Genomic DNA, 115,343 nt, shown 5'->3' with positions numbered 1-115,343 from the left:
AATAAGCAAAAGAAAGACCGATAAGGAAAAGAACAAACACATAGGGAACATAACGAAGTGTCGCACTTCGCTCCTCCGGCCGCAGGCCCGGACTGATAAATGCCCACAGCTGGTAGGCAATAAACGGGACAGAAATCACTAGCGAAACGGCCATCGCGATCTTCATGTACATCCCAATGCCATCCCAGAATGAGAATGCATGCAGAACAAAACCTTGCGCCAGGTCCGTGCTAATCAAATAATCGTAAATGGGCTTTGCACAAAATAAACCGCCAATTAATCCAAGGACAAATACGATTAACACATAAATAATCCGTTTGCGCAGCTCGGTGAGATGATCCACCACCGACATTTCTTCCGATTTCAGAGACATCCAGACACCATCCCATGACAAGAGTAAAAAAGATAACACTAACTTTCTTCAAAGCAGTGTCCGTTGCTGCGGAAAGCAAAGAAAAAGGGGCGTCTCCTCAAGTCTAGTAGACTCCTGAGATTGCCCCATTGAAAGATCTTCTATTATTCCGGCAGGCGTTTGTCCTGAGGAATATCTGCAGCGACCGTTTGCGGGGCCGTCGGCACAGGAGCTTCGCTCTTCTTCACCGGTTCATTATCCCCGATGATTTCACGCGCGCCTTCCTTAAATTCACGGAAGGTTCGTCCAACTGCACGGCCTAGCTCTGGCAGTTTATTTGGGCCAAAGAGCAGAAGTGCCAGTATGACCAACAAAATAATACCAGGAGTACCAATTCCACTAAACATTATTATTCCTCCTTGTCCACCTGTCCGTTCATGGTATCGTTTACTTTAATTTAATAATACCATAACTTATGTCACAGTTACATCCACTTTCTTCTATAAATAGATTATCATTGTGACGTGACAAGAAGATGACAAAGGGTTATTGACGGTATTGGCCAGTTACCATGAGCAGTGCTTCCGGTAATTGATCCATAATAGCTGCCAGATTCTCATGAACACCCTTCGGCGTTCCAGGTAAATTGACAATCAACGTGCGACCGCGAATGCCGCATATCCCACGAAAAAGCATAGCTGCACGGTTTTTTTGCATCACTGTGCTTCGCATAGCTTCTGAGAGCCCAGGCACTTCCCGTTCTACCACTCGTCGAGTAGCGTCCGGGGTTACATCACGAATTGCCAGATCTGTGCCTCCGGTGGTCAGTACCAAATCTGCCTGAAAATAGTCTGTCAGTTCAATCAAGGCTGCGATAATCTCATCTTGTTCATCGGGAACGATTCGATATTCAATGATCTCGCCACCTAGTTCCTCTTCCACCAGCTCCCGAATAACCTGGGCGCTCGTGTCTTCCCGTTCGCCCCTGGCCCCTTTATCACTGGCCGTTAGGATTGCTGTCTTCCACGCCATAGGTTTGTCCTTCCTCTCTATATGTATAGTTGGCTGTACAGTTCAGCCTGCTCGCCTCAGCGCTTCGAACAAAAGCAGCTGATACTTATTCGAGCGCATAATCTCCGTTCTTGCCCCCGCTCTTAGATACCAGAAGCGTCGGTCCGATAATCATATCCTTCTGAATAGCCTTACACATGTCGTACACCGTTAGTGCTGAGGCAGAAACAGCGGTTAAGGCTTCCATCTCTACTCCGGTTTTTCCTGTAGTACGGACTGTTGCTTCTATATAAAGTTCATCTTCGCTGTTATCGGAGAAGCTGATATCAATACCGGTAAGTGGCAGCGGGTGGCACATAGGAATCCAGTCTGACGTCTTCTTAGCCGCCATAATCCCGGCGATCTGTGCAACAGCAAGGACATCACCTTTGCTGATCTTGCCACTCTTAATGGCGCTCAGCGTTCCAGCAGCCATCTTGATCATACTCCGCGCGACAGCTGTCCGCTTCGTAATCTCCTTCTCACTCACATCCACCATACGAGCTCTTCCCTGCTCGTTGAAATGGGTCAATTCCATGGCTCACTCTCCTTTTCGGCAGTGCACTATACCATTTTCAGTAATCAGCATGTCCATTAAAGCATCATGCTCATCCATCGGCACCCTTGGAACCAACTGCATGCCGTAAGCTAACCCGATCCATATCGGGGGCTGTGCGCTAACGTACCCGGCTTTCTCCCAAGACGCACGTAGCCGGTCATAGTATCCTCGACCGTAGCCAAGCCTGCCGCCTTGAAGATCAAATGCTAGCCCTGGTACGAACACAACAGCAGGTAGCTTAATCTCTTCAATCTCTAATAAATCTCTGCTGGAGACAATAGGTTCATGGATTCCATAAGCCCCCGGCTCTAAATCGCTCCATGCATTCACCGCGTGGACACTCATTTCACCACTTGCTGGAATTACACGCGGCAACAGCACCTTACGCTGATCTTTCCACGCCTGTGTGATAAGTGGGCGGGTATCAAGCTCTGAACGAAAAGACACATAGGCCATTAGTGAAGTTATACCCTTCGTCTCCAGCCACTCCAATGCATAGTGGCAGACTTCAGATGATAGTTTACTTCTCTGGTCCGAAGACAGCTCGTTTCGGGCGATGGTCTTCTCCGTTCGTAATTGTTGCTTTACTTTGGAGATCTCCGACTCCTTGCTGGACATTGTCGGCCTCCCCCTCTTATTCATCCCTAGCTTATCCTTGTTTGTAAATCCAGTTTACCACTCTTCTCCCCGGTTCGCCAAGGTGGATAGAACTGTGTTATCGGACTAGGTCGTTATTCCCTCCTTACATTAGATCGAACCCTCGCTTGGGAAACGCTTTTCATGTAAACTATAGAATAAGTTGTTCATACGGCTGAGGGATAAATACCAAGGCGAAATATGCAAGGGTGGAGGTTTCATCGTTATGCTTCTTCAAGCGACAGGAATTACTAAATCATATGGTATACAGAACGTACTGGATGGCATAAGCCTACAGGTAAATGAAAAGGAACGTGTCGGGCTAGTGGGTGTGAATGGTGCCGGCAAATCAACTTTTCTACAAATTCTGGCCGGTGAGATGTCTTATGACAGCGGTCAAATTCATAAATCAAAAGAAACAACAATCGGATATTTAGCTCAGAATAGCGGACTGCAATCTGACAAAACCATTCATGAAGAAATGATGGCGGTCTTCGCTCCGCTGATCGAAGCCGAAACTGAGCTGAGAGAGTTAGAAGTAAGTATTGCTGATCCTAAGCTCGCGGAAGACCCCAAGCGGTACGAAGAACTGCTTGAACGATATGCGCGGCGCTCGGATTGGTTCAAGGACCACGGCGGCTATGAAATGAATACACGGATTCGCAGTGTCCTACACGGCATGGGCTTCAGTGATTTCCCACCAGATACACCCATTTCTACCCTTAGTGGAGGCCAAAAGACCCGGCTCGCGCTGGCCCGTATTTTGCTTCAGGCTCCAGATCTTCTGATGCTGGATGAGCCTACTAACCATCTGGATATCGAAACGTTAACGTGGCTGGAGGATTACCTCCGCAGCTATGCTGGCGGGATTCTGGTTGTATCCCATGACCGTTATTTCCTAGACCGTCTCGTGACCACTATTGTAGAGATCGAGCGGCACCAGTCCCGGCGTTATACGGGTAACTACAGTCGTTATGTAGATTTGAAGGCTGCCGAATATGAAGCACGGATGAAGCAATATGAGAAGCAACAGGATGAAATTTCTCGAATGGAGGATTTCGTTCAGAAAAATATTGTCCGGGCTTCCACCACAAAACGTGCGCAGAGCAGACGCAAAGCGCTTGAGAAGATGGATCGTCTAGATCGTCCAATGGGCGATCTGAAGAAGGCTAGCTTCTCCTTTGAGCCAGACTTCATGTCTGGAAAAGAGGTGCTTCAAGTGCGCAATGTTGCGGTTGCCTTTAATGAAGGTTCACCTTTATTCAAGGACGCTTCTTTTGAGCTTCGTCGTGGGGAGACTGCTGCCCTGATCGGTCCCAATGGTATCGGTAAATCCACACTGCTGCAGTGTATGACCGGAACCCGTGAGCCTTCTGCTGGAACGGTGAATTGGGGCACTAAAGTAAAAATTGCTTATTATGATCAGGAACAGACCCGCCTTAATCCACAAAATACGGTTATGGAAGAACTGTGGAGTGAATATCCAATGATCGAGGAAGCCAGAATTCGTACGATCCTTGGTAATTTCCTTTTTAGCGGAGAGGATGTTCTTAAGAAGATTTCCGCACTCAGCGGCGGCGAAAAAGCTCGGGTTTCGTTATCTAAACTAATGCTCCGCGGTGCAAATATGCTAATTCTCGATGAACCTACCAACCATTTGGATCTGGTCAGCCGTGAAGTTCTGGAATCTGCTTTAATTGATTTCGAAGGCACCCTGCTGTTCATCTCCCATGACCGTTATTTTTTGAACAAAATGGCGGAACGGGTACTGGAGCTACATCCCGAAGGGATCGACCAATACCTCGGCAACTACGATGACTATGTCGAGAAGAAACGAGAATTAGAAGAGATTGCAAAAGATGCCGCTGAACTAGCTACTAAAAACGTCAATAAGGACAATGCTGTACCTGAAAAAAGCGCTGTAACCTCTTTTGAAGCAGACAAGCAGGCTAAGCGTGAAGAGCGTAACCGCAAACGGCGTATCGCAGAGCTTGAGGAGAAAATTGCCTCACTTGAAGAATCAATCGTATTTATAGAGCATGAAATGACTAAACCTGAAGTTTATCAGGATTATTTAGCACTTCAAGGTTATGAAGAGGACCTGAAGAACAAAAAATCTCAGCTGACAGATTTCTTTAGCGAATGGGAAATCCTTGCTGACGAATAATGTAAATCCTCCTTATAAATATTTTTTCATCGTTCTAGATTTGTTCATAAATAGTTATCCACAGCTCTATACACAGGTTCCGTGTATAACTCTCTACTTCAAAAGACCCTTCGGGGTCTTTTTTATGCGTTAAATCGGTATTTTCAAGGAAAAGGAATTATTATCCACGGATCTATCCACATTATCCACAATTCTCACAGTGTTTCATTGCCAACAAAATTGTTTATTAGAGCATTTTGAAAAAAGCCGTTATTGCTGATTTTACGCACTTTTTACACAACTCAGGCAGAATATGTGGATAACGTTGTCCACAACTTGACAAAAGACGTAACCCCATTTTACAAGACTGATTTTATGCTAAAAAAGAACCCGCTATCTCCTAAACTGACAGCGGGCACGTCGTATTTTAGACAATCTGTGTAGAGAGCAGGGCAGCATTACAGGCTGCGATATAAGCGATGCCTGCCGCCATAATTATATCTTGGTGAGTGGCCGTGCCTCTGAATTTAAGGCCCTCCCACTCCACCATCACCGCTGCTTCTGCTTGCGCATTCTCTCCGCTTCCAAGCGAATGAAGCTCGAGTCCTGCAAAGTCTATCTCCTCAGCAATCCCTTGCCCAATAGCGGCGATAATCGCTTCAAGCGGACCTTCACCAGTGCTGGTATGTGACGTTTCCCGGCCAGTCTGCAGATGGCGTACCGTAACTGCAGCTACACGGCGCTGGGCACTGCCCGCCAATACCTGAACCTCACCCAGCTCATAGACCTGAGCTTGTTGTCCAGTTGTACTGCTTACCATTTGCAGCAGCTGGTCATCACTGACGACCTTTTGACGGTCAGCGGTCTCTTTAAAGGACTCATAAAGTGCATCCAGCTCCGCAGGCTCCAGCGTTATTCCATACTTCGCAGCCCGATCCTTCAGCGCATGTCTGCCAGAATGTTTGCCCAGAATGATCATGCTGCGGGGGATGCCCAGCCGTTCGGGATCCATAATCTCATAGGTACTACGATCCTTGAGCAGGCCATCCTGATGAATCCCGGATTCATGCTGGAAGGCATTTCTTCCGACGACCGGCTTGTTATAGGCGATTGGAAAATGCATCGCTCCACTAATCAGCCGTGAAGTATCATACAGTTTATCGAGCACGATGCCTGTTTCTGCACCGATTGCATCGCCGCGGGTTTCGAGCGCCATAACAAGCTCTTCCAGTGCGCAGTTCCCTGTGCGCTCGCCTACACCATTCACGGTGACTTCTATCTGAGTCGCCCCTCCATCAATCGCTGCCAGACTGTTAGCTACAGCCAGCCCCAAGTCATTGTGACAGTGGGCACTATAGCTGACCTTGCCGCCGCCTCTTGCTCCCTGCCGCACTCTCCGGAACATCTCGCCATATTCATGTGGCAATGCGTATCCTACTGTATCCGGCAGGTTAATAATGGAGGCCCCTTCCTCTATAACTGCTTCAACCATTTCAATCAGATCATCAATCCCTGTCCGCGCAGCGTCCATGGCCGTGAATTCAACTACATCACAGAATTGTCGCGCATAAGCCGTCATCTCGCGCGCTTTAGCTACGACTTCAGCTCTGCTCATACGCAGTTGATGCTGCAAATGAATATCAGAAGAGGAAATGAACAAGTGAATCCGCCGACGTTCAGCATCTTGAGTCGCCCGGACTGCAGCATCGATGTCTCCTTTTACGGCCCGCGCGAAACCACAAATCTCCACGTTGCGCACCTTGCGCGAAATCGTCTGCACCGCTGCAAAATCTCCAGGACTCGATACCGGGAACCCCGGCTCCATTACATCAACACCCAGATCAGCTAGCTTATAAGCCAGCAATATTTTTTGCTCAGGAGTCAGACTAGCCCCAGGGGCCTGCTCACCGTCACGCAGGGTCGTATCGAAAATTTGAATACGTTTCTTAACTGGAATAATCATCTGAATTCCTCCTAGTTTTGTTTTCATGTAATTGGATGCCTTATCTCTATCCTATGCTTCAGCGCAGAACCACACGTCGACTTGCGGTTCTGCTCATTTCCCACCCACTGCTGCCGGCAGCTGAAACAAATGAATCTCTGCACAATGTGCAGAGTGTTCACTTTTGGCGTCTTATGTAGCGTTGAGTCCATTCCCCGGACTTCTTCTACAAGAACGCAAAAACCCGCCGTCTCTAATAAAGAGACGGCGGGTTACCCCTCCGCGGTACCACTCTTTTTGACGCATCGGCTGTCTTAATAACAAGCCTTAAAGCTGCGTCCAGCTCTTCTTCCCGGTTCAAGCTGGCGTGCCAGCTTAAATCCGGAAAGGTCCGATAACGAGGACAGCCGTAGGCAGCGTACTCTTGTTCCGCCGCTCCGCTCCCGGGCGAGCTTCAAGAAATCCGGTGACTGCGTCGCACCAACCCGCAGCTCTCTGTTCACCGTCAAACTCTACTACTCCCGTTCTTAGCGTGTATTATATAAATTATTCACCACTCTAAATCCATACAAAAAAGCCTGCCATCTCATTCAAGAGACGACAGGCTGTTAACCTTCGCGGTACCACTCTTGTTGATGCTCTGTATCAGCTAAGTTCCTGCCGATTCCAATTGAACATCCACTCTACGGTCCAGTATGTTAGGTACTAGACCACCCTATTACGGAGGTTACCCGTAAACGGTGTACAAACGTTCCGGCGACAATTGCCAGTAATGCTTCCACCGCTCCGCTCCCAGACGAGTTCAGGACTCCTTCGACTGCGTTGCACCCACCCGCAGTTCTCTTATCCCAGAGTATCCTTACTACTTCCGCTCATCGCGTTTGTCTTGTTTAATTGAACTGATTATACTCGTTAGCTCCAAATGATGTCAATAGGCAGATACAGACCATTGTTCCAGTGAGAATCCAGGGTCAGCTACCATATCCAGCGGTATTCCACCGTCATGCTGCCACTTCACGTATGCAGCCGCTCCAATCATCGCCGCATTATCCGTGCAATACACCGGTGGAGGAATAATAAGTTCAATGCCCTCCGTTTCACAGCGCGAAATTAATGCCGAGCGGAGTCCACCATTAGCAGCGACCCCCCCACAGAGCAATAACTGTCTGGAGTTAGTGGCTTTAACGGCGCGTACCGCCTTTTCCACCAGCACTTCAACTACGGATTCTTGGAACCCCCGGGCGATGCCTGCGACATTGGGTTCAAGACCTTTCATTTTGCTCTGATTCACCACATTCAGCACCGCCGATTTTAGACCGCTGAAGCTGAAATCATAAGAGTTCGGCTCCAGCCATACCCGCGGCAATGCAACAACTTCCGTCGCTTCGCGTGCCAGGCGATCTACATGGGGTCCGCCGGGATAAGGGAACCCTAGCGCCCGAGCCACTTTATCATATGCTTCACCTACAGCATCATCACGCGTGCGGCCGATAATTCGAAACTCACCCTCACGCTCCATATGAACCAGTTCAGTATGTCCACCTGACACCACTAGTGTCATACATGGATACTGCAACTCTGCAACCAGACGGTTAGCATAGATGTGGCCTGCAATATGATGCGTGCCAATTAACGGCTTGCCCCATGCAAGAGCAAGGCTTTTAGCTGCTACTACCCCGACCAGTAAAGCTCCCACCAAACCCGGGCCTTGAGTCACCGCTACCGCAGTCAATTGTTCGGGTGTAACGCCTGCCTTGGCGAGCGCTTCCTCGATTACGAGCGTAATTACCTCCACATGTTTACGGGAAGCCACTTCTGGCACCACGCCCCCAAAAGCACGATGTGTCTCTATTTGACTCGAGATGATGTTGGATAACACTTCTGATCCGTTTTTGACCACGGCCACCGAGGTTTCATCACAACTGGTCTCTATAGCAAGTATTAGTACAGGTTGAGCTGCGCCCGTTTCTGTCTTCATTTCAAGTCCACGCTTCCTTCCAAATAGCCATGCTCCTTATACTCCGGTAGATCCGCCCACATAATGAGTGCATCCTCGCGATTATCGGAATAATATCCTTTGCGCGTACCGGCAGAACGAAAGCCTTTTTTACGATATAAATTCTGAGCTACCTCATTTGATACCCGCACCTCAAGCGTAATGGATTTCATGCCTACGTAAGAGGCAGTATTCATTAACTCCTCCAACAGGCGCTCCCCCCATTTACGTCCACGATAAGCTTCGAGTAAGGCAATATTCGTCACATGCGCCTCATCCACGATAGCCCACATTCCAGCATAGCCAATTATATGACCTGCCAGCTCCATAACCATGTATTTAGCAAAATGATTATGCGTCAGCTCATTCCGGAAAGCTTCCTCCGTCCACGGCATGGTAAAGGCTTCGCGCTCAATAATAAGAATGTCCGGAATATCCTCCAGCTTCATCAGACGAAAAACAAGGTCAGCCTCTTGTGCTCTCAATGATTCCACTTCCGTCATCGTTTTAAGCCTCCTTTACTACTTAACCGCAGATTGGCCTCCGCTTCCGAAATCTGAGTATAGTTAGGGATCAAGCTATGAATATCATCATTCTCTACTTGCAGCCGGGCTTCACCAAGGAAGCCTGTCCAGCGGCCCTCCAGCTCATATGGAACAGCTGCAGAAGTGCCGAGTTCCGCCAGCGGATGTAGTGATTCTTCGCTGCCATGTACAGCGGTTTCTCCAACAAACCATAGAATAGCTGGTTTAGTTCCTTCAGCTGAAGCCTGTTGTAAACGTTCTGCCAAGTACTCCACCCAGTCGGCCATCAACCGGATGGCATCTGGTTCAAGGCGGCTAAGAGAACTATTCTCATCCGCTGCGAATAATCCTGTGTAGACCTGTCCCCGACGCGCATCCATCAGTGGAATGATCCAGTCTGGACCGTAGCCACTGTTCGCAGTGGCTTGTCCTGACTCTGCTGTCGTCTTATTCTTAAGGGCTGTTTCATACCCACCCCATGCCACAGCATGCAGGCTCGAAATACCAACTACCGGGACATTCCATGCCCAAGCCAGTGTTTTGGCAGCGGTAACCGCGATCCGTGTTCCCGTATAAGATCCCGGGCCCACACCAACCGCAATCCCGCCCAGATTAGCAACGGTTGTTCCCGAAGCTTGCAGCGCCTGCTCTATAATCGGCAACAAATGCACCGAATGATTCCGTTCACCGGAAGCATTAATTTCATGCAATAATTCTCCATTCTCGGTCACTGCAACCCCCAATACGGCAGTTGATGTATCCAGCGCTAAAAGCCGCTTGCGCGGCTCTGTATTCTCGTTCGTCATTTTTATTAACCCCACTTCTGGATCAGCTCCCGGCAAAGCTCACCATAAGGCTCCCCGATTGCGGTCACCGTAATGATTCTTTCCTCCGGTCCAACTGTTTCCATGTATATATGCATATGCCGCGGCGGCATTAACTCCGTAATAATACTGCTCCATTCTACCAAACAAACACCCTGACCATAGAAATACTCATCCAATCCAAGCTCATCTGCTTCCTGAAGTGAAATCCGATATACATCCATGTGATATAACGGCAGACGACCTTCGTACTCTTTAATAATAGTAAAAGTAGGACTGTTTACGATCCCTTTCACTCCAAGATGGCGAGCATAACCTTGCGAGAAGGCCGTTTTTCCTGCGCCTAGATCACCGTCCAAACCGATAACCATGCCTGCCGTTGAAGCAGCAGCTATTGCACTTGCCAGTTGCTCCGTATCCTGCAGATTGTAAGAACGGTAAGTGAACACCGTTTCGACTGTTTTGTCCAACTACAACTACCACCTTTTAAAATATACCTGTCGAAAACCATTACATTCAATTATATCGGTATGGTCCATCCACCGCAACAACTGTCCCTGCCCATTGTTTAAGCCGAAGGAGGTACAGCCCTCTTCTTCACTTGCGTGGTTAAGCTGAATTTCGATACCGAACGCTGCGAGATTGGGTGGCTTCGACTGCCGCTAATCCGCTCATGCTGCTCCTACCATATCTGTAGCCTGAAAGAATAATACTGTGGCAATAACTCCTGAACACAGCGCAACAATAATGGACTGTCCTGCCTGATCCAATATATTGGTTTAAATCTTACACCGTCAACCTTGATGTCAGTTATGCTCCAAATCAAAAAGAGACCTTTACGCAAACTTAAGCATAAAAAGTCTCTTTTTTTAAAAACTATAATTCAGCTTTAACGTACGCTCTAAGTAGACCTTTGTTAGTGCTCTTGCTCTTCGAGTCGTTCAACACCCACAGTGTGCGTATTGGTTGGTCGAGAGCCAACTTGTACCGTAGCCATTCCGTTCTCTTCATCCACATGTTCAATCCATACAGGCTCCCCATCCAAATGTACACTTACAGTTTCTTTAGAAGCATAAATATCCTGTGCCCGTTTGACGTCCACAACTGTTCTCCTCCTTTATCTTTCCTAAAGTTTACGATTCTAAGGGTGACGTATCTTCGAGGGTTCGTTCCGCATCTAGCTTTTCCGAATCGGAAACCTGACTGGCCTCCGTGGACGCAATAATGCTCTCCCAATCCACAACTGTGGCCGGAATATCCTGCTCGCTCAGCGCATCGCTCCATTCGTTATCTCTTGGTTCCATACCTTAGATTCTCCTCCTCAACTTCACAGGTCCGAGTTTATTTTTTCCCAAGCTTCTCAAAAAATGCACCCGGCTAGAAAAGCCTTTCCTGCCTCATACTAACCCAAAGCAAATCAACTTAGATCAGGAGGTGTTTCTCATGCATACCGTTTGGAAAGGAGCCATCAGCTTCGGGCTTGTGCATGTTCCGGTTAAAATGTTCTCCGCTACGGAAGACAAGGACATTTCTCTGCGTTATATCCATAAGGAGTGTGGCAGCCCGCTGTCGTATGTACGCAAATGCCCGGTGTGTGACAAAGAGGTAGCTTGGGAAGAGATCGGTAAAGGATATGAGTATGAAAAAGGGAAGTTTGTGCTCTTCGACAAAGAGGAATTGGATCAACTATCCGACGAGACCAGTAAAAGCATCTCCATTCTCGACTTTGTAGACCTGACGGAGATCGATCCGATTTATTTTCAAAAAACCTACTATTTATCCCCGGATCAGGCAGGCTCAAATGCTTATCGACTTCTTATGGAGGCCATGAAGCAGACAGGTAAAATTGGTATCGCCAAAATTTCAATCCGCTCAAAAAGCAGTCTGGCAGCGATCCGTGTGCTTGAGGATTGCCTTGCGATTGAGACCATTTTTTATCCTGATGAGGTGCGGCCGATCTCACAAGTGCCTGGTCTGCCCGAAGCAGGGACAGTGAACGATAAAGAGCTGGAAATGGCTAAGCTGCTGATCTCACAGCTATCCACTCCTTTTGATCCGGCAAAATATACCGATGATTATCGCCAGCGTATGCTTGATCTGATCTCACATAAAATTGCAGGCGAGGAATTTCATATCGCTCCTGCTAAACAGGAAAGCAATGTGATTGATCTAATGGCTGCCTTGCAGGCTAGTATTCAAGCTGTGCAGCATATTCCTTCAGACCCTGGTCCTTCATTAACAGGCAACACAAAAACCAAAACTAAAGCGGCTCCTGCTGCCAAAAGAAAAACAGCCAAGACCAAAACAACCGCCGCGGAACCTGCGGAGCAGCAAAACGAGGTCTCCGGGCCGACTCCAGTCATCACGCCAAAACCGAAACGCCGCAGCACGAAAAGCAAAACAACCGTATCTTAGGAGGCTCTGCGGATGAAGCTTCAGCCCATTATTCCTTTTGAACCTATACTGGCTGGGCAGCTTCCAGCAGGTGACCAGTGGATCGCACAAATTAAATGGGACGGCGTACGGATGTTGTCCTATTACGATGGAAGCACTACTCAGCTTATTAACAGACGTGGCAATTACCGTACCACGCAATATCCAGAACTTATTGATGTATCTGCTTACTGCAAGGCTGACTCCGTGATTCTTGATGGTGAGATTATCGCACTCAAGGACGGCAAACCCTCATTTCATGAGGTGATGCGGAGGGACAGTTTGAAAAACGGTTCCACAATTTCCGTCGTTAGGCATCAGGTTCCTGTCATTTATATGATTTTTGATATTCTGTTTTATAATGGCCAATCTACGATGGATCAACCATTATTCTTGCGGCAGCAGCTGTTAAGTGACATTCTGCTGCCGCATCCCCATGTTCAAGCTGTGCCAAGTTATACCGATCCTACAGAACTGTTCGCCGCCACTCAGAACCAGGGCTTGGAAGGAATCGTCTGCAAGGACATTAACAGTACTTATGCTCCGGGCGGAAAAGATAAACGTTGGCAGAAACGCAAAATCAGTTCTGATATTACAGCTGTAGCCGGGGGTGTGACGTTCCGTGACGGTATCGTCAACGCACTGCTTCTTGGTCTTTATGATGATAAAGGAAATTTGCATTATATCGGACATACCGGTCCGGGAAAATTGACTGTACAGGATAAACGCGACTTAACTGCGGAGGCACACCGCCTTAAGCTGGATCGGATGCCCTTTGCAGATGTTCCACAACGAGGTAAGGGTGCTTTTTGGATAAAGCCGGAGCTCGTCTTCAAAGTTCATTTTCTGGAATGGAACACCTCGGGCACTCTGCGTCAGCCTGTTACTCAAGCTAAAGTGGATCTTCCCCCGGAGGCATGCACAATGGAGCAAAAAGGATAAAAGAACGTCCTCCCAATCTGAAATGGGAGGACGTTTCTTATTGTGCTGTAAAACTTGTTACAAGGGCCTCAAGCTCTGCCTTTGTCTGCGCAGTATTTTTTGTACTCGTAAGTGTATAATCGACACTTCCATCAGCACTGGACCATACCAGCTGGACTTTAAGATCACCGTGATGAGGCCCAAAAACTGTGTAAATCGCCTCAACCCCGTTGAGGGTCAAGCTCTCATCCTGATCCCCAGGCAGCTGGGCCAAAGTCACCCCTTCCGGTAGCGTGTATGCAGGTGCAGATCTTAAATTCAACCTCTCTCCATTTCGTAGATAGGTGATAGAGGTTTCTGTATTGCTCCACTTCAAGCTTTGCGAAATCACCTTTTTACCACCAGCTTGGGCTTTAGCTTTTAACTGATCCCTAAGGGTTTTATACTCTGAGCTAAAAAACATTGGAATCACTGGATTTAAAACGACATCCTGTAACTTATAATCCTCTGGTAGAGAAGTAGGTATCAGGAGTGACTTCCCGCTTAATGAAAGTAACTTCTGCGCCGCTTCGTTTATAGAACTGAATCTATATGGCATATAGCTTATACTCAAGGTTTCATGTGGATTAGATTTCTTATCATTTACATACAGGATCTTAAGTTCGCCTGCTTGTAAGGGAACTGTATTTTCTTTGGCAATCAAAGCTTCAATCGTTGAAGATATGGGCGTATTCTGGTCAACGGGTGCGGTAGCTTTACTTTTATTATTACTCCCCGCAGGCACTGCGCCTGCTGTTCCACTCACCGCACTTATCAATACTAATAAGCTTAAGGCTGTAATCGCCGCGCTTTTCTTAATCATCATTATAATATCCTCCTTTAGCCCCTTGGTTATTTGATCATGGTTTTAGCTACCGCCAGCATTTCATTTGTCGTCAGCGTACTGGCCCGATTGTCTGAAAGGGTATATTGTATCGTGCCTGAGTTATCCAGCCATACTAGCTTTGTGTTAAAGCTTGCGTCTTTAGCGGAATCAGTTGTAAGTACTACTTTTCTGCCGTTGACCGTTAATTCTTTCTTAGATTCCGAAGCTCTTACAAAAGGTACCGCTCCTTCCGGAAGTTTGGATGGCGGCGACCCAGTTACAATGCTAAAATTGGCTTTTCCTTTCGCATACAGTTGCATAGACAAATTCGTCTGGTTCCAGCTGATGATTTTACTAAACAACTGTTTATTAGAATTACCAGCAACCGCTGCTGCCTTCAATTCCTGCTCTAGTTGCAAATACAGCTCTGAATCATTAGCTACAGCCGGTGGATAGATGATGGCTCTCGCCAGAGTGAAGCCTTTAGGAAGATTTCCGGGCTGCGGAATAGACGGACCCTTTAGCGCTTTAAACTTCGCAGCAAAGGATTTATAGTCTTTAAAAACAAACCCTTTGCCAGAGAAGCTGATCGCATCCTGTGGATTGGAGACTTTATCCCGTACGTAGTAGGCCAAAAGCGTACCTTCCTTCACTCCAGCTACGAGTGCCTGCAATTCCTTTTGGGTCTTCTGATCGGTTTGTGAGGCAACCTGCGCTCCTGATGCCGCCGCAATTGTAAGAGACAAGCCGGGTACATCCACACCCCCGGCCACTCCTGTTCCTAGCAAGATTGCTGCAGAGAACGCGATAACTGTTTTTTTGAAATCATAATGGAGCTTCAATTTCTAACATCCTCTCCTTCAATAAGGTAAATGTATTTTCACCCCTGTTTTTAACTACACTTCTATAACAATCCAACATTAGAAAAAGGGACATTTTTTCACAAAAAAGAGGCTGTCCCAAAAGCCATGAAATAGTTGCTTGGGACAGCCTCTTTTTTGTTCTTAACATTACAAGTGCCGCATCAAGTGACGCTCCTAATGATGCAATAAGTGAAGTACTTATAGAACAATTGAGGAATTTCTCCCTAAACCTCAGATATTTCTGTTCATTGGACCTATAATTAGGGAAAACTTCCCTGAAATTCAGCCAATTCGGCAACGAATAAAGCAATTCTCCTGATTATTAGGGAGGAATTCCCTGATTTCGTTCATTTAGAGCAAATAGCGGCTATTTTCAGGGAGTTTTTCCCTAATTAGTTTAAAGCATTCTATACATTGCACAAACACAGAACGTATCGCCCATAGTCCACCGTCACATATACCACTAATTCCACAAATCATCTACTGCAAGCCGCACGAAAATCATACATAGCACATCGCCCCAACCATTAGCATAGAACACTACGCGTGGTATATCGTCACATGGCACAGTAAAATCCATTATTTCCCTATTCCATAAAAAGCTGCCTCCCAAGTAGAATTCACTACTTTTGAGACAGCTTCTCCTAATGTACAGTTAGAACAGTAGCTAGTGAATAAAACTGGTGGCAATCTTTTGCCATTGCTCACGAGTCAGTTTATTCTCCTGCTTGTCGCTCAGAGAAAGAACCATCTGGGTGGCTTCATCATACCAATACAATCGATTCTGAGAAAACCAGGCATTCTTCCCTTTTCCAGTACCCGCCGCGATAAATATTGCCTCTTTACCTGTACCTGTCACAGACCATTTTTCAGCAGTCTGGCCTTCCAAGATAGACACTTGCATGGTATAACCCTTAAAAACACTCTGCCTTAAGGATAGTGTAATTCTTTGATCTCCGTTGTGGTAGGTAACCTCAGCATTATCTATGGAATTTGCAGCTATCTTCTCCATAAACAAGTTTTGTCCAGTTTTATCGGTTGTAGCCTTTTTTTGAAATTGTTCAAGGATTTCTTCATATTCTGTGTCTAGCGACTTGTATAGGGGAGCTGCGTTAAAAGTTCCTTGCTCGAATTCATAACCATCAGCTAACGAGGAAGGCAACCCTGGCCAGAAATCGCCAACCGTTTTTAATTCTTTTACGAAGTCTTGATATTTCGAATACACCGGCGAAATAAAAGCAAACTGCAATTGATTTCCATAGCCTAACCCTAACTCCAGCTTATTTAATTCAGCATCCTTCACATAATAAGCAGCCATTTCCCCAGTGTTTAAACGAGCAAGCACTTGCTCTTTATAAATCATAGATAAGCTCTGATACTTCTCTATCGCAGGCGAGGTTGTCGGATCAGGCGTATTATTATGCATCGTCTTCACAACAGCCTTCCCTCCGCTGTTCACTAGTGTAATAATACCACCTTGGGGTTTTGTGATATCAATTGTAAACTGGCTACCTTGTTCCGATAACTTTCCATGTTCAGACAGCTGCAGAGCACCCAACCCGATAATCCCCAGCAATACAGCCGCGGAGACTCCTGTGAGCACTCTTTTTCTAAACCTAGACGGGTGTTGGGGCATCTCCTTTTGCTTCTGCATAATAGGATCTTCCGGTTCTGGGAACGGCTTCAGCTCGATAACGATGCTCGTCCTTTCACCGCCAACCCTATTCTGTTGTTCATGAATTGCTCTTACCCGCTTCATAACAGCTGCTTTTACATCCAGCTCATCGCAGCTCCCTACCGCATCCATTTTCTTGATCATTTTCTCTTCAACAAAGCTTCGTTGCCGCACCATTCCGTTCCCCCTTTCTGAGCATTCAGCATTTTACCAAGCTTCGTAATCGTTCGCCTGTATTTCTTCTTCACAGTATCAGTATTCTTATCCAGAATCTCCGCAATCTCCGGGAAGCTCTGTTCCTCAAAGATTCTAAGTACTAACAGGTTTCGCTCCTCTGTCTTCAGCTTCGCGAGGGCAAAAGTCAGATGTTCGTTAAATATGTAACGGTCCATCAACTGTTCCGGGCTTTCTGCAGGCGGATCTGGTTGAAAAAGCGCCATAAACTTTATTTGACTTTGACGTTTGCGGATCAGACTGAGGCAATGATGGTAGGCAATTTTATATAGCCATGAAGAGAAGCTCGCGATAGGGCGGTATGTGCCTATATGCTGATATGCCTTTACCAGAATTTCCTGTACTGCATCCTCCGCTTCAGTACGGCTCCCAAGCAGCCGACAGCAATAGCGGTAAATCGGCTTTTGAAAAGCCTCGACGATCAAGGCATAGGAATCCACCTCGCCTGCCTGTACCCGAACAACAGTGTGCTCGATCCCGTCCAAAATCAGCAAACTCCCCTTTCTCATTAACGTATATCCTTATAAGTCTTATGATCATCCAAAAGGGACACTATGGGAATATTTTTTTCATGAAAAGGAGCAGACTGACACATAATACCTTCATTCCTATCACAGAAAGGAGTTTCCCCGATGCCGGCAGCGATCAAAGGTACAATTACCATCGACGGAGAAGAAATCATCATCACTAACCCAGAGAAGCTGCTGTGGCCTGAATGTGGCATTACCAAACGGATTTATCTGCAAAAGCTCGCTGCACTCTCTCCCTATCTGCTGCGTTATTGCCGAGACCGGCTGCTTACCGTCATTCGTTATCCGCACGGCATCTCTGGAATGTCCTTTTATCAGAAAAATGCGCCTGATCCGCTTCCGGCCTTTGTCCAAACCGCTGTGCACGAGAATATTAACTATATCAAGTTGCAAGGTTTACCTGAGCTGATCTGGCTGGGGAATCTGGCTGCTTTGGAATTCCACCCTTCCCTGCATTATGTAGGCAGCGAGCTGCCCTGTGAGTGGATGATTGATCTTGATCCGTCACTTGAGATCGAACCTCGCATCATGGAAGCAACTGCGATCGTTGGGGCGGTCTTAACCTCTCTTGGCCTCTCCTCTGTACCCAAAACCTCCGGTGCTACCGGGGTGCAAATCATCGTCCCTATCGAGACTGGCGTTACTTTTGATGGATTGCGGAAAATCGGGCATTTTGTGGGTCGTTATGTCACCGAAAAGCATCCCAACCTGTTCACCCTGGAACGTCTAAAAAAGAATCGCGGAGATAAAATTTATTTTGACTACCTTCAGCATTATAGCGGCAAAACATTAGCTGCACCTTACACACCACGCGCAAGACCATTTGCTACAGTTTCTACACCCTTGCTCTGGGAGGAGGTTCAGCAAAATGTATCTCCCTCTAATTTTCATCTGCTCAATATCGAGGAACGCCTTCTGCGTATGGGAGATCTTTTAGAGAAAGTGCCCCCACAGCCCGTTGAACAGCTCATTGCTAAGCTCCCATAAAGGAGCAATCCCATAGAAAAAAGACCCTAAAAACAGCAATAAGCCCGCAGCATCAACTACATGCTACGAGCTTATTTGGCGTCCCACTCAAGGACAGAAGGTATACTATATAAGAATACGGCAGGCCGAGCTTTGTTCACCGTATTTATTGCTTTTTTATCCGTAAAAATACCTTCTTTCAGTTAATGATACTTAAGAGCTACGCTAGTGGATGGATTTCTTCTTGAAGCGGCCACCTTTAACATCATGGATGTTACCTATTGCGATGAATGCATCAGAATCCCAATCTTCAACAATGGTTTTAAGCTTAGCTTCTTCCAGACGGGTGATAACTACAAAGATCACTTTCTTGTTCTCACCGGAAAATCCGCCTTCTCCATCTAAATAAGTAACACCACGTCCAAGACGCTCTGTCAGAGCTTCCCCGATATCGCGGAATTTATCACTGATAATCCATACTGATTTCGATTGATCCAGACCCTCAAGGGTGATGTCAATAACCTTAAATGCAATATAATAAGCAATCAGGGAGAACATCGCGTTATTCCAACCGAACACAAATCCAGCTCCGGACAAGATGAACAGGTTGAAGAACATAACTACTTCACCTACAGAGAAGGGAAGCTTCTTGGCTACCAAAATCGCAACAATTTCTGTACCGTCTAGAGATCCCCCGAAACGTACAACCAATCCAACACCTACACCTAGAATGATACCTCCAAACACGGCAGCAAGCATCGGTTCAACTGTAAAGGCCTCTACATGATGCAGCATTGAAGTGCCGATAGACATAAGTAAAATCGCATATAAGGTAGATAAGGCAAATGTCTTACCGATTTGCTTATAACCGATTAACAGGAACGGAAGGTTGAGCAGTGTCAATAATATACCCAGAGGAATGTCAAATAAATGTGATAAAATAATGGAGATACCGGTAATCCCGCCATCAATCATTTGATTAGGTACTAGGAATATCTCAAGTGCAACAGCCATCATGGCGGCCCCTACGGATAACATGATCATACGCTGCGCGAACTTAGCCATTTTATGGGCACCGGTCTTCTGCAGTTTGTTCTGCTCCTCTTTGGTAAACATTTGTGGACTCACATTCATAGAACTCCCCCTACAATTTAACAGTATAGTTTTGAAACATTCGGAAGTATAACTACAATCTATACTTTCTTACATTTCTTCTTATACAATTATTATATCACAAAATATGCTCTAATAATGAATGGAACACGTACTATCCTTCGAAAAATTCAGATTTAGTCCTCTTTCCGGTCATAACAGCGGTGATAACAACTGACATAGCCCTTCACCGAGTTTGACAATTCTCCCTCTCTCCTTAAATTTTACAGGATCAATGAATTCACTGTTCTTTTGATCCTTTTCAAACCCCGCGACTAGCTCTGCTATCGTCTCAGGATGCAGCAAAACCGCTGTCATTTCGAAATTAGAATAGAAGCTGCGCATATCCAGATTCGCACTTCCCACCGTACCCAGCAGATCATCCACAATCATGACTTTGGCATGCATAAATCCTTTGGTGTAGCGATAGAACTTCACGCCTGCATCTTGTAAATTCTCCAGATAAGACAAAGAAGCATGATAAACAAGCTTATTATCAGGCTTTGCCGGAATGATGATTCTAACATCCACTCCACGAAGGACTGCACTCTTCAAAGCACGACAAATCGCAGGGTCCGGAATAAAATACGGTGAAGTAATCCAGATCCGTTCCCTAGCAGAGCAAAAAGCGGCAAAATACATCTCCTGAGAAGCATCGATCGCAGCATCCGGTCCACTTCCTACAATCTGCACGGCCTCTTGCTCCTTGCAAGAGTGCTCAGGGAACAAACGAGGATGACTCATACCTTCACCAGAGGCCAGTCTCCAATCCTTCAGGAAGACATACTGAATATAATAAACAGAATCTCCTTCTAAACGCAGATGGGTATCGCGCCAGTAACCCATCTTGGCGTCCTTTCCTAAGTAATCATCACCGATATTCATTCCCCCCGTAAAACCAATCAATCCGTCCACCACTAGGATCTTCCGATGATTGCGGAAATTAAACCGACGATCCAGTAAAGAACTAATCGGAGGTAAAAAAAAGTGGAACTCCACCCCGGCATTTCTCAGGGTTCGAATAAACCTACGGCTTAATCGATGACTGCCCAGTCCATCACAAAGCAAACGCACCTTTACTCCCTGCCGCGCCTTTCGAATCATAACGTCCTGAAACTGTTCTCCGATCTCATCATCACGATAAATATAAAATTGCATGTGGATATGTTCTTTTGCCTCTTCCATGGCTTCCAGCATAGCGTCGTAAGCTTCTCTTGCAGTTGACAGCACTCTGCTTTTGTTATGGCCTGTAATAGGCCCTTCCGAGAGCTTTGCAAGCAAAACCAATAAACCCTCGTTATTCTCAAACTGAGCGTTTCCAGTATCCGACGCTTGTTTTACTACCTTAATCTTACCAGTGACATACGAACGGATTTCCCGGAAGAGTGAAGTACATCTTTTGTTCAATTTTCTATTCTGTCTGTAGTCACGACCTAGAAAATAATAGAATGCCAGACCGAGCGGTGGACAACAGAAGGAAATAAACAACCATGCTATAGCCCTTTGCGGGCGTCGGTACTCCAGAAATACAATCAATGCAATCTGTATGATAAAAAGAATTAGAATTATCGCGAAAATCTTCAATTCTCTACCCCCTCAATTAATAAAAACAGATGCAATAGACTCTCTGCGATGACTCTAGTACAGGTTTTGCCGTAACTCTCCTTCTTTATTCAAACAAACCGTTGTCATGTTCCTGAAAGATATGGAATACATAGAGTAGTAGGACAATTCGGATGAGCCTAATGGAAGAAAAGTCGTTAGCCTCAGGTATCGCAAGCGGCTGCCATAAGCCGCAGAAAGGAGAAGCCATGAAGAGTCAGCCAGATCATAAACGGATTACGCTGCTTGTCGTAAGGGATGCCGGACGTCCAGTCAAACAGCTCCACATCTCCAAACCGCTAGCGTTCGCCTTACCGGCAGCAGCAGCCCTGTCTATCTCCAGTCTGGTCACCTCTATGCATTTCCATGCCTCTCAGTCCATCTCACAGCTAGAAGCCGAGGCAGCCGCACTATCGCTAACCAATCTCCGCATGGAAATGAAGGTCGCCGACAAGGATAAAGATTTAACACAGCTTCGTAGCCAGGTCAGCGAACTTTCGGAAGAGGCAGATAACATTAAAGACAAGCTGAAGAGTGTAAATGCACTGGAACAGGAGCTGCAAGCATTGATTAACAAAAGCAAAGGTGCTGCTGCCGCTACAGACACGAATGAATCTCAACCGGAGAAATCCGCAACAGAAAAATCAAAAGCTGGATCGGCCACTTCAAATTCAACATTAGGTTTATCGAACCGTCTTTCTTCTCCTGTTCCTAAAGAGACTTCCTTTAAGCAGAGTACAGAAGAGAACTCATCTTCCACTTCTCTATCCGCCATAAGTTTCCGCTTTGGGGCCATCACCGCAGCCCTTCCAAAAACACTCACCCCGCAGGTTGGTGGAGAATACATCGCGGTGTATCAGAACGACGCTACGAGCTTGGTGGAAGAAACTAAGGATGACTTTGAGGAGATTCACGGGATGCTTGATGAAATGGTGGAAAGTATCACACAGACGATCACACAGGCAGAGCATGAGAATAACGTACAGGCAAATCTGCAAGCTCAAAAGGCCCGTGCAGAAAAGGCTAAACTTAACGCTGTACCGCTCTGGCCTACCGAGTCCAAAGTCATTTCTTCAAGCTTCGGCTACCGCTCAGATCCATTCAAAGGTTTGTCTGCGTTCCATTCCGGTGTCGATATTGCTGGGAACATCGGTGATCCTGTATATGCTGCCTTAGATGGCGAGGTTATTACTGCGGAACAAATGGGCGCACGCGGAAAATACATCGTGATTAAGCATTCAAATGGATTGGAAACCTGGTACATGCATTTGAACGGAATGATCGTATCTGCGGGAGACAAGGTTAGCAAAGGGCAGAAAATCGGCTTGCTTGGAAGCACTGGCCGAAGCACAGGTCCTCATCTTCATTTTCAGGTTGTGAAGCAGAATAAAACAGTCAACCCTTTGGCGTATGTCAAACCCTAAAGGGTTGCATTTAATTTCAAAATAGGAGGAATTTATAAATGTGGAACAAACGGCAGCAGCGTGTCCCCTTTAAATCTACCGATTCCCTAATTGGGCATGGAGGAACACTGGAGGGTAAGGTGCAATGTGATACAAACCTGCGGATTGAGGGTACCTTTAGCGGTGAGATTATTTGCAGTGGTGTCGTGACTGTAGGAGAAGAAGGAACAGTGCGCTCCAGTATTAAAGCGGAAGAAATCGTGATTGCCGGCAAAGTATACGGTGATGTTACGGCTGATCGCAGACTCATTATGACCGGAACCGGAGAATTGCATGGCAATATTTCAGCAGGAGCACTTAGCATTATGGAAGGCAGCCTCCTGAATGGCTCCATTGCCATGCAAGAACAGCCCACCTCTGAAAAAGCAGGTGAGCCCAAAAGTAATATGAAAAAGGACAAGGCAGCCAAGCGCTCCTCCAAAGCTCAAGGAACACTTGAAGCCGGCTAGACTTATTTCTATGAAGCAACGTCCCTTTTACGGAAGACAATCCAGGAAATGGCCAGGAATAGGATATAGTACACCGCTAATACAGCTATGGAGAAGCCAAGTGTTGAGCCCCCCGGACCCGTATCCGACAATAGGTAACCTCTTAGATCCATATGTGTGAAGATCAAGTATTGGGCCCATTCAAACCGTTCTGGACTAAAAATAACCGTAAAAATACTCTTGGCAAACATAATAAATAAGGATAATCCAATAGCCAGCCCACTTGCGCGGAATACGCTAGATACCATGAAAGCCAGAGCAGCAGTCAGGAAAAGCTCAATGTAACGACATAGGAGATCTAGGAAGGAATATTCCGCTGGACTCCAAGCCGTAATGGATGACATCGTATCTCCCGAAGATGAGGAGAAGATTAACGAAGCACCAAACCCAAAAGCAATCAATACTGCGGTGCTAAGCAAACTGAATAACACCATGGAAATATATTTCGAGAGCAGGATCTTGGAGCGACTCCACGGGCGAATCAGCAGCAGCTTAATGGTTCCCCAGGTAAATTCGCCCGCTACGGAGTCAGAAGCCACTACAACGGTAAAGATTGTATTCAAGAAGAACGCAATACTCACCGTCATCTGAAAGTTGTCCCAAAGCCCCATAAGCGATGAATCGCCTTCGCTTGTGAAATAAATAAGCGCAGGAAGCAGCACGCTCATCACTGCAAGAATAAGCAGCATAATCCATGTGCGGACACGGCTGTATATTTTGATATTCTCATTATGTATGAGAGCTGTAAACTCACCCAATTCCTTCACCTCCTGTAACCTCTAAGAATTGATCCTCCAGCGTACGGGCAAGGGTTCTGATGTTATACACCTTAATCCCACCTGCCACTAGCTTGGCATTTAATTCTGCAATCTCCTCACGCTCTGCCTCAAGCACAAGTCCCCCACTCTTAAATACTCCACGTCCAATGAGGGCTAACGCAGCCTCAGCATTATCAACCTCGAACAAGGTTTCTCCCAGAGGCATTACAGTATTGCCTACCCCTTTCAGCTGCTTCACATCCACCAGTCGTCCATTTTGGATAATCGCTACGCTGTCACACATGAGCTCCATCTCGGAAAGTAAATGACTGGAGACGAATACAGTTGTTCCTTCTTCCTGACATAAACGGCGTAAATAGTCTCGGAGCTCGCGTATCCCTTGTGGGTCCAGCCCGTTGGTTGGCTCATCTAGAATCAGCAGCTTGGGTCTGTGCAGCAGTGCTTGAGCCACTCCCAGCCTCTGACGCATACCTAGCGAATAGGTCTTAACTTTGTCATGAATTCTTTGACCTAGTCCGACTAGCTCGACAACCTCATCTATCCGTTGCTTTGTTACCCCTGGCACCATCCGTGCATATTGGCGCAGATTCTGATAACCGGTGAGGAACTTGTACATCTCTGGATTTTCTACAATGGCCCCTATATTTGCGATAGCCTCTTCAAAATGGTTTTTAATACTACGGCCACAGATCAAGATGTCTCCACGACTAATGGAAATCAATCCTACCATCATCCGTATTGTAGTAGTCTTACCTGCTCCGTTGGGTCCCAAAAAACCGAAGATTTGTCCAGGCGGGATGTCCAGCGTTAAATCGCTCACCAGCGTTTTCGAGCCGATTTTTTTGGTGACTCCCTGCAGGCGGGCAACAGGCTCCATCAATATTTCTGTATTCGACATAGTCTCACTTCCTTTCATCTATAACCTAGTTTACCACATATACCCTTTTTTCCGAAAATCACTAGAGGATAAGAGTCTGCCAGTAAAAAAAGGAACCTGACTTCTCCGGTATTAGGAAGAGTCAGGTCCCCTTATTCATTTAGTTCCTATTTCATTCAAGTACAACAGTTTAACCGCCAACACGGGCAAGCTCGCGCATATTTGCTTCAAATGCAGCCATCAACGCAGCTTCTCCGGTCAATCCGGTTTGTTCTACCTTGCGAATTTGCTCCATCATCCGTTTGTAATCCTTCGGAATGACACGAACGAAGTTCGGCAAGCTATCTGCCCACTGATTCAGTACTCGTGCGCCAGCCGCACTACCTGTAAGCTCGGTATGGCGGATAATCAGCTCACGCAGCTCTTCGATCTCCTCAGACTCTTCCACTCTCTCGAGCAGTACCATTTCGAGATTGCAGCGGCCGATGAAGGTTCTATCTGGGTCGTAGACATAAGCGATGCCGCCTGACATCCCTGCCGCAAAGTTACGGCCAGTTTCACCAAGGACAACCACTCGGCCTCCAGTCATGTATTCACAGCCGTGGTCACCCACGCCTTCTACAACAACCTTCGCTCCGGAGTTACGGACGGCAAAACGTTCACCAGCGATACCGTTAATATAAGCTTCTCCACCTGTTGCACCGTAGAATGCAGTATTTCCGATAATGATATTGTCCTCAGCAGCAAAGGTAGCTTTCGGAGATGGCTTGATAATAATCTTACCACCCGACAATCCTTTACCTACATAGTCATTGGAATCTCCTTCCACCGTAAGCGTGATTCCCTTAGGCACGAATGCACCCAAGCTTTGACCAGCAGAACCGGTGAAATGAAGCCGAATCGTATCATCAGGCAAACCTGCGGCCCCATACTTGCGGGTCAGCTCGCTGCCAAGGATAGTTCCGACGGCACGATTAACGTTCGTGATTGGCAGTGATGCCTCAACAGCCGTACCTGATTCCAGTGCAGGTGCTGCCAGGTCGAGCAGCTGCGAAACATCCAGTGTCTCTTCCAGACCGTGATTCTGGTATTTACTGCGGAAGCGTGTGCTTCCTTCCGGTAATTCCGGTGTATGCAGCAGGCTGCTCAAATCTATGCCTTTCTTCTTCCAATGCTTCGACGCCTGAGTTGCGTCTAGACAATCGGTACGGCCTACCATCTCTTCAATTGTACGGAAGCCGAGACTTGCCATAATTTCACGTAGATCCTGTGCCACGAAGGTCATAAAGTTAACTACATGCTGCGGATCACCGGTAAAATTCTTACGAAGATCCGGATTCTGTGTAGCTACACCAACCGGACAAGTATCCATTTGGCAGACACGCATCATAATACAGCCAACAGATACTAGCGGAGCAGTGGCAAAACCATACTCTTCGGCCCCAAGCAATACAGCTACAGCCAAATCGCGGCCGCTTAGCATTTTACCATCTGTTTCCAGAACTACACGGTCACGCAGATTGTTGAGCATCAATGTCTGATGGGTTTCAGCCAAGCCAAGCTCCCACGGAAGACCCGCATGACGAATGGAGTTCATCGGCGATGCCCCTGTACCTCCATCATAGCCACTAACCAAGATAATATCAGCGCGCCCTTTGGCTACACCCGCAGCAATCGTACCCACTCCAACTTCCGATACGAGCTTAACATTAATGTTTGCACGTGGATTTGCATTTTTCAGATCATAGATCAGCTCTGCCAAATCCTCGATAGAGTAAATATCATGATGCGGTGGAGGTGAGATCAGACCCACACCTGCTGTTGAGCCACGTACTTCAGCGACCCAAGGATAAACTTTACGTCCCGGAAGCTGTCCACCTTCCCCTGGTTTAGCGCCCTGAGCCATTTTAATCTGGATCTCATCAGCGTTAACTAGGTAGTTCGAGGTAACACCAAAACGTCCAGAAGCTACTTGTTTAATCGCACTGCGACGTGAATCACCATTGCTATCCGGAATATAGCGGGCTGGATCTTCGCCGCCTTCACCTGTATTACTCTTGCCACCGATCCGGTTCATCGCAATGGCCAGTGTCTCATGTGCTTCCTTACTAATGGAACCAAAGGACATTGCACCCGTCTTAAACCGTTTCATAATGGACGATGCAGATTCTACTTCTTCCAGTGGAATCGGTTCATAGGCTGACTTGAATTGCAACAAGGAACGAAGCGTCAATTGTTTCTCGCTTTCTCCTTGAACAAGGGCAGCATATTTCTTGTACATATCATAATTCCCGCTACGCACAGAGTGCTGAAGCAGATGAATCGTCTGTGGATTGAATAGATGCTCTTCTCCATCATTACGCCATTGATAATCGCCACCGGAGTCAAGCACCTTATCATTTCCGTCTTTTTCTGTAAAAGCACGGTTATGATGGATAAGCGCCTCAGTTGCCACTTCCTCCAGGCCAATCCCCCCAATCCGGGAAGGTGTCCAAGTAAAGTAACGATCCACGAACTCAGAGTTCAGACCGACAGCTTCAAAAATCTGCGCACCGCGGTAAGATTGAATCGTCGAAATTCCCATTTTAGAAAGAATCTTAACTACGCTCTTAGTCGCAGCTTTAATATAGTTCTTCACTGCTTTTTCATGCGAGATTCCCCGCAATAAGCCTTGGCCGATCATGTCATCCAAGCTTTCAAAAGCCAGATAAGGGTTTACTGCACTCACACCATAACCGAGCAGCAACGCATAATGATGGACTTCACGTGGTTCACCGGATTCCAGCAAAATACTAACCTTCGTCCGTGTTCCTTGGCGGATCAAATGGTGATGCAGACTCGATACCGCAAGCAGAGCTGGAATCGCAGCATTCTCACTGTCCACACCGCGGTCAGTCAGAATCAGAATGTTATGCCCTTTAGCCATAACACGGTCAGCAGCCTCGTTCATGCGCTCAAGCGCGATGCGTAATCCTTCTGACCCAAGCTCAGCCGGGAAAAGAATTGGAATAGACATCGATTTGAAGCCTGCACGGCGAACATGGCGAATCTTAGCAAAATCTTCGTTCGAAAGAATTGGCGTTTGCAGCGAGATCTGGCGGCAGCTTTCCGGTTCCGGTTTAAGCAAATTACGCTCTGGTCCAATCGTAGTCGTTGTGGATGTAACCAGCTCTTCACGAATGGCATCGATGGGTGGATTCGTTACCTGAGCAAACATTTGTTTGAAATAGTTATAGAGACGTTGCGGGCGGTCCGAAAATACGGCGAGTGGAGCATCATAACCCATGGAACCGACAGCTTCAGCACCAGTAGATGCCATTGGCTCAAGCACCTTGCGCAAGTCTTCAAAAGTATAGCCGAAAGCCTGCTGTAGCTGTTGTACATTGTCATGCTTAGGATTTGGCAGTTCAGGTGCATCCGGAAGCTCATCAAGACTGATCAAATGCTCATCCAGCCACTGGCGATAAGGCTTCTCAGAGGCGATAGCCGATTTAACTTCCTCATCAGAGATAATGCGGCCTTCCTTCGTATCCACGAGCAGCATGCGGCCAGGTTTCAGGCGGTCTTTATATAAGATGTCCTCTGCTGGAATGTCCAGTACACCGGCTTCTGAGGATAAAATAATCATATCGTCTTTCGTTACATAATAACGAGCAGGACGCAGGCCGTTACGGTCCAGAATAGCGCCGATTTGTATCCCATCGGTAAAGCCCATTGCAGCAGGCCCGTCCCATGGCTCCATTAGAGTACTGTGGTATTCATAAAATGCTTTTTTATCAGCATCCATACTATCATGATTGCTCCATGGTTCAGGAACCATCATCATGGCTACCTGTGGCAGGGAACGTCCGCTCAAATAGAGAAACTCAAAGGTGTTATCGAACATTGCAGTGTCCGATCCATCCGGGTTAATAACAGGCTTGATCTTGTTCAGATCTTCACCAAACACTTCGCTCTTAAACAATGACTGGCGCGCATGCATCCAGTTCACATTACCACGCAAGGTGTTGATCTCACCGTTGTGGATCATAAAGCGGTAGGGATGCGCACGTTCCCAGCTTGGGAAGGTGTTCGTGCTGAAACGGGAGTGAACTAACGCGATCGCTGATTCCAGCTCTTCGTTCTGCAAATCCAGGTAGAATTGTCCGACTTGTTCTGTAGTCAGCATGCCTTTGTATACAATCTTACGGCACGACAAGCTTGGAATATAGAAGGATTCATCCTCTTCTGCACCACCGTAACGAATGGCAAGCTCTGCACGTTTGCGGATTACATAAAGCTTACGTTCAAAAGACAACTCATTCGTGACCGAAGCCGAGCGGCCGATAAATACTTGACGCACAAAAGGCTTAGCAGCTTTCGCTGTCTTGCCAAGCATTTCATCATAGGTAGGCACATCACGATAGCCGAGTACTATTTGACCTTCTTCAGCAATAATATTGCTTAAGAGAGCTTCATGCTGCGCCCGAACTTCTTCGTTATGAGATAAAAAGATCATGCCCACGCCATAATGGCCTTGTTCCGGCAAAGCAAAGCCTAGCTTCTGAGCTTCGCTTGCAAAGAAACGGTGCGGAATTTGAAGCATGATACCTGCTCCGTCACCAGAGTTGGGTTCGCTACCTTGGCCTCCCCGATGCTCCATATTAAAGAGCATTGTCAAAGCTTTACTTACGATATTGTGAGACGGTGTGCCTTTAATATGAGCTACAAATCCCATGCCGCAAGCATCTTTTTCGAACTGGGGATCATACAGGCCCTGTTTTACGGGCAGTTCAGTGTGTTTCATCGAACGCAACCTTTCTATTATAAAGTATGCAATGTGTTAGGAAAATTTTTCACATGAAAATCTTAATAATTATTCAATCCAGATTAGTGCTATTATTTTATCACCGAGGTATCATCAGCGCAATTTAAACTTTTTTATGATGCTGATTAACAATTGTTTTTGCATCACAGCTTTAGCGAGTAAAAGTTTAAAAAAACTTCATGTTGCATAATTATACATAAATAACGCATAAGTGCATATGCAATGAAAGCGTTACAAGATTTTTCACTCCTTCTAATATGTTTGCAAGAAAAAGGGTTTTTATGATTTTAAATCAAAAAAAGCGTCTCCCAGAGGAGACGCTTTTTTATACTTTTTTTTCAAAAAATTTATCAGTTTATACAGTCAAAACTTGTTCACTATTCACTCCAACTTCATTCTCACGGCTACGTGTCATGAAGTAAGCGAAGGTAAGAGCAAGGAATCCAAGACCAAAGATTGCCAGGATACCTACATCTCCCCACATTGCACTGAAATCACCTGTAGAAATTACTGCTTTGAGACCACTAACTGTGTAAGTCATTGGAAGCAGTGGATTAAAGAATTTCATCCAGTCAGGGATCAATTCAAGTGGGAATGTTCCGGCACTAGTTGTTAATTGGAAAATCAGAATAACGATAACAACGAAACGTCCCGGTTGATCCATCCAAGTAACAATCGCTTGAACTACCCATGTGTAAACTAAGCTTGTTAAGAATGTAAATACGAAGAATAGCGGTTTACTTTGTACTTCCAGTCCAAGTCCGTACAATACAACCACAGCAGCCAGCATAGACTGGATGAAGCTCATGATTGTGAAGGTAAGCGTACGGCTGATGAAACGGTTCATACGGCTAGCACCAAGGACAGCCGAATCACGCATTGGAATAACAATTGTTGAAATCAAAGCACCTACAAACAATCCAAGGGATAGGAAGTAAGGAGCAAAACCTGTACCATAGTTCGGAACATGATTCACAACTTTATCCTCAACCACAACTGGTTGTGCGAACATTTCCATCATTGCATCTGTTTTGTTCACACTGCCTGTTTTTTCAGCAGCATCGCCAAGCTTAGTTGCCAGTTCTGTTGATCCAGATTTCAGATCATCCATACCATCTTTCAGCTCGCCTGCGCCATCAGCCAGTTTTTTCGAACCATCTGCTACCGCACTGATACCGGAACCTAGTTCGCCTACACCGCTAAGCAGTTTTGAGGTACCATCACCAAGTGCTTTACCGCCTTCAGCCAGCTTGCTGCCTCCAGCTGCAGCTTCTTTAAGCTTCGCACCAAATTGTTGCATTCCTGCATTCAGCTTATCGCCACCAGCTACAAGTGCAGATGCGCCTTGTGCCAGTTTTTGTTGTCCTGTCAACAGCTGTGTGCTACCAGCATTTAATTGCTTAGCTCCATCATGCAACTGAGTTACACCAGCAGCTACCTGCTGTGAACCCGAGTGCAGTTGAGTTGCACCTTGTGCCAGTTGCTCTTGCCCACTGTGGAGTGCAGTAGCACCCTGTGCCAGCTGCTCTTGGCTTTGTTGCAGTTGCTCACTGCCTTGTGCCACGGCTGCACTAGCTGCCAGCAGCTTCTGTACCGCTGGATTTTGTGCCAGCTCAGGACTAGCCTGTGCCAATTGCTCCAATCCTTGAGCTACCGCTTTAGCACCCTCAGTTACCTTCGTGCTGCCTGCGGCGGAAGCTTGCAAACCCGCTTCCAGTTTCGCGCTGCCATCTACGGAAGAAGTTAAGCCCGCTTCCAGCTTCGCGCTGCCATCAACTAAAGATTGTGTTCCTGCTTGTAGTTTAGAAGTACCATCCACAGCAGACTGTGTTCCCGCCTGAAGCTGTGTAGCACCTGTTACAGCTTGTTTCAAGCCGTCACTAAGCTGTTTACTGCCGGCAGAACTTTGTGCAACACCGTCTTGAAGTTGCGTATGTGCAGTAGACAATTGTTGCAATCCGCTTGCCAACGTGGTTGATCCTGTTTTAAGCGCCGTAGCACCTGCATTCAAATCAGTCACACCTTGTGTAAGGGGTTCTACACCATTTTGAAGTTTACCTGTACCATCTGTCAGTACAAGTAGATTATCTTTCAGCTTCAAGGCTCCGTCATCTAGCTTACCAGCGCCATCAGCGATCTTGGAAGCACCATCTCCGGCTTCGCCCAATCCATCAGATACTTCTGTAATCTGATTGAATACAGACTCAACATAAGCTTCTGTTACTTTAGCAGATACTTTATTTTTAATTTCTGCTACAGCCGTACCACCGATCTGACCAGCCAAGAAGTTATAACCTTCATTTGGCTCATAAATAATTTTTGCCGGCTGTGGTTCATCATCCATAAGAGTAGTAGCTTTAGCAGAAAAGTCTTCCGGAACAATGATCGACATATAATAAGTATTGTCCTTCATTCCTGCTTCCGCTTCTTCAAGGGAAACGAAGTTCCACTGGAAGCCGTCGGTTACCTTCAACTCTTCTATAAGATCATTACCGGCTTGTAGTTGCTTGCCTTCATAATTAGCGCCGACATCCTGGTTGACCACAGCAACCGGAAGTTCATTCATCTTGCCATACGGATCCCAGAATGCCTTCAGGAAGAATCCGCTGTACATCACCGGAATAAATAGGATAGCAATCATCGGAATCAGCACCTTCGGATTTCTAAGGGCTGCTCCAAGATCCTTGGTAAATACGGATAATGATTTCATTCTGGTTCTCTCCTTATGAGCTTATGCTCTCTTTAAAATGCTTTGTTTGCGAAATATTACGTAACACTAAGTGACTGTTTTCCCCATTCGGTCAATTCAGGGTATAAAAAAATGCCTTGCGGCTCTTCTTCAATGCCTAATCATCTTGAGAATTGTTAAGGGAAAGCGAATCGAGTGATGCTGAGAACGCCATCCCTATCCTGAATCAACCCTTACTGTGCCAATCCTTCGGCGAGAAACAAATGAAAATACATCTTGATCTGTTCCTTGTCCAAGGGAGTATGTGTTTTATTCAGTTCAGCAGTCAATACAATATATAATCTGAACATGACTACCGAGACGATTTTGGGATCGCAAGGTTTGATTTCTCCCTGTTGGAGCGCTTGTTGCACCTCCCGTTCTAAATATTCTAAAACTACGTTCTCGATCTTCTCGAGTCCTTCTCCAGCCTGCGGCGTACCGAATTCGCGATTCTCCTGGGAAAGTTTTATGAATAGCTCCTGCTCACTTCGAAACTCAAGCAGAGCATCCAGCACACGATGCAAGTTATCAAAGAAAGGTCTGTCTCGCCTGATCTCCCGTTCAGCTATCGTCTTCATTTCCATCATCATATCGCGCAGGATCTCGTCAAACAATTGCTCTTTGTTTGTAAAAAAGGTGTAGATGGTTCCCTTACCGACATTTGCAATCTTAGCAACCTGATCCATTGTAGTTGCCTTGTAGCCAAATAATGAAAAAGATTTCGCTGCGGCCTGAAGCACCTGCTGTCTTCGATCCACCACTGCCACCTGTGCACACTTCCTTTCTCCAGAAAATATCGTTCCCGCTGACTTCTGACCACTTTACTAATCCGGTCAATTGGTCATTCACAACTTTATCATGTTGTTTTCTAGTTTGCAATACTTTGGGCGAACCTTTTATTTTTTTATTTATTGCAGGGTTTTAACTTTCTATTTACGTCTTACTTGTATAATGTGAGTATAGTATAGATTTCCTAGTATAATTAGAAGAAGGAAAGCATCTCTATAGAAAAGGAAAGTAGCAGGTGAACTTATGCGAAAGAAAAGAGTACTGCTGTTTTCGGAAGGCTTCGGTACGGGCCACACAGGAGCAGCCTATGCTCTGGCCGAAGGAATAAAGCTGCTGAATCCGGATGTCCAGTGCCGAGTCATCGAGCTGGGGAAATTTCTTAACCCGACGGTCGCCCCTTGGATTCTTTCCGCTTACCGCAAAACAGTTAGCAGCCAGCCTAAGCTGGTCGGCATGATGTATAAGACACAATATCATAAATCATTGAACCCGTTGACTAAAATGGCGCTTCACCGGATTTTTTATACACATGCTTCACAGGTGATCGAACAGCTAAAGCCTGATTTGATTATCTGCACTCATCCCATTCCGGCTGCGGTCATTTCCAGACTAAAGCGTCGTGGATTAAATGTGCCTCTGTATACATTAATTACAGATTATGATGCACATGGGAGCTGGGTAAATTCCGAGGTCAATCGTTATCTCGTATCTACCCCACGTGTCAAATCCATTCTGACAGGCCGTGGGATCGCTCCAGAGCTAGTAACCGTGACTGGCATCCCAGTGCATCCAAAGTTCTGGGAACGCTCCAACAAGACGCTGCTGCGCAAGGAACTGGGATTGGCTGATATCCCAACCGTACTCATTATGGGTGGAGGTTGGGGGTTAATGTTCGGCAAAGAGATTATGCATTCCCTCACCGCCAGAATGGATGATATTCAGCTCGTCTTCTGTATGGGCAGTAATGAGAAGCTAATCGCCAAAATGAAGTCCAATCCACTGCTCAATCATCCCAATGTTAAAATTCTGGGATATAGCAGTGAAATCAATAAATTGATGGATGCCTCAGACCTGCTGATCACGAAGCCTGGAGGGATGACCTGCACAGAAGGTCAGGCCAAAGGAATTCCGATGCTTTTCTATAAAGCTATTCCAGGTCAGGAAGAGAAAAACTGCCAATATTTCGTAGAGCTTGGGCTGGCAGAGGTGCTCGACTCGGAAGTAGTGAACAAATGGTTCACTATGATGCTTCGTGAATATTCAGTTCTGGAAGAGCAACGCAGACGACGTCTCGCTCCAGATAAACATCAACCGCAAAGCTGTGCGACTACTGTTCTGAAGATGTTAGGTAACCCCGTAAGCGAAGCAACTGAAATCAGAGGCTCTAGAGCGCAAGCACGTAATGAAGAACCTGTATGTATTACACCTTAAAGAATAAGCAGGTAGTCAGGGAATTTCCCCCGGCTACCTGCTTTTTTTAATATAAATCGGATTGGTTAAAATTCTACACTCTCACCAGCTTTAAGTGGGAAACCTTCCACTCCCTCTTGGTGCAGGCGATCGCAGAAATCAGCACCATCCTGAGCAATATCCGGAAATGTATTGTAATGTAGCGGGATCACCTTATCCGCCCGCAGCCAGCGTGCGGCCAGCAAGGCGTCATCCGGTCCCATGGTAAGCATATCGCCTATAGGCAGAGCTGCCAGGGCAATCGCATTCCTTTCTCCAATGAGGCGCAGATCACTGAATAGCGCGGTATCCCCCGCATGGAAAATCGTCTTGCCCTCAAACGTCAATAAAATCCCCGCGGGTTGTCCAGCATAAATCCAAGAGTCGCCCTCCTGAATGGATGAGGAATGAAATGCCTGCGTAAATTTCACAGTCATCCCGGCATAGGTATGACTACCACCTATATTCATGTGCTTTACCTGTGCACCCTTCATCCGGCAATATTCGGCAAGCTCAAACACCGCAAAGATCGGACAATCATTCTGCTTGGCAATTTCGACAGCATCTCCAAAATGGTCAGAGTGGCCGTGAGTAAGCAGAACGGCATCAACGGAAATATCGGCAGGTGAAATACCGGAGTTCGGATTGCCTGACAAAAAAGGGTCAATAATAACCTTCACGTTCCCCGTCTCTACCAGCAGAGCTGAATGTCCATAATAAGTGATTTTCATGGTTATCTTCCACCTCCAGATTCATATAGTTTAGTTTACCCTATATAGCGCTGAGGTTCACAGATCCACCAAATTTATTTATAAAAAGTATGATTGCCAATGGTTTTAACATAAGTCTGTGTATGATGTACGGTCAGATCCTGTGCAAGTTTTAGCGACAAGAAAAAGTAAGTATTATCGGGAACTTCCTTTACTCCGGAGAGTGCAGCATTCACCGCTTTAATACTATCATCGTTAGGCTTCACACGGTTAAGACGCCCGTTAGCTACAGGGCTGAACTGGCTCTTCTGATAAATAACCTTATATATCGTGTCGGGGAAATTGGCTGACCGCAGCCTATTCAGAACAACGTTGGCAACTGCCACCTTGCCCTTGTACGGTTCACCTTCCGCCTCTGCCATTACAATTTTTTGTAGCAGAAGCAGTTCTTCTTCGGATACAGCGTAGCGCCGGGTTGCTTTACTTTGCTGCTCCTGGCTTAATAGCTCTGTCCGAGAGAAGTACAATGTTGTGAGGGGATGTTTCTGAGAAGCCGAGACTGTCTTCGCTGTCGCCTGACTACTCTTTGTTGCTGTTTCCGCCAATTGCGACGCTTTTTGCGCAGCTGGCTTGGATTGTACTACATCAGCCTTCACCCGAATAATGGAAACGTTCGATGTGTTTTTTGTGTTTTTTTGTTTTAATTTTTTTACACTAAGCCATTCCACACCCTTCGCCGGTTTCCAAGCGGAACTTAAAAGACTGAATGTGTTATTAAGCTTATTGGCTTGTGTAACTTCAGTAATGCCCCTCGTAATGCTACTCGTTATACTAGACTTCGATTCATCTTGCAAAAGAGAAAGTACGGATGCACGGCTAGTGGATTGCAACTTATCCATCTGCACCCTGTCCACCTTCCCTTCCGCAACTTGTTCGGGTTGCAATAAGCTTATGGCAGAGAAACACACTAGTATAACGCCAACGAGCAACGCAATATAGCGGTTTTGTTTAAAAATTAACATGATATTCCTCCTATTTCACGGCACATTCCTATTGTATGTAACCGAAAACGGAAGCTTTGAAAACTTTATTATCGATTTTAAACTGTAAACTTTTCAATAATTTCATACATAGGAATGGCATACATTCTGGTAGCATACAACACAAAACTATCAATCGTCCAGTCTCTCTGATAGTTTTTTAGGTTCCAATCATCATCCAATTTCAGTAAATTTTCCAGCAATTTATCATCATATGAATTTTTTCCCCGGTACTTTCGAGCCACAGTAAGATGCGGTTTATAGGCCCTGGATTCGCCTGAAAAACCTAGTGGAAACGTCACTGAATGCACTCTGGCAGCTAATTGATTTAATGCCTCTATTTCGCCGGAAACCCCTATCCACAGGACTCTTGGGGAAGCTGGAAGACCAAATGTGTCCCATTTGTCCAAAGAGAGATTGAAGGGTCTGCCTTGCCCCGCAGTCTTCCTCAAGGATTTCACTAAATCTGGAATTTTGGCCTTTGGGGTATCTCCTAAAAATTGCAGGGTAATATGATAATCTTGCGGATTTGTCCATTTAGCAAAATCAAAATTTTCAGATAGCTTTGAACATGCCTGCGCCACTATTTCTTGCAGCTCAGAAGGTAATTTCACAGCTAAAAAAAGCCGTTCTGATTCGTTCTCTGATGCTTTAGCATCCATGGTCAATTTCACCTTCTCCAATAGATTTGGTATTCTTAACCTATAACATGATCAATATCCATTAAACCACAAAGTAGGAGGAACACATCATGACTAAGTCTATAGTATGTCTACAACCACTTACATCTCAGCAGCAGGAAAGGATCAAAGCGGCTGCCCCAGGCTATACATTTACACAAGGAGACGCAAAAAATCCGGATTTGCAGCTGCTTGCAGAAGCAGAAATTGTAATTGGCTGGGCAAAAGGTATTTCGGATACACTCCTTCGCCCCGAGTCCTCCCTTCGCTGGGTTCAGTCCTGGTCTGCTGGTATTGAGAAGCTTCCTCTCGATCGTCTTAAGGAACAAGGAATCCTGCTCACCAGTGGGAGCGGGGTTCATGCCGAACCTATTTCTGCGGTAATCTTCGGGTTCATACTTCTCTTCACCCGTAATTTGCATACAGCTGTACGCAATCAGCAGAACCGGATTTGGAAATCTGATGGCAGTGAAAGCGAGCTGTTCGGTAAAACAGCCGTAATAGCTGGAACTGGAGCGATCGGCAGTGAAACCGCCAGAATTGCTAAAGCCTTCCGGATGAAGACTATCGGTGTCAGCCGTTCCGGTAAGCCAGTCGCAGACTTTGATCAAATCTATACAACAGATCGTTTATCCGAAGCTGTAAGTCAAGGCGATTTCATCATCAATACCCTTCCTATTACCGATGAGACCAAGCATTTATTTAATGCCACCAGCTTCTCCGCGTTTAAAGAAGGCTCCTATTATATTAACATTGGCCGGGGCGCAACTACCGATACAGAGGCGCTGATCGATGCATTGAATCGCGGACAACTCCGTGGCGCTGGGTTGGATGTTTTTGAGACTGAACCCCTTCCGCAGGATCATCCGCTTTGGTCTATGGAGCAGGTTATTATCACTCCACACTCCGCTGGAATTACAGATCAATACGCTGACCGGATCGTTAATATTTTTACCGAAAATGTGAAGTCTTACTTATCATCAGGCACGCCTTCTCTAAACCTTGTTGATTATGACCGGCAATATTAATAATAAGCTTTACAAAACAGGAACATCTGTTCTATAATAAGAAAATCCAAAGTTATCCATAAAGAGAGGGTTAGTGCAATGAAGGTCACGGTCACAGAATTTAACGAACAATGGGGTCTAATGTTCAACGAAGAAGCTCAGAAGATTAAAGATATCTTTGCTGATGCCCTCGTTGATATTCACCATATTGGCAGCACTTCTGTTTCCGGACTCAAAGCGAAACCAATCATAGATATAATGCCTGTATTACGAAATATCGAAGCTGTAGATGAGTTCAACCAGCAAATGACAGCACTTGGTTATGAATGTATGGGTGAGTTCGGTATCAGTGGCAGAAGATATTTCAGAAAAGGCGGAAATAGCAGAACCCATCATGTTCATGTCTTCCAAATGGATAATAAGATAGATATCGGTCGTCATCTGGCTGTAAGAGACTACCTCCGATCACATCCGGAGGCGGTTAAACAGTACGGAGATTTAAAAGATACTCTTGCCAAACAATTCCCAGAGGACATTGGAGCTTATATAGACGGGAAAGAAGAATTCGTGGTTAATCTTGAAAAAACTGCATATGAGTGGTATTTAAATCAATAATCCTTATAAAAATAGCCCCTGCTGTTCATTTAGATCATCCTAAATGAACAGCAGGGACTACTTGTCTAAGAGCCTCTAATCCAAATCATAAATCGAGCCGACTTTCAGTCCGTACAGTTCATTATATATTTTCTCTGCAAAAGCATCAGTCATCCCTGCGATATAATCAATCACCATATGCTCCCAGGTCCAAATCGGCTTTGCCTGCTTCTGATCTTTCTCAAAGCGCTGCAGCCAATCCGATGGAATAATGGCTTTAGAGGTCTGTGGATCCAGAAATGCTCCCCATAGTCGGCGCAAAATCCACTCACTACGTTTCTGCAGCCGCTGCACACGCAAATCACGGATCATAGTGACCCATGCGAAGCTTTTCAACACACTGACGGTCCGCAGCATATCTTCATCTTCTTTTCCTTCCTTTATAAAGGTGACCTTCTTCCAGTCTCCATCTTGGATCACTCCCAAGCTTGCGACAAAGGTACTTACCCAATAAGCCTTAACTTCACGTCGAGTGCGGGAATAGTCGTTTTCACAGGTTGGCATTTTTTCCTTCCAAACCCGAAGAAATGAACTAAGCACTTCCTCGACCTTCGCGCGAATGCATTCCTCTTCCCAGCCCTTCCAGAAGAAATCCTCGAGCGTGGTGATTTTCTCCACGATTAACCGTTGGATATAAGAATCATGCATAAAGTGTTCATGCACTTCAATCTTTCCGGCTTTAATCCCATCCTCCAGATCATGTGCAGAATAAGCGATATCGTCACAAAGGTCCATAAGCTGAGCCTCCAACGTTTTCTTACCTGCTGGTATTCCCCACTCTTTGCGGATCTCCGAAATATATCCCCATTCGTGCAGGTACATCCCCTTCTTCAGCGAGGTGCCGGGAAAAGGATACTTATTTATGCCTAGCAGCACAGCATCCGACAGATTTAGGCCATCAATATTTTCACGCTTCTCCAGAAACATAATCAGCCGATAATTGTGGGCATTGCCTTCGAAATGCTCATAACGTTGCTTCATCTGCTCATGGATCAGCAGCCGATCCACACCCGTTGCGCCTGATTGCAGCGCAGCTTCGTTAGTTTTCTTTTCAATAAGCTGTTCCAAAATATTATCCAGCACTTCTTCCCCTTTATGTCCAAAGGGAGGATGGCCAAAATCATGAGCGATAGCTGCGCATTCCACTACCTCTGGATCGATAACAAGACCCGGATTCTCCGCCTTAGTGGTTTCCACTTCTGGATACGATCGCAGCAGACTTTTCGCCGCCTCACGGGCAATCTGCGCAACTTCAAGTGAGTGAGTCAGACGCGTACGGTAATAATCACCGGTCCCTGCTCCGAATACTTGTGATTTACCTTGTAGCCTACGGAAAGTAGGCGAATGAATCAGGCGTGAATAATCACGCTCATAAGCAGCTCTCGACGTTTCAAGGCGGGTAATCTCCGGATATTGCCGGTGTTCTCTTTTTTCAATAAGTGTCATATTCCCACCCCTAACCAAATGTCTGTATATAGTACTTCATTATAAGGCATTTTCATAACTATTTTCACATCAAAATACAAAAGCTAATTTAATTATAAACGGGCATGTCGATAACTATGTAATCATCAGAAGCCAAAATGAATCTCATAACCTGTACATGAAGGATAGTAGAAAGAAGAAAGAGCACAAAAAAAGACTGGTTGTCTATACAAAACTTAAACTATGAATATACCGACCCCCAAAAGGAGCACTCTAAAATAAAAAAAACAGGTGAAATGATGAAAACTCGCAGCAAAATTATGATGATCACCCTTACACTCTTTTTATGCTTCACGAACTCTGCTCTAGGCAGTCCAAGCAAAAACCGCGACTACTACGAAAAAAGAGGAGACATGATTTGGGAAGTACATACTAACCAAAAAGTGATTGCATTGACGTTCGATGACGGTCCTGACCCTACTGAAACCGATCAAATCTTAAAGGTATTGAATCAATACCATGCGAAATGTACCTTTTTTGCGATAGGAAAAAGAATTGCAGCCTATCCAGAGGTAGCGAAACGAGTGATTGCTGAGGGGCATGAATTAGCTAACCATACCTACAATCACGTTTATTTTAAAAGACCTATTAATGAAGCCCAATTTGAGCAGGAGCTAAAATTGACCGAAGAAGAGATTATAAAAGTCTCCGGTAAACATAGTTCACTGTTCAGACCACCAGGCGGCATGTATGACGAGACCTTAGTAGATCTGTCTAACAATATGGGCTTGAAGCCAATATTATGGTCCTGGCATCAAGATACACGTGACTGGAATCGCCCAGGGGTATACAGTATTTCGAACAAGGTCATTCGAAATGCACGTAATGGAGACATCGTTCTGTTTCATGATCATGTGCACGGGCAGTCACAAACTAGAGAAGCGCTTAAAATTATTTTGCCCGAATTAGAAAAGAAAGGCTTTCGATTTGTCACTGTCTCTGAGTTGATCAAATTATCCAGTACACAACAGGCTGGGAAACAACAATAGCCTAATTGCACAGGACTTCAAAATAGGGTAGTCTTGTCCTAATATGAAGTTCTGGAGGCTTTTGTGATGTCCGATAATACATCCTATACGACAGAGGAAATTGCCCGCTTATTAAAAATATCAAAATTAAAAGTATATGATCTAATTAAAAAAGGGGAGCTCCCCTCCTACCGTGTAGGAAAACAAATGCGCGTGGATCAATCCGATTTGGAAGCCTACAAACAAAATACACGGAGTGGGGTGTCTACCGCTAACCCTACTACTATAATGGGCCAGACTCCACCAGCAATCCCCTTGGCCTTTTCCGGTACAAATCCAGCTCAAATGCCAGCACAATCTCCTCACCTTAAAGCTGTAGGACACAGCTTGGTGATTACAGGTCAGGATATGTCACTGGATATTCTAGCTACCTATTTAGAACGGGCTCTGCCTACTGAACGTCCTCTTCGTTCTTATGCCGGGAGTCTAGACAGCCTGATTGCCATGTATAAAGGGGAATCGGACATTGTCAGCACACATTTACTCGACGGGGATACTGGAGAATACAACCTACCCTATATCCGTAAAATACTCGTCGGATGTTCTTATGTTGTAGTTCGCCTGCTAACCCGAAGTGCTGGTTTATACGTACAAAAAGGGAATCCCAGAGGTATTCAGGAATGGTCTCACTTAGAGCAGGATGGACTCACGCTGATCAATAGAGAACGAGGCTCAGGTGCACGCGTATTATTGGATGAACAGCTTCGATTGCATGGCATTCCAGCAGCCAGCCTATCAGGCTATATGAACGAGGAGAACAGCCATTTGGCAGTTGCCGGTAAAGTGGCCCGGGGAGAAGCTGATGTAGCCATCGGCACCGAGAAAGCCGCTAAGATTGTCGACGGCGTTGATTTTATTCCTATGATTCAGGAGTGCTACGACCTGGTGATGATAAAAAAACCGGAGCATGAGCAATGGATCGCTGCCGTGATTGATATTTTGCGTTCACCAGCCTTCCAGAATGAGCTTGGATCCATTCACGGATATGATCTCACGGAAACTGGGACGATAATTTATGAGACTTAATGGTCGCAGACAGAAGAAGGAAGCAATCTGCAGAAGCGTTTAACTGCATTTCGTACAACTATATTTCTTTGAACAACTCGCAAATTAGATATAACTGTATTTGGTACACCTATTTCTTTTGATTTACTACCCCATAGGCGTCTTTTCTAGTTTTAGTTGTATAGAATACAATTAAAACTAGAACGTTCCCTTATGCAGACCGAATAACTGTATAGAATGCAGTTAATTCACAGACTCCATCAAAATTTGGCGGCGCTAAAAGCTGCATCAAAGTCGCCGGGTTTCCACTTGCCCAGCATCTGCTCAAGCCGCCCGCTTCAAACCAAAAACACCAGGCAGCAACTCTCCCATAACCGGAGAATCGCTGTCTGGTGTTTTTTAAGAACGCCGATTCACAAACATCAGCATAGCGGCTGAAATAACAATAATTGAGCATACCCACATCCACGCGAGCGTCATATTGCCTCCATCTACCGCAACATAGATCGCTGTGGGTAAGGTTTGCGTACGGCCCGGAATATTGCCAGCTACCATGATGGTAGCGCCAAACTCCCCAAGACCGCGGGCAAAGCCAAGAACATAGCCGGCTGCCAGCGACCGGCCCGCAAGCGGCAGCGTGACATAGCGCAGTACCTGCAGTTCACTTGCCCCTTGTGCCCGCGCTGCATCTTCAAGATCTGCTTCTATCCCTTCGAAACCCGCCTTCACTGTGCGGTATACGAGTGGAAAAGCTACAACTACAGCAGCGATAACAGCTGCCCCCCATGTGAACAGGATCGTCTGCTCCGTCATCTGTTCATACCATCTGCCGATCCAGCTTCGTCGGCCTAAAATAACTAAAAGTACAAATCCTACGACCGTCGGCGGCAAAACGAGCGGAAGCAGCATTATAGTCTCTACCAAGCTGTGGCCGGGAAACTTCCGGCCTGCCATGGCCTTCGCAGCAGCTGTTGCCAAAATGAATACAATAATGCTGGTAATCACAGATATTTTTACGGAAAGCCATACCGGGGCGAAGAAATCAGTCCAATTTATTTCCAACCTTATTCCACCCGCTTCTACTCGTAATTTCTATTTAAGGAAGCAGGAAGCCATAACTTACAAAGATATCATTAGCTTCCTTGCTCTGAAGGTAACTATACAACTCCTTAGCTGCCTTTTGATTCTTCGAGCTCTTCACGATGCCTGCCGGATAATTAATGGCTTTGTGTACATGTGGACCGACCGTCAAAGCGATTTTAGTTTTCTTTGAAGTAAGTGCATCTGTCTTATAGACAAAACCGGCATCGGCATTTCCTGTTTCTACATAAGAGAGAACCTGACGCACATCCTTGGCGAATACGAGTTTGCTTTGCAGCGGATCCCATACCTTTTTCGCTGCCAGCGATTGCTGAGCATATTGACCCGCCGGCACAGATTCAGGCTGCCCCACTGCCACCTTCTTAAAAGCTTTATCCGTAAGCTGAGTAATCGTAGTTAATTTGACCTTTGAATCTGAGGGTACAACTATAACCAATTGATTCTTAAGCAGAACCTTATGATCGGAGATAAGTCCACCTTCCACCAGTGCATTCATCTGTTTATCACCTGCAGAGAAGAACAGGTCCGCCGGGGCCCCTTGCTCAATCTGCTTTTGCAGAGTGCCGGATGCTGCATAATTAAAAACCAAATCAATATCGGGATGTTTCTTTTCATAAAGGAGAGCAATCTTATCCAGGCTGTCTTGCAAACTAGCCGCTGCGGAAACAATAATTTCGGTCTTCTTGGTGGCTGCTTGCACCTCTACACCTGAACCTGCAGATAAATTTACAACCAGAAGGATTGCCAATATCCCCATCACGGAGAGTGCCCATTTCTTAAACATTTCCATTCCTCCCAATTTCGTATGTATATATTTAGATGCTATTCTAGCATACAGTTTTTCGTTTTTCTACAACTACAGTTGTGTTTGGATATGTTTAGTTATATATTGTTATAATTAGACAATATATAACGATGATTTTGGCTTTTTGCACACAAAAAAGATGCCTTTGACGCCCCTAAATAGGGCTGCAAAGACACCACACGAATGATATTAATTCTTCACGTTAAAGCCCAGTACCGTCAACATAATGGATAATCCACTTCCCCAGGAATCTCACCCGGATTAATATATTCATTTTTAAGAATCAAATGAATCTAGAGAATAGCTTTCTTCTGTATAAAATTGAACAAAGGTCAAATTCGAGGATAAAAACAACTCTATAAATCGCAATTATGTTATTTAATGTATGATGATATTATAAAAAGACTCACCAAACAAGAGAAATATTCTATAATTTTTGATTTGTAACAATATATGTAAACGAATATTTCATTTGAAGGTGAGAATCCATCTTATTTATATTGTGATATCCATTTCTCCAACTGCTGCCTGAGCACTTCCCGATAATATAACGGCTCTATGATTTCTGCATCCTCTTCGAATCTCTTAATCCAGCGGACAAATGCAATATCTTGTTCCAACGCGACTTTAAAATAACAACACCGAGCTTGACGGTCTACTTTATTCGGCTTATAGGGCAGATCCTCTCTCTTAAGCCCTTCCATGATTCGCTCCGAAAATTTCACTTTAAACTCTACCTGCAAACTGTCGCGGTCAAGTGACCATTTTTGCTTCATAAAAGCTTGCAAATCAAATGATTCCTTTGAGAAGCAGCGGTTTAGTGGCTTCACGTTTGAAAAATCGTTGATATGATATGTACGAATAACACCCTGATGATGGCAAAATCCAATGAGATGATAACGATTTTCCAGTGGGACTAAACAATAAGGATCGATGGTTATTTCTTTCTCCTCCACTGCATTCTCACAATAATTCGCTTGAATACTCCTCTGCTTTAATAAAGCCTCCAATATAGGTGTTAAAAAAGATTGATGCTCCATCTGTGCACCGCTTCTTTCCAACCAGCTTGTACCTGCTTCTCTTCTTGCACGTTCTATCGTTTCTTCCCGCTCCGCCTTTCGCTTGTATTCAGCTGCAACTACTTTTTCATAAGCGCCTTCAAAACCGATAGGCAGAACGGGTTTAATATCTTCCATAATATAGCGTAGTTGCGAAAACGCAGACGCCTCTTCTTCCGACCAATCCAAAGGATAAAGTGCAAAATTGCCAATAAAAGCATAGCCTTTTCCATGTCCAAGGTGGGTTATAGGAATATGCATGGCGCTAAGCGCGTCCATATCCCGGTATATCGTTCTCTCGCTGTTGCCGCAGCGTTCCGCCAATTCACGGGCTAATATCCCTGGCTTGGCTTGAACAAGTGTAATAATGCGCATCAGTCGGATTAATCGGTCTGTCATATTCAGTTCCCCTTGATTTATGGTTAAATAGACCCATTATTTTATGAAAAAAAGTAATAGTGTGATAGAACTTTTTTACTATGTTACCACATTTTATATTACAATTCTTCTGATTATTTTCCGCCGAACCCGCTGACAAAACAAATTTATGTATAGGTCTTTTTTCGTCAATATGCATCTTCTAGTTGTATGTCCTATATCAATTTCCAGTAGCAGTTTTCCCCCGCTTCTGATACTCGAATCCAATCTGTTTATACAACATTTCGGCCTCTTTAAGTAGTAAAGGATCTCCAGAACGTACGGCTAGTAATAGTAATTTATCTGCGTGACGGCAAAGCATTTCATGAGCTTGACTATGTTGTCCTTCATTTTGCAACGTGGTTGCCTCCTCAATCGTTTCAGCTGTTTTTAACAATTCCAGATGTTTCTCTACGTGAAAGCAGCAGGTTTCACTCAGAACCTGAGTATGATGGGTGTATTCTAGCTCAAGAACCTTTACTGGAAGCTCTTGAACACGCTCTACGGTTGGCTTTTTATATTTCCACTGTAAGGAAAGAGCTTCATATCTACCTGCAATAGTAGTAGAGATATTGAATTCCAAAGCAATAAACTTTCGTTGCCCCGTTTTTATTTTGCCAAGCTTAAGAAGTAGCGATCTGCCCTCACCGACTTCAAACTCACACCCATACGAACGCTTAAAAGTTACATGGGGTTCAAGCCAAACTCGCAGCTCAATTTCACGCGCAACCACTTTATAACTGCTGGGTCTGCTGTGCTCTGCAGGTATATTCCCTTTCCATTCGACAAGCAAAATAACCTTACGATTGCCGCCTGCAAAAATACGATTTTGACTCCATGTGAATACGGGATGAATACTTTCTATCATTATTTCCACCTCTTTCTTTTTTTGGGTCTTCTATTAATGTACCAATAATGGCGGACAACTCCATGTCATGGAATGTATGTTCGGTTCTATATTATCGACAAAAAAAGAGTCATTCTACATGCTTAGTAGACTGACTCTTGTAAAAACAACTCCTTTTGTCTATTTATGACGAAAATTTTATGTTTTTTTCTCATCGACTCCCTAATTTAGTCTGCATTCGCTCTCGCTTGAAAAATAGTCCCAGTGCCCATTTGGCACACCACAGAGAAAATATAAAAAACAGTGTGGCCCAAAATATAGCGGGTATGGGAGTCATTCTTGCCAGATTGCTGGCATCTCCTGCACGGGACGGTGATACAGCAGCCGCGTATACCAGAAATAAACTTCCCATTACAGACTCCTCCAAGGTTAAAAAGGCCAATAACAAATAATAATATTTGCTGGCCGTCTTCCAAACCAGCAGCATTAGAATATTTAGCGCAATAAATCCGCCCAACCACATCATGCCAAAGCTTCCTCGCACGTATAGCAGGAGCATAATCAACGCCACACCCGTAGCTAAGATAAGGCCCCAATCATGGCGTCCCTTACTGTATAAATAGAAGAGCAGAAGTGCAAATAAGGAGGCTAGCAAATAACCCGAGAGGGAAACTAATATTGCCTTGCCCCCTTCTTGAATGGCTGAATAGGTTACACCGCTATGATCGGCGTATAATTCAATCCTCAGCACACTACCCGACAGTAGTAAGGTCATCAGAGCATGCCCAAATTCATGAATCATCGTGTCTAAATTCCGAAACAAAGATGAAAATGGGATGAATCTAGTCAAAAAAGCAGATCCGATCAGAAGCAATATTGTTTTAAGCCATTTGTTCAATCGACAGCAGCCCCTTTCGTCCAAAGTATACGATAAATAGTACCTCTTCTCAATCGAGATAATCACGGACTGATCGTGTTTAATAATGAGTAAACGAAAACCTTAAGGAGGTAAAAATTACTTTCATTATAAGCATTACCAGTCCCATGGCGTACGCTGTCAGAAGCTGTCAAGCTGTGTTAAAATAAAAGAACTACAAGCCTAAATTGGGTGGTGATTATATAGATGAAACGACATAAATCCCGAGCATATCTACAGCTGTTATATTCGCTCCTGTTCTTGCTGACGCTTACTGTATGCCTGCCAGCTCCTGTAGCAAAAGCTAATATATTCAGTGATATCTATAATGGAGTTAAAAATTTCTCCGAGCTGCCAAACGAAGTGAATGAATTAAAGGAAGGTTTTCAGCAAACCGCTGAAGAGCTTCAGCAGGCAAAGGATAAGCTCGCGAATACCACGCAGGAGATAGAAGCTTACCGGATACAGAACGAAAGCCTACAAGAGCAGAATCGCCAACTAACGCAGATGGTTGATGAATTAAAAAATGACCGGACGGCACGCGAAGAATATTATCATAAAATCAAAGTGACTATTTTTACAGGGATTGGACTAATCCTAGGTTATTTTATACTGATACGTTTTATTCGTTTCAGCATGCTTTACCGTTCGCGAAAAGGCGACCGTCTGCGTTAGTCTTACGTATTCATTGAAGATCACAGTCACAGCATGAGGGAGATGAACTATGAACATCGATATCCAAGATGAAAGCGACAGTGGAAGCGGACAAGCCGTAGCCTTCTCCCTTGGGGAGAAAGAAGAGGTTCATATACTCCATCCACAACAAATTATCGCTTATCAAGGTCCTTCCTCAGGACGAGCGGACAGATTTATGGATGTGAAGGGCATATACCGCAAGCGAAAGTTGATTCGTTCCGATATGGCAGGTCCTTGCCATTTCGTCGCCGCCCTTCCACCAGGCTATCGCATAAAAATCCTGCAGCTCGATGGCAAAAGCGATCTGCTGTACGACTTTAAGCATCTCTTCTTCTACAGTATAGGTATTTCACTGGAGACCCGGGTGCTAAGCATGAAGAATGTGCTCGTTACACGGGATATTGTAAAGGTGAAATTCTCGGGCAATGGCATGATTGGCATACTGACGGAGGGTACGGTCTGTGAAGCTGTACTGCACCCGACCAACCCCCTTTATGTCGATGCAGGCAGCATTATTGCCTACCCTGAGAATGCCAAGCTGGAGCTCACCGTTTACGGCAACCATTTGGCTAGCCAGCATATGAGCTATCACTGGAAGATGACAGGTCACGGGCCTGTGCTGTTTCAGGCAGGACGTCAGAACCGCCGATTCGAAAGAGATAACAACGATGATGGAATTGTTAAACGATTTCTACGCGAGGTAGTTCCCTTCGGGGGTGTGTTTATTAAATAGTTGTGTTCAGTAGTAAAACAACAAAACAAAGAGCGCCATGCGTATCCTATATGCAGGCGCTCTTTGTGGTTCTATCCTTTATAAGAATGTTGTCTTAGGCGATAAAAGCATTCAACATCCAAGCATGTTTCTCAATGCTGCTTCTAATACCAATCAGCAGATCCGCAGTGGGTTGATCAGCCAGTTCTTCTGCAGTAGCAATCGCAGCCTGCAGTTCTTTAGAAACAGTTGTAAAGTCTCTAACCAGCTCCATTACCATACCCTTGGCATCTTCGCCGCCACGAGCTTCCTGTAAATCGGAAAGCTCCAGATATTGTTTCATAGAGGAGGCAGGTTGTCCACCAATAGCAAGCAGGCGCTCAGCCAAATCATCTGCATAACCAGCAGCTTCATTGTAGAGTTCTTCAAACTTCTCATGCAGCGTGAAGAATTGGGATCCGCTAACATACCAGTGATAATGATGAAGCTTTACCCCAAGCAGGAACCAGTTCGCGGTCTGGCGGTTCAAAGCAGCGTGCAGTTCAGTTTGGCTCTTTAGTTGTGTAGTCATTAATAAAACCTCCTATGGTTAATTTATTATATTGTATTTAGACTCGTTCTAAATCTATATACAATTTAACACATCCTTTTGCTTTTTGCAACCACTCTGAAGATTTGCATGTTGCCGATTCTAGCATAACTTTTGTTATAACGCCTATTATCTCTGTCACACTCTGGATAACGTCCTCTTTCTAGACTTAAATCAAAGATATATTTTCCTCCGCCGTCTTCCCTTTCTGACTCCGGAAAAAAGCCCTCATCTCATCGCGTTTGCTCTTTGGACTTAAGACATATACAGTATCCCCTGGCTCAATGACGGTACTGCCATGGGGGGTGACAATGCTTTTATTCCGGATAATAGCAGTAAATAAGATATCATCTGGCAGTCCGATATCGGAGATTTTCTGCCCGGCAATGGGCATGTAAGGTTCAATTCCTATGTGGTTGAACTCGGAATCCGTCTTGCCAAGGGCGACCAGCTCCATCAGTGATGGCTGTGCTGAATCCTCTTGCCCCACCAGCTTCAACCGGGAAGCCAGCGGTGAAATGCTTGTTCCTTGAATCACTGCTGAGGTCAGCACGACGAAGAATACTACATTAAAGAACAGTCGGCCGTGGGGAAGATTAGCTAGCAGCGGATAGGTTGCCAGCACAATTGGAACGGCTCCGCGCAGGCCGGCCCAAGAAATTAGTGTTTTTTCACGAATAGAGAATCTGGAAAAGAGCAAGCTTATAAACACTCCTATTGGCCTTGCCACAACCATCAGAATGACGGACAGCAATATACCTTGCCAAGCCACCTCTGCCAGCTCCTGTGGAAATACCAGTAGACCCAGCAATATAAACATAAATATTTGCATCATCCAAGCAAAGCCATGACTAAAATTCATAATGGTTCGATGATACATCAGCTCGGAATTGCCAAGGGTAAGACCCATTACATAGACAGCCAGCAAGCCGCTGCTATGAACGAGTGCAGATAAGCCGTAGGTTAGGACAGCAAATCCAATTGCCAATACCGGGTAAAGTCCCGTAGAATCCAGGTTAATTCGATTGATAAGATATACTGCGACTTTACCAAGTACAATCCCTATCACCAAACCAACTGCCATCTCCCATATAAAGGACAGCACAAGTCCCCATATCGCCATATCCGGATGCTGAATCCATTCGATCAGCGATACTGTCAAAAATACCGCCATAGGATCGTTGCTGCCTGATTCCGCTTCGAGTGTCGAGGTCAGTCGTTTGTCAATATTCTTACCGCCTAATACCGAAAAGACCGCAGCAGCATCAGTCGAACCCACGATAGCTCCGAACAGAAAACTTTCTGCCCATGACACCTCAAGAATCAGCTTAGCGAACACCCCAACGATAGCTGTCGTTAACAATACGCCTACCGTGGATAAGGATAATGCCGGCCGAATAATAGGCTTGATATCCTTAATACTGGTCTGCATCCCACCTTCGAACAAGATAACAACCAGCGCAAAAATCCCAGCCATTTGTGTTAAGGAAGCATTGTTAAAAAAGATAAATTGACTCAGTACCATCCCCGCAGCAAGGAAAAGCACTAGAGCTGGCATTCCAAATTTAGTGGAGAATTTGGTGGAAAACACACCTACAAGTAAGAGAGCTGCCAGCAATAATATGATATTATCTGCAAGTTGGGTCACCGTTTATTCACTTCCCTTTCGCTTCTAGCTTAAAATATAAGCTTCCTTATTTATGTACGTTATTACCCTTATCCACCTCCTTTTGAGACATTGAATAATATAAGCAGGATTGAAGATTTCATCCGCTGGGGCTTATACTTAAAATAATTCCTTTCTACCCTACTCGTATTTACATATAAGGAGGCTGACTGTATATGCAATTGAGATTAATTAAACCTGCGGAGCTGGAGCAAGCCGCTCTTCTAGCCCATTCCATCTTTCGCCAAGTCGGCGACACTTCTATGAAAGAGCTGTTTCCGCTGATTTTTAGCCCTGGTTACACTCACTCTTATGCAGCCGTTGCCGAGGACGGTAACATCGCTGCTTTTATGGGATTGGTGCCCTCCACGATCTGCACTGGAGAAGCTCTCCTGAACGTGTTCTCCATCGGCGCGGTTTGCACAGATCCTGCTTATCGCGGCCAGGGACTAGCCGGTCAGCTTCTACAGCTATGCCAGACCCATGCTGCGAATGCCGGCGCATCGCTTATCTTTGTCTCGGGTGACCGCTCGCTGTATACCCGAGCGGGATGCGTACCGTTCGGCGGTACGCAATTTGCCGAGCTGAACGCAAGCTCGGCTCACGCACTTGCTGCCGCAGCAGGGGAAGAATGGACGCTGCGGCCAATGCAGCCGGGCGACTTCTTCGCCGTCAACCGGCTGCTGAATGAACGCGAAGCCGGACAGGTGTACAGTCCGGGTGAGCTGGCGCTGCTGCTGGGTGCCGAGGCTTACGCGGGTGTGCTGGGCTTGTCCCAGCGCACACTCGTAGCCGTGCGGAACGGCAGCATCGAGGGGTTCGCCGCGATGGCTGTGCCCGCGGCGGATGTGCCGGCGCCGAGCCCAGCGACGGCGGTGGAATGGGCCGGCCAGCCGCAAGCGGTAGCGGCGTTGCTGGCCAAGGCGGCTCTGTGCAGCGGCGTTGGCACGCTGCAAGTGCCTGTGCCGTGGCAGGAGCGCAGCCTGCTCGCGCTTCTGCGGGACGCCGGCGCCTCCTTAAGCGCCGGTGCGAACAGCGGGACGGTCTGCATCGCAGACCGGGAAGCGCTTTTGCGGCAGACGGAAGTATGCCGCAAGCGTAGCCTCGACTTGTCGTCTGTGGACGACAAGGAGCTGATCTCGCTGCTGTTTGATCCAGCGAGCCCGCTTCGCACCTCTGATTCCTTGGGGGAATCAGAGGCAATCCCTTTACCTTATATGTCAGGCCTCCATTTTATTTAAAGCACAAAAATAACCTCAGCGGGAGAAGGATCCCGCTGAGGTTATTTAGTATGCTCTATTAACAGTTATATAAATTCAAATAATTCTTATTCTCTGGAGTACACCTGTAGCTCTTGAATAGACCAATAATTCCCGCCGGCTCCGTTCTGCACAATTTTGACATACCTCGTCTTCACTTTAGAAAAGGATATCTTAGTAAGCTCTTTCGTACCTTTACCAGACGTGAGTTTTTTCCAGTTTTGAGCATCGTCAGAAATATAGACTACATAGTCTCTTGGGTAATCAAACGGTGATAACGTGCTATCCAAATCTATTCTTTCAATTTCATGTGCTTCACCCAGATCAATCTGAAAATACTCACCGGAAACCTGATGTTTCCCCGTATCCCAGCGCGTGCGCCGATCCCCATCGATAGCCAGACTAGGAGCTGATGCTGCCGTATTCACATTTGAGGATACCTTCCATTTAGTACGATCCAGAGGAACCAGTCCGGTGGCTGTAATCTGAACTTTATCGGACAGTAAATTAGAGCCGGATACCCTTACCGCGTAGGTATATAACGTCCCTTCACGTAAATTATGATCCGTATATTCTGTAAGCTTCACATCGGTGGCCACCACCTTCATTTCCCCGTCGCTACCTTCAGCGCGAAGCAGCTCATAGCTTGCTCCTGGTGCCTCCAACCAATTTAATTTTACAGCTAAACCTTTTGTTGCTGCGGCTTTGAATCCTTTAGGGGCCGATGGCTTTACTTCAGAGGAAGGCTGCAAAATATACTGCACAGCCTCTCCTGGAGCAAGTGTCTCCGTAAAGGTTAACGTAGGAGTAGCCTTTTTACCTGTTACATAACTTCTTGCTTTTTCATACGTATCCCCGTTTCCAAAACGTTCCCCTTCATACACCCCGTTCTTCGGCATAGTCACATTTACACTCACAGTTTGTGGAGTAGACTCAAAGTTAACGAAATTAACCAGCACCTTATTTGAGGTCGCTCCACTTCCCGCAAGAGGCTTCAATGTAGAAGTATCCACGGCCCGAACATATACCAGCTTGTCGGCTAATACATCTTTGTTGGCAATTTGATAAGTTAGCGGAGCTCCATGTGTAGCATAGGCAAGACTGAGCCTTCTCATAATGCTGACACGTGAATCCTCATTTTCTTTTGTATAATAAATCTCTGTGGTCGCCGGATCATGCTCTTCTAAATTAAACCCGTATTTGAATAAACTGAAATCCTTAAAAAAAGCAGCATGCTGCACAAACATATCCGCATAACCAATATGTGCACGCATGATCCGGTCGAATACAGCCGCTGTCCGCTCCGTTGCCCCGTATTGATAGGCATCCACATGACTGTCCGAGGTACCAAATTCAGTGGTCAGCATTTTTTTGCCGAGTCCATTGTCTGCGCCAGTGAAGGTCTTCAAATTCTCAGTAAAGCTTCCTCCATTACTAAAAATATAAGAGTCACCGTAGGAATGTCCATTGGTCAAATCCGTAACCTTCTCCAACTCCATACGTTGCTCTGGATCACGTTCCCAGCCATCCGGATCTCCACATTCCTTCCCAGTTCCCTTCTGATTACCACAGGAATCCTCACTGTAGCTCGGCCAATATGCCCAGCCCGGAGCAACAGTTTGTAAATGGGGCGCGATTTGCTTGCCCTTTTTATTCAGCCAGTCCGCAATTGCCAGGTTCACTGCCTTAGAACGATTGAATAATCCTGGCTCATTATCTACCTCATAATATTGAAAATAGGGGCTATATTGCTCAAAATAATCTGTCAGCTTTTTCTCCGCGTCAGCAGGCAACGATCCATCTGCCTTAAGCTTAATATCACCAGTATGCAAATACAAAGCAACCGCCTGCATGTTGTAATCCTGCAATACCTTGTAATATTCCATCATATCCGAGCAGGATCTCCCGACATCACTGGCACAGCTAGTACGCATCACATTCCCGCTATAAGCCATCCCTAGCCATTTGATAACATAAGGCAAGTGCGTAACTGCACCTTCATCGAAATAAAATTGTTTATTATTCACTACTGTTCCCGTCAGTGTATAGCTGCCATGGATAGGCTCAGAAATTGGAGCGTTAAGAGATTCTAAACGGAGATTATCCCAAGTCCACCAGGAATATTCGTCTTCTTTGTCACTGCAATATAAACAGCGAACCGTTTGCAGCTTCAATTCATTCGTTCCTATCTTTAATTGCTCCTTGGGAATATATAATTCATAGGTCTTTTGAAAGTTATATTCGCTTTCTGTGCCAGCAACGCCCGCAATTTGAATGATCCCCGACAATTGATGATTGGAGAACACACTCATTTGCGGCACGGATTTATAAGCATCCAGAATACCTACGCTAAATAAGACCCCATTCTCCGGGATCTTATTTAGCTGATAGGTGATCGTTAATTCCGGCTGGGTCTTTCCATTCAAGCCTGCAGGCAAGCTCTGAAGAGCCGATGATTTGAGCACCGAAGAAGTAACATTAAATTCCTTCTTGCTGCCAGAAGTGCCACTCGCAGCGAATTCAGCTGCTGAGCCATCATGTTGTCCCAGATTCCAGATCACAGTACCATCCGGTATTTCTGCTGCAGCATCAGTTCCTGCAGATAGTCTCGGTATATTGGCACCTACCTTATAATCGTTTGTCCTATTCGTTCCGAAGACAGAGACAGACAACAGAAACAAGACGGTTAATGCGGCGAATTTTAGTAATAACAGTAATGGTTTGTTTGCAGATATCTTATTTTTTCTATTAGATATTCTCCTCGTTATTCCCATCCATAGGTCCTCTCTTTCTTCCGGAATGTCTTACCCTATCATTTCATTAGATTAAGGAAGGAACAATGCCCCTTGTGGAATTACCTGCTGCTTCTGGCTGGAACTCTCCCATAGCAAACGAAGATTGGCATCTCCTTCATTCTCATAATATTCAATTTGGATATCATAAAGCGTTCCGGCTGTGAGTGGGATACTTCCTTTATGAAGGGTTGCACTTTGATTTTTCCAATTGTCGATGATCAGCTTTCCGTCAATCCAGACACGGACTCCATCATCAGAGGATGCCGAAATTGTATATTTTTCACTGAATTTAGGTTTGAGTTTCCCTTTCCAGCGTACAGAAAAGTGATCTTCATTTATCTCTGAGGCAGGGGACCCACCATGCCAATTAAAATCAATCTTACGGTCATTGCGGATAAGTACCGCTTCTCCATCTAAATCAGTATTGTTATAGTATTCTCCAGTTAAACCCGTTAGGGTTACCGGAGTTACGGGTGCTATCGAAGGACCTCCTGTTGTGAGAACATAGTCCTCTCTCGATACTATAAATGAGTCTTTCATAAAGCTTTTAATTGACTGTAGCGTATTATTTTCTGTCAGTAATTTTCCCCAGGTCATCATATAGACCCATTTATTTTGTTTCTCAGTTAATACATCCGGGTTCGGCAGTTGCCCACTCTCCCCGATTCCGATAGGTTTACCCTCGGCCAATGCGAGCAGATCCTCATAGTAGGACTGTTTATAATCGTTATTGTAGATATCCGCAGCCAGAACATCGAGTTTATCCCCACCGGGATAATATGCAGCATATGGATCTGACCATTCATTCGGTGCATTTGGATTCCACACCCACAGTAGATTATTTAGCTTGTGTGTGTTTACAAAACGATCATAGACAATACTCCACAGCTCTGAAAAATTGTCCTTTTTCCCCCACCAAAACCAACCACCATTCATTTCATGGTAAGGTCGCCATAAGACCGGCACTCCGGCATCACGCAGCTGACCCAAATATCCAGCAACCTCGTCTAGATCTGAAATTAGCCTCTTATACTGAGCTGTCCCAGGTGTAACATAAGCATTAAATTTCTCTTGACTGAGACTTCTGTTTACATTGGACCATTCTGGTGAGGTTCCCGGTAAGCTCTGATGGAAGGTCATGGCTACAATGCCACCCTCCTGATGCCATTCAATTGCACTGTCTATAACAGCTTGCCGCTGTTCTGCGATCGTCCCTTCGGATTGATTATTAATCGCCCCTAATTCATAACCATGTAGAACGGCATTTTGTCCCGAAGTATTCTTCAGCTTATGAACCAGTTCATCTGGACTTTCTAGATAATCATGCTGGCCGGACAAGATCCCTTTGCCACGTAGATTCACCAAATTACTCAGCAGTTGCTTGGCTTCTTCAGAAGCCGAAGGATTGCTTGGTATAGCCGGAGGTAGAGAGGAAGAAACACTCATAGCCTTCGGAAGACTTTTAACCTCTCCCCAAGGCAGCAAGGAAAAAATAATAAACACCGGTAACATAGTAAACAACAATCTGTTTTTCTTATAATATTTACGCAAATAAATCCTCCTTTCGGTAGCTGTACTGCCTCCACAGGTGTTAAAAACATACCTGTTATCGGACAATCGTCTTCTGACCTAATGAGGACTATAGCTTAGTAGCTCTGCAATAACGCAGAGCCACTAAGGATCGACCTTTAATTTTCATCAATCAGGAGACATCCGGAAGAAAAAGTGCACTTGCTGGAACTGTCTCTTTAGCTTGACTAGCACTTTCCCACATCAAGCGGACTCTCGCATCGCCTTCATTCTCGTAATACTCCACCTTGATATCATATAGCTGGCCAGCCTTCAGCGTTATAGTGCCCTTACGCTCAGTACCACTTTGCTTAGTCCAACTATCAATCACGGATTCCCCATTCACCCAGACACGGATACCATCATCTGAGGTAGTGTAAAATGTATATTGCTCATTATATAATGGCTTAATTTTACCGCTCCAACGTATGGAGAACCGATCAATCCCGAGGGCGGCATCCGGGGAGCCTTGCCGCCAATTGAAATCGATTATTGCATCAGTTCTGTTAAGAGTTGCTGCTCCCGACAATTGCATGTTGTTGTAATACTCTCCTGCAAGCCCCTTCGCGAGAGGAATTGCTGCCTCCCCCTCTTCTTCAGAAGGTGCCGGCGCTGGTGCGGCGCTAGGTGTCGGTGCCAGACCAGTATTTAATTTATCTCTGGTCAGGGTATAGTTGCTATTCATAAATGTTTTGATTGTGTCTGCACTGTTATTCTCGTAAAGCATTTTTCCCCAGCTCATCATATACGTCCATTTACTTTGCGATTGCTGAAGCTTCTCCAGATTAGGCATTTCACCATTTTCCCCGATCGCAATCGGTTTGCCTGCGGCTAGACTCAATAAGCTGTCATAGTATTTTTGCTGGTAATCATTTTCGTATATATCTGCTGCCAGAATATCTACTTTATCAGCACCTGGATAAGTTAGCGCATAAGGATCTGACCAAACATTGGGAGCATTCGGACTCCATACCCATAACAAATTATTTAATTTATGAACGTTAACAAAACGGTCATACATAATATTCCATAGTGTAGAAAAGTTATTTTTCTTCCCCCACCAGAACCAGTTCCCGTTCATTTCATGATAGGGTCTCCAAAGCACCGGAACGTTGGCATCGCGCAAGCTTTTTAAAGAGACGGCCACCTTATCAAGCTCAGCGATCAGATTGTTATATTGCTTGGTACCCGGTGTAACGTAACTATCGAACTCACTCTGGCTAAGTGTTTTTTTCACATTATCCCAGTCATAAGAGGTGCCCGGCAGGTTAGCATGAAAAGTCATAGCTACGATCCCGCCCGCTTTATTCCAGTTGATGGCGCTGTTCACCACATTTTGACGTTGCCAAGCCATCGTTGCTTCGGACTGGCCACTGATCGCACCCATTTCATAACCGTGAAGAGCCGCATATTGTCCGCTGGTTCCCTTCAGCATATTGTTAATTTCATCTGGACTTTCTAAATAGTCATGTTGACCAGCAATAATGCCTTTTCCTGAGATCGAGTAAAAATAGTTAAGCAGCTTTACGGCTTCAGGTGAGGCACCTGGGGTAACCGGCGTTCCAGAATTTGAAGCAGCTATGACAATAGACGGCGAAATTCCAACAGCCAGCGGAAGTGCAGTCAGAAACAGGACGAGTGACAGAAATGCACCAAACAATCGATACGTACGGTAAGCTTTCAAAATAATCTCCCTTTCGGTAGCCAGGCTGCCACTCTTTCGAAGGCCCTATAGCTTTGCGTCCCTACCTTTCGATAGGTTTGCCTTTTCAATTTAAGAGAAATAATCTCTCTTACCGTAAGTATCGACGACAATTAATGATCTATTTAGTGTTTTTATGACTTTTTTTGATAATTGAGTCAATTTACCTGTTTCAAGAAATTTTGAATTGGTTAAATAGATAGGTTAGACCTATGAAATGAATTGTTGTAGTTCTATATCATTCCAGTCTAAAGTAATACGTATGTTATCTTCTTCTACTAATTCAGACCCCGTCTGTACCTCTATAAACTCAACATCCGTCAAAGCAAGGATCGCGTGCTTCGTTCCTTCCGGTATACGTACCACGTCCCCAGCCTTCACATTATGTTTTTTCTCATTCAGCACAATACTTGCTTCGCCGCTGACGATTGTCCAAATTTCACTACGCTTGCGATGTAATTGATAGCTGATATTATTCCCCTCGGATATAAAAATCCGTTTGGTCAGCACTTCATTGCCTTCATCATATTTCACATAATCAATAACTTTGTAATGGCCCCAACGGCGTTCCTCGTACATCGGTCTTTGTTCAAAGGTCTTCAGCACTTCTTTAATCCGTGGGCTCTCAGCTTTATGGGTAACTAGAATTCCATCCGGGCTAGCCGCAATGATCAGATCCTTCGCACCAATTACCGTTATCGGAATGTCCAGCTCATTAATCAAGCAAGTCCCCTCAGAATCCGCCGTCACAAAACCTTTTCCTACATGCTTGCTGCTCATTTCCTCTGTCAGCGTATTCCACGTTCCAAGATCCTTCCAGAATCCATCATACGGCTGCACCACAATATGTTCTTCTTTCTCCACCACTTCATAATCAAAGCTGATGGAAGACAATAGCTTATACTGCTTCTGCAATTCTTCATATCCTAAAGGCAACCCTTTACGCTGCAAAATATCTAACAAGTACCCTAAGCGGAAGGCAAACACGCCGCAATTCCACAAGGCATTTTGTTCGATGAGCTGTTCTGCTTGTATGCGGTCTGGTTTCTCTTGAAAGTGACTCACCTTCATAAAACCATTTTCCCCCGCCTCTTCGGTGGTAGGAATAATATATCCGTATTTCTCTGAGGCATGTTCAGGAACAACACCCATTAGAGCCAGATTTGCTCCACTTTCCAGCATGGTCTCCTCAAGCATAGCTATGGTATCGAAAAAGGATGCTTCTACATAAGGGTCAACAGGCAATATTGCTACCGTCTCCGCTGGAGAAACACCTGCCACTGAATAAAGATAGGTAGCTGTTAAGGCGATAGCCGGAAAAGTATCCCGACGCTCCGGTTCAACGATAATCGGCACATGACTTCCCAGTTGGCTTTGTATCATTTCTACTTGGCCGCGGCCGGTGGCCAGATAAGATGATTCTGCCATCCCTGCTTCCTCCAACTGTCTCCAGACACGTTGTACCATGGATTCTGGTTCACCTTGAGGGCTTTCAAGTACCTTTAGAAATTGCTTTGAACGTGAGTCGTTGGACAACGGCCATAACCGTTTACCTGAACCGCCTGATAGAAGTACCATTTTCATAGAATGAACCCTCCTTGAATTATGGAAATCGAGCATATTTGAATTGTTATCAAAACGTCAGCTTCCACTTAGCCTTATTTCGAGCGGATGCACTAAAAAAATTTGTTAGGTAGAAACCACTCCAAGGGATTTTGGACTTCCGATCGCTGTTATCCTCAGATTTCCTGATTGAACCGCTTCTCGCGGTAGAAATCCGAGGATAGCATATGCTTTCGAAGCTAGCTTTCCTACGGAAATCTTTCGGGCGAACACTCCGTTTCTACAGTTCCAAATTCCCTTTCCGTTCTTAACCTAACCAACTACTTTTTAACACTGATCCGTGCGTACCGGGCTGTACCAGCCGGAAGCAAGCACGTTTTTCTAAAGATTTGCTTCTGCTCCGGGGGAGGCAGCTGCAACTGCAACAACTGTAAGAACAACTGCAACTACAAGAGCAAGACTAGTTGCCACCACAGAGACAGAGACAATGACAACTACAAATGCTACTGCGGTATATAATCAGAGTACCTAACTTTATAAATTGCTTAGAACCTTAAAATAAGGGAACGAAGGGGCGGAGGGGAATTTGGGAACTGTAAGAGCGTTAGCGTCCGCCTTTGTCTGCGGATTTCTACCGCTATCAGCGGTTAAAATCAGGAAATCTGCAGACAACAGGGGCTGGAAGTCCAAACATTCTCTGGAGTCACGGCTCATCCCTAAATAGAAAAATCACAAGTTCAATCAATATAACTTAGATTAAACCGCTCCAGCCACACTAGCAGAATAACCGCTCAATCCACCCATCTGCGGGCGGCCGACAGAATGATAAACGAGGCCGGTACCCTCAATTTGCTCCTTGGAATACACATTGCGTCCATCGATCAGCACCCCATTGCGCATGCTTTTCGCCAGCTGATGCAGATCAATATCCTTGAGTAGGCTCCAATCGGTCAAGAGGCATACGGCATCGCTGCCCTCAGCCGCTTCCTCAGGCAGATTGCACCAGCGAAGCTGCGGATGATCATATTGCTGCCTGAAATTTGTAGCTGCGATTGGATCATATAGTTTGACTGTTGCCCCTTCAGCCACCAGTGCCTCAACAATCTCTCTGGCGGGAGCTTCGCGGACATCATCAGTATTAGGCTTAAAGGCAAGCCCCCATATCCCAATCGTCGAACCGCGCAGGCTGCCAAGTGATTCATGCAGCTTGGAGATGATCATAAACCGTTGTCCCTTGTTCACTTCGACTACAGATTTCAATAATTTGAATTCGTAATCGACGTTGCCCGCAATTTGAATGAGTGCATTAGTGTCTTTCGGGAAACAGGAGCCTCCATAACCGATACCAGCCTGCAGGAAGGATGACCCGATTCTTTGGTCCATACCCATTCCTTGTGCTACCTCGGTTACATCAGCTCCCACTTTTTCACAAATATTGGCGATCTCATTAATAAAGGAAATCTTCGTGGCCAAAAATGCATTCGAAGCATATTTGATCATTTCAGCACTGCGTATATCTGTTACAAATACATTTTCTGTGAAACCCTTATGAAGCTCGCGCATAGTTGGTTCCAGCTCTGGATTATCAAGGCCAATGATAATTCTATCAGGATGGAGGGTATCGCGAATCGCTGACCCTTCACGTAAAAACTCAGGTGCAGACACGATATCAAAAGAATGTTGGGTATACTTAGAGATCATTTGAGAGATTTTTTCATTTGTTCCTACTGGAACTGTAGATTTAGTCATTATAATTTTGTGCCCTTCCATCGCTTTGGCGATTTCAGCGGCTGCACCCTCAATGTAGGTTAAGTCTGCTTCACCGTTAGGCAATGATGGCGTACCTACAGCAAGAATGATAATATCTGAACGGCGCACCGACGCTTGAAGATCTGCAGAAAAAGATAACCGTTCCTCACGAAGATTCAGTTCAATCAGTTCCTCGATTCCCGGCTCATAGATGGGCGATTCCATCTGTTTCAGCTTCTTAATCTTTTCCTCGTCCTTATCCACACAGATGACATGATGTCCGCCCAGTGCAAAGCACACGCCAGATACAAGACCCACATACCCAGTACCGATTACTGTCAGCTTCATATAATCATCCTCCTTTTAGAAAATTGACGTACGCCTGCTCAACATACTGCTTGAACTTAACCATAAACGCCTGCTCATCGAATTTACGTGCATGCTCCATAATTTGATCGATATCCCAAGCGTAGGACTCTACCTCATAAATAGCCTTAAGTAGATCCTCCACTTCTTGATGCTGAAAGAACACACCATTTACATAAGGAATAATAGTATCTAGTGCCCCACCTGCTTGATAAGCAATTACCGGTCTTCCTGCAGCGTTCGCTTCCAGCGGTGTAATTCCAAAGTCCTCTTCTCCTGGAAAAATAAATGCTCTACACTGTGCCATCATTCCAGTTACTTGTTCATCTTCTAGCCGGCCCAGAAACGATACATTATCCTTAGCCATGCCTTCGAGACGCTTGCGATCCGGTCCATCCCCTACGATATAAAGCTTAAGACCGTTACGATTGAAAGCCTCTACTGCCAGATCAATCCGCTTGTAGGAAACAAGCCGGGAGACAATTAAATAGTAGTCACCAATGGTAGAAGAGCTTGTAAACCGGGCTGTATTAATCGGTGGAAATATGACATCTGCATCCCGGTGATAATAATTCTGAATTCTCGTCTTCACTACTGAAGAATTGGCTACGAACTGATTCACATTTTTGGAAGTCCGTTGGTCCCACGTTTTGAGCTGCTGCATGTATACCTTAAGCATTTTTTTGAACAGCCCGGAATTCGACTGACGTTCCATGTAGGTGTCATAATCCCATGCGAAGCGCATAGGCGTATGGCAGTAACAAAGATGAAACGTATGTTTAGGAACTTGAATACTTTTCATAAAAGCACTGCTGGAACTCAGGACGATATCGAAACCGCGAAAGTCCAAATCACGGATGGCCATTGGATAAAGTGGCAGCACCCCTTTAAAATTGGTCTTTACCCCCGGAATCTTTTGCAGCCAGGAGGCACGGATATCCGCATCTTTGAGATTGTCAGTAAGGCGGCTTCCGTTAAAAACCGTTGTGTAGATTGGAGCCTCGGGATACATGTGATGAAAGACTTCCACCACTCTTTCCGCGCCGCCCATTTGGATTAAGTAATCGTGCGCTATCGCAATTTTCATGTGAATCATCCTCAAAGTTTTATGGAGCATCATCTTCAGAATTACCGCGTCATATCATCATCTGTCAGGTGCCCGCCAACAAACCTTTATAGTAGTCAACGATGTCCTTGACCGTATTCTCGATAACAAAATGCTCTTTCACTCGTTTCATCCCATTGTCCGCCATCCGCCGTCTTTCCTCTGGGTGATCCAGCATCCATTTAATGGAGTCTGCCAGTATCGCCGCGTCACCAGGCTCTATCAGTAGCCCTGTCTCACCTTGAACTACAATTTCTACCGGCCCGCCTTCATTGGAGGCGATCACCGGCAATCCCGCTGCCATTCCTTCAACGATAACTTGGCCAAAAGGCTCAGGAGTTACCGAAGTGTGAATCAGTAAATCAGCAGTATTCATAAGGCCTTGGATATCATCCACATGCCCTAGCATGCTTACATTAGTAAGCTCGTCGTTTTTTATCTTTTGCAGCAATTCCTGCTTATAGGCCTCTTCTCCAAACAGAGCATCTCCGGCCAGCCAGAATTTCACACGAGGTTCATTCTTAAAGCTTTTTGCGGCTTCCAGCACAATATGCTGACCTTTCCAATGCGCCAATCGACCAACTAGCAGTACGTTAAAATCCTTCTGGTCCCGCATACCGATCCCATTACCAATCGCTTTAGCAAAAGCGGAGTATACGACCAGCGTTTTTTTCGAACGCGGCAACTCCAAAGCATTCAGCGTAGAATGTGAATTTGCGATGACTCCATTTGGGAGCAGACGCGACAGCAAACGAATTCCTTTGGCAACGATTGGCTTTAAATAAGGAGCTCCAATATGATCCCGGATGTGCCAGATCAATGGAACGCCCGCTATTTTTGCAGCGATGGCTCCGTATAATGCAGATTTCAGGGAATTGGTGTGCACGCAATCTACCTTCTCCGCTTTTAAAAGCGGCGCAAGCTTGCGGCCATAAGCCAACAGCTTGAAGGCTGCAGCAGGTGCTCCCAAGTTAACTGCATTTCTACCACGACTTCTGATGCTCTCATCCAGCGGAATAATACGGACATCCATCCCTTTTTCTCGTAGCCGTTCAGCCAGGGCACCATCCTCAGCCAGGATTACCAGGGGATCGATCTGTTCTCCAATATGGGTAAGGATGTTAAACAGGGCAACTTCTCCACCACTCCATTTAGCAGTGTGATCTATATAGGCCACTCTAAGCATTACGTGGTCACCTCCTCTCCTAAAGCTTGTAGGAACACGGATTCTACTTGATCCGTAACATGCTCCCAGGTATATCTCTCCAGTACATGCTCCCTACATTCATCCCGGCTCGGAAGCAGTTTTCGATTGCTAAGCATATGGATCATGCCTTCAGCCATGTGGTCGCTACTTGAACTCTTAAATAGCAGCTCCGGCCGGAAGCCTTGCAAAATTTCCTTATTGCCGCCAATCGGTGTAGCCATCACTGGCAATCCTGAAGATAAGGCTTCAACGGTAATCAAACCAAAGCCCTCCAATGCCTGTGAGGGAACCACGAACATGTCCGCTGCCTGATAATAAGAGGCCAGTTCATGATCAGGAATGTAGCCTAGCAGTCTTACCTTGTTGCTTAAGCCATAGTCGGCGATCTTTTCTTCCAGTTCCCCCCGCAACGGCCCTTTACCACCAATCAGCAGAATTGCATTTGGGAATCGCTCCGCAACTTGCTTCCAGGCTTCAAGCAGCTGGAGTAGTCCCATCCGATTGACCAACCGCCGGACAGTCAGCACGGTTGTTGCTCCCTCAGGTAAATTCAAGGTTCGGCGAATCGCCAATCGATTCGTAGCGGGGATAAAACGTTCCACATTAGCTGCGCCTGGAATCACAATAATTTTGTGTAGTGGCACTCCGTGCAGCTTATGGAGAATATCGCGGAACGTCTCACTAAGCACGATGAACTTATCCGCTAGCTTATAGGCTCTATGTTCAATGGATTTGGCGATGGTTGTTTTGACCCGGTGCTTAATGCCTTGGCCTTCGATTTTCATTTCTTCATTCCATGGGCCATGAAAAGTCATCACTACAGGAATCCCACGTTTCTTTGCTTCCAGGGCTGGACCAATACCATAAGGAGCAAAGTGAGTGTATAAAATATCTATACGGCCACTGCCCTCTCCCATCAGATCGGCCGCCTTACGCTGGAAAGCATCCTTACGTTTCCAGATCCCATCTTTTGGATCTCCGGCATTGTGAATAATCAATTCCTCAGGGGTAGTAGGCGTCTCTTGACTGCAAATCAGCGCATGCACCCGATTACGTGAGGAGAGTTGCTCGCAAACGGATTTGAAATACGTGTTAAGCCCACCCGGCTGTAGCGACGGCCAGCTAAGGCCTGTCGTCATAATGTTCAATCCGTCACTGTACGGCATAGCTTCTCTCTCCTTTATTCTCCTTCTCGGTCTGACTCGTCTTCGCATTGTGCTGAGTCAGCTTTCCCGATCTAATTAATTCGTAATGCTTGAAGCCGACCATGAATTCATACATGACCCAGAAGACGGATACTCCGAAACCTGACATTCCCTTCTTGAACAACCCGTGTAAGAAATACTTTTGCAGGAAACGGGCTGGTGGTCTTAACAGCAGATGACTGACCCGAAATCGTTTGCCCTTGGCATACGCACTTTCAGCTTCCAAGTCAGTGTACTTATTGAAACGTGCCACATGATCGTTAATACTGCGGTAACCATAATGCCAGAGGGTTCCTGTCAAACGTATGGTTCGCTCTTCAGAGACCTCGGGCATCTCGTGCACCAAGCTATTTCGAATGCCATAAGCTTTGCGGTTGTAAAGGCGCACTAGATATTCGCCACGATCCAGCCATCTGCCCATAAAATCACCGATCCGGTAGATAGAATAGGCAACCGATTGATCCATAAGCCCCGGTTTCAGTTCAAGAATACTCGCGGCCAACTCGTCGCTGACCACTTCGTCAGTATCAATAAGGAAGACCCAATCATGAACCGCGCGTTCTACTCCGAACTCCCTCTGTTTCGCATATCCGGGCCAAGGGTTGACGTATACACGACAATTCAAGCTTTCAGAAAGCTGTACTGTCCCGTCTTTGCTGCCTCCGTCAATCACAACCACCTCGTCGGCGAATAACCTGCAGGATTGTATGGCCTTAGATATTCGAACTTCGTCATCCTGAGCGATGATGACAGCCGATATTGGATAATTGCCTTGGCCGCCTACCACGCTTTTTACTGAATCCATGAAGGTTTCCTCCTTTATCTTTCGCATTATCCATTCATATCCATAGGTTTCTTGCGAATGTAAGAATTCATCGTCGTCTTCATCCACTGAATGTCCTCCCGGGTAATGAGCAGCCGCGGAAGTTTAACTTTTAAGGTGTACTTTATATTGAGAACAATGAAGAAAAATCGCAGGATTGCTGATGACAACATCGCTATCCCTGCTCCGAGTAAGCCAAATTTAGGGATGAGCAGGAACAACATTGGGATAACCAAAAGTAAGCCGAAACCTTGAAGCATCGAAACCACTTTTGGCTTGCCTAACGCCATAAATGCCTGCGCCAGTATGATCGTCCCTCCGCTAATGGTCACTTCAAGGAGCAATAAGCGAAACACGGTTAATGCCGCATTGAAGTCTTTGCCGTACATCAACGGAATTACTAAAGGGGCTAAGAGCATCAGGAATACTCCGCCAAGCATGGTGAAGGTCGTACTTATTCGGAAGGCTTTGAATGTTAACTCAACTGCCTGTTCTTTGGACAGCTCAGAAGCCTTAGGAAACAACACGATCGTAATTGAGCTTGAGAAAAAATTAACCATGCGTGATAGACTCACAGCCACTACATACAGCCCCAAATCAGCAGGTCTTAACAAACCGGCAATTACGATCTGATCGATATAGGTAGAGAAATTGCCAAGCAAGTCATTGCCGTAGGAACCAAGCCCGTAAGTAAACAATCTTTTTAAATTCTGATAGGCCCCTCTCATCTTCACCTTATAGGTACGAAGCAAGGAAATCGTCATTCCAATAAACAGCGGAGCTCCCGGAAGAAGATAGGCAACTGCAGTTGTAAATGGATTCATCTGATCCAGCGCGATCAATATCCCGATCATCGTCAGTGTAAGCAACGGCACTAGATAGCGAATCCAATTAAACCTCTTGTATTCGCCTCTGAATTGAAAAGCTGCATTGTTAATTTGAGAGATCACTATAATCGGACACAGAATCATAGACCACTGAGCAAAGGTCACGACCTCCGGACTGAAGGATTTCAGCCAATAAGGCAAGACCACGATACCTATAATCATCGCTATGACCCCAAAAATGGTACCGAGCAGCAATGCCATACGATAAAGCACTCCGGCATCCTCCGGATTTTTCTTAGCGTTATAGATGAGAGCTGAAGGAATGCCAAAGCTCATGCTAAACGCCAGAAACTGTGACCAGTTAATCATTGCCGTCTGTTCCCCACGACCTGTCGGTCCAAGATAACGTGCGGTCAGTACACCAGTTAACATGTTAATCAATAGGATCATGACACTGACAAACATAGTTTTTACGGCTGCCGAGCTGTTGTCCTTGCTCTTGGCGAACAGTCTAAAAGATGACCAGATTGTTCTAGCGGGGAGAGATTTTGCATTCAACTGCTGCATACGGTGTTCCCTTCCTTCTACTTTGAGTAATCTCCCTTGCGCTGAGGCCAAGACCGATCAGCATCCAGATTAAGTATCCCTTGAGTCCGGGAAACCCATTATCTGAAACTAGACTGACAATCGCACCGGTCCAAGTAGCTAACGCAAGTCGGGCGTAGGGCTGCAATTGGTCCCTGCTGATTACTCTAGCGAATATCTGTTTGACAACTGCGCCTAAAGCTCCGAAGAAGAAAACAGCACCCAGAACACCAAAGGTAAGCAGTAAAGCGATAACTCCGTTATCCATAATTCCGTACTCTCCAAGCTCGCCGTCATTACCAAGCTTAGTCCCTTGGCCTACACTACCAATTCCCTGACCTACTGGATTGGCGGCAACCATCGGCAGCATGTTTTGCCATAAGCTTAGCCGTTCATTATAAGAGTGATCTTCCTGAACAGAAGAAAGTGTCTCTACCCGAGCAACCAGTCCTTCGGCACCAGGCAATTTCGGCACAACCCAGAACAACGCAGCAGCCACAAAAACTAATTGGATCAAGGTTTTCCACTTTCCCTTAGAAGGAGAGGTTCCAATATACATGAGTAGCATCACCAGGAGTATCAGCCATGCCGCACGTACCAAAGTAGTCAGCAGGCAGATTACAACTAGCAGAACGCCGATCCAGCGCAATGTTCCCCGCCATTTTTTCTCCAGTATCATCGGAACTAAAGCAAACGTTAAGAAGGTTGCAGCCGGTCCGGGCGAATTCAGCGTAGAGAACACTCGGATTTCCAATGGATATGGATTTCCGATGGACATCATATCCGCATGTTTCATCCAGAACACATCCCAAGGTGGCACCGTCAAATACTGAACAATCCCGTAAATGGCAACTAGGACTGCAATATTGGCAAAAGCGGTAAGCAGTCGATCGATATCCTTCGGCTTGAACTTCGTGACGGCAAAGTACGGCAATAACAGCAGTGGCACAATATAATTCGCTAAGTCATAAACTGAGCCCATGCCATTCTTAGCCAAACCGATTAAAGCACCATAACCCAGCGCAACTGCGAACATTAACATGATCCGCGTGGAGGCTTTTTGAATATTATGAATCTCCTTCAGCAGCGGAATGATCAAGGTTACACCGGTTAACAAGGGAGCTAAGCTCAGCAAGGATACAGAGTGATACACTCCTTCTGACCAGTCAGCAATGCGGCGCAGCTCTGGAGCTACGGCCCAGATTAGCAAGGTATAAGCAACCAGCATTTTCGGTCTAAGTATGGCTAACAAGAAAGCTGGGAATAGGATGGCTGAGAGAATGGCTCCCTGCAGACTGTTCGATGAACTCAGCATCGCACTGGAGAAGCCGATGATCAGCGGAAGAGAGACACCTACAGCAGCAGTCCCCCCTATTAATCCAACTGTCTTGATGAACCTAAGTGATGGGGGCGTAAATACACTCATTCCAAGCCTCCTTCCTTCACCTTATCCCGCTTACGCAGTTCCTTAAGTAATAAAAGTAGAAATTGTGCATCGTCCACAAGATATCTTTTCCAGAGCCGGCCCGGCTCCTGGCTAAGCCGCCAGAACCATTCGAACCCTGTTTTTTGCATGAAGCTAGGCGCTCGTTTCACTGAGCCTGACAGAAAATCAAAGGTCGCTCCCACTCCGATCGATATCGGAGCTTGATAAGAGGTATAGTGGCGGTAAATCCACTTTTCCTGCTTAGGTGCTCCTACACCAACAAACACGATATCTGGCTGGCACTCTGTCAGCATTTCTATAATGCGTTCATTCTCCTCCTCATTGTGCTCGAATCCATAGGATGGAGAATAACAGCCAACCACATTTATTCCGGGATGTGCTGTTTTCAAATTCATCGCTGCCCGTTCCGCCACGCCTTCAGCTGAGCCTAAGAAGAACAGCCGGTACTTCCTTTGCTCAAAGGCGTTGCCCAATCGATTAAATAGATCCGCGCCGGATACCTTCTGCTTAAGCGGCTTGCCTAGCATTTTGGATGCCCAGATCAGTGGCATTCCGTCAGCAACAACTGCGCCTGCCTTCGAATATACCGTTTGAAATTCTTTATCCTTACGAAGCTTGATCACATGATCTACATTGCAAGTGAGGATATAAGACTGATTCCTCTCCTGAATGGTTTTATCAATGTAATCAAGCAAATCCATGAAATCATAGTTATCAAAATTGACATCGAACATATTCACTTGACTCATCGTATCACTTCTTTTTGTGGGGAATCGGTTGGCTGTGAAGATCGATACAGGCAGTTCAGGTACCAACAGAACGGAATAATAAATTGGACCGTCGACAGCGTGTTATCGGAGAATGAGTAGATTAAAAACGCTGCAATAAATAACAGATAATAAGGTTTGATCGGCGGAGCCAATGCTCTGTACACCAGAATAAATACAGCCAATAAAGAGAACATCAACAGAATAGCGCCAATATATCCCCCATCGAAGTAAAAGCGGATATACTCGTTGTGCGGAACTACAAAACCCTTATACAATGTTCCATCATTTGCTACCGTCACTGCTCCAAGCCCTCTACCAGACCAAGGAGAGTCCGCAGCCTTGTTTAAGAAATACTCCCATGCCTCTGACCTTCCTGATAAATCAACAGCCGTATCTGTCTGTCTCTCAAAGGAACGTTTCTCAAAATTATCGAGCTGCCAGAAAACGGCGACCATAATCAGGAAAAATGCACCCATCAACGGAATTAGCAGATAGGTTCTGCCCTTCAAATATTGGCGGAGAATATCATAGAAGTAATAGAGAACGGTAAGTCCAAGTGCCAATATAGGCCCTCTTGTTCCTGTTCCAATCAAGATAAAGAAATTTAGAACTAACATGATATAGAAAAAGCGTGCTTGCTGCGGATTCCGCTTCACCTCTATAAATGGAATCGCTACTCCCATAAAGGCCAGCATCGCTAGATGCGCAGGAATATTAGCCCCCTGAATCCGTACAGCGCCTGTATACTCGATGTTGAGAAAATTATGAACATGCGCAAGCTGCAGCAACAAACCAACCACTACACTAACAAGGGGAAGCATACAGATAATTTTGATTTGCAGCTCGGCTACATTCTTTTTCCAGTTGATTAATAAAAATACGAATGGAATGGATAGACCGATAAAAGCTTTAACTGCAATGGATGAGGTCATTTCCGGCAGCCAGATCGAAGACCCAAAGGTAATCACCAGCAGCGCTACCATTGCCCACAAGGGGTGACTCAGACGAAACCGCAAGCCATTGACCAGAATACAAGGAACAAGCAGCATCACGATAACCAATTTATAAAGGGACAGTATCTCCATTCCGAACATGCTGCCATCATATAAAAAGTTAATCGATATTGCCGTCGTGATTAGAACGAAATAACTGATCAGTTCAGGCCGTGAAATCGAGATTCCCAGCAAAATTATCAGAAGCACGGCAGCTATCGCAATCATCGGCTGGTAGATGACCGCCGTTCCAAAGAACAGGGCCGACATGAGATAGAGCATCCCGTATGGCAAAACATTTAATTTGGAGCCCCACTCAAAATTTGTCATGTTAATCCCTCACCCCGCTGCGGAATGCCTCTCCCGATTGAGAATCATATGAAGCGTTCCACGAATACTCTCCAGCCTGCATTTATTCAAAAGCCTTCTTCCTTTACTTCTTGAGAGGATAGAATCAGCCAGGATATACACGAGCTTAGCGGCTGTCTTTCCCACTAGAAGCAGCTTGCCTTTTAGTCCTTCGCTTTTCATAGCGTTAGAGATACCTTGGCTATAATAGCGCCTCATAATCCAGTCTTCCGTCAAACGGGCCGCCGGAACGAAATGGTCAACCGCCATTTCCGGATGGTAGAGGATGGAATGCCCTTCTTTTTGAATCTGTCCGAATAACCAGGTCTCTTCACCGGAGAGCAGAGAATCACCCTTTCTTCCGAGATCTAGGGGAAAAAGACTGATGTCGAATACGAGCTTCCGCATCGCCATATTGGCCCCACAAGGATGAAGTTGCTTGGGATATTCCTTAATCCGGCTACCTAAATCAACAATCGTGTACGGAAGCTCAAAGGGTTTAATCAACCAGTCCGGACGTTTACTTTCAAATATCGGAGCGATTTTGCCTCCCATAGCCATGACCTCCGGTTTACTCTCGAAAGTACTGACAATCGTTGTTATCCAACGCTGGCAAGGTATGGCATCATCATCGAGAAAGGCAATCAGCGGCGATTTGGAAGCCAGAATTCCTGTATTTCTAGCCGCTGAAAGCCCCTGCATCGGCTCCATCATGTAGCGGATATCCACATCAGCTCCATGCTTTCCTATAAACTTTTTGACGCAAGCTTCAGTATCATCCTTGGAACAATTATCCACAACAATGATCTCCGCCTGCTCTAAGTGATCCAGCTTTAAAAGTGACTGAAGCGTCTTGATCAATAAAGGTGCTCTGTTGTAGGTACAGATGATAATGGAAAGCTTAGGAACGTCTCCGTATTCACGCATCGGCATTCACCTAATTTCCACATTATTAATAAGCATCTTTTGAACCGAGTAACATCAGTCCGGTTTTAGCAATGATTTTTAGATCCAGCATGGTGCTCCGAATATGGATGTAGGTTAAGTCCAGCTGTACCATTTCGTCGAAGCCGACACTGTTTCGGGCATTTACTTGCCAATATCCGGTACAACCTGGAGTAACCGTCAAACGCTGTTTGTCATAATCCGTATACTGAGCCACCTCTTCTGGCAGCGGAGGACGAGGACCGACCAGACTCATTTGACCTATCAGCACATTCCACAGCTGAGGTAGCTCATCGATGCTCGTCTTGCGCAGGAATCTCCCTATTTGTGTGATCCGCGGATCGTTCTTAATCTTGAACATGGCACCGCTCACTTCGTTATAGGCCATCAGGTTTTCTTTTAACTCCTCAGCGTTACTGACCATGGATCTGAACTTATACATCGGGAATTGCTTTTCATTCTTCCCAACCCGGTTTTGCCGAAAGAACACCTTTCCTTTCGGATCCTCCAGCTTGATCAGAATCGCCACGACAACAAATAATGGCATTAACACGAGAAGACCAAGAGCGGAAAAAAAGATATCGATCATCCGTTTCATTATCAAATAGGACTCTGCTTCTTTCCTTCTCTCATCGGTATGCAGCATGTAAAGTTTCGGCAGGACCGCCTCGTAGTCTTCCGGCAGTTTTTGCATGCTCATCCTCCTCATCTAAAATTTTGCGAACTCAACTTAACTACTCAAGCTGGTTTGTCCCATTTTATTCAGCCATTCCGCCATTGCATCCATCACCGGATAGCGCAAATCTTCGCTTTGCAGTGCAAATTCAAGTGTTGTCAAAATATATCCAAGCCGCTCGCCGACATCATATCTTGTTCCGTCAAAATTATAGGCATATACCCGTTCGCTCTGATTCAGCTTCTGAATGGCATCTGTCAACTGGATCTCTCCGCCAGCGCCTTCTTCCATCAAATCGAGATACTTAAAGATCTTCGGCGTAAACACATACCGGCCCATGATCGCAAGATTGGAAGGTGCCGTACCTAGTGGCGGCTTCTCTACAAAATTGTTAACCCGATACAATTTACCGTCCTGCAAATCCGGTTCAATAATACCGTAACGATTCGTGAATTCATCAGGAATCTCTTGAACTCCGATAACCGAGTTTTGTGTTTCTTCATATTGATCGATCAGCTGCTTAAGGCAAGGTACGGCTCCTGTGACGATATCATCGCCTAACATGACACCAAATGGCTCATCTCCGATAAACCGTCTTGCACACCATACGGCATGCCCCAGACCCTTCGGTTCTTTCTGGCGGATATAGTGAATTTCTACCTTAGCTGAACGTTGAACCTCTTTAAGCAGATCCAGCTTTCCATCTTCCAGAAGCCTAGACTCCAGCTCAAACGCATTGTCAAAATGATCCTCAATGGCTCTTTTACCTTTACCAGTAACAATGATGATATCTTCAATACCGGAAGCAATAGCCTCCTCAACAATGTATTGAATGGTTGGTTTATTGATAATCGGAAGCATTTCTTTAGGCATGGCTTTCGTTGCAGGAAGAAAGCGCGTACCTAGTCCTGCCGCGGGTATGATTACTTTTTTTACCTTTTTCATCGCACTTTACCTCCTAAAAGTTTTGTGAGCATTAGCTTCAATGATTTGACTTCGTACAAAACTCACTTCGAAAGCATAAACTTAAGTTTTGTGAGCATTAGCTTCAATAATTTGACTTCAAGCAAAACTTCCTTCGAAAGCATAAACATTTACTTCGCCTGGTTCATGGCAATTCCGATTAGATTAGAGCCGGTCTGTTCAAGCAGCGTCTTCGCTTTGCGAATCGATTCCCGTTTGGACTTTCCGTATCTGGCCACCAGAATCACGCCGTCCGCTTGAGGTGCCAATATACGAGCATCACTGAAATCGACTGCCGAAGGAGAATCCAGCAGGATCAGATCGTAGTTTTCTTTTAGTTCCTCAAGCAAAGCGGTCATTTTGGAGTTCCCCAGCAAATCCGGCGGACTAACATGAGTTTTTCCCGCCGGGATGACTGACAGATTGGCTAAGTTTCCGAGGACTGCGATGTTATCTGCTTCCTCTTGCCCACTTAAATAAGCCGCAAGCCCGTCACTCCCCTCTACTTCAAACACGGTATGAAGACCGGGATGTCTCAGATTGCAGTCAACCACCGCTACCTTCTTGCCGTCCTGGACGAAAGAAACCGCGAGATTCGACAAGATTGTCGTCTTGCCTGCCCCAGCTTCTGCTGATGTAAAGAGCAGCACTTTTCCTCCGCCGCCCTGCGCTAGTTCAAGCTGACGTATATATGTGCGCAGTGATCGGAACGATTCGGAGATATGCGAGGATGGATTAACGTCTGTAACCAGACTCTTATTTAGCCGCAACATAAGCACCCTCCTTCACTCTGGTGTCGCCTGCCGCCTTACCCAAATCACGTTTGCGAATGGTTGCGATCGAAGCAATTACCGGTAGACCAAGGTCATATTCCGCTTCCTTTTCAGACCTTAATGTGCCGTTAAGTGTTTCCATCAGCAAAATAATTCCTAAGGCAGCCATAAGGGATACAACAAAGCTAATGATGAGATTCATCGCAAACCCGCCGTTCGAGGGCCCTGGAACATCAGTCGGATCGGCCGGTGTCAGCAAGGTAACATTGTCTACCCTCATCAGCGACGGCAATTCACGAATGAATGTCTGCGATACCGCATTTACGATCCCGGCAGCTTTGGTGTAGCTTTCATCCTGAACATTGAGGTTGATCACCTGACTCTTCTCTGAAGTTTTAATCTCAAGCTTCTGACTTAGTTCATCGGCCGTGAGACCAAACTCCGGGTGATTTTCTATTACGCTTTTCATGATGGTTGGTGATTTCATAATTTCCTTGTAACTCTCAATTAAATTCAGGCTAAAGCTCAAATCGTTAAGATTGTTGCTCTCGGTAGCTTTGGCAATGTTGTTGACAAGCAGCTGTCCGGAAGCGGAATAGACGGGTTCAACGAAGTTTTTGCTAACATAGTAAGTCGTAGCACAGGAGATCAAAACGAACACCATGATGAGCCAAAACCTTTTTTTTATCAGGTTAATGTAATCCAGAATCGTCTTTTCCACAGTAACCCTCCTTCCGCTAAAATTACATTCTGAAAGCATTCATGAAAGTTTCAGTTGTTGCTTTAATTCTATCAATCCACACCATTCGCCACATGGCTCATACCATCACTTTCCTCTTCACTTTGGAGTAAGACGTTATACCTCTTAAGAGGGGGATTAGGTATACTTTAGTGCCATATATAGGGCTAATTTAAGTTTTAACGCACAAAAAAAACACGGACAACCTGTCCGTGTTCATGTACAATGCTTACGAATTATTTCAATTTTCACTCGTATGACATTTCATATTTGGTTAATCCGACAGCATTTGCATAAAGCGCTGCCTGTGTACGATCAGCCACCTGTAATTTTGCTAAAATCTGACTGACATGCTTTTTCACCGTAAATTCGCTAATGAAAAGACGTGAAGCAATTTCTCTGTTGCATGCGCCCTGCCCCAGCTCGATCAGGACTTCCTTTTCTTTGGGTGTCAATTCATCCGTTGGGCTGCTTCCACTCATGCGCATTTTATCTTCCATCAGACCAGGATCGTAATACTTTCTTCCCTTATGCACCAATTGGATAGCAAACAGTAACTCCTCAGGCAACGCCTCTTTCAGTACATATCCATCTACTAGTACTTCTTCAGCCTTCAGGAAATCCTCTCTGCTCGCAGATGACGTCAACAGAATGAACTTACTAACGATACCACGAGCACGTGCTGTCTTAATGACATCCAATCCCGATTCATCTGCTAGCTTAAGATCAATCAATACAAGATCAGGCTGCGTCTCCTCAATCACAAGAAGCGCTTCTTGGCCATTCGTTGCCTCACCTGCAAACTGCACATTCGGCTGCATTGAAATGACAGATGCCAGTCCTCTTCTAACTAAAGGATGATCATCTACAATGACGATTTTCACAGAAACGACCTCCCGCCTAAAGTTTATGCATTCTTTAATTCAGCTACACCGACAGGAATCGAAATCATAATTCTTGTTCCTGTGCTCTCATTACTGGACAACTGAAAGTCGCCGCCGAGCGACTGGGTCAAATATTGCATATTCTTCATGCCAAGTCCGCTTACACTATCTTCAGATTCAATCCATAACAAATCAGTATCAAAACCAACACCATTATCACAAATCAATAATCGAATCCAAGTCGGCTTTAGAGACAGTTCTACATCCACTCGACTGGCAGCACCATGCCTGATGGCATTACCAGTGGCTTCGGAGATAATCCGAAAAAGCGCTTTGTGGTAAGGATAAGGGAGACTGAAATCATCGCCCGTTATTTTTAAATCAATATCAACATCATTTAACCTGGATAAGCTCTTCAAATGTGATCTTACCATGCCCAACCAAGTAGGACCGCCACTCTTCTTGGAGCTAAGACTGTAGATCGTGATCCGCAGTTCTTTAGCAACCTTTGTAGCAGAATCATGAATAAGCTCAATTTGTTCTTCTAGCTCATGATCTGACATTCTCTTCCACGATTCCTTCAGCGAATGCGTCGCATACACAATACCAAAAAGGCTCTGCGATACACTATCGTGCATTTCATCCGCAATCCGGTTCTGTTCGTTCGTGATGATCAACCGGTTCTCGATCACACCAAGCTCATGTCTTTCAAGAATATTCGCACTTAGCTCAGATAAGAATATCAATTGTTGAATATACCATCTGCGGCCTTCCAGCCCCTCTGTAGACTCCAGCTTGAGTCCAATCATCCCTACAAAACGGGTGCTCATCCGTACAGGCATCAGCAGGAAATCTCCTAATCCCGGCAGATTTCTAAAAATAGGCTCTCGCTGCAATCTCCATTCATGCTCATGTTTTCCCAGTTCTGAGAATAGGAACTGTTCCTCTTCCTGCTGCCAGCCGGTCTGCCTGCTCTGCGGAGCTGGTTCTCCGCTTTTCTTGGCGAACCAAAACAAAGCCTTATCCAGCTTCGTTAGCTTAACAACATAATCGGTGATCACTTGACCGATATTCATGAAATCATGTTGGCTTGAGGTTTCCACGATATGGTACAGGGATTTGATATGCTCCATCGTCTCTTTCGTGCGAGCATTCGATTCTTCACGTTGCCGCTTCATCCGATTAACGATCTGCATTATTATAACCGTAAGTACCAGTGTTAGAAACAGATTCCCATTTATAAATACAATTTCCAGAAAATTTCTGTTCGCAGAATTGATAAAAAAATAACAGAGCACCGCAAAAATACTGATGTAGCTTAAGAGCAACGACCATCCAAAATAAATGGACAATGAGCCTGCAGCAATCAATACAGGATTTAGCACATAAAGCCTAAAAGAGCTTTCGTACCCACCCGTAAACAAGGTCAATGCGATAATTCCCACCATCTCTATACTAACAGCCAGGACGAGAGTCTTCGGCCTGCTGCGTAGCCTTCGATAACAAAATGAGAACGTTTGTGCAAACATAACAAGTATAGCAATAATAAGTGATTTATAAATTATGGAAGGTCCCGTCTGATCTAGAAGATACATGAGTGATGTGAGGGACAATGAAAAATACCTGTAATACGCAATCAGTTTGTCTTCTGCAGTTGGTTTGATTTTCATCCCACCACCCTATTCTCCAGTTTTTTGGAAAATGTAAGATTGTACTGTGCTCGATAAAAGCATCATACATGAGAAAAATCACAATAACAAGTTGACATTTCCCATGTTTGCGCTTCCATTTGAAAAATAGTTACAAAAAATTTATTATTTTTTTAGTAGGTTTTATCACTAAAATTTGGAATTTTATCCACTATAGTTAATAAGAACTAACGTATTTATGTAATATTAATCCATAATTTTCAACATATCTTATAAAACGACAACAATTATACAAATTATAACAATTGCTGTTGGGACTCTAGTAGGATGATGTCGATTTAAATGTTATTCCGGCAAAGCTGGGGTGCGATCCCCATATATTTTTTAAATAAACGAGAAAAATAGAACGGATCATTATAATGAAGCATACTAGAAATTTCCTTAATTTGTAATGATGTGTTGAAAAGCAACTTTTTGGCTTCCGCCATTTTTAGACGGTGAATATATTCATGAAGCGGGTATCCACTGCTGCGCCGAACAAGACGACGAAGCGTAGACATCGAAACATGATGTTTTGCCGCTATTTGTTCTAGGTCCATTTCACCATAAATGCATAAGTTCAGGTCTTCCCGAATCTGACGCATATAATCAGCCTGAGAATTCCAACTTTTTTCTTCTATTATAAAAGAACACTCCAGCAGCATTCTTTCGAGCAATAATGCTGCCCGATCCGCATCTACAGGTTCTCCGCTCTCCATCCGTTCCAGCACTTCTTCAAATAAGGTAGTAAGACCTACTATAGATTGGGCTTGAAAAACATTTCCCCCGGCTATGAGGCCCGATTCCAGCCATTCCGATACACGCGTGCCATTAAAGTTAATATAATACTCATCCCAGCTGCCTCCCGGTGGTGGACCAAAGTTATAACTGTAACCTGGGCGGAAAAAGTATAAGCTGCCTTCACGCACCTGCTGCTCTTTTCCCCCAATCTCCATGTAGGAGCCACTACCTGACACTATGTAAACAATGGCCCAGTGCTCAAAAACTACACCTGAACGGAATAACGTTCTTCCTGGCAGATGTCCTGCCTGTCCCACCCTTATATTCTTGAGCTTCAGCTTGGAGGATTCAACCTTGGGATCAATAATTCTTATTGGATATGGACTGATCATATAATCCATGTGCTTGGACATTATAGGCATTCCTCCCCTTGTTTAGTAGTGATAAGGTTATTGTGAAGATGATCATATTCTACATGAATAAGAGGTGTCCACGCTATGCTTAATCATTCTACACTACTGCTTTTCCCTAATCCGCGTGAAATCACATTGTCACAAGGCTCCTTCCATTTCCCAACAAGCGGAAGCATCGTGCTTCCTAATATGGAAGAACAATCTGCCATGCCAGCTGCACGAAAACTACAGGAAGTAATTGCACAAGCATTGAATCTGCAGCTGACTTTATCCATTGGCTTACGTCCAACCGTTGTATCTGTCTGTAACTTTAACTATGTGCCATTATTGTCTGCACAGGCCTATGAGATTGTTGTCGAACAGAAGGGTATCGTTGTCTCCTATAGCTCTCCTGTAGGCGCTTTCTACGCAGCAGCAACCCTGAAACAAATCATAGAACAAAGTGGAAAATCTATACCTCAGCTGCATATTCGCGATGAACCTGATTTTGGAGCCAGAGGCCTGCTCATAGATATCAGCCGCAATAAAATCCCGAAGCAAGAAACCTTGTACCGGATCATTGACCTTATGGCTGATTTGAAGATGAATGAACTTCAGCTATATATAGAAGGTGCTCCGTTCGCTTATGAATCCTTCCCTCAAGTCTGGGAGCTTGAAACCCCAATTACCGGAGAGGAAATCCTGCTTCTGGATGCCTATTGCAAAGCACGTTATATAGAGCTTGTTCCCAATCAGAATAGCTTTGGGCATATGGAGGGCTGGCTTTCTCGTCCAGAATTCAACGCTTTAGCTGAAATTCCCGAAGGCTTTATGCTTCCGAAGAATTTGTATGCGCAGGACGTTTATCCAGAAGGCTTATTTATGCACCCTGGTACTTTTGATACCGAAGATCCTGCTGTACTACCTCTGCTAGACAAAATGTTTGACGATCTGCTGCCCTACTTTAGCTCCAATCAGTTTAATGTAGGCTGCGATGAGACCTATGAACTCGGCCTTGGTAAAAACAAAGCTCTGGCTGAAACACAAGGCAAAGGTCAACTCTATTTATCATTCCTGCAAAAAATTTATGAATTGGTTACAAAACGTGGCAAAACGATGCAATTCTGGGGCGATATCATTATCCAGCATCCCGAACTGATTCCTCAGCTTCCTAAGGATATTATTGCTATGGAATGGGGTTATAGCGCGGAGCATCCCTTCGAGTCCGATACGCTCAAATTCCGTGAAGCAGGTATTCCTTTTTATGTCTGCCCAGGCACCAGCTCATGGAACTCCATTACAGGACGCACAGACAATATGTTAGCCAATCTGCGCAGTGCAGCTATTCATGGCAAAAACAACGGCGCTATCGGTTATCTCATTACGGATTGGGGAGATTTTGGACACTGGCAGCATCTGCCGGTCAGCTATGCCGGCTTCGCCTACGGCGCAGCCCTATCCTGGAGTGTAGATCATAATCTGGAAGCAGATACTGCACAGTATTTAAATAGATTTATTTTTGCAGATCGTTCTGAGGGAATTGGCCAACTGCTCCTGGATCTCGGCAATTACTATCAGCTTGAATCCAGTATCAACCGTTCAAATGATGCAGAAATGTCCCTGCTGCTGCGTACCCATCTAGACAATTTCCTAATCATAGAGAAGCTTACTGAGGAACACTTCAATCATCTCGAAGAATATCTACTCTCCATTGAGGCGCGGCTATCGGGGCTAGATCTTCAATGCGAGGATGCTGCTCTTGTGTTGAAAGAACTGAGTAATGGCATCCATTTCGTGAAGCATGCTGTGCAGCTTGGCAGAATCAAGCTACAGTTGACATCAGCACCAGATTCGCTTGATCCTGCGCTGATTACAAAGCAAATCAATGATCTTGATGTACTCCTTCACCAATATCGTCTCTTGTGGACGGAACGCAACCGGCTCGGCGGCTTGGAGCAAAGTATCTCGAAACTTCAACGCCTGCGGAGTCAATATGAAGCATTAAAATCAGAGCTCTCCGCATCCGTAAGTTCCTAATCCCTCTTATTAAGATTCACTATATAGCTGCTGTTGGGTAATCGAACGTTGAACTAACGTTTTCGGTTCGCCCAACGCAGCTCTTCATATTGATTCTCAAGCATCTCCCGCTCACGTTGCTCGTGTTGTTCCCTGCCAATTCCCTCCTGCTGGCTTTCCTGATCCTCATAGATTCGCCATAGGTCAGAGAACAGATAGTCTTTAATTTCTACCACTTTTCCCTGCAGGATTCCGTTTATCCAAAAAAGTCCTGTGGAGGTACGCATAACCATGCGGCCATCCGGTGTTTCCGCCTTTTGGCCCATTCGAATCGCCATAAGCATTTGGCCGAAAGTATACCATTCCATATTTGCTAATACCTCCTAAATTTTAGTTGTAATGGAATAAAGAGAAAGCTATAATCAGGGCAAAAGAACCATTTTCGTAAAAATTTTATAGGAGGATTGTTATGGATTGGCTAAATGACTACGAAGATGAACTGCGCTTGGTATTCCAAGAAAGCAGACGGATTATTTCCGAATTTCCAGAACCTCTAAATCAACAAGGCATGTCCTATCTTGAGCATTTTAACGTATTTAACGCTGAAAGCCACAAAAACTACATATGTTATCTTTTACCCTTTTGGCTGCAGAAGGGATGCGGAATCTCTGCAGAGGTTACTCGCCAGATGTCGATGGGCAACGTCTTTTTTATGTTGTATTTCTTCATACAGGATGACCTGATGGACAGCCAAGAATCCTCCGCATACGAAAAATTGCCCTTGGCGAATTTGCTTTATGTCGAATTTTTAAATATCTACCGGATACTATTTCCGGAGCCATCTGCTTTCTGGATCTTATTTAATCGTTATATCATGGAGTGGGCAGATAGTGTTAGCAACGAAAATACCAGTGACTATTTTCTTAATGATCGGGTCAAAATCTCCTATAAAGCCAGTCCGCTCAAGCTATCCAGCACCGCTGCCCTTCTGATGTCTGGAAAGAGTGATTTAGTGCCGCAAGCTGAAGAACTTATCCATTCGGTTTTGCTTACACTGCAAATGCTGGATGACTATGAGGACTGGAAAGAAGATTTATCCGCGGGCAACTATAATTGTCTTCTCTCCCTAACTCGCAAACATCTGCCAAACAGCAGTGCAGCTAAACTCACTTCGCAAGAGGTCGAATTTTATCTATTCACTGCAAATGGTCTACATACCTATACGCAATTAGCACACGACACACATAACAAAGTTACAGCTTCCGACCTTGATGCCCCTCATCTTATCGCGTTCCATTCCATGCTAGTAAGTAACTTACAACAGATCTCTGATTCCATCGAAGCGGACAAGCAGCTCTTGCTAAACGGAGGATTATATCATTGGTTGTCAAAAAATGTCCATTAATTCTATTATTTTGTAATAAAAAGAATAGTATTAGTAGTTTTGCTATGTTATATTATTAAAGGTAAATATATACAATTTGGGAAGGGTGATTATTATGTCAGAAGCAATTCTTAGAAATCAAGTCATTCAAAAGGCATGGGAAGATCCAAGTTTCAAGAAAAGACTACTCTCAGACCCAAAAGCGGCTCTCCAAGAAGCACTAGGCGTAATTATTCCCGACAGCGTTACCTTGAAAGCCGTAGAAGAAGGCTCCAACGAATTCTATCTTGTAATTCCACCAAGTCCTACTTCCGATGTATTGAAGGCAACCGCAGCACCACGCGGTTCGTGGTAAGACAACAAGATTAACCCCCTAAGGAGTGAGAATCATCCGGAGCTTCTGCCAATGGCAGTATGGTGATGGATTCGGTTCCCACTCCTTTTTTGCTTGTGAATTTCACTTTACCTTGCATAGCTTCGATGATGCGGAAAGTGACCATTAATCCAAGACCTGTCCCTTTATTCTTTTTAGTGAAATAAGGCTCTCCCAATCGGTGCAGGACATCCGCGTCCATCCCTTCCCCGTTGTCTTTGATATGAATAATTACGTTCTCCTCTTCCGCATACACCGACATATAGATAAACCCTTCGTCACGGAAAGATTCAATGCTATTTTTGATAATGTTGATGAAGGCTTGCTTAAACTTTGAGGAATTCCCCTTCACCCATAATTCGCCCGATACATCGAGAATCATTTTCCCTCCATTTAAATGACAAAGCGGCTGCATAATACTCTCAATATGCTTAAATTCATTATACAAATTCAGACTGGAAATCGTCTCAAATTCCGGTTTTGCGAAGGTTAAGAAATCCGTAATGATCCCGGAAGCACGATCCAGCTCACTAAGGGCCATCGACATAAATATTTCCTCTTCACCAACGGATTTCTCGCTAAGCAGCTGAAGGAAACCCCTAGTTACCTGGAGTGGATTCCGCACTTCATGAGCAACAGATGCAGCAAGCTCGCTAATAATTTCCATTTTTTCTGAACGCTGCAATTCGTTGTTAAAACGCTCTAATTCTTTAGAATAGTTAACAACCTGTTGATGGCTATAGGCTAGTCTTCGCTCCAGAATTACGATCAAGGAGATTATGAAGGCCACAATGCCCCACTTCCACAAGAATAAATCATAGTTCCCCTTATGAATGTAATACCACAGTAACTCTGACACTACAGTAAATGCAGCCGTTCCAAAGCCAATGGCAAAAATGATAGCGTCCCTATTCCCTTTAAGCGAAAATATAATCACACATACGATCAGCAAGATGAACTGAAGGATGAGGATGAACCCGATAATAGTGGTGGATACAAAATAATAAAACTCAATATAGCTATTATTCGATAGAAAATTGATCAAAAGACATAGCAAACAAAATGAGGAGTAAATGACTTGAAATTGACGAAAACGACGAACGATCCCATATTTTCCACTGCCAAATATTTTTTCAAATAAAAGAGTAAGCGCCGGTAAAAGTGAGAATAAAGCCAAATCAAGAAATACATTACTAATCGCGCCTAAATCGCTGTAAAAGGTATAAATAAAAGGAGAATAGGTTATCGAAAGAATTCCGGTTGAACCTATTACAACGGCTAGTGAAGCCACACTGGAAAAATAGTCCCTATTAATGTATAGAGAGCTTATAAATAGAACGATAGCCACAAGAAAAAAAGCACAGCCCAAAATCACATCGCTGAGTCCATTTTTAATATAATCATTGATTAACAGGTTGTGTTCACCGATCACTACTTCATTTTTAATTCCGATTCTATCCTGCAGCGTTTCAGTCCAAATGTATAATGTTTTCCCACTATCGCTTTGACTCAAAGGCAACAACAAAGAATAGTTATCCTTAATATAATTACGATCTTCCTCGAAGATCAAACGGTCATTCACATACACCTTCACATGAAGAGCATATAAAGTATCAATGTAGATTGAAGGGGAGATATAACTAAAGTTAGGTATGGAAATACGAGTCCAAGAAGTGGATACGCCTGATGGCAGATGTGGGATTTCCTTCGTAGCATTCACATTTATCCAATACTGCTGGTCATTATTCTGTGGAACCTCTATGCCGCTGTTTTCGGTTCCATCGCCCCATCTCATCTGCCAACTGGTAATTTCTTGGGATGGATATGGGGTCGCTGCTGATACAACAATTGAACTATATCCTATCAGAAGGAGAGTAAGAGCTATTGCTATATGTAGGACTTTAATCATCAAGCGCATATATGCACCTCAGAAGTAAGTATCAGAAACAATATTCTGTCTGTACTACTTCGCTCAGCCCCTCACTCTTTCCTTCTAAAAAACGGAATTATCATAAATTACTTCTAAATTCTTCTAAGTTCTGGTATTTTTACTATAATTTCAGTCCCTTCCCCTTTCTCACTGCGAAACTCAGTGCATCCCTCCATCGCCTCAATAATCCGAAAGGTTACCATCAGTCCAAGCCCCGTTCCTTTGGTCTTATTGGAGTAATATGGTTCCCCTAACCGAGCCAGCTCATTCCGGTTCATCCCTTCCCCATTATCATGAACACTGATTATTATATGTTTTCCAGACTTCCAGGCTGTGACTTTAATCAGCCCATTGTCCTTTAAAGCTTCGATGCTATTTTTGAGAATGTTGATAAACGCTTGCTTGAACTTGGCAGATGATCCAGTAACGTAAAGTCCTGGCTGCAGATTAAGTTCAATGACGCCCCCTTGCAGATTCGCTAACGGAGAAAGAATACCCGTCACATGCCTCAACTCTTCAGACACATCAAGCTGCTCTACGGTTTCAAGTCCTGGTTTAGCGAAGGTTAGGAAGTCTGTAATAATGAGCGTAGCTCGATCCAGTTCTGTCACTGCCATTTGCAGATATTCCCGCTCCTTTTGATCTGAACGCTCCCCAAGAATCTGCAGAAACCCCCGGGTAACCTGCAATGGATTCCGTACTTCATGGGCAACCGAAGCTGCCAGCTCACTAATAATCTCCATCTTCTCCGAGCGCTGCAAATCATTATTGAACTTCTCAAGCTGATGGGAATATTCAATAAGCTGTTCATGGTTTCGAGTAAACCTTCTTCCCAGAATGACGATTAAGGCAATTACGAAAATCACCATTCCCCATTTCCACCAATATAATTGATAGGATTGCCCCGATGCATAGAACATGACCAGTTCACTAAGAGACATGAAAGCAAATATTGAGAAGCCTGAAGTAAAAATAACAGCATCTACATTGCCACGGTTCGCGTGTATAAACGCTAAGCTGATCAAAAGTATAATTTGTACAATCATAAGGATACCTAGCACACTCGTAGTCATCAATCGATAAAAGTCATCCACCTGATAGGACAGAAGAATATTAATAACCATTAGGGAAAAACAAAATACAGAATAGACAATTTGAAACTTACGGAAACGTGTAACGATTCTCTTTTTCCCTGGACCAAATATTTTCTCAAAATAAAATGTAAAGGATGGCAAAAGCGTATATAAAGCTACATCAAAGAAAACAAGTACGATCTCTCCATAATCGCCGAGGATTGTCGGCAGGAACGATGAATACGTTACCACTAAGACGCCAATGGATAAAATAATCAGCACCAATAGATATCCGCCTGAAAAATAGCCTTTTCTCATGAATAGCGAGCAGATCAGCAGTACAATCGCAATAAAAATAAGCGTCGTTCCAATGATCAGATCCATTAAGCCCTGCTTTACATAAACAGATAACAGCTCATCGTATTGGCCTACTCTTATTTCGCCGTGAATCCCTAAGTCTTTGCTGCCACCATGGGTCCATAAATATAGCTGTTGTCCTCCAACACTTTTGGACAGAGGAATGAAAACCTTACTGCCATTGAAATTAAAATCTTTTCCGGAATCATATATTAATTCGTTATTTAAATAAGCCTTAACATTATTTCCATATACTTTATCTATGAATAACGCAGATTTATCACTAATTTGTGGTAAAGTAAACCGCAGCCAGGCTGAGGTTGCTCCACTTGGAGTCTCTGGGCTTTTCCCATGAGGCATAACACGAGTCCATTCTTCATCAAGAGCTGCCACAGCTTCTTCAATATGATCTATTTCTATACGTTCAAATTTAATCTCCCAATTGGGCAGCGTAGAGTCTGATGATTCAGCACTCACTATCGCCGTACCAAAAGGAACCATAGCGGTCAGCAGTAGAATTAATAAAAAAGCAGCCGCTATATTGAGCTTTGGCAACTTCATCGTAGCACCTCAGTAATTCATTAGTTGTTTAAACGTTCATATATGCTTCTTAATTTCGACAAGCTTCGCACTATCCCTGCCTATTCTTGTAAATTTTCTCGAAAAAGAACGTTTTTCATCAGCTTTTGCTTTCACCCATTTTTTACTAATCCAATATAGACATACCCATTTATTGGATCAGCGATTCGATCATGGTCAAACGGGTAAAGATAAACATAGGAAGTTCAAATTTTATCATAAAAAAGGAGTGAACGGCTATGGATAGTTCACCAAATAAAACTGAAGCTGACTTTGAATATGAACGTTATATACAAGCTGATATGGACGAAGAGGATATTGTTGATGATGACGCAGATCCTGTCTTGGTTGGCGATAAATACTTGGCAGCAGATATTGGTTTAAACTCACCTAAGGATGTAATCGAAAGAGATGAGCTGGTGGAATCCGATGCATATCTAGCCGCTGAAACCGCAGGATTAACCCTAGATGATACGGATTATACTAAGGATGAGGAACTCTTGGAGATGGAAGAAGAAGATGAGCCGCTGGAGGATGTTCCAGATGCGGACGATGTATATCCAAATTCCATTATTGACCCTGCCTCCCCGCCAGTGGATGTTATGCCGGGAACAGACGTTTTGAACGGTTCGCAGGGAGAATAGCAGCTTAATATGAATAAAGCCGCCGGGCTGTGAGCCCGGCGGCTTTATGTTATTTCTAAATAACGACATGCTCATTGAGGTAGCAGTTAGCCCTGCATCCTTGTTGGCTGTTCTGCGGGACGAGCAGCGGCGATTTGTGCTTCCAGCTTGCGGGTCTTAACCAATATCGCTGCTACCAGCAGCATCACTCCATTGATTACAAACACCCAACGAATTGGAATAAACGCGCCCAATAAGCCGCCGATAATCGGTCCAGCCATCGTCGCAAGCTGAGATGCCGCCTGATTCAGGCCAAAGGCCCGTCCACGGAATCCCGGCTCAATTACTTGTACAATCATGGCATTGACTGACGGCAGCACACCTGCATAGAACAAGCCGTATGCAAAGCGAAGGATAGCGAACTCTACATAGCCCGAAACAAAAAACTGTAGAATATTACCGATCCCGCCCCCGATCAGACCAATAAATAAGATCATCCCAAAGCCTTTTCGGCTGCCGAGTCTGCCCCACTGCGGAGCCATCAGCACCGTAGCAATCCCCACAGCAGAGAATACGATTCCCGAGCTTAGCGAGGCACTATTTTTGGAGATCCCCATGTCCAGTAGATAAATTGGGATTAACGGTTCCAGAATCATAACGGAGAAGGTACTGATTCCCGCCAGCGAGAGCAAAGTAATAAAAGCTCGGTTACTTCTCGCTTCCCTGATATCATCACTTACATGTGACCTTGGAGCCGAACGGTCGAAGTTCTCCTCTTTTGCAAAAAAAGTAGCAATGAGCGCTGAGATAAGTACAATACCCGCTGAGAATAAAAAAGCAATCCGGTTGCTGGTATAATAGCTCACTACACCGCCAATTAATGGTCCAATAATACTACCTGTCGCTCCGGCTGTAGACATAATACTTAAAGCGTACCCCGTCTTATGCTCAGGTGTATTGGTGGCTACCATTGCAATAGCTGCTGGAACAAAACCGGCAAGCAGTCCTTGCAGCACACGCACAATCAAAAAAACATAAGGATCATGTACAAAATAATTAATAAGGTATAAAGCTGCCAGACTAAAACCCGAGCGAATAAGCATCGGTTTCCGACCATACTTGTCGGCTAGCGAACCCCAATAGGGAGAGATTAAAGCGCTGGCAAGAAAGGTTATTCCAAAACTAACCCCTGACCAAATCTCCAAATGATTTGAAACCCCAAGTTCGTCGCTCAAAAAAATGGAAAGGAAGGGAATCGAGATCGAATAAGCTGTACTACAAAAGAAAACCCCTACCCAAAGCACGATCAAATTCCGCTTCCACGAAAAGAGCATCCTATGCACATCCTTTCTCGATGTTCTCTTTGGAAACATCCTACCATTGTAAACTTCTTTTTAAGATGTGCCAATCCCAGAAGTCATAACTGACCTTTGCATGTAATAGGACAAAGGAGGTATTATGGGAAGTACCTACGAGATTATTCAATAAAAAGGAGAGATTATTTAGTGAAGTCTACACGAACAAAATCCGCTATTCTTCTGATCATGTTATGCCTGGTCATGGTTATTGCGGCAGGTTGCGGTAACAAGCCAAACAATAACAATGCAAGCAGTAATAATGGAAGCAGCGGATCAGCACCTGGGGAAAGTGCAGCCCCAACTGAAGGCGTTCCTTCAGCTACGGCAAGTCATCCCTTAGTAACCATTGAAATGGAAGACGGGGATATCATCCAAGCTGAGCTATACCCTGAGGTTGCCCCTAACACCGTAAACAATTTCATCTCACTTATTCAAAAAGGATTTTATGATAACACTATATTCCATAGAGTAATTCCTAACTTCATGATTCAAGGCGGCGACCCTGATGGTACAGGTATGGGAGGTCCGGGTTACAGTATCGCCGGAGAATTCTCTGGCAACGGGTTCACCAATAACCTTCTGCATACAGAAGGTGTTCTATCCATGGCAAGATCACAGGCTCCTGACTCTGCCGGTTCCCAGTTCTTTATTATGGATGCAGCTTACCCTAGTCTAGATGGAAGCTACGCCGCTTTTGGTAAAGTAACTGAAGGTATCGAAGCTGTAAAAAGAATTGTGAGCCTGCCTCGTGACGGTTCTGATCGTCCAGATGAGCCACCAGTCATGAAAAAGGTGACGGTCGACACCTTCGGCGTCACTTACCCAGAACCGCAAAAGGTTCAGTAATTAGGAATAAGCAGAAACCACGTTACCGTCCTCGAAAGAGAATAAACGTTTCTTGTAGAAATAAAAGAACATAAAAAAACTCGGCAGTCCCTCCGAAGTTGTAATCGGATGGAAATTGCCGAGTTTTTTATTACAGCTTATCCCCGCAGCGATCTTCTGCTAAGTGCATGTTGACCATTACGCAGGAAGGTGCTGCGGCTATTTCTTAATAGCGCTATCCGGTCCTCTGCAAGCTGGTTCGCAGCGGCATAAGTAGGTATTCCGTTCAAACGGGAAATTTCCATTACGCGGGTAATATTATCGTAAATCTTCGCCACCTGCTTAAAGGCACGTTCCTTATTATAGCCGTTCAGCTCGTCCGCAATATTAATGACGCCACCTGCATTAATCACGTAATCTGGAGCATATACAATCCCCATCTCATGAAGTGCATCACCATGCGAGGAATCCTTCAGCTGATTATTAGCAGCTCCTGCAATCACTTTCGCCTTGATTACCCGTAAGGATTCATTGTTAATTGTCGCTCCAAGAGCGCAAGGAGCATAAATATCACAATCTACACTGATGATATCGCCTGGATCTACAGCCTTGGCGCCATAGGCCTCTACTGCACGTTGAACGGCTGGTTTATGGATGTCCGTTACGATAAGCTGTGCTCCTTCTTCATGAAGATGTTTGCACAGTGTAAAGGCCACGTTCCCCACGCCTTGAACAGCTACTGTCTTCCCTTCGAGCGAATCACTGCCAAAGGCGGCTTTAGCGGCTGCCTTCATTCCTTGGTAAACACCGTAAGCCGTTGCTGGTGACGGATTGCCCGAAGAACCGTACGTAGGTGAGGTGCCAGTAACATAATCTGTCTCTTGATAAATAATGTTCATGTCCTCTTCCGTAGTCCCTACATCTTCAGCAGTTATGTACCGTCCATTTAAACCTTGTATGTATCTTCCGAAAGCACGGAACATGGCTTCATTTTTATCCTTCTTGGGATCTCCAATGATTACTGTTTTCCCACCACCCAAATTCAGGCCGGATACTGCATTTTTATAGGTCATCCCTTTTGCTAATCGAAGCGCATCAACAATAGCTTCCTCTTCCGTAGCGTAGGTCCACATCCGTGTTCCACCCAGTGCTGGTCCCAGTGTCGTGTCATGAATCGCGATGATCGCCTTTAATCCCGATGCCTTATCCTGACAAAATAATAATTCCTCGTAGTCGTCCCGTTCCAATGCTGCAAACAATTCCATTTCCAATATCCCCTATCCCTTTGTCATATTCCTCATGCTGGTTCAAAGTTCATGCAATTAGAAGAGGATCTGTTGGATCTCCTCCCAAAATATTGTAGCAGAATACGCCGTAAAACAAAAAGAACTCATGCCACCATCTTAACTACTGATGGGGCATGAGCTCTTTTTATCCAATCTACTCTCATAGACAGGATTTCTATTGTACAAAATACAACGCAACTGTCAAAATGCTTTACAGTTTAGCAATTGTCTCTGTAAGTACCGGTACGATTTGCGATTTACGGGATACTACACCCTTAAGAAGTGCTTTATTGTCATCAAGCTTCACGTTGTACGCCTGTTCTACTGCACCTGCAACACGGCCCAGAGCCAGACCCACCGAATCGTTGTTGAGGATATCTGTAACTACGAACAGGAACAGATCCAATTCTTTTTCAGCAATAATGGAAGTCAGTGCAGTTTCTAGTTCAGCCTGCTTGGAGAGTACATCATTAACGTCGACCGCGTTCACTTGGGCGATTTCTACTTTGTATTCACCCATTTTGAATTCCTTAGCATCCAAGGAGATCAGTTGAGCGATACTCTTGTCGCTAAGGTCAGCACCAGCCTTCAGCATATCAAGGCCGTAGCTTTCTGCATTTACACCAGCGATTTCAGCCAATTCGCGTGCTGCAGCTACATCTTCAGCGGTGCAGGTTGGAGATTTAAACAGCAAGGAATCAGAAATGATTGCAGACAACATCAATCCGGCGATGTCTTTAGGGATAGCTACACCGTTTTCTTTATACATTTTGTTAAGAATAGTAGCAGTACAGCCTACTGGCTCAGCACGGTAGTATAACGGATGTGCAGTCTCAAAATTAGCGATCCGGTGATGGTCGATAACTTCAATTACACGCACTCGATCAATGTCATTCGCACTTTGTTGGCGTTCATTATGGTCAACAAGAATAACCTGATTAGCTTCTCCAGCTACGTTCTCTACCAGACGAGGAGCCTCAACTCCGAAATGATCAAGCGCAAATTGCGTTTCACCACTAACGTCTCCCAGACGAACTGGCTCAGCATCCCAGCCTAATTCTTTTTTGAGTGCTGCATAAGCAATTGCCGAACAAATAGTATCCGTGTCCGGATTTTTGTGTCCAAAGACCAATGTTTTTTCCATTTCCAATCTCCTTACTATGTTTTAGTGAGATTAATATACCATACATTGATAGCGGCTTCCAGATTGTGCGTGCTGAAAAAATGGTTTAGCCTCTCCCACCTACGGTTGTTCACGTCTGGTCTTTGGAAGCGGATCTGGTTTCGACTCACCATGCAGCGGTTCATTATCGGAGAAAAGATCAGGATTCTCTTTTAGCATCAGGCTTAAAATATCCGTCGTTTCTACTGTTCCACACACTCTAACTAGTGCATCCCCGAAGTTCCCCTTACGCATGGCACCGCCTTCCTCAAGCTCGCGTTCCACTTTCCAAAAATGCTCCGACCAAGAGAGACCACAATGTCTGCGAGAAGGCACCATGATTTCATCGCCACCCGGCGTCACCGTATATAATTCCTCATGACTATCCGTCATTCTGCCCGGAATATCCACCCACTCTTCAATACCGTGAATGAACGTATTCCGCCGCAGATCGACGCCTAGCAGTACTATTTCCGCCTTCCGATCAAGCAGCTTGCCCCACACTGAACCACGGGCGCATGGCGTATCCCAACGTTCATCCCCTGCAGTAAACGCCTCAGCATCAACACCCAAAGCCGCTACAGAGTGAGTCGGATGCCAAGAGCGGACAACACCTGGACGTTTTCTGAACAGCTCCGGTAATATCCCTACACAAGATGGGGAATCTTGAACAAAGAAGCGCGGATTATCCGCATTAATATAAGCCCATGTATGCGTTGGCAAAACAAGCAGCCCATCCTTCATATATTCACTGAGTGCATCCAGCACCGTGTTCGCGCCTCCTTCTACTTCGCCAACACTTTTTAACGAGGAATGAACTAGAATGGTCCCCTGTGGATCAATCCCTAACTCCTGTAATTGTTTCATCAAGCTTGTTGTTGTGTGCACTATACTCTCTCCTTATGTATGAATTAAATTTCATGAAACATTAATATCCACTTGCAAAAGTTTCTTATTACTATTAAAATTATAGTAACTTAATAATATTCACCAAAGATTCTATCGATATATTAAAAATAAATTAAAATAATCCACAAACCCAAAGCATTTACACGGAGGTAACTACCATGAGTTTAACGTTAAAAGGACTTCACCATGTCTCAGCTATTACAGGCAAAGCACAGGAGAACTTTAAGTTCTATACAGAGGTACTCGGACTGCGTCTCATTAAAAAAACAGTAAATCAGGATGATATTTCAGTGTACCATTTATTCTATGGAGATGAGAAGGGGAATCCCGGAACCGAATTAACCTTTTTCGAGCTTCCGATGGCAGGCCGCAACCGAGAGGGCAATAACAGCATCTCCGCGCTCTCCCTTCGAGTGCCAAGCGATGCCGCACTTACCTACTGGGAGCAACGCTTCACCGAGCTTAACGTGGAGCATGGGACGATACAGGAACTTGGTGGACGCCAGACTTTATCCTTCCGCGATCACGAGAGCCAACGTTTCATTCTCGTATCCGACGAAAATGATAACGGTGTTGCCGGCGGTACTCCTTGGGCTAAAAGCCCAGTACCTGCCCAATATGGCATTGTAGGCTTAGGACCCGCACATCTCACAGTAGAAAGTGCAGAACATACAGCGGTAGTGCTAGAGCAGTTGCTTGGCTTCCGCCGTATAGGAACCTACCCTTCAACAGTTGCCGGCCAGCCAGATGTGCTCGTATTCGAGACTGGTGAAGGCGGATCAGGTGCTGAGGTTCATCTGGAGGAACGCAATGATCTGGAGCAAGAGCATTTGGGACGTGGCGGGGTACATCACGTCGCATTCCGCGTAGATAATGAAGACGAATTGAAGCAATGGATCGAACACATCCGCCAGGCACAGCTTCCTAATTCCGGTTTCGTCGACCGCTTCTACTTCCGTTCCCTCTATTTCCGCGAGCCTAACGGCATCCTTTTTGAGTTGGCTACAGACGGACCAGGCTTTGCTACAGATGAGCCTATGGAAAGTTTAGGTGAATCCCTTGCGCTGCCGCCATTTCTGGAATCGAAACGCCAGCAAATCGAGGCGTATCTGAAGCCGCTGGATACTCGGCAATAAACCTCTTTCAGGTTACTAAATAAAAGGTGTGAGCCGCTTATGCGCTCACACCTTATTTTATTATTGAAGGTTAGTAGCTTTCCCTACAATATCTAGTAGCTCCGACAGGTTTCGGATTTCGTATTTTGGCTGAACGCCGGACTCATTAATCTTCCCTAGCGGGTTAAACCAGCAGGTATCAATCCCATAATTAATTCCGCCTTGAATATCAGAGGTTAAGGAGTCACCCACAATCAATACTTTTTCCTTATCTTCAATCCCCAATTTGGCAAAAGCATAATCAAAAATCCCCGTCTCTGGCTTCTGACATCCTGCCTCCTCTGAGATAATGATCTGCTCAAATGTATCACTCAGCAGCGATCCTTGGATTCTGGAAGTTTGCACATCCTTGATTCCATTCGTGATAATCGCCAGGCGGCAATCTGCAAGCTCTCCGCATAGCTCGATTGCTCCCTGCATCAGAAAGGTTCCTTCGCCTAAGAAACGTAGATAGGCCTCACTGAATGTTTCAGGATCAAGCTCAAGCGCATGTGCAGCAAACAACCGATTGAACCGCTCTACCCGCAGCGCCGCAGATGAAATCCTTCCTTGTTCTAGATCCCTCCACAATGCGTGGTTAATCTCTTGATAACTGGCAGCATAATCTGCTGCACCTGTGGGCATCCCAAAGTGTAGAAAGGCATTAGACAACGCGTGACTTTCTGCCATTCCATAATCAAACAACGTATCGTCGGCATCAAATAAAATAACATCGTATTTCATAAATATCCCCCAAAGGCTTTTCTCAACAAGGTACTACAGCGTTGCTGGCAAGTCAACTTCACACCCCTCACGACAAAATTTTACTTTTTTAAGGTAGATTTAATCGATCTGTGGTATTTTAAAAAGAAAACGGTGGTGAGCGTCATTTTATACGTTTTATCATTTCTAATGTCATTTCTTATCGTCTACTTTCTAATTCCGCCGCTCGGCAAGCTTGCTTTTCGGCTTGATTTTGTGGACAAGCCTCGGCAGGACGTTGAGCGTAAAATTCATAGAGAGCCCATTCCGCTAACGGCCAGCTACGCCATATTCATCGGATTTTTTATCACTTATCTGGTGTTCGCGCGTGATTTCTCCATGGAGACTGTCGCATTATTTGTAGGTGGCGTACTGTTGCTGACCATAGGCACGGTGGATGATTGGTACAAAACGAAAGGCAAAGATTTCCCAGCTCTGCCCAAGTTAATTGTACAAGTTAGCGCAGCGATCCTAGTTTATGTTTCTGGCAATGCCTTTACCGGATTCTACAATCCATTCTCAGGCGATTATATCGTTTTGCCTGTCATTCTATCGTTTCTGCTGACGATTATCTGGATCTTCGGTGTAACCACAGTTATTAATTTCTCGGATGGCATGGACGGTCTGGCTGGTGCCTTGACGGCCATTTCGGCGATTACGTTATTTGTTGTCGCACTGGCAAAGGGGCAATCCTCATCTGCCATTATGGCAATTTCACTGATTGGCGTTACGCTTGCTTATCTGCGCTACAATAAGCCGCCCGCCAAAATCTTTATGGGCGACGCCGGGGCAACCTTTCTCGGCTTCATCCTAGCGGTAATTGCACTCGACGGAGCGTTCAAGCAAGCCACCGTCCTGTCGCTGTTCATTCCGATTCTGGCGCTGGGCGTACCGATCTTCGACAACATTTTTGTCGTAGTCAAACGTTTCATCCAAGGCAAGTCCATTTATCAAGCCGATGCCACCCAGGCTCATTACCGCCTGCTTCGGGCAGGCCTGAACCAGAAGCAGGTCGTTGCCGTGCTTTGCCTGATTAGTGTTTGCCTATCCTTATCCTCTATCATTCTGCTGCTGATTGAGACCTAATGTATTAGGGACTAAGGGCATGTCTCATATACTGAGACTGCCCTTTGAAGTTATAAAAGGAGCAAGATTCCGATATGGAATCTTGCTCCTTTTGTGTTTGAGGGTATTCTAGAGTAGCGAGAGATAGCTAAGATGCGAGAGTTTGCCAGACCTTGCGAGAGCTACGGGATCTGCGGGATCTGCGGGATCTGCGGGATCTACAGAGATCCACAGAGATCTACAGAGATCTACAGCGAACTCTCCAGCCTTTATCCTTACGGACTCAGGCGCCGTTATTCGTGGATTTGCGGCCATTTAGTGGTGTTTTCGGACTCCAAAGACGCTATCTACCCAAAATGGACTCATAATCAGTCAATTTCCACCCAATAGCTGCATTGGAGTCCGATAGCACACAAATTAGAGTGACTTGTTACTTTTAGCGACTCCTGTGTCCTTTAGCTCCATTTGCAGCGTTACTGCTCAGTCTTTCTAACCTACACTCTGCTGCTAGTGGGAAGAGTTACGATCTACGGGATCTGCGGGGTCTACGGATTTACGGATTTACGGAGATCAATGGCCAATTCCCCAGCTTTTACTCTTACGGACTCAGGCGCCGTTATTCGTGGATTTTCGGCCATTTAGTGGTGTTTTCGGACTCCAGAGACGCTATCTACCCAAAATGGACTCATATTCAGTCAATTTCCACCCAATAGCTGCATTAGTGTCCGATAGCGCACAAATAAGAGTGAATTGTTACTTTTAGCGACTCCTGTGTCCTTTAGCTCCATTTGCAGCATTACTGCTCAGTCTTTCTAACCTACACTCTGCTGCTGGTTGGAACAGTTGCGATCTACGGAGATCTGCGGGATCTGCGGGGTCTACGGGATCTACAGAGATCTACAGAGATCCACAGAGATCTACAGCGAACTCCCCAGCCTTTATCCTTACGGACTCAGGCGCCGTTATTCGTGGATTTTCGGCCATTTAGTCGTGTTTTCGGACTCCAGAGACGCTATCTACCCAAAATGGACTCATATTCAGTCTATTTCCACCCAATAGCTGCATCGGAGTCCGATAGCACGCAAATTAGAGTGATTTGTTACTTTTAGCGACTCCTGTGTCCTTTAGCACCCTAACTCCAAATACATCAATCACCCATCGTTCTCTTGCGTAAACTCGGCTAATCTGCGATAAATCCCAACTATCTCTTCCATCGGCATTCTAACTAATCCGCTAGAAGAGGGTGCAACAAATTCACGGACACCATCTACCTTTGGAGGCACGTCCCCTTGAAATCCCCAGTTAGCTTTTGTTCTGCGGCTAAACTCTGTATACACACCCTTACCTACAAAACAGGCGACTTGAGGCCGATATTTCTCCAGCTTGGAGCGAAGCATTTCCCGACCCTCCTGGTATTCTTCACGAGTAATATCGTCGATTCCCCGTGTGGGACGGGCAACAATATTTGTAAACCCATAGCCCAGCTTAAGCAAGTCCCCATCCTCAGACGCATCATACAACCGGGGAGTAAGTCCAGACTGATGTAATATTCTCCAGAAATTATTCCGCGGATTCGCGTAATGATGTCCTACCTCGCCAGAACGGATACTAGGATTGAATCCAATAAATACAATCTGTAATCCGTGATCTAAGTGATCTGGAATTTCATCCATGTTATTATGCCTCCTGACCAAACGTCGATCTAGTTCAACTTACGGGGTACACCTTAAGACAGGAAGGCGGTATATGACCTGCCAACCATACCTTATTACCCGCCTTATAAAAGGTTACACCCATTTGACCCGCTCTAATCGTATCAACGGTTAACAATATCAATTTCCCTCTGCGACTTCCGGCTAAACTGGCAAAATGAGTCCCTTCAGACAAATGAACATACTGCCGTCCCATCGATTGGAGCCCCTCCTCCAAAATCACAGAAAGCACACCAGAATGAGTTCCGTGAAAAAGTATAGCAGGCGGAGTCCCCGGCTCATAAGTGATTTTTGTGTGGCTATGCCCGTACCGGGCTTTGATCCGGTCATCAACGATTTCCAATCGTTGCTTGTCGCAACCTGCAACCACTTGCCGAATATCTCCCACAGTCACCTCTGACCATCTAGGAGTGCTTACAATAACAAACAGTAAATCATCCAACCTACAGGAACCATCCTCTGGATCCAAAATAAGACCATATTGCTCCGGGGTATGCCGAAGCAGCTTAGTCATAAATTTACTTAACGACACTTCCGCTGTATTGCTTAACATTATATTTTCACCTCAATTTTTCCTATTTATATTATTCTACAGTAAAGGATCTCTTCGAAGCAGATTCCAGAGGCATTACAGCAATCACACATCCATGTATTACCTCTTACTATGCAAAAAAGACCATGGACTCTATCGTCCATGGTCGGGCTTCACCTAAATACAAAACTCCTTACCAGTTAATACAGCGATGTTATTTTACCGGAACGAATATACTGGTTCAGAGGCTGACCTAAAAGTTCCATTTCATCCTTCTCCTATCTCCAAAAGCATAATCCAACTATCCAGTTTATGTCAACCAGTAGTCTTTTATCTGTAATCTTTTACTTACCTTATTCTAAACTTATTCTTAACTTATTTCAGCAATGCTTTCAATTCAGGCGTCATATCCGATTCTTTTAACATTACGAAATCGCTATAACCCTCTTTGTACATCAACTTCACAATGTAGTTGCCATTCTCAACACCATAATGGAAATGATGGTCCAAAATATCTGTTAATAATGTCTTATCCTTCGTAACAGCCGTACGATTCTTTTCGCGTGCAAGCGCTACTCTTTGTTCAGGACTAGTAGGGTTCTTAGGTGTTTGCTCGTCCATATAATCATCTTTTATAATCTCTGCCGATTGGATATCTTCAGCTGTTATTTGTATTTTATCGGCATAACCTTTTTCGTTCATCCACTTTTCAAGCTCATGGAAAGAAGATTTCCATGGATAATTATAACCATAACTTGAAGAAACTTGATTGCTGTCCTCTTTTGCCTTTACCTCTATTTGGATATTAGCCACATCAGGTATTCCATCCTTATCTATCTGTACTTCGTAGGACATATTCAAAATTTCGCGTTTGATAATCTCCTTTAGCTCTAAAATTTCCCCGGGATCAGAGATCGCTACTTTTTTATTCCTGTTAGTAACCCACATATAATCCAGGTCTTTGTCTAAGAGAGCTAAATTATACTTTTCATACTTGTAAGCTTCGGTATCCTTAACCGCCTTGAGCTCTGATTCAAACCCCTTATTAGGGATCCAGTATTCCCTCACTAGCTTGTGACCATTCTCCAATTGATAAGCCAGAGTAAAATATTCATAAACGTATTGTTGTGAGGTAAGTTCTGGACGTACCGCAACTACCGCTTGATGGAGTTTACGGACAGCTTCTATATAATCTTTATCATCGGAAAAAGGGTTCTGCCCCATGTAGGGTGTAGTGTACAAATCATCCGTTGGGGCATACAACCGGTAGTTAGCTCCCATATATACACCGCTAATCTTATCACCGGAAGGCACTCTGGCTTCATACCCCGTAACACTTGATACCGGGATATACAGAAGTAACCCTATCATTACCGCATAAACTGCAAACTCAGCTACCATTTTACGCGTCATAATCTGCCATGTTTTCCGAACAATCATTTCTGCGGCAACATAACCAATAATGGCTCCGATGGCATATCCACCAATCACCCAGCCCATTTGCTGTTGCTTCATTTGCGCAAAATAATTACCGGCAATAAGCATGGCACATAACATAACCCCTGCTTTAAACAGTGGGTTGAAATATCCAAAGGCAATAGCCTGACCCGCTTTTTCCGTATTACGTTTACGGTATAACAGGTACGACAACCCGATAAATAGAAGTGCCAATACCCCATAAATCCATAATTCTGTATTGGTGAAGGGTTTGCCGGTAAAATAATACACGATATGAACAAAAGGAGACCATATCTGCGAAATAGAATCACGCAAGTTAGAGTTTGCATTTGCATATCCATAAAGATACATAGCTAAATGGCTGTGGATTAATGAGATCAGTACAGCAGGAAGAATAAGCAAAATATAAATGATAATTCCCTGAAGAATAGATTGGCCCGTACATATTCCCACAAAAACACTAAAGCAAAAGAGGAACAAAGTCAGAATACTAACTGTAATACACCATTGCCAAATATCTGCGCCTTGAAAAATATAAAAATTACCACTCCACGGCTTAACAACGGCAACCACCCCAGCAGTTAACCAAACAGGCAGCAATAGTAAGGTAAGTCCATTCGTCAGATGAGCTGTAAATATATGCTCTCTGCGTAAAGGCAGGCTATGCCAAAGATCTGCAGGTGATTTTGCCTGAAGGTATCGGAATAAGAATAGTCCTGCGGCAACTGGGATCGTAATGATAAACAAGGCTTGCACACTACCAGCTATGCGAAATAAATGATCAACTTCCTGCGGTTTTGCATCCGGATTGCTGCTCATGAAGAGCTGTAATGGAAGTGCAAATAATAAGCCGAGTGCATATATAATCCCTATCCAGCCATGCTGGCGGAAGTTCTGGCGAAAAATACTGCTATTAAAGTAGTAATGGCTGCGCATCATATCCGACATCCCCCATTTCATAAATAAAGATCTCTTCTAACGTTAATGGAAGCAAATCGAATACGTATGGCTCGTACACCTGAAAAGCCGCTTTGATCCGTTCACGATCCCCTTTTACAATATATAGGTTCACACTTCCCCGGCGCTCTTGATGCAGAACTTGTAACTTGGCAGCTAACGGAATCTCATGCCGTTCATCTCGGAACACCACTTGAATCTTATGTGTATCCGCCTTAAGATCATCCAGATCCTTCTCAATCAACATCTTCCCACCATGCATAATCCCGACATGATCGCACAGATCTTCAATCTCACGAAGGTTATGGGAAGAAATGATTACCGTCAACTCGCGTTCAGCAACCTCCTGAAATAGCAGGTTTTTGATCTGACGCCGCATCACCGGATCTAATCCGTCAATCGGTTCATCCATAATCAGCACATCCGGCATACAGCTTAAACATAACCAAAATGACGCTTGCCGCTGCATCCCTTTGGAGAAACGACTGAGTTTGCGTTTTTTATCGAGCTGAAATACGGTTCCCAAATCTTCAAAACGCTTCTGATTCCAGCTCGGATAAATCGAGCGATAGAAGGCCGCCATTTGCAGCATGGTGGATTGTGGGAAAAAGTAAGGAGCATCCGGCATAAAAATAACCCGTTGCTTAGTCGTCGGGTGTTCGAATACCGCTTCACCATCCACCCGCACGGTCCCCTTATCTGGAGAGTAGATGCCCGCCAATGTTTTGAGCAGCGTAGTTTTACCCGCGCCATTAGAGCCGAGCAGCCCATAAATTGTTCCTTTATGTACCGTTAAAGAGATATCGTCGACTGCCTTCTCGCCTTGAAATAACTTGCTGACTCCCCGAATCTCAATCATCACTCTTCCCTCCTTCTCTTTGCTTCTCCACTTGTTGGTACAAAGAACTAATCTCAGCTGCGGTGAACCCAAGGTATACCGCCTCCGCCATCAGCCTCAGCAACTCGTTCCGGACTTCCGCTTTTTTGATCGCATTTTGTTCTTTTTTCATCGGGGCTACAAAACTTCCTTTCCCCTGTAATGAATAGATATACCCCTCACGTTCCAATTCACGGTAAGCCTTCTGAATCGTATTGGGATTCACGGTTAGCTGCTGGGATAACGTCCTTACAGAAGGTAGCTGTTCATCCGTCTGCAAAATACCATGCAGAATCATCTCCTTGACCTTATCGGTCAGCTGCTCATAAATCGGCTTCCGACTACGAACGTCCAGTTCGAACATAACCTTCCTCCTTCCACTATCTTGCATTAAATCCATTATGATGTGTACTAACTGTACTACTATTATTAATACAGTTTTATTTATATGTCAACAAAAACATCCCCAAGATTTTCCTTCGGGGATCTATCTATCTCTTGCTATTAATCAAAATTACGTCCGATCGCGCCGAGCCAACCTCATCCACAGTAGTTTTAGGACCCTGATGACGCTGATTCCTGCTTATAAGCTCATCTGAGTCCGACAGCTCCGAGCCAACCTCATCCCCCGTGGCTTTCGGACTCAGATGACGCTATTCGTACATTATCCGCCTTTTGAGCGAAGTTTCGGACTCCAGTGCAACTATTGCCTAGAGAGACGCTCATTTGGGGCGTTTTTCATGCCAATAGCGGCTTTGAGGTCCGTTACAACTCCAAATGACGCTGTTTCATGCTTTTAAGCTCACCTGAGTCCGATCGCGCCGAGCCCCCTTATCCCCGCTAGCTTTCGGACCCAGATGCCACTATTCGCACATTTTTCGCCTATTGAGCGAAGTTCCGGACTCCAGTGCAACTATTGCCTAGAAAGGCGCTCATTTGGGGCGTTTTTCATGCCAATAGCGGCTTTGAGGTCCGTTACAACTCCAAATGACGCTGTTTCCCGCTTTTAAGGTCACCTGAGTCCGACAGCGCCGTGCCATCCTCATCCCCCGTAGCTTTCGGACTCAGATGACGCTATTCGAACATTTTTCGTCTTTTGAGCGAAGTTTCGGACTCAGTTGCAACTATTGCCCAAAAAGACGCTCATTTCGGGTGCCTTTTACACCAATAACGACCTTGTGGTCCGTTACCACTCCAAACGCCGCTGTTTCCCGCTTTTAAGATCATCTGAGTCCGATCGCGCCGCCCCCCCTTATCTCCCCCGTAGCTTTCGGACCCAGATGACGCTATTCGCACACTTTCCGCCTTTTGAGCGAAGTTCCGGACTCCAGTGCAGCTATTGTCAAGAAAGATGCTCATTTGGGGCATTTTTCACACCAATAGTGGCTATGGGGTCCCTTAGAATTCTAGATACCGTTGATTCCAGCTTTTAAGGTCACCTGAGTCCGACAGCGTTGTGCCATCCTCATCCCCCTGGCTTTCGGACTCAGATGACGCTATTCGCACATTCTTCGCCTTTTGAGCGAAGTTTCGGACTCCTATGCAGCTATTGCCCAAAAAGACGCTCATTTCGGGCGCCTTTTACACCAATAACGACTTTGGGGTCCGTTACCAATCCAAACGCCGCTGTTTCCCGCTTTTAAGATCATCTGAGTCCGATCGCGCCAAGCCGACCTTGTCTCACGGGGCTTTCGGACTCAAACGCTGCTGTTTTTAGCTTATAAGCTCCTCTGAGTCCGATCGCGCCGCCCCCCCTTATCTCCCCCGTAGCTTTCGGACCCAGATGACGCTATTTGCACATTTTTCGCCTATTGAGCGAAGTTCCGGACTCCAGTGCAGCTATTGCCTAGAAAGGCGCACATTTCCGGGCATCCGCTACAACAAACCTCCTAAATAAACGCAAAAAAAAGAGACGCCCCTAAGCCATTTTGGCTTTAGAGACGTCCCTTTGAGTATTAGTGTCTGTAATTAAGCATACCAGCCCCATACGAAGATGAAGAGCGTACCGAATATCGTAACTAGACCAACGAATAAGGCATAGGCGATATTGATGTAAAGTTCTTTCTTGGTATCTGCTGATTCACCAATATGCATGAACAGGAAGAGCTGCAAGGAAGCCTGAATGAGGGCTGTAACAAGCAGGATAGCCATGTTCGCAGTGTTGGATAGATCAAGGTAGATTACAGCAAGTGCAGCCACAGAAAGGACAAGAGAGGCTAAGAAACCCATCACATGGCGAATTGGAAACAATTGCTTCATCATGCTACATCAGTCCTTTCAGATAGACGAAGCTGAAAATAAAGATCCAGACAACGTCCAAGAAATGCCAGTACAGCGAGAAGATAAAGGATTTATTGGCCGTAGCCGGATTAATACCTTGACGCTTCAACTGGATTAGAATAGCCGCACCCCACAGGAACCCGAACGATACGTGAGCTCCGTGTGTTCCCAGCAGTACAAAAAGACTGGATAGGAAACCACTGGTTTGAAGTGTAGCCCCTTCGTGAACATAAGTGACAAACTCCGTGATTTCAATACCAAGGAAGCCGAGGCCCATTAGAAGGGTTAGTCCGAAAAAGACCATCATGGCTTTTTGGTAACCATGCCGCATGGCATGAACTGCAAGACCAATCGTGAACGAACTTGTCAGCAGCAGCAATGTTTCGATCATTACTGGACCAATTTCGAAAAGATCCGGCCCGCTAGGGCCGCTGGCAAAACGGTCTACCATTACAAAATAAACAGTGAACAACGTAGCGAACAGTGCAATCTCCGCTCCTAGAAAAACCCAGAAGCCAAAGATTTTATTACTATTCTCTTCTGTTGAGTATTCAAGCGGCTTAGACGCATCTATTTTCATACTGTCTCACCCCGCAATTTCTTTTCAGTAGCAATAACTTCTTCTGCTGGGATGTAGAATCCGTGATCCCGATCAAAGGACATAGCAGCTAGAACAATGAGGATACCTACTCCAGAGAGGATCGCTGGAATCCAAAGACTGAAGACCAGAGAGAACCCTGCAATGAAGAAGATAACACCCAGAACAAATGGTTTTCCTGTGTTGCTAGGCATATGAATCTTAGTAATCTTATCTTCAAAAAGTGGTACTTTATCTTGTTTAGCAGACCAGTAAGCATCGCGTGTTTTGACATTTGGAACCACTGCGAAGTTGTAAGCTGGAATCGGGCTTTTCGTTGCCCATTCCAAAGTACGTGCATCCCACGGATCTCCATCAGTATCTCTTGGTTCGTAACGAGTACTCCAGTAAATGTTATAAACCAGGATTACAAATCCAATAGCGAGACCGATCGCACCTACGAATGAGACCATACTCAGCGGGCCAAATCCGGTATCCGCAGAATAGGTGTATTGTCGGCGGGTCATACCCTTAAGTCCGAGAATAAACAGCGGGAAGAACGATACGTTAAAGGAAATGATAATCCACCAGAAGGCATGCTTGCCAAGACGTTCATTCAGACGGAAACCGAATACTTTAGGGAACCAGTAATGGAACCCTGCGATAACGGCGAAGACCGCACCCGGAATAAGAACGTAGTGGAAATGGGCAACCAGGAACATCGTATTATGGTACTGGTAATCGGCACTGGCCATAGCCAACATGACACCTGTTACCCCACCAATCGTAAAGATCGGAATAAAGGCCAGGGTGTATAGCATAGGTGTCGTAAAGGTTATTCGCCCTTTTCGTAAGGTAAATAGCCAGTTAAATATTTTCACACCTGTTGGTACGGCAATGGCCATGGTTGTAATCGAGAAGAAGCTGTTAACCATAGCACCTTGACCCATTGTATAGAAATGGTGAGCCCATACTAGGAAGGACAAGAGGGAAATGATCAACATACTGAATACCATGGATGTATATCCATACAGGTTCTTTTTAGAGAAGGTGGCGATAATTTCACTATAAATACCGAATGCCGGTAAGACAACGATATATACTTCAGGGTGACCCCATACCCAGAACAGGTTGGCCCATAACATATCCATACCGCCATTGGCCATCGTGAAGAATTGAGAGCCGAACAACCGGTCGAACATCATCAACGCGAGTGCAACCGTAAGCACAGGGAATGCGAATACGATAATTACGTTGGTGATCAATACGGACCAAGTAAACATCGGCATTTTCATCAACTTCATGCCTGGTGCACGCATTTTCAGAATCGTTACAATAAAGTTAACGCCTGTGAGGAGCGTACCAATACCTGAAATTTGTAGTGCGAGCGAGTAATAGTTATTACCCACCGTTGGACTGAACTCTAGACTTGCTAGCGGGAAATATGCGGACCAACCAGCATCTGGCGATCCCCCGATAACAAACGAAATGTTAAGCAGCATAGCTCCAAAGAAGAAGAGCCAGAAGCTGACAGCATTCAGACGCGGGAAGGCAACGTCTCTAGCACCGATTTGCAGCGGAACGATAACATTCATCAGACCGATAATAAACGGCATGGCCATAAAAAGGATCATAATCAAGCCGTGTGTTGTAAATACCTCGTTGTAATGCTGTGCGTCAAGAAATTTCATGTCCGGGGCTGCTGTTTGCAGCTTCATCATAATAGCGTCAACGCCGCCGCGGAAAAGCATAAGCAATGCAGCGAGGATATACATAATCCCAATACGTTTGTGGTCAACAGTAGTCAACCATTCGCGCCATAAATATCCCCATTTTTTAAAATAGGTCAGGCCGACGATAATCCCGATTGTAGCCAGAACAATACTTGCCATAGCTCCGTATATCAGGGGTTCGCCGTGGACCTTAAATTTATCCCAATCCATTAGGAATCGCTCCTTTCAAGTTGTTCAATTAACATTGACTAGTGTCCGTCATGTGTTGTGCTCTCTTCTAATGGAGAACTAGGTGTCGGCTCATCCAGTTCTGGATTAGGCTCGGTGTTGAATTCCGTCTCGCTGGATGGTGCTGGAGTCGGGTGAATTTCTTTATTATCCTGATGCTCCATACTTCCGTTATCCGTATCCATTTCAGTGCCACCATTACTCATATGGTCACCATGGCTTCCCGGAGGCGGGCTAAAGGATAAGTGAGTATTCGTATACGTTTTACGTCCGACATGTTCCATTTCCAAAAGACCTTTAAATTCATCTTCCGTCAGTGGACCCGCCGTTTCTTTAACGTCTTTCACCCATTCCTGATAGTCCTTATCTGTCATCGCAAGTGTTTCAAACTCCATGTGGGCAAAACCCTTACCATTAAAGTTCGCATTTCTTCCGACATAAGAACCTACAGTATCAGCTGAAAGATGCAAGGTTGTGATCATGTCGCTCATCGCGTATTTTTGTCCTCCCAATTGTGGGATCCAAAGACTTGAGATCGTACCGAAAGAATACAATCTGAACTCTACAGCGCGGTGAACTGGAATGTTAACGTAGTTTACTGTTTCGATACCTTCTTCTGGGTAGCTGAAATGCCATTTCCAGTTAGAGGAGGAAGCATAAATTACAAGCGGTTTCTGATCTTTATAATCCGCTGCAACATTTTCTACATCTACTGTTGTTTTGACGGTGACTACGGAGAGGAATGCCACGATAATAATCGGAATGGTAATCCAGATAGCCTCCAGCCATTTGTTTCCTTCCTCGTGAGGAGGAATATAATCTTCGTTGCTTTTTTTAGCACGGTATTTCAAAAGCACAAAGACATATAAGATGTAGACAACTGCCAGAACGCCGAGCATCATAACAATGGAGAGAATGATCGTGTCAGATAAAGTTCTTGCAGCCGGCCCCTTCGGATTCAGAACAGCGATTGAACTGCATCCTGGCAAGAGTAAAATTAGGCTGAGAAATAAAGCGTATAACGGTCCCTTTTTGTTCATGCTTAAGCTCCTTCCTTCAATACTTCTTTTATTAACCCTCAACATTAACCTTTATATATAGTAAGAATTTATGGAGAAGAAAGCAAAAGACTTATTTTTCCATTTATCCTAAAAAAGACCTTAATAATGGCGAACAAGTTAAATATGTGTGATCAATTTGTTACAAGTTTCTAATAGTATGATAAAGATCACTGTAACGGCGCTGTTTATAGGTTGAAAAATTCCGTTCAAACTTTGTTCAATAGTTTACTAAAGTTGCTAATTTAGACACATCTATTCTGCGCAAAACGGGGTGATTTTAACCATTTTTTGTTGATGCGCCAGTATTTAGCCGGAGTCGCGTGCTTTTTATGATTGTGGTTGAAATCACAGTTAACTTCTAAAAGGTAACAAATTATTCTGCTGGGGGTTACAATCTCTCAAATTTCATTCTATCAATGTATGATAAGGTAATAGACAAATATACATAGATAGGAGATTTTTGACGATGTCTTTAAAGAAAGTATGGCTATTATTAATCGTATTATTCATTGGTTCCGGATCAATACGAGCGATAGATTCAGTGAATGCAGCAGGTGCAGGCTCCCTTAGGTTAGGTGTGAACGATAAGTTAACAACTATTGAAGCAGTTTCGGTAAAAGATACCTATTACGTTCCTCTACGTGATCTATCACAGGAACTTAAGTTAACGCTAACTGGAGTGAGCGATGGGATAAAAGTTACAGGTCAGAACAGATCAATCAAACTGCTGAATGATCATGCAACAGCTACTCTAGGCGATGGAAAGACCATATCCATGAGTACATTTTTGAAAAACGGAAAAACAATGGTTCCACTGAAATTGACCTCTTATCTTGGTTTTGGAATTTCTTTTAAAGCAGATCAATATTTATTGCGTGTAAAAGATGGCTCGGCTACATTAGATGATGCAACATTTGTAAGTAAGTTTAAAAAGGAATTGAAGCCAACCGCAACTCCTGGAACTTCTACGCCAACTGTTGGGAAGCAAGGTAAGACCGTATACCTCACCTTTGATGATGGGCCAACGGCTACAACTTCTACATTGCTTGATATTTTGGCAAAATATGATGCGAAGGCAACTTTTTTCATGATCGGACCGAATATGAACCAGCATACTGCGCAAGTGAAACGGATTGCGAATGAAGGGCATGGTCTCGCATTGCATGGAATGACGCACCGGAAAGAGAAGTTTTATGCTTCACCTGCGGCTGCGCTGGGAGAGATGGATAACGATAATGCCATTTTGAAAAAGATTACAGGTCAAAGCACTACACTGATTCGTCCTCCTTATGGAAGCAAGCCTTATTTCACAAAGGCCTTTAGAGATAAAGTCTTGGCTCAAGGTTATCATCTATGGGATTGGAACGTGGACTCAGAGGATTGGAAATACAAGGATGCTAGTACGACGATCTATAATTCGGTAATGAATCAGGTTCATAAGCTGCAGAAATCGCAGACCAATCCAGTGATTCTGATGCATGATCAAAAAGCTACGCTTAAAGTACTTCCGCGTATCTTAGAGTCATTGAAAAAAGAAGGCTATACATTCCACGTCATTAGCTCAGATCTGAAACCTCTGAATTTCTGGAAGGATACACGCTGAGTTTTTCAAAAAAATCAAGAGGGAATCCCAACAGCTGTGAACTAGCTATTGGAATTCCCTCTTTTTTTGGTCTTGAACTAAACACTAATTTTTGTTTAATCCAACCACATTCATGCTCCCGAGTTTTTCTATCGGACCCAGATGACCTTAATTGCTGGATTTGCCTCTGTTTCGGGTGCTATCGGACCACATAGCCGCTATTGGTGCAAAAAACACCAGTTATCAGTGTTTTCCACACCAGCTGCACTGGAGTCCGAAACTTTGCTCCAAGGGCGATAAATGGGCAAATAGCGGCTGCTGTGTCCTAAACTTCGCTCCTATGGCGACAAATATGCGAATAGCGGCTACTGTGTAGTCCGAAACTCCACTCCCAAGCCACTAAATGAGCGAATGGCGTCTGCTGTGTCCGATAGCCTATGGGGATGAGTATGGGCCCACGCTATCGGATCCAGATGACCTTAATTGCTGGATTTAGCTATATTTCAGATGCTATCGGACCTCATAGCCGCTATTGGTGCAAAAACCACCAGTTATCAGCGTTTTCCACACCAATAGCTGCACTGGTGTCCGAAACTTTGCTACAATGGCGATAAATATGGAAATAGCGGCTGCTGAGTCCTAAACTCCACTCCCAAGCCACAAAATGAGCGAAGGGCGCCTGCTGTGTCCGCTAAACCAGTTGGGATGAGTATGAGTCCACGCATCGGACCCAGATGACCTTAATTGCTGGATTTAGCTATATTTCGGATGCTATCGGACCTCATAGCCGCTATTGGTGCAATAACCACCAGTTACCAGTGTTTTCCACACCAATAGTTGCACTGGAGTCCGAAACTTTGCTACAAAGGCGATAAATGGGCAAATAGCGGCTACTGAGTCCGATAGCAAATGGGGATGAGTATGAGCCCACGCTATCGGACTCAGATGACCTTAATTGCTGGATTTAGCTATATTTCGTATGCTATCGGACCTCATAGCCGCTATTGGTGCAAAAAACACCAGTTATCAGCGTTTTCCACACCAATAGCTGCACTGGTGTCCGAAACTTCACTACAAAGGCGATAAATGGGCAAATAGCGGCTACTGAGTCCGATAGCATATGGGGATGGGTATGAGCCCACGCATCGGACCCAGATGACCTTAAACTGGGGAATATCAAGTAGACAGTGTGTTTGAAAAACTAGAGATCAGCCGGGAACACTAGGGGTACGGGGTACGGGGTACGGGGTACGGGGTACGGGGTACGGGGTACGGGGTACAGGGTACAGGGTACGAGGTACGGGGTACGAGCATACCGATCATCTCCAAGGTTTTTATTGTTTCCACGCCTCCGTCTTACCACTAGTGTCGCTGGAGATCACATAGCATATGTTTGCCCGCAACCTGCTGAGATCAGCTTACGTCTATACGCTCCTGAGCTGCTGACCAACTTACATCTCTCCCCCCTGACCTGCTGAAACCAGCCTACGTCTATACGCTCCTGACCTACTGAGACCAGCTTACATCCCTCCTCCTTGACCAACTGAGATCAGTTGGCTCGCACTTGCTCCCAATCTGCTATAACCACAAACAGCAGAGCAGCGATCTCCGTTACTGGAGAACCGCTGCTCTGCTGTTTTAATATTATTATGAAGTCTATAGTTTGAAGCTGGACAATGTCTTTTGCAGATCTTCTGCGAGCACCGCTAAATACTGAGCTGAAGCCGACATTTCCTCCATTGCGGATAGTTGCTCCTGACTCGCTGCACTTGTGTCCTGAACACCTTCTGCACCTTTACTAGATATAACGTTGACCTGTTCCATAGCTGCTGCCACACCTTGTGATTCCATGGCGACATGAGCAACCGCTTCTCTAATCTCCGCTGTCTGTAAGGTAGCTTCTTTAATGGAAGTCTGAATCTCATGAAAAGCTTGAGATACCAGATGACTTTGAACTACGCCATTGGTGACTAGCTCAGTACCCAAAGCCATGGATTCTACTGCGCTTTCGGTTTGCTTTTGGATATGTGTAATAATATCTGTAACCCGCAAAGAACTATTTCTAGTTGCTTCCGCCAGATTACGAATTTCTCCAGCAACTACAGCAAATCCCCGTCCATGCTCACCGGCCCGTGCTGCTTCTATAGAAGCGTTGAGCGCAAGCAGATTCGTCTGTGTAGCAATACCGTTAATCGTTGTAATAATTGTATTAATCTCTTGTGACAATGTCCCCAGATTAGAAACAATCTCCTGACTCTGAGTTACACTGAGGTCAATTTCCTTCATCTGCACAATGATTTGGTCTACAGCCTCTACTCCACGATCCGATGAACCGGAAACTACTCCCATTAGATCCGACATTTCATAGCTGCTGCCCTCTACGGCTGCAATATCATTGGTCATTGCTTTTATTGAACGTGTTGTACTGTTAATGCTCTCTGTCTGTTCATCAAATCCCGCAGCAATCTCTCCAGAAGATACAGCGATCATTTGTGAAGCCAATGAGGTCTGCTCAGCACTAGCGCTCATCTCTTCCGATGAAGCTGACAGCAGTTCTGCACTCTCTGCAATCCCTTGCATCATCTTCCGCAAGCCCTGCAGCATATTGTTAAATGAACTGTTAATTTGGCCGATCTCATCCTTGGCGGTGTACGTTGCTACCACGGTCAAATCTCCATCTTCTGCCCGCTTCATTAGTCCTTGCAGTTCTTTAAGCGGTTTTGTTATCAGGCGAATGATTGCAATACTAATCAAGATACAAATCACCCAAGCGAAAGTAATCATTATGGTATTGTTTACACGCATGCTTTTAGCGGTTGCCATGGAACCTGAATTGTGTTCATCAGCATCTTTAAGCAAAGAATCACTAATTCCTTTAAGCAGATTGATCATTTTTTCACGGGATTCGTTAAATTCGCCTGAAAATACTTTATAGGCCTCTTGATTATGATTACTATCAGCAATCTTTATAATGTTATCCCGCTGTGCACGATAATCTGGCAAAAAGGACTCATACTCTTTGATTTTACTTACAATAGCAGGATCATTATACTGAATCGCTTTCACCTTGTTCATAAGTTCATTATTATCTTGAACCTTCACTTGGATACTCTCAGAAAGTTCTTTGTTTTTGCTGGCATCAACGCTAATCAAACGCTCCAAAAGATAGGATTCAATAGCCCTATTATTCGTACGCATCTGCCCTACGTAAGAAACAGGCAATAAATTTTCATTATATGTCTCATTTGTCTTTTCGGCCATTTTGTTCATTGTGATGATGCCTATGCCCCCTACAGCATTCACCATAATTACTGCGAATACCAAAAGCAGCCCTATTTTGTATTTCACTTTCAAATTTTTCATCTACACTCCGCCTTCACATTATCTTATGATCTATCTATTTTTATCGGTCGGAAGGGCTAAGAGTTTGATGATTTTTAAAATATTGTGTCGAATAAAAGTATATATTGTCATAAAACGACTTTCCTCAAATAAAAAGGGCGGGCACCCAATCCGCTATTACTCCGAATCCAAGTGTGCCCGCCTAATCAAACTTCCTCTTCCTTATTCTCCAGAGGTATAGTACCAGTACAAAGTATCACCGTTCTGCAAAATATAACTGTCTGCACTGATGCTTGGATCCGCATCCCGGTTCGTTTTATACTTCCATCCGCTGCTTGGGCCTCCATCAAATTCAGCCAACCCGTCAATAGATTTCACGTAGATGCTTCCAGCGTTGCCGGATGATACTACCTTAGTCCCTAATTGACTGACTAGTAAGCTATAAGCCGTTTCGCCCTCTTTTAGAGCTACTGTTGTACTGGCTAGGATGGTTCCTTTCCGGCTATCTCCAATCACTGAGAGGGTAGCGGTAGCTTTTGCTGGAGCAATAACAGACGATCCGACAGTCAGAGACTGAGTATAACGCGCTACGCTCGGTACGCTATCTTTAGCATAACCGGTAACAGTTATTGTATAGCTATTTGCTGGGAGACCCCCATCAACAACAGCCATACCTTGTTCATTCGTGATTACCTTCTTATCACCAACCGAAACCTGCACACCTGCAGCCGGTGAGATAACCGGATCAGAAGTGAAGCTTTCCTGATTCCACACCCACTTTTTCTGTGAAACCTTTACAGTAAAAGCTTCATTAGCTTTTGGGTGTGATGGGGAAAGCACCACAGCATCTACAACCTGTGTATTTTCTCCTGCATAATAGACAAGCACACGATCGGATTCCTGTAGTTCGAACGCATCCATACCCACACTTGGATATATCCACTCCCCGCCGCGTGATACCACGAAGCTCCACCATCCGTCGTAAGTACCTTGCGAAACTCCATGGATACCTGATACAAAGTTGCCATAAGACGATTTGGTGATATCTACTTTAAAATCATCGGTAGACCCTAGTTGTTGCAACGCTTCAAGGGCATTGGAGGCTTTCAAAGTCCCCTCACTAATCAACCCTTCCGGGCCTTCAACGGTTAGCGAAGCTGTTACATTCTTAGAAATCACTTTTAGAGCTTTTGTATATTTAGCAATCGTTGGGGCTTTGCCTTCACGGTAGCCAGTTACAGTCAGTGTATAGTCACCTGCGGGCACATTTCCTGAGAATACGGCCTCACCTTTAGCATTCGTCGTTACCTTGTGAGCTCCAATTTGGACCTGAACACCCGCAGCTTTTGCAGTTACAGGAGAGGAAGTGTTCGTAGCAGCGTCCCATTTCCACGTCTTACTAGTTACAGTGACGGTAAAAGAATCGCCCTCTTTAAGATTTGCTTTGGAAAGCGTAACGGAATCCACAAGCTTAGTGTCATCTCCGGCATAATAAACCAGTACCTGATCTGAATCTTTAAGTACAAAATCACTCATGCCTACATCGGGATTAATCCATTTTCCGTCACGTGATACAACATACATCCATCCGTCATAACCACCAAAGCTTCCAGCAACAATATTTCCAATGCCAGTCACATAACTGCCTGAAGGATTCGTGATCGGCAAGTTCGTTTGAAGCGCCAGCTTCTCTAACGCTCCAAGTGCGTTGCCAGCATAGGCGTACCCTTGTGCCAACGTAGCCCGTGGTCCCTCAATCGTTACAGGGGCGTAGATGAGTGAGCTCTGAATGGAGGATTTGGAAAAATCGTATAGCTTACTGTTGCTTCCTTTATACAGCAAATTATAGGCAACCAGCGCCTGAAGCCCTTGCTCTGTCGCCAGAATATTACTGCTTCCACCACGGCTATGGGTGAAGCTACCATCAGCTAGACGATAGCTAAGCAGGTTCTCCATTAGATCCACTTTGTTTTTGGTGTATTCTAATCCACTAGGATCAACTCCGAAGGATGTGAGTCCAAGGATTGCTTGTGCGCTACTTTCAGCACTGTCACCGTAACCCCCATGGCTATCTTGAGCTGCAGATAACCAAGCTACGGCTTGTAGCCCTGCTAAGTAGGCTTCGGGATTATTTTTATGTGCCGCCAGAGCCGTCAAGGTTATCGCTGTCATATCAGGCTCACTTGCGCCTGAGGTTAGTGCAAAGCCCCCATCCGGATTCTGTTTGGAGAGAATCTCCGTAAGGAGCTTATCCGCCGTCCATTTCGCGTCACTTGGGATATTATATTTACCAGAATCCAGCGCAAGTAAAGCATATACCGGATTATTAAGCGTCTGTTCACTGATCTTGCTATTATTATAAATTTTCTCAATCAGATTATAGCCAGGAGTCGTTCCGTTACCAGCAAAGCTAGTAGGATCTGCACCAATCGCTCTCACTGCGAGCACGATTCGAGCATAATCGGTTACATTGGTGAAATCGCCAGATGCATCCTTTACTTTTTTCTCAAGCTCTGAAAGGTAACTAGCCGGCAGCTTGTACCCTGCTTGCGCTAATCCAATGGCTTGCCAATCCGATTGCACGCCACCTTTCAAGAGATATTCTGCAGCCGCATAAGTCGCATCCGCAACATTAATCCGCTCCGCGGCAGTTGCCTCCAGACCGGCGCCAGCGCTCGCTTCTGCAAATATTTGTCCCGCCGGAGCAAGAGATGTTCCTAGAATTGAAATGACCATGAATAAGGCCAGCCCAAGTGCTACAAACTTGGAAGACATGATTTTCTTCATTGTTTAACCTCTTTCTGTATAAGAATGGGTACTGCCGGGAATAAGACGCATAACATAAAGACCGCCCCTTTGGAGGGCGGTCAGGGAAGATTACAAATTGAGGCTGCGGCGCTTGTTTCCTGCCAACAGTCCATCTGTATATGTTCCACATTCTTACCCCACGAAGAATAGAAACGCTC

At 45.1% G+C, this 115,343-nt stretch carries 97 protein-coding genes, 1 pseudogene, 2 riboswitches and 2 other annotated features (2 of these 102 cut by a window edge); of the genes and pseudogenes, 22 read left to right on the top strand and 76 right to left on the bottom strand.

What is annotated here, in order from left to right; all coding sequences use genetic code 11:
- From tatC to NST58_RS05580, 5 genes are all read right to left on the bottom strand, one after another.
- Positions 1 to 373: the 5' portion of a twin-arginine translocase subunit TatC gene (gene tatC, locus NST58_RS05600; protein WP_038568942.1), read on the bottom strand. The gene continues 395 nt to the left of window position 1, outside the view; 373 of the gene's 768 nt are visible here — the first part of the coding sequence; it begins with the start codon at positions 371 to 373; its stop codon lies off the left edge, out of view.
- Positions 374 to 516: 143 nt separating this feature from the next.
- Entirely contained in the window at positions 517 to 759 is a 243-nt protein-coding gene (locus NST58_RS05595) for a twin-arginine translocase TatA/TatE family subunit (protein WP_036676510.1), read from the bottom strand.
- Between the two features lie 139 nt (positions 760 to 898).
- Entirely contained in the window at positions 899 to 1,384 is a 486-nt protein-coding gene (locus NST58_RS05590; protein WP_036676512.1) for a MogA/MoaB family molybdenum cofactor biosynthesis protein, read from the bottom strand.
- 85 nt (positions 1,385 to 1,469) lie between these two features.
- Positions 1,470 to 1,940 (bottom strand): cyclic pyranopterin monophosphate synthase MoaC, encoded by a 471-nt coding sequence (gene moaC, locus NST58_RS05585; RefSeq protein WP_076129224.1) that lies wholly within the window; start codon positions 1,938 to 1,940, stop codon positions 1,470 to 1,472.
- A gap of 3 nt (positions 1,941 to 1,943) precedes the next feature.
- Positions 1,944 to 2,579, bottom strand: coding sequence for a 5-formyltetrahydrofolate cyclo-ligase (locus tag NST58_RS05580; RefSeq protein ID WP_076129225.1), 636 nt, complete (start codon positions 2,577 to 2,579; stop codon positions 1,944 to 1,946).
- A gap of 244 nt (positions 2,580 to 2,823) precedes the next feature.
- Here NST58_RS05580 and NST58_RS05575 point away from each other — a divergent pair, with 244 nt between their 5' ends.
- Positions 2,824 to 4,764, top strand: a complete 1,941-nt coding sequence (locus NST58_RS05575) for an ABC-F family ATP-binding cassette domain-containing protein (protein ID WP_339246652.1) — start codon at positions 2,824 to 2,826, stop codon at positions 4,762 to 4,764.
- Positions 4,765 to 5,170: 406 nt separating this feature from the next.
- On the opposite strand, the gene NST58_RS05570 is transcribed toward NST58_RS05575, so the two are convergent.
- The 8 genes and pseudogenes from NST58_RS05570 to NST58_RS05535 all read right to left on the bottom strand — a co-directional run bounded on the left by NST58_RS05570 (position 5,171) and on the right by NST58_RS05535 (position 11,333).
- Positions 5,171 to 6,706 carry a 2-isopropylmalate synthase gene (locus NST58_RS05570; RefSeq protein WP_036676518.1) on the bottom strand — a complete coding sequence of 512 codons (1,536 nt, stop codon included), beginning with the start codon at positions 6,704 to 6,706 and terminating at the stop codon, positions 5,171 to 5,173.
- A 236-nt stretch (positions 6,707 to 6,942) separates the two neighbouring features.
- Positions 6,943 to 7,223: a binding site (T-box leader), on the bottom strand.
- 52 nt (positions 7,224 to 7,275) lie between these two features.
- Positions 7,276 to 7,570: a binding site (T-box leader), on the bottom strand.
- Positions 7,571 to 7,613: 43 nt separating this feature from the next.
- Positions 7,614 to 8,663 carry a tRNA (adenosine(37)-N6)-threonylcarbamoyltransferase complex transferase subunit TsaD gene (gene tsaD / locus NST58_RS05565; RefSeq protein WP_076099403.1) on the bottom strand — a complete coding sequence of 350 codons (1,050 nt, stop codon included), beginning with the start codon at positions 8,661 to 8,663 and terminating at the stop codon, positions 7,614 to 7,616.
- Entirely contained in the window at positions 8,660 to 9,184 is a 525-nt protein-coding gene (gene rimI, locus NST58_RS05560) for a ribosomal protein S18-alanine N-acetyltransferase (RefSeq protein WP_036676521.1), read from the bottom strand. The genes tsaD and rimI overlap by 4 nt, the downstream gene beginning before the upstream one ends.
- Complete coding sequence (gene tsaB, locus NST58_RS05555) at positions 9,181 to 10,011, bottom strand: tRNA (adenosine(37)-N6)-threonylcarbamoyltransferase complex dimerization subunit type 1 TsaB (RefSeq protein WP_339246649.1); 831 nt, start codon at positions 10,009 to 10,011, stop codon at positions 9,181 to 9,183. The genes rimI and tsaB overlap by 4 nt, the downstream gene beginning before the upstream one ends.
- 5 nt (positions 10,012 to 10,016) lie before the next feature.
- Complete coding sequence (gene tsaE / locus NST58_RS05550; protein WP_256716125.1) at positions 10,017 to 10,478, bottom strand: tRNA (adenosine(37)-N6)-threonylcarbamoyltransferase complex ATPase subunit type 1 TsaE; 462 nt, start codon at positions 10,476 to 10,478, stop codon at positions 10,017 to 10,019.
- 190 nt (positions 10,479 to 10,668) lie between these two features.
- A pseudogene (locus NST58_RS05545) lies at positions 10,669 to 10,796 on the bottom strand (multidrug resistance efflux transporter family protein); the annotation flags it as partial.
- 149 nt (positions 10,797 to 10,945) lie between these two features.
- Entirely contained in the window at positions 10,946 to 11,131 is a 186-nt protein-coding gene (locus NST58_RS05540; RefSeq protein ID WP_036676525.1) for an H-type small acid-soluble spore protein, read from the bottom strand.
- A 31-nt stretch (positions 11,132 to 11,162) separates the two neighbouring features.
- On the bottom strand, positions 11,163 to 11,333 hold the full coding sequence (locus tag NST58_RS05535; protein WP_175617343.1) for a hypothetical protein: 171 nt from the start codon (positions 11,331 to 11,333) through the stop codon (positions 11,163 to 11,165).
- Between the two features lie 139 nt (positions 11,334 to 11,472).
- Here NST58_RS05535 and NST58_RS05530 point away from each other — a divergent pair, with 139 nt between their 5' ends.
- Positions 11,473 to 12,444, top strand: a complete 972-nt coding sequence (locus NST58_RS05530) for a Ku protein (RefSeq protein WP_076185058.1) — start codon at positions 11,473 to 11,475, stop codon at positions 12,442 to 12,444.
- Positions 12,445 to 12,456: 12 nt separating this feature from the next.
- Positions 12,457 to 13,404 (top strand): RNA ligase family protein, encoded by a 948-nt coding sequence (locus NST58_RS05525; RefSeq protein ID WP_076129231.1) that lies wholly within the window; start codon positions 12,457 to 12,459, stop codon positions 13,402 to 13,404.
- A 37-nt stretch (positions 13,405 to 13,441) separates the two neighbouring features.
- Here NST58_RS05525 and NST58_RS05520 read toward each other — a convergent pair whose 3' ends face one another.
- The 5 genes from NST58_RS05520 to NST58_RS05500 all read right to left on the bottom strand — a co-directional run bounded on the left by NST58_RS05520 (position 13,442) and on the right by NST58_RS05500 (position 17,529).
- The gene (locus NST58_RS05520; protein WP_339246645.1) at positions 13,442 to 14,248 is read right to left on the bottom strand and encodes a hypothetical protein; all 807 of its coding nucleotides are present in this window, start codon (positions 14,246 to 14,248) and stop codon (positions 13,442 to 13,444) included.
- A gap of 26 nt (positions 14,249 to 14,274) precedes the next feature.
- Positions 14,275 to 15,090, bottom strand: a complete 816-nt coding sequence (locus NST58_RS05515; RefSeq protein WP_339189720.1) for a hypothetical protein — start codon at positions 15,088 to 15,090, stop codon at positions 14,275 to 14,277.
- Positions 15,074 to 15,409: a hypothetical protein gene (locus NST58_RS05510; RefSeq protein WP_076185054.1), complete on the bottom strand. Its 336-nt coding sequence runs from the start codon at positions 15,407 to 15,409 to the stop codon at positions 15,074 to 15,076. Before NST58_RS05510 ends, NST58_RS05515 begins: the two co-directional genes overlap by 17 nt.
- 369 nt (positions 15,410 to 15,778) lie before the next feature.
- Positions 15,779 to 16,963, bottom strand: coding sequence for a hypothetical protein (locus NST58_RS05505; protein ID WP_339246641.1), 1,185 nt, complete (start codon positions 16,961 to 16,963; stop codon positions 15,779 to 15,781).
- Positions 16,927 to 17,529 carry a sigma-70 family RNA polymerase sigma factor gene (locus NST58_RS05500; RefSeq protein ID WP_339246638.1) on the bottom strand — a complete coding sequence of 201 codons (603 nt, stop codon included), beginning with the start codon at positions 17,527 to 17,529 and terminating at the stop codon, positions 16,927 to 16,929. The genes NST58_RS05505 and NST58_RS05500 overlap by 37 nt, the downstream gene beginning before the upstream one ends.
- Positions 17,530 to 17,652: 123 nt before the next feature.
- Between NST58_RS05500 and ligD the strand changes: the two genes are divergently transcribed.
- Entirely contained in the window at positions 17,653 to 18,537 is an 885-nt protein-coding gene (gene ligD, locus NST58_RS05495) for a non-homologous end-joining DNA ligase (protein ID WP_076276844.1), read from the top strand.
- A gap of 204 nt (positions 18,538 to 18,741) precedes the next feature.
- Here the strand turns inward: ligD and NST58_RS05490 are convergent, their stop codons facing one another.
- Entirely contained in the window at positions 18,742 to 19,581 is an 840-nt protein-coding gene (locus NST58_RS05490) for a YitT family protein (protein WP_248547977.1), read from the bottom strand.
- Positions 19,582 to 19,821: 240 nt separating this feature from the next.
- Positions 19,822 to 21,252: a cardiolipin synthase gene (gene cls, locus NST58_RS05485; RefSeq protein WP_076129238.1), complete on the bottom strand. Its 1,431-nt coding sequence runs from the start codon at positions 21,250 to 21,252 to the stop codon at positions 19,822 to 19,824.
- Between the two features lie 161 nt (positions 21,253 to 21,413).
- Between cls and NST58_RS05480 the strand changes: the two genes are divergently transcribed.
- Together NST58_RS05480 and NST58_RS05475 are read left to right on the top strand one after the other, a co-directional pair.
- Positions 21,414 to 22,694, top strand: a complete 1,281-nt coding sequence (locus NST58_RS05480; protein WP_076185051.1) for a M23 family metallopeptidase — start codon at positions 21,414 to 21,416, stop codon at positions 22,692 to 22,694.
- A gap of 38 nt (positions 22,695 to 22,732) precedes the next feature.
- Positions 22,733 to 23,182, top strand: a complete 450-nt coding sequence (locus tag NST58_RS05475) for a polymer-forming cytoskeletal protein (RefSeq protein ID WP_038568928.1) — start codon at positions 22,733 to 22,735, stop codon at positions 23,180 to 23,182.
- Positions 23,183 to 23,190: 8 nt separating this feature from the next.
- Here the strand turns inward: NST58_RS05475 and NST58_RS05470 are convergent, their stop codons facing one another.
- The 5 genes from NST58_RS05470 to NST58_RS05450 all read right to left on the bottom strand — a co-directional run bounded on the left by NST58_RS05470 (position 23,191) and on the right by NST58_RS05450 (position 33,182).
- Positions 23,191 to 23,979: an ABC transporter permease gene (locus NST58_RS05470; RefSeq protein WP_076185050.1), complete on the bottom strand. Its 789-nt coding sequence runs from the start codon at positions 23,977 to 23,979 to the stop codon at positions 23,191 to 23,193.
- Positions 23,972 to 24,898: an ABC transporter ATP-binding protein gene (locus NST58_RS05465; RefSeq protein ID WP_232061156.1), complete on the bottom strand. Its 927-nt coding sequence runs from the start codon at positions 24,896 to 24,898 to the stop codon at positions 23,972 to 23,974. The genes NST58_RS05470 and NST58_RS05465 overlap by 8 nt, the downstream gene beginning before the upstream one ends.
- A 169-nt stretch (positions 24,899 to 25,067) precedes the next feature.
- Positions 25,068 to 29,663 carry a glutamate synthase large subunit gene (gene gltB, locus NST58_RS05460; protein ID WP_339246632.1) on the bottom strand — a complete coding sequence of 1,532 codons (4,596 nt, stop codon included), beginning with the start codon at positions 29,661 to 29,663 and terminating at the stop codon, positions 25,068 to 25,070.
- A 376-nt stretch (positions 29,664 to 30,039) separates the two neighbouring features.
- A complete protein-coding gene (locus NST58_RS05455; RefSeq protein WP_076194207.1) occupies positions 30,040 to 32,394 on the bottom strand; it encodes a YhgE/Pip domain-containing protein in 2,355 nt (784 codons plus the stop codon).
- Between the two features lie 212 nt (positions 32,395 to 32,606).
- Positions 32,607 to 33,182: a TetR/AcrR family transcriptional regulator gene (locus tag NST58_RS05450; RefSeq protein ID WP_076129243.1), complete on the bottom strand. Its 576-nt coding sequence runs from the start codon at positions 33,180 to 33,182 to the stop codon at positions 32,607 to 32,609.
- Between the two features lie 265 nt (positions 33,183 to 33,447).
- Here NST58_RS05450 and NST58_RS05445 point away from each other — a divergent pair, with 265 nt between their 5' ends.
- A complete protein-coding gene (locus NST58_RS05445) occupies positions 33,448 to 34,635 on the top strand; it encodes a glycosyltransferase (RefSeq protein WP_076129244.1) in 1,188 nt (395 codons plus the stop codon).
- Positions 34,636 to 34,700: 65 nt separating this feature from the next.
- On the opposite strand, the gene NST58_RS05440 is transcribed toward NST58_RS05445, so the two are convergent.
- The 3 genes from NST58_RS05440 to thpR form a co-directional block, all read right to left on the bottom strand.
- Positions 34,701 to 35,384 carry a metal-dependent hydrolase gene (locus NST58_RS05440; protein WP_339246627.1) on the bottom strand — a complete coding sequence of 228 codons (684 nt, stop codon included), beginning with the start codon at positions 35,382 to 35,384 and terminating at the stop codon, positions 34,701 to 34,703.
- A gap of 74 nt (positions 35,385 to 35,458) precedes the next feature.
- Positions 35,459 to 36,385: a cell wall hydrolase gene (locus NST58_RS05435; protein ID WP_076185046.1), complete on the bottom strand. Its 927-nt coding sequence runs from the start codon at positions 36,383 to 36,385 to the stop codon at positions 35,459 to 35,461.
- A gap of 77 nt (positions 36,386 to 36,462) precedes the next feature.
- The gene (thpR, locus tag NST58_RS05430; RefSeq protein ID WP_339246625.1) at positions 36,463 to 37,065 is read right to left on the bottom strand and encodes an RNA 2',3'-cyclic phosphodiesterase; all 603 of its coding nucleotides are present in this window, start codon (positions 37,063 to 37,065) and stop codon (positions 36,463 to 36,465) included.
- A gap of 89 nt (positions 37,066 to 37,154) precedes the next feature.
- Here thpR and NST58_RS05425 point away from each other — a divergent pair, with 89 nt between their 5' ends.
- Together NST58_RS05425 and NST58_RS05420 are read left to right on the top strand one after the other, a co-directional pair.
- Entirely contained in the window at positions 37,155 to 38,111 is a 957-nt protein-coding gene (locus NST58_RS05425) for a D-2-hydroxyacid dehydrogenase (protein WP_280753492.1), read from the top strand.
- Between the two features lie 78 nt (positions 38,112 to 38,189).
- A complete protein-coding gene (locus NST58_RS05420; RefSeq protein ID WP_339246622.1) occupies positions 38,190 to 38,705 on the top strand; it encodes a GrpB family protein in 516 nt (171 codons plus the stop codon).
- 75 nt (positions 38,706 to 38,780) lie between these two features.
- On the opposite strand, the gene dgt is transcribed toward NST58_RS05420, so the two are convergent.
- Positions 38,781 to 40,190 (bottom strand): dGTP triphosphohydrolase, encoded by a 1,410-nt coding sequence (gene dgt, locus NST58_RS05415; protein ID WP_076185043.1) that lies wholly within the window; start codon positions 40,188 to 40,190, stop codon positions 38,781 to 38,783.
- A gap of 278 nt (positions 40,191 to 40,468) precedes the next feature.
- Between dgt and NST58_RS05410 the strand changes: the two genes are divergently transcribed.
- The gene (locus tag NST58_RS05410; protein ID WP_076129284.1) at positions 40,469 to 41,218 is read left to right on the top strand and encodes a polysaccharide deacetylase family protein; all 750 of its coding nucleotides are present in this window, start codon (positions 40,469 to 40,471) and stop codon (positions 41,216 to 41,218) included.
- A 66-nt stretch (positions 41,219 to 41,284) separates the two neighbouring features.
- Positions 41,285 to 42,283 carry a helix-turn-helix transcriptional regulator gene (locus NST58_RS05405; RefSeq protein ID WP_339246619.1) on the top strand — a complete coding sequence of 333 codons (999 nt, stop codon included), beginning with the start codon at positions 41,285 to 41,287 and terminating at the stop codon, positions 42,281 to 42,283.
- A 378-nt stretch (positions 42,284 to 42,661) separates the two neighbouring features.
- Here NST58_RS05405 and modB read toward each other — a convergent pair whose 3' ends face one another.
- The 5 genes from modB to NST58_RS05380 all read right to left on the bottom strand — a co-directional run bounded on the left by modB (position 42,662) and on the right by NST58_RS05380 (position 47,388).
- Complete coding sequence (modB, locus tag NST58_RS05400; RefSeq protein WP_172628881.1) at positions 42,662 to 43,318, bottom strand: molybdate ABC transporter permease subunit; 657 nt, start codon at positions 43,316 to 43,318, stop codon at positions 42,662 to 42,664.
- A gap of 40 nt (positions 43,319 to 43,358) precedes the next feature.
- Positions 43,359 to 44,147, bottom strand: coding sequence for a molybdate ABC transporter substrate-binding protein (gene modA / locus NST58_RS05395; RefSeq protein WP_339246616.1), 789 nt, complete (start codon positions 44,145 to 44,147; stop codon positions 43,359 to 43,361).
- Positions 44,148 to 44,659: 512 nt separating this feature from the next.
- A complete protein-coding gene (locus tag NST58_RS05390; protein WP_076185040.1) occupies positions 44,660 to 45,625 on the bottom strand; it encodes a WYL domain-containing protein in 966 nt (321 codons plus the stop codon).
- A gap of 199 nt (positions 45,626 to 45,824) precedes the next feature.
- Positions 45,825 to 46,511, bottom strand: a complete 687-nt coding sequence (locus NST58_RS05385) for a hypothetical protein (protein ID WP_076185039.1) — start codon at positions 46,509 to 46,511, stop codon at positions 45,825 to 45,827.
- A gap of 190 nt (positions 46,512 to 46,701) precedes the next feature.
- Positions 46,702 to 47,388, bottom strand: a complete 687-nt coding sequence (locus NST58_RS05380) for a M50 family metallopeptidase (RefSeq protein WP_076304991.1) — start codon at positions 47,386 to 47,388, stop codon at positions 46,702 to 46,704.
- A gap of 225 nt (positions 47,389 to 47,613) precedes the next feature.
- On the opposite strand from NST58_RS05380, the gene NST58_RS05375 reads away from it, so the two are divergent.
- Positions 47,614 to 48,081, top strand: coding sequence for a hypothetical protein (locus NST58_RS05375; protein WP_076304990.1), 468 nt, complete (start codon positions 47,614 to 47,616; stop codon positions 48,079 to 48,081).
- 49 nt (positions 48,082 to 48,130) lie between these two features.
- Positions 48,131 to 48,835, top strand: coding sequence for an AIM24 family protein (locus NST58_RS05370; RefSeq protein WP_076185036.1), 705 nt, complete (start codon positions 48,131 to 48,133; stop codon positions 48,833 to 48,835).
- A gap of 94 nt (positions 48,836 to 48,929) precedes the next feature.
- Here the strand turns inward: NST58_RS05370 and NST58_RS05365 are convergent, their stop codons facing one another.
- Positions 48,930 to 49,385, bottom strand: a complete 456-nt coding sequence (locus NST58_RS05365) for a Dps family protein (RefSeq protein ID WP_076129259.1) — start codon at positions 49,383 to 49,385, stop codon at positions 48,930 to 48,932.
- Between the two features lie 187 nt (positions 49,386 to 49,572).
- The gene (locus NST58_RS05360; protein ID WP_076137164.1) at positions 49,573 to 51,051 is read right to left on the bottom strand and encodes a potassium/proton antiporter; all 1,479 of its coding nucleotides are present in this window, start codon (positions 51,049 to 51,051) and stop codon (positions 49,573 to 49,575) included.
- Between the two features lie 194 nt (positions 51,052 to 51,245).
- Between NST58_RS05360 and NST58_RS05355 the strand changes: the two genes are divergently transcribed.
- On the top strand, positions 51,246 to 52,310 hold the full coding sequence (locus NST58_RS05355) for a GNAT family N-acetyltransferase (RefSeq protein WP_339246608.1): 1,065 nt from the start codon (positions 51,246 to 51,248) through the stop codon (positions 52,308 to 52,310).
- Between the two features lie 86 nt (positions 52,311 to 52,396).
- Here the strand turns inward: NST58_RS05355 and NST58_RS05350 are convergent, their stop codons facing one another.
- From NST58_RS05350 to NST58_RS05250, 21 genes are all read right to left on the bottom strand, one after another.
- Entirely contained in the window at positions 52,397 to 55,102 is a 2,706-nt protein-coding gene (locus NST58_RS05350; protein ID WP_339246605.1) for a discoidin domain-containing protein, read from the bottom strand.
- 51 nt (positions 55,103 to 55,153) lie between these two features.
- Positions 55,154 to 56,674, bottom strand: a complete 1,521-nt coding sequence (locus NST58_RS05345) for a glycosyl hydrolase (protein ID WP_339246602.1) — start codon at positions 56,672 to 56,674, stop codon at positions 55,154 to 55,156.
- 151 nt (positions 56,675 to 56,825) lie between these two features.
- Positions 56,826 to 58,376, bottom strand: coding sequence for a glycosyl hydrolase (locus NST58_RS05340; RefSeq protein ID WP_339246599.1), 1,551 nt, complete (start codon positions 58,374 to 58,376; stop codon positions 56,826 to 56,828).
- A gap of 12 nt (positions 58,377 to 58,388) precedes the next feature.
- Positions 58,389 to 58,468, bottom strand: a riboswitch (cyclic di-GMP riboswitch).
- Positions 58,469 to 58,604: 136 nt separating this feature from the next.
- Complete coding sequence (locus NST58_RS05335; protein ID WP_076194192.1) at positions 58,605 to 59,978, bottom strand: sugar phosphate nucleotidyltransferase; 1,374 nt, start codon at positions 59,976 to 59,978, stop codon at positions 58,605 to 58,607.
- A 735-nt stretch (positions 59,979 to 60,713) separates the two neighbouring features.
- Entirely contained in the window at positions 60,714 to 62,054 is a 1,341-nt protein-coding gene (locus NST58_RS05330) for a UDP-glucose/GDP-mannose dehydrogenase family protein (RefSeq protein WP_076129263.1), read from the bottom strand.
- Between the two features lie 4 nt (positions 62,055 to 62,058).
- Positions 62,059 to 63,159: a glycosyltransferase gene (locus NST58_RS05325; RefSeq protein WP_036676592.1), complete on the bottom strand. Its 1,101-nt coding sequence runs from the start codon at positions 63,157 to 63,159 to the stop codon at positions 62,059 to 62,061.
- 64 nt (positions 63,160 to 63,223) lie between these two features.
- Positions 63,224 to 64,363, bottom strand: a complete 1,140-nt coding sequence (locus NST58_RS05320) for a glycosyltransferase family 4 protein (RefSeq protein WP_036676593.1) — start codon at positions 64,361 to 64,363, stop codon at positions 63,224 to 63,226.
- Complete coding sequence (locus NST58_RS05315) at positions 64,363 to 65,550, bottom strand: glycosyltransferase family 4 protein (RefSeq protein WP_280753486.1); 1,188 nt, start codon at positions 65,548 to 65,550, stop codon at positions 64,363 to 64,365. Before NST58_RS05315 ends, NST58_RS05320 begins: the two co-directional genes overlap by 1 nt.
- On the bottom strand, positions 65,537 to 66,394 hold the full coding sequence (locus NST58_RS05310; RefSeq protein ID WP_038568901.1) for a glycosyltransferase family 2 protein: 858 nt from the start codon (positions 66,392 to 66,394) through the stop codon (positions 65,537 to 65,539). The genes NST58_RS05315 and NST58_RS05310 overlap by 14 nt, the downstream gene beginning before the upstream one ends.
- Before the next feature lie 26 nt (positions 66,395 to 66,420).
- Positions 66,421 to 67,806: an oligosaccharide flippase family protein gene (locus NST58_RS05305; RefSeq protein WP_076129264.1), complete on the bottom strand. Its 1,386-nt coding sequence runs from the start codon at positions 67,804 to 67,806 to the stop codon at positions 66,421 to 66,423.
- Positions 67,772 to 69,250 (bottom strand): O-antigen ligase family protein, encoded by a 1,479-nt coding sequence (locus NST58_RS05300; RefSeq protein WP_339246595.1) that lies wholly within the window; start codon positions 69,248 to 69,250, stop codon positions 67,772 to 67,774. The genes NST58_RS05305 and NST58_RS05300 overlap by 35 nt, the downstream gene beginning before the upstream one ends.
- Positions 69,247 to 70,020, bottom strand: a complete 774-nt coding sequence (locus NST58_RS05295) for a WecB/TagA/CpsF family glycosyltransferase (RefSeq protein WP_036676606.1) — start codon at positions 70,018 to 70,020, stop codon at positions 69,247 to 69,249. Before NST58_RS05295 ends, NST58_RS05300 begins: the two co-directional genes overlap by 4 nt.
- A complete protein-coding gene (locus NST58_RS05290) occupies positions 70,017 to 71,363 on the bottom strand; it encodes an O-antigen ligase family protein (protein WP_036676609.1) in 1,347 nt (448 codons plus the stop codon). The genes NST58_RS05295 and NST58_RS05290 overlap by 4 nt, the downstream gene beginning before the upstream one ends.
- 9 nt (positions 71,364 to 71,372) lie before the next feature.
- Complete coding sequence (locus tag NST58_RS05285; RefSeq protein WP_036676610.1) at positions 71,373 to 72,308, bottom strand: glycosyltransferase; 936 nt, start codon at positions 72,306 to 72,308, stop codon at positions 71,373 to 71,375.
- A gap of 25 nt (positions 72,309 to 72,333) precedes the next feature.
- Positions 72,334 to 73,026 (bottom strand): sugar transferase, encoded by a 693-nt coding sequence (locus NST58_RS05280; RefSeq protein ID WP_076129267.1) that lies wholly within the window; start codon positions 73,024 to 73,026, stop codon positions 72,334 to 72,336.
- Positions 73,027 to 73,056: 30 nt separating this feature from the next.
- Entirely contained in the window at positions 73,057 to 73,947 is an 891-nt protein-coding gene (galU, locus tag NST58_RS05275; RefSeq protein ID WP_042185171.1) for a UTP--glucose-1-phosphate uridylyltransferase GalU, read from the bottom strand.
- A gap of 149 nt (positions 73,948 to 74,096) precedes the next feature.
- Entirely contained in the window at positions 74,097 to 74,738 is a 642-nt protein-coding gene (locus NST58_RS05270; protein ID WP_076218270.1) for a CpsD/CapB family tyrosine-protein kinase, read from the bottom strand.
- On the bottom strand, positions 74,722 to 75,459 hold the full coding sequence (locus tag NST58_RS05265; RefSeq protein WP_339246592.1) for a Wzz/FepE/Etk N-terminal domain-containing protein: 738 nt from the start codon (positions 75,457 to 75,459) through the stop codon (positions 74,722 to 74,724). The genes NST58_RS05270 and NST58_RS05265 overlap by 17 nt, the downstream gene beginning before the upstream one ends.
- A 266-nt stretch (positions 75,460 to 75,725) precedes the next feature.
- Positions 75,726 to 76,361: a response regulator transcription factor gene (locus NST58_RS05260; protein ID WP_036676623.1), complete on the bottom strand. Its 636-nt coding sequence runs from the start codon at positions 76,359 to 76,361 to the stop codon at positions 75,726 to 75,728.
- Between the two features lie 23 nt (positions 76,362 to 76,384).
- The gene (locus NST58_RS05255) at positions 76,385 to 78,031 is read right to left on the bottom strand and encodes an ATP-binding protein (RefSeq protein ID WP_076137153.1); all 1,647 of its coding nucleotides are present in this window, start codon (positions 78,029 to 78,031) and stop codon (positions 76,385 to 76,387) included.
- A gap of 317 nt (positions 78,032 to 78,348) precedes the next feature.
- Positions 78,349 to 79,203, bottom strand: coding sequence for a helix-turn-helix domain-containing protein (locus NST58_RS05250; RefSeq protein WP_038568894.1), 855 nt, complete (start codon positions 79,201 to 79,203; stop codon positions 78,349 to 78,351).
- Between the two features lie 84 nt (positions 79,204 to 79,287).
- On the opposite strand from NST58_RS05250, the gene NST58_RS05245 reads away from it, so the two are divergent.
- Complete coding sequence (locus NST58_RS05245) at positions 79,288 to 81,219, top strand: glycoside hydrolase family 20 zincin-like fold domain-containing protein (RefSeq protein ID WP_076185031.1); 1,932 nt, start codon at positions 79,288 to 79,290, stop codon at positions 81,217 to 81,219.
- 53 nt (positions 81,220 to 81,272) lie between these two features.
- Here the strand turns inward: NST58_RS05245 and NST58_RS05240 are convergent, their stop codons facing one another.
- Positions 81,273 to 81,566: a hypothetical protein gene (locus NST58_RS05240; RefSeq protein WP_076129272.1), complete on the bottom strand. Its 294-nt coding sequence runs from the start codon at positions 81,564 to 81,566 to the stop codon at positions 81,273 to 81,275.
- A gap of 101 nt (positions 81,567 to 81,667) precedes the next feature.
- Here NST58_RS05240 and NST58_RS05235 point away from each other — a divergent pair, with 101 nt between their 5' ends.
- A complete protein-coding gene (locus NST58_RS05235) occupies positions 81,668 to 82,603 on the top strand; it encodes a hypothetical protein (protein WP_076185030.1) in 936 nt (311 codons plus the stop codon).
- Positions 82,604 to 82,697: 94 nt separating this feature from the next.
- Entirely contained in the window at positions 82,698 to 82,937 is a 240-nt protein-coding gene (locus tag NST58_RS05230) for an NHLP leader peptide family RiPP precursor (protein WP_170914256.1), read from the top strand.
- A gap of 10 nt (positions 82,938 to 82,947) precedes the next feature.
- Here the strand turns inward: NST58_RS05230 and NST58_RS05225 are convergent, their stop codons facing one another.
- Positions 82,948 to 84,864 carry an ATP-binding protein gene (locus NST58_RS05225; RefSeq protein ID WP_339248750.1) on the bottom strand — a complete coding sequence of 639 codons (1,917 nt, stop codon included), beginning with the start codon at positions 84,862 to 84,864 and terminating at the stop codon, positions 82,948 to 82,950.
- Between the two features lie 113 nt (positions 84,865 to 84,977).
- A complete protein-coding gene (locus tag NST58_RS05220) occupies positions 84,978 to 86,876 on the bottom strand; it encodes a sensor histidine kinase (RefSeq protein ID WP_076194178.1) in 1,899 nt (632 codons plus the stop codon).
- Between the two features lie 257 nt (positions 86,877 to 87,133).
- On the opposite strand from NST58_RS05220, the gene NST58_RS05215 reads away from it, so the two are divergent.
- Positions 87,134 to 87,538 (top strand): hypothetical protein, encoded by a 405-nt coding sequence (locus tag NST58_RS05215; protein WP_339246588.1) that lies wholly within the window; start codon positions 87,134 to 87,136, stop codon positions 87,536 to 87,538.
- 86 nt (positions 87,539 to 87,624) lie between these two features.
- On the opposite strand, the gene NST58_RS05210 is transcribed toward NST58_RS05215, so the two are convergent.
- On the bottom strand, positions 87,625 to 88,851 hold the full coding sequence (locus NST58_RS05210) for an MFS transporter (RefSeq protein ID WP_339246585.1): 1,227 nt from the start codon (positions 88,849 to 88,851) through the stop codon (positions 87,625 to 87,627).
- A gap of 210 nt (positions 88,852 to 89,061) precedes the next feature.
- On the opposite strand from NST58_RS05210, the gene NST58_RS05205 reads away from it, so the two are divergent.
- On the top strand, positions 89,062 to 89,721 hold the full coding sequence (locus tag NST58_RS05205) for a peptidylprolyl isomerase (RefSeq protein WP_076282133.1): 660 nt from the start codon (positions 89,062 to 89,064) through the stop codon (positions 89,719 to 89,721).
- 137 nt (positions 89,722 to 89,858) lie between these two features.
- Here the strand turns inward: NST58_RS05205 and NST58_RS05200 are convergent, their stop codons facing one another.
- From NST58_RS05200 to NST58_RS05190, 3 genes are all read right to left on the bottom strand, one after another.
- Positions 89,859 to 90,965: a Glu/Leu/Phe/Val dehydrogenase gene (locus NST58_RS05200; RefSeq protein WP_248547923.1), complete on the bottom strand. Its 1,107-nt coding sequence runs from the start codon at positions 90,963 to 90,965 to the stop codon at positions 89,859 to 89,861.
- Between the two features lie 232 nt (positions 90,966 to 91,197).
- Positions 91,198 to 92,130, bottom strand: a complete 933-nt coding sequence (locus tag NST58_RS05195) for a manganese-dependent inorganic pyrophosphatase (RefSeq protein ID WP_076129278.1) — start codon at positions 92,128 to 92,130, stop codon at positions 91,198 to 91,200.
- Between the two features lie 99 nt (positions 92,131 to 92,229).
- Positions 92,230 to 93,036: an AAC(3) family N-acetyltransferase gene (locus NST58_RS05190; protein ID WP_339246583.1), complete on the bottom strand. Its 807-nt coding sequence runs from the start codon at positions 93,034 to 93,036 to the stop codon at positions 92,230 to 92,232.
- A gap of 179 nt (positions 93,037 to 93,215) precedes the next feature.
- Between NST58_RS05190 and NST58_RS05185 the strand changes: the two genes are divergently transcribed.
- Complete coding sequence (locus NST58_RS05185; protein WP_076129280.1) at positions 93,216 to 94,193, top strand: ring-cleaving dioxygenase; 978 nt, start codon at positions 93,216 to 93,218, stop codon at positions 94,191 to 94,193.
- 60 nt (positions 94,194 to 94,253) lie between these two features.
- Here NST58_RS05185 and NST58_RS05180 read toward each other — a convergent pair whose 3' ends face one another.
- Entirely contained in the window at positions 94,254 to 94,955 is a 702-nt protein-coding gene (locus NST58_RS05180) for a YjjG family noncanonical pyrimidine nucleotidase (protein ID WP_076194170.1), read from the bottom strand.
- Positions 94,956 to 95,123: 168 nt separating this feature from the next.
- On the opposite strand from NST58_RS05180, the gene NST58_RS05175 reads away from it, so the two are divergent.
- Positions 95,124 to 96,059, top strand: a complete 936-nt coding sequence (locus NST58_RS05175) for an MraY family glycosyltransferase (RefSeq protein ID WP_076129282.1) — start codon at positions 95,124 to 95,126, stop codon at positions 96,057 to 96,059.
- A gap of 1,130 nt (positions 96,060 to 97,189) precedes the next feature.
- Here NST58_RS05175 and NST58_RS05170 read toward each other — a convergent pair.
- The 9 genes from NST58_RS05170 to qoxA form a co-directional block, all read right to left on the bottom strand.
- Positions 97,190 to 97,711, bottom strand: coding sequence for a mismatch-specific DNA-glycosylase (locus NST58_RS05170; RefSeq protein WP_076129577.1), 522 nt, complete (start codon positions 97,709 to 97,711; stop codon positions 97,190 to 97,192).
- A gap of 34 nt (positions 97,712 to 97,745) precedes the next feature.
- Positions 97,746 to 98,303 (bottom strand): RNA 2'-phosphotransferase, encoded by a 558-nt coding sequence (locus NST58_RS05165; protein ID WP_248547927.1) that lies wholly within the window; start codon positions 98,301 to 98,303, stop codon positions 97,746 to 97,748.
- 354 nt (positions 98,304 to 98,657) lie between these two features.
- A complete protein-coding gene (locus NST58_RS05160) occupies positions 98,658 to 100,700 on the bottom strand; it encodes a hypothetical protein (RefSeq protein ID WP_339246581.1) in 2,043 nt (680 codons plus the stop codon).
- Positions 100,654 to 101,556 carry an ABC transporter ATP-binding protein gene (locus NST58_RS05155; protein WP_076302831.1) on the bottom strand — a complete coding sequence of 301 codons (903 nt, stop codon included), beginning with the start codon at positions 101,554 to 101,556 and terminating at the stop codon, positions 100,654 to 100,656. The genes NST58_RS05160 and NST58_RS05155 overlap by 47 nt, the downstream gene beginning before the upstream one ends.
- Positions 101,549 to 101,938, bottom strand: a complete 390-nt coding sequence (locus NST58_RS05150; protein WP_036680827.1) for a GntR family transcriptional regulator — start codon at positions 101,936 to 101,938, stop codon at positions 101,549 to 101,551. The genes NST58_RS05155 and NST58_RS05150 overlap by 8 nt, the downstream gene beginning before the upstream one ends.
- 1,604 nt (positions 101,939 to 103,542) lie before the next feature.
- Entirely contained in the window at positions 103,543 to 103,833 is a 291-nt protein-coding gene (gene qoxD / locus NST58_RS05145) for a cytochrome aa3 quinol oxidase subunit IV (protein ID WP_036680878.1), read from the bottom strand.
- Positions 103,834 to 103,837: 4 nt separating this feature from the next.
- Positions 103,838 to 104,434, bottom strand: a complete 597-nt coding sequence (qoxC, locus tag NST58_RS05140) for a cytochrome aa3 quinol oxidase subunit III (protein WP_042124373.1) — start codon at positions 104,432 to 104,434, stop codon at positions 103,838 to 103,840.
- Positions 104,431 to 106,374 (bottom strand): cytochrome aa3 quinol oxidase subunit I, encoded by a 1,944-nt coding sequence (gene qoxB / locus NST58_RS05135; protein ID WP_076129582.1) that lies wholly within the window; start codon positions 106,372 to 106,374, stop codon positions 104,431 to 104,433. The genes qoxC and qoxB overlap by 4 nt, the downstream gene beginning before the upstream one ends.
- A gap of 38 nt (positions 106,375 to 106,412) precedes the next feature.
- Positions 106,413 to 107,432 (bottom strand): cytochrome aa3 quinol oxidase subunit II, encoded by a 1,020-nt coding sequence (gene qoxA / locus NST58_RS05130; protein ID WP_036680822.1) that lies wholly within the window; start codon positions 107,430 to 107,432, stop codon positions 106,413 to 106,415.
- Positions 107,433 to 107,919: 487 nt separating this feature from the next.
- On the opposite strand from qoxA, the gene NST58_RS05125 reads away from it, so the two are divergent.
- Positions 107,920 to 109,056 (top strand): polysaccharide deacetylase, encoded by a 1,137-nt coding sequence (locus NST58_RS05125; RefSeq protein ID WP_076129583.1) that lies wholly within the window; start codon positions 107,920 to 107,922, stop codon positions 109,054 to 109,056.
- Positions 109,057 to 110,691: 1,635 nt separating this feature from the next.
- On the opposite strand, the gene NST58_RS05120 is transcribed toward NST58_RS05125, so the two are convergent.
- Both NST58_RS05120 and NST58_RS05115 read right to left on the bottom strand, forming a co-directional pair.
- Positions 110,692 to 112,398 carry a methyl-accepting chemotaxis protein gene (locus NST58_RS05120; RefSeq protein ID WP_076276826.1) on the bottom strand — a complete coding sequence of 569 codons (1,707 nt, stop codon included), beginning with the start codon at positions 112,396 to 112,398 and terminating at the stop codon, positions 110,692 to 110,694.
- Positions 112,399 to 112,599: 201 nt separating this feature from the next.
- A complete protein-coding gene (locus NST58_RS05115; protein ID WP_339246579.1) occupies positions 112,600 to 115,164 on the bottom strand; it encodes a DUF4430 domain-containing protein in 2,565 nt (854 codons plus the stop codon).
- 169 nt (positions 115,165 to 115,333) lie between these two features.
- Positions 115,334 to 115,343, bottom strand: a riboswitch (cobalamin riboswitch); it runs 194 nt beyond the window's last position.

Origin of the sequence: Paenibacillus sp. FSL R10-2796 (genome assembly GCF_037965315.1) — a bacterium.
GTDB lineage: Bacteria > Bacillota > Bacilli > Paenibacillales > Paenibacillaceae > Paenibacillus_AQ > Paenibacillus_AQ odorifer.
This window is presented reverse-complemented; position numbering and strand designations above follow the sequence as displayed.

What these genes read in the sequence shown, in the direction of transcription:
- NST58_RS05595 (WP_036676510.1), bottom strand. Translation starts at nt 759, where the DNA reads ATGTTTAGTGGAATTGGTACTCCTGGTATTATTTTGTTGGTCATACTG.
- NST58_RS05590 (WP_036676512.1), bottom strand. Translation starts at nt 1,384, where the DNA reads ATGGCGTGGAAGACAGCAATCCTAACGGCCAGTGATAAAGGGGCCAGG.
- moaC (WP_076129224.1), bottom strand. Translation starts at nt 1,940, where the DNA reads ATGGAATTGACCCATTTCAACGAGCAGGGAAGAGCTCGTATGGTGGAT.
- NST58_RS05580 (WP_076129225.1), bottom strand. Translation starts at nt 2,579, where the DNA reads ATGTCCAGCAAGGAGTCGGAGATCTCCAAAGTAAAGCAACAATTACGA.
- NST58_RS05575 (WP_339246652.1), top strand. Translation starts at nt 2,824, where the DNA reads ATGCTTCTTCAAGCGACAGGAATTACTAAATCATATGGTATACAGAAC.
- NST58_RS05570 (WP_036676518.1), bottom strand. Translation starts at nt 6,706, where the DNA reads ATGATTATTCCAGTTAAGAAACGTATTCAAATTTTCGATACGACCCTG.
- tsaD (WP_076099403.1), bottom strand. Translation starts at nt 8,663, where the DNA reads ATGAAGACAGAAACGGGCGCAGCTCAACCTGTACTAATACTTGCTATA.
- rimI (WP_036676521.1), bottom strand. Translation starts at nt 9,184, where the DNA reads ATGACGGAAGTGGAATCATTGAGAGCACAAGAGGCTGACCTTGTTTTT.
- tsaB (WP_339246649.1), bottom strand. Translation starts at nt 10,011, where the DNA reads ATGACGAACGAGAATACAGAGCCGCGCAAGCGGCTTTTAGCGCTGGAT.
- NST58_RS05535 (WP_175617343.1), bottom strand. Translation starts at nt 11,333, where the DNA reads ATGGAACCAAGAGATAACGAATGGAGCGATGCGCTGAGCGAGCAGGAT.
- NST58_RS05530 (WP_076185058.1), top strand. Translation starts at nt 11,473, where the DNA reads ATGCATACCGTTTGGAAAGGAGCCATCAGCTTCGGGCTTGTGCATGTT.
- NST58_RS05525 (WP_076129231.1), top strand. Translation starts at nt 12,457, where the DNA reads ATGAAGCTTCAGCCCATTATTCCTTTTGAACCTATACTGGCTGGGCAG.
- NST58_RS05520 (WP_339246645.1), bottom strand. Translation starts at nt 14,248, where the DNA reads ATGATGATTAAGAAAAGCGCGGCGATTACAGCCTTAAGCTTATTAGTA.
- NST58_RS05505 (WP_339246641.1), bottom strand. Translation starts at nt 16,963, where the DNA reads ATGGTGCGGCAACGAAGCTTTGTTGAAGAGAAAATGATCAAGAAAATG.
- NST58_RS05500 (WP_339246638.1), bottom strand. Translation starts at nt 17,529, where the DNA reads ATGAGAAAGGGGAGTTTGCTGATTTTGGACGGGATCGAGCACACTGTT.
- ligD (WP_076276844.1), top strand. Translation starts at nt 17,653, where the DNA reads ATGCCGGCAGCGATCAAAGGTACAATTACCATCGACGGAGAAGAAATC.
- NST58_RS05490 (WP_248547977.1), bottom strand. Translation starts at nt 19,581, where the DNA reads ATGGCTAAGTTCGCGCAGCGTATGATCATGTTATCCGTAGGGGCCGCC.
- NST58_RS05480 (WP_076185051.1), top strand. Translation starts at nt 21,414, where the DNA reads ATGGAAGAAAAGTCGTTAGCCTCAGGTATCGCAAGCGGCTGCCATAAG.
- NST58_RS05475 (WP_038568928.1), top strand. Translation starts at nt 22,733, where the DNA reads ATGTGGAACAAACGGCAGCAGCGTGTCCCCTTTAAATCTACCGATTCC.
- NST58_RS05465 (WP_232061156.1), bottom strand. Translation starts at nt 24,898, where the DNA reads ATGTCGAATACAGAAATATTGATGGAGCCTGTTGCCCGCCTGCAGGGA.
- gltB (WP_339246632.1), bottom strand. Translation starts at nt 29,663, where the DNA reads ATGAAACACACTGAACTGCCCGTAAAACAGGGCCTGTATGATCCCCAG.
- NST58_RS05455 (WP_076194207.1), bottom strand. Translation starts at nt 32,394, where the DNA reads ATGAAATCATTATCCGTATTTACCAAGGATCTTGGAGCAGCCCTTAGA.
- NST58_RS05445 (WP_076129244.1), top strand. Translation starts at nt 33,448, where the DNA reads ATGCGAAAGAAAAGAGTACTGCTGTTTTCGGAAGGCTTCGGTACGGGC.
- NST58_RS05440 (WP_339246627.1), bottom strand. Translation starts at nt 35,384, where the DNA reads ATGAAAATCACTTATTATGGACATTCAGCTCTGCTGGTAGAGACGGGG.
- NST58_RS05435 (WP_076185046.1), bottom strand. Translation starts at nt 36,385, where the DNA reads ATGTTAATTTTTAAACAAAACCGCTATATTGCGTTGCTCGTTGGCGTT.
- thpR (WP_339246625.1), bottom strand. Translation starts at nt 37,065, where the DNA reads ATGGATGCTAAAGCATCAGAGAACGAATCAGAACGGCTTTTTTTAGCT.
- NST58_RS05425 (WP_280753492.1), top strand. Translation starts at nt 37,155, where the DNA reads ATGACTAAGTCTATAGTATGTCTACAACCACTTACATCTCAGCAGCAG.
- NST58_RS05420 (WP_339246622.1), top strand. Translation starts at nt 38,190, where the DNA reads ATGAAGGTCACGGTCACAGAATTTAACGAACAATGGGGTCTAATGTTC.
- dgt (WP_076185043.1), bottom strand. Translation starts at nt 40,190, where the DNA reads ATGACACTTATTGAAAAAAGAGAACACCGGCAATATCCGGAGATTACC.
- NST58_RS05410 (WP_076129284.1), top strand. Translation starts at nt 40,469, where the DNA reads ATGAAAACTCGCAGCAAAATTATGATGATCACCCTTACACTCTTTTTA.
- NST58_RS05405 (WP_339246619.1), top strand. Translation starts at nt 41,285, where the DNA reads ATGTCCGATAATACATCCTATACGACAGAGGAAATTGCCCGCTTATTA.
- modA (WP_339246616.1), bottom strand. Translation starts at nt 44,147, where the DNA reads ATGTTTAAGAAATGGGCACTCTCCGTGATGGGGATATTGGCAATCCTT.
- NST58_RS05390 (WP_076185040.1), bottom strand. Translation starts at nt 45,625, where the DNA reads ATGACAGACCGATTAATCCGACTGATGCGCATTATTACACTTGTTCAA.
- NST58_RS05385 (WP_076185039.1), bottom strand. Translation starts at nt 46,511, where the DNA reads ATGATAGAAAGTATTCATCCCGTATTCACATGGAGTCAAAATCGTATT.
- NST58_RS05375 (WP_076304990.1), top strand. Translation starts at nt 47,614, where the DNA reads ATGAAACGACATAAATCCCGAGCATATCTACAGCTGTTATATTCGCTC.
- NST58_RS05370 (WP_076185036.1), top strand. Translation starts at nt 48,131, where the DNA reads ATGAACATCGATATCCAAGATGAAAGCGACAGTGGAAGCGGACAAGCC.
- NST58_RS05365 (WP_076129259.1), bottom strand. Translation starts at nt 49,385, where the DNA reads ATGACTACACAACTAAAGAGCCAAACTGAACTGCACGCTGCTTTGAAC.
- NST58_RS05355 (WP_339246608.1), top strand. Translation starts at nt 51,246, where the DNA reads ATGCAATTGAGATTAATTAAACCTGCGGAGCTGGAGCAAGCCGCTCTT.
- NST58_RS05350 (WP_339246605.1), bottom strand. Translation starts at nt 55,102, where the DNA reads ATGGGAATAACGAGGAGAATATCTAATAGAAAAAATAAGATATCTGCA.
- NST58_RS05335 (WP_076194192.1), bottom strand. Translation starts at nt 59,978, where the DNA reads ATGAAAATGGTACTTCTATCAGGCGGTTCAGGTAAACGGTTATGGCCG.
- NST58_RS05330 (WP_076129263.1), bottom strand. Translation starts at nt 62,054, where the DNA reads ATGAAGCTGACAGTAATCGGTACTGGGTATGTGGGTCTTGTATCTGGC.
- NST58_RS05325 (WP_036676592.1), bottom strand. Translation starts at nt 63,159, where the DNA reads ATGAAAATTGCGATAGCGCACGATTACTTAATCCAAATGGGCGGCGCG.
- NST58_RS05320 (WP_036676593.1), bottom strand. Translation starts at nt 64,363, where the DNA reads ATGCTTAGAGTGGCCTATATAGATCACACTGCTAAATGGAGTGGTGGA.
- NST58_RS05315 (WP_280753486.1), bottom strand. Translation starts at nt 65,550, where the DNA reads ATGCCGTACAGTGACGGATTGAACATTATGACGACAGGCCTTAGCTGG.
- NST58_RS05310 (WP_038568901.1), bottom strand. Translation starts at nt 66,394, where the DNA reads ATGGATTCAGTAAAAAGCGTGGTAGGCGGCCAAGGCAATTATCCAATA.
- NST58_RS05305 (WP_076129264.1), bottom strand. Translation starts at nt 67,806, where the DNA reads ATGCAGCAGTTGAATGCAAAATCTCTCCCCGCTAGAACAATCTGGTCA.
- NST58_RS05300 (WP_339246595.1), bottom strand. Translation starts at nt 69,250, where the DNA reads ATGAGTGTATTTACGCCCCCATCACTTAGGTTCATCAAGACAGTTGGA.
- NST58_RS05295 (WP_036676606.1), bottom strand. Translation starts at nt 70,020, where the DNA reads ATGAGTCAAGTGAATATGTTCGATGTCAATTTTGATAACTATGATTTC.
- NST58_RS05290 (WP_036676609.1), bottom strand. Translation starts at nt 71,363, where the DNA reads ATGACAAATTTTGAGTGGGGCTCCAAATTAAATGTTTTGCCATACGGG.
- NST58_RS05285 (WP_036676610.1), bottom strand. Translation starts at nt 72,308, where the DNA reads ATGCGTGAATACGGAGACGTTCCTAAGCTTTCCATTATCATCTGTACC.
- NST58_RS05280 (WP_076129267.1), bottom strand. Translation starts at nt 73,026, where the DNA reads ATGAGCATGCAAAAACTGCCGGAAGACTACGAGGCGGTCCTGCCGAAA.
- galU (WP_042185171.1), bottom strand. Translation starts at nt 73,947, where the DNA reads ATGAAAAAGGTAAAAAAAGTAATCATACCCGCGGCAGGACTAGGTACG.
- NST58_RS05270 (WP_076218270.1), bottom strand. Translation starts at nt 74,738, where the DNA reads ATGTTGCGGCTAAATAAGAGTCTGGTTACAGACGTTAATCCATCCTCG.
- NST58_RS05255 (WP_076137153.1), bottom strand. Translation starts at nt 78,031, where the DNA reads ATGAAAATCAAACCAACTGCAGAAGACAAACTGATTGCGTATTACAGG.
- NST58_RS05250 (WP_038568894.1), bottom strand. Translation starts at nt 79,203, where the DNA reads ATGTCCAAGCACATGGATTATATGATCAGTCCATATCCAATAAGAATT.
- NST58_RS05245 (WP_076185031.1), top strand. Translation starts at nt 79,288, where the DNA reads ATGCTTAATCATTCTACACTACTGCTTTTCCCTAATCCGCGTGAAATC.
- NST58_RS05240 (WP_076129272.1), bottom strand. Translation starts at nt 81,566, where the DNA reads ATGGAATGGTATACTTTCGGCCAAATGCTTATGGCGATTCGAATGGGC.
- NST58_RS05235 (WP_076185030.1), top strand. Translation starts at nt 81,668, where the DNA reads ATGGATTGGCTAAATGACTACGAAGATGAACTGCGCTTGGTATTCCAA.
- NST58_RS05230 (WP_170914256.1), top strand. Translation starts at nt 82,698, where the DNA reads ATGTCAGAAGCAATTCTTAGAAATCAAGTCATTCAAAAGGCATGGGAA.
- NST58_RS05225 (WP_339248750.1), bottom strand. Translation starts at nt 84,864, where the DNA reads ATGATTAAAGTCCTACATATAGCAATAGCTCTTACTCTCCTTCTGATA.
- NST58_RS05220 (WP_076194178.1), bottom strand. Translation starts at nt 86,876, where the DNA reads ATGAAGTTGCCAAAGCTCAATATAGCGGCTGCTTTTTTATTAATTCTA.
- NST58_RS05215 (WP_339246588.1), top strand. Translation starts at nt 87,134, where the DNA reads ATGGATAGTTCACCAAATAAAACTGAAGCTGACTTTGAATATGAACGT.
- NST58_RS05210 (WP_339246585.1), bottom strand. Translation starts at nt 88,851, where the DNA reads ATGCTCTTTTCGTGGAAGCGGAATTTGATCGTGCTTTGGGTAGGGGTT.
- NST58_RS05205 (WP_076282133.1), top strand. Translation starts at nt 89,062, where the DNA reads ATGTTATGCCTGGTCATGGTTATTGCGGCAGGTTGCGGTAACAAGCCA.
- NST58_RS05200 (WP_248547923.1), bottom strand. Translation starts at nt 90,965, where the DNA reads ATGGAATTGTTTGCAGCATTGGAACGGGACGACTACGAGGAATTATTA.
- NST58_RS05195 (WP_076129278.1), bottom strand. Translation starts at nt 92,130, where the DNA reads ATGGAAAAAACATTGGTCTTTGGACACAAAAATCCGGACACGGATACT.
- NST58_RS05185 (WP_076129280.1), top strand. Translation starts at nt 93,216, where the DNA reads ATGAGTTTAACGTTAAAAGGACTTCACCATGTCTCAGCTATTACAGGC.
- NST58_RS05180 (WP_076194170.1), bottom strand. Translation starts at nt 94,955, where the DNA reads ATGAAATACGATGTTATTTTATTTGATGCCGACGATACGTTGTTTGAT.
- NST58_RS05175 (WP_076129282.1), top strand. Translation starts at nt 95,124, where the DNA reads ATGTCATTTCTTATCGTCTACTTTCTAATTCCGCCGCTCGGCAAGCTT.
- NST58_RS05170 (WP_076129577.1), bottom strand. Translation starts at nt 97,711, where the DNA reads ATGGATGAAATTCCAGATCACTTAGATCACGGATTACAGATTGTATTT.
- NST58_RS05165 (WP_248547927.1), bottom strand. Translation starts at nt 98,303, where the DNA reads ATGTTAAGCAATACAGCGGAAGTGTCGTTAAGTAAATTTATGACTAAG.
- NST58_RS05160 (WP_339246581.1), bottom strand. Translation starts at nt 100,700, where the DNA reads ATGAAATGGGGGATGTCGGATATGATGCGCAGCCATTACTACTTTAAT.
- NST58_RS05155 (WP_076302831.1), bottom strand. Translation starts at nt 101,556, where the DNA reads ATGATTGAGATTCGGGGAGTCAGCAAGTTATTTCAAGGCGAGAAGGCA.
- NST58_RS05150 (WP_036680827.1), bottom strand. Translation starts at nt 101,938, where the DNA reads ATGTTCGAACTGGACGTTCGTAGTCGGAAGCCGATTTATGAGCAGCTG.
- qoxD (WP_036680878.1), bottom strand. Translation starts at nt 103,833, where the DNA reads ATGAAGCAATTGTTTCCAATTCGCCATGTGATGGGTTTCTTAGCCTCT.
- qoxC (WP_042124373.1), bottom strand. Translation starts at nt 104,434, where the DNA reads ATGAAAATAGATGCGTCTAAGCCGCTTGAATACTCAACAGAAGAGAAT.
- qoxB (WP_076129582.1), bottom strand. Translation starts at nt 106,374, where the DNA reads ATGGATTGGGATAAATTTAAGGTCCACGGCGAACCCCTGATATACGGA.
- qoxA (WP_036680822.1), bottom strand. Translation starts at nt 107,432, where the DNA reads ATGAACAAAAAGGGACCGTTATACGCTTTATTTCTCAGCCTAATTTTA.
- NST58_RS05125 (WP_076129583.1), top strand. Translation starts at nt 107,920, where the DNA reads ATGTCTTTAAAGAAAGTATGGCTATTATTAATCGTATTATTCATTGGT.
- NST58_RS05120 (WP_076276826.1), bottom strand. Translation starts at nt 112,398, where the DNA reads ATGAAAAATTTGAAAGTGAAATACAAAATAGGGCTGCTTTTGGTATTC.
- NST58_RS05115 (WP_339246579.1), bottom strand. Translation starts at nt 115,164, where the DNA reads ATGAAGAAAATCATGTCTTCCAAGTTTGTAGCACTTGGGCTGGCCTTA.